Below are 113873 nucleotides of genomic sequence, written 5' to 3' on the forward strand. Positions count from 1 at the left end.
AGAATAATCATGCTATATAAGAAAAAACTTCTCTTTTGAGAAGTTTTTTCTTTTTATATGTAATTGTAAACATTTGTTGAAGTGCACACTGCTATACAATATGATAAATATAAAAAGGGGAAGTAGGGAGTATAAAAATGCATACGATTTTACTTTTTCTAAATAAAATTTCTATCAATGAAATAGAGGCCATTAGGCTAAAACATGATCCTTTATTTGGGTTAATTCCACCGCATATTACAATTGTATTCCCATTTGAAAGTGCATATTTTGAAGTTATCAAAAGGGATACAGGAGATAGAAATTGAATTTGCAAATAAAATTACGAGTGTGGGAGAATATTTGTTTTTACGAGTTGAAAAAGGGAAAGAACAAATAGAAGAACTGCATAATATCCTGTATACAGGACCTTTATTACAATTTTTGAAAGAAGATATTCTGTACATACCACATGTAACAGTCGGGAGAAAAGAAAGTGCAAAGTGCCGAGTTAGCTGCTGAAGTAGCTAAGGAAATTCATAGTTTCCATGAAAAGTTACAATGTGTAGTTGATAGAATTAGTGTAGAGCGAATTGGAGAGAACGGGGAATCAATTATTGAATTTGAAGTACCGTTGCAAAAAAGCTGACAAAAGTCAGCTTTTTTTATTCGTAACATGAAGTAAAGCACCAATTGCACCGCTATTACCACCATCTTGTAAAAAGATTGGTGTTTTATTTTGATAGTTTGTGTAGCTACTAATAATATTTTGAAGGTGTACGTTGTTACATAAAGTTGAACCGATATAAATAATATGGTCAATGTTTTTTATTTCGGCGAATTGAAGGCTTAATGCAGTAACGACTTCACCGACGAGTCCTTGTACAGTAGCAAGTATATCTGAGCTTTTATAATTGGATTCTGTAATAGAGGCTTTACCAAAATTGCTAGCAGTTAAGCTATTATCAATAGGAGAGAGAATACCACCATAAATATCCCCAACCGTAATATCTAGTTCTTTTCTAGATCCTACTTTTGTTAAAGGAATCACATCTTCAAAATGATCTACGTTTGTTAACAATTTTGAAAGCCCCATAATAGTACCACCGCCAACACCGGTTCCACCAACTCGAATATATTTTTCATTATAAACGTAATGAATGGAAGTGCCTGTACCGATATTTGTTAAAATAAAATTGTTTATATCATGTTTATTATCTTTTAATATGTATCGGACACCTGTAAGAGTAGCTTCAAATTCGTTTAGTTCTACTATTTTATATGAGTCTGAAAGTAGTTGCCGTAATTGTTTTGCTTTCCCACCTGAAATACATATTTGTTTTATAGCAATGTTTTTCTTAAGCCAATCTATTATTTTATCTTGTTCATTGGAATAAAATTTTTCAAAAGCTAATTGCTTTTGTTCGTTCAAATAAGCAATTTTCGTTAATGTTCCTCCAGCATCGATACCGATAGTACTTTCCATTTTCCTGCTCCTAACCAAGTAATTTATTTACTCTGTTCATGTTGGTGAAACGAATTTGTAGGAGATGAATAGCTTTTCTATAGTTACAATCGGCTGATCGTTTACAGTTGCAGTACCTGTACCGAGAATAAAACCTCGACGATTACGCGTTAGCTCATAATGTAAATTAAGTTTATCACCGGGATATGCTTTTCCGTGGAATTCAATCCCATCTAATGAGGAGAGAAAGCCTAAACCTTCAGGGTTACTTGTACGTACAAATGCACTAAGCTGAGCAAGTGCTTCTACAATTAATATATGAGGCATATGGTCTTGACTATCATTTATAAACCACTCGTTATTTGAAATGAGCTTATATCCCGTAACGGACTCACCATGTTTTACATTTGTTACTTTATCAATCATTGAAAATGGAAAACGATGAGGAAGTGTGTCTTTAATATGCATATGAAAGTACCTCCAATGAATAATACCCCTGCTATAGTTAAGCAGGGGAGTTGCAATTAATTTTTAACTAATTCTTCTGCTTTTTCAAGAGAAAAAATACCACTATTTCTAATGTTTTCAACCACTTGTTGTAGCACTTTTTTATCTTGAACGAGTGCAATACGTACAAAGCCTTCTCCGTGAGGTCCAAATGCATGACCTGGCGTAACAACGACATTCGCACGATCCATTAATGCATATGCGAAATCTATAGAAGTCCAGCCGTTCGGAATTTCAGCCCAAACGAACATACTACCAGCTGGTTTATCGACATTCCAGCCAAATGTTTTGAACCCATCGATTAAAGTATCTCTACGTTCTTGATAAATACCGCGGTTTTTCTCACAAAAAGCAGCGCCATTTTTTAGTGCAGCACATGCCGCTTTTTGAATTGGTAAAAACACTCCGTAATCTGTATTGGATTTAAACTGGGTAAGCGCACGAACAATTTCTTCATTTCCAATCATATATCCAATACGACTACCTGCTAAACTATAACTTTTTGACAAAGAGTTGATTTCTACGCCAACTTCTTTAGCGCCAGGTACAGAGAGGAAGCTAATTGGTTTATTACCATCAAAATAAAATTCAGCATAAGCAAAATCATGGACAACAATAATATTATGCTTTTTCGCAAATGCGATTACCTCTTTAAAGAAATCTTCATGAGCCATTGCTGGAACGGGATTCCCTGGGAAGTTTAAAATCATCATCTTCGCTTTATCTGCAATTTCTTCAGGAATTAGCTCTAAGTTAGGTAAGAAATCATTATCTTTCTTTAGAGGCATGTAGTAAGATGTTGCACCAGCCATTTGAATTCCTGTTTCATAAGCTGTATATCCTGGATCAGGAACTAATATAATATCTCCTGGATTCGCATAAACCATAGGTAAATGAACGAGTCCGTCCTGTGACCCCATTAATAATAAAACTTCTTTATCGGCATTTAATATAACATTATGAGTGTTGTTGTAATATTCAGTTACAGCTTCGTGAAATTCTTGAATGCCACTTAATGTGTATCCATAGCTTTCTTTTTGATCTGCTGTATGTACCATTTCTTCTCTTACGAAATCAGCAGGTGGCATATCAGGATTCCCGATACTTAAATCAATCATTTTGTGACCTGCTGCAATTTTTTCTTTTTTATAGGCCCCTAATTCACTAAATATAGAAGATTGGAATGCTTTCATTCTAGTTGCTAACGTGTAAGTCATCAAAACCCCTCCTAAAAACAGTGTTTTCTTTCTGCGTTTTTAATTATTCTGAAAACACATGAGTATATTTTATCATTTTTTTATGAAAATTAAAACGATTGACAAATTTAGAGGGAGGATAAAAATAACGCAGAAAATATTTTCTGCGTTTTAAATGAAGAGCAATCATTTCTTTTTATATGTACATAACTTTTCCACTGCATAAAAGTATACGTTTAATTTGCCATCGACAACTTGTATAGTTTGATCCGATGTAAATGAATTACCATAATCAATGTGATATACATTAGAGTCCTTTACAAATGAACCTTTGTATAAATCTTCTTTTTTCTTCGTTGTTTGCATTTCTACTAAATATTGAATGATTTTTTCTTTCTTTTCTTCTTTTACAACTGTTTCAAATTTATACGATATAGGACAAAGACCGTTTTTGTTGTCAACGACTTCCCAAGTGCCGTATATGTCATTATTGCTACATCCACTGAGTAGTATAATGAATAATGGAATAAGTAATAGAACCTTTTTCATTTTGTACTCCTTTCTTTTCATTTTCGATAAACGTGCGAATACGATACGAACATTGTAATAAATAAAGTTTAAATTTTTATAAAGAATTATTTAATTTCATATAAAAATTTAGGGGGGATTGAAAAAGCATGAATCTAGTGCAAAGTTAGATTCATGCTGAGTACTGTAGCTTATGTTATGTTTCTTTTGAGGAAAAATAAAGAGGAAAGTAGGACCATTATTCCATTTAAAATATATACAATTGCAACAATAAAGGCTAATGTACCTGCGCCAAATCCAGCTTTATCAAATATAGAATCGAATGCTGTGGTAGTCAAAAAGACAAGGGGAGTCAGTAGTGAAAATATGAAACCTGCGACAATTCTTCTTTTAAAGTTATGCTGAGAAAGGGAAATGGCTAAAAAGTTTAGGATGCTAAACATAACTATTACAAAAATAAAGATAATAAATAATTGCATACCATCAGACATTCCTACACCGCCTTGTTGTAGATAATAGTTTATATAATGTATTCGAAGGTAAGAGTGTTTACTTTTTTTAATAATTTTAATAAACGTAATAAATAAGATTATATAAAACAAAGAAGCATGGATTAGTTTAATACTACTAAATCCATGCTTCTTTAATTATGTTATAAATTCGCAGATTGCGATGGTTGTTTTTCATACTGTTTCTGTTTAGAAAGCGATATGAAAATAATGAATAATGAAATAACACCGAAAATAAGAACCATATATTGCAATCCAATCGTATCTAAGAAGAAGCCTGTGCCAAGTAAGACAATTTGGAACATAACTCTCTCAAACATATTACGGAATGAGAATAGACGGCCGTGATAGCTTTTTTCCACTTTCGTTTGGAAAATTGTCGACATAATAGGGAAGAAGCAACCGACACTAAAACCAAATAAACCAAATGATGTAAGAGACATCCATTTTATATCGCTAAAGAACAATGATAGATGTGCAAAAGCGGTACAAACTGCGAAGAAATATAGTAACTTTTCAGGTTTGAAATGGTCCGATAAACGTTTAATAACGAAGGCACCTAACATAAATGCGATACCTTCAATCGTATATATAAAGCCTTTAATCGTTGGATCATGTTGCATTTCGCTAATATTAATTACCATTAAATTAAATCCAGCTATAAATAATAGAGGAATAATACTTAATATAAGTGCTGTGAAAGCAATCGGAATTCCTTTTAAAATACGAAATACTTCCATAAAGCTATTATCTTTTGCAGCTTGTTTACTTGGTGTTGTTGATTTCTTATCTTCGACGAATTGAAGGAAGAAAGTTGAGAGGAATAATAAAGCGTATGCTGCCATTGAGAAGGCATACATATACTGTAAACTCATTACAACTAAAAGAATTCCACCTAGTGAAGTACCTGCAATACGAGCAATTGTACCTACATTCATATGTACACCGTTCATTTGTAATAACTCATGCTCACGTACGATGAGCGGGATCACTGATTGTAAGGCAGGGAAATAAAATGCTGCTGAAATTTGAAGAGCAACCATAAATGCAATCATAAAGGCGATACTTTCAAATTGGATAGCGAAAAACATAAAAATAACACTAATAACGCGACCAAAACCGGCGTAAAGAAGAACTTTTTTCTTTTCGTACTGATCAATAATGCGACCAGCCATAGGTCCCACGAGAACACCTGCTAATAGACCGATAAACAATATAACTGATTTCATGAAATCAGAAGGGACATATTTTTGCATAAATTCTAGGTTACCAAGAATACCAAGCCATAACCCTAAACCAGCAATAAACTCCCCAATTAAAACAATCCAAACATTTTTATTACGCCACATAATATAAAACCTCGCCGTCTTTTAAAATGAAAAACTCGTATATAAAACCTCCTTATTTTATGTATTATTTTTAACGAAATTTTTTAGAGTCAGAGTCTATATTACGTGTTTCATGAATGGAATTCAATCTTTTTGATTTGTCAAAAATTTGATGTGTTAATAGATGAAACAAGTAAGTCCAAATGTACAAAACTTATGATTAAAAATTCATTGAAGGTAAGGAGAAATAAAATAAAAGCATCAAGAAATTATCACAAGTAAATGATATTTTTCTTGATACTTTTTATACATTAGGCCGAATATTCTTCTTTGCGTACTTCGAAAAATTCATTACGACGTAAGTAATTATAAACTTTCTCGGAAACCTCTTCTTCTTCAGATATTAAGAAACGATGATTAAAAGCATAGAAGGATTGACCTTTAATTAATTTTACGTAGTAAATTTTACACGCCTCCTCTAGCAAAATTAGTATTCACTTAATATTATGATGACCTATATGCTTGTGAATCATACTTGAAGTTTCAAAGTATAGAAGCGAAATAAATTAAAAAGCTTACAAAACTGTAATGTTGTTGTCACGTTTTCCGATAGTTAAAAATAACCAATCTCTTCTATACTACAAATAAGTTACATAAAATAAGGGGGTAAAAATGATGGATGAAGTGATTGGAGAAGTTGTAGCAGGAATTTGTGAATTTGTGGTGGAAGTAACAGCAGATGCTATTGGGAATTTAGTTTCTGGAAAGGATGAGGAAAAAGAAACATTATAATAGTTTGTAAAAGTATACAGATGATTAAACTATAAAGGCTGATTTCTAAAGGGAAGTCAGCTTTTTTATTTTTTACATTATATTAATATTATTTGAATATTCATTTGTTATTATGTTCATGAAACTCATAAAGGAGGTGAATAAATAAAGATGTCGAATTTAGAGGCTGATTTATCTAATTCTCGTTTAATTGTGGCGAATGTGGAGGAAAAAGAATATCACTTTATTGTTCGTGAATACCCGATTGTAGGAAAAATTATATCGCTATTGGAAAATGGAAAAGAATATGGTTTAATAGATAAACAAATTGCTAATAAAGATAAATTTATTAAATCGGAGCTTACTAAATTAGAGTATTTTAACATAGATGTTCTCTATCATACACCTGGATGGATATGGATTGGTATGGATCAATTTGGTTTACATGCTCGTGAGGCTACTTATAACGAAGTAGACGTTATTATGAAGTTGAAAGAGGATTTATATTATATAGATGTATATGAAAAAGTAAAAATGTAATTGATATTTAGTCAGGTTAGGGGACAAGTTCCCGTAGCCTTTTTTGTTTTATATGTAAACGGAAAATCGATTTTATGTTGATGATAGGACAGCATGATAAGAAGTGAGCTGAAAAGAGGATTTGAAAATACATAAAGAGAACTTTAATTATTATATGAATTCTATATGTAAATAACAATAGAAAGAAGATGATAAAATGAGTAAAGAAGAGCTTGTGAAACAACAGTTTGGTAATAATGCGGAGAAGTATGTAAAAAGTAAAATTCATGCTAAAGGACCGGATTTACAATATGTAGTTCAACAAGTTGAGTCTCGTCATAATAATCGTCTTCTTGATATTGCTACTGGCGGAGGACATGTTGCAAATGTATTAGCGCCATTGTTTAAAGAAGTAGTTGCTTTAGACTTAACAGAAAAAATGTTAGAGAATGCAAAAAAATTTATTATAAGTAACGGCCATGAAAATGTGTCTTTTGTTGCTGGAAACGCTGAGAGTTTACCGTTTTCTGATAGTTCTTTTGATACAATTACGTGCCGAATTGCAGCACATCACTTTATGAATCCAGCTCAGTTTATTTATGAAGTAAATCGTACGTTAGAAGATAATGGATTGTTTATTTTAATAGATAATGTTTCACCGGAAAATAATGAATACGATACATTTTATAATTTTATAGAAAAAAAGCGGGATCCGAGTCATGAACGGGCTTTGAAAAAAACAGAATGGATTACCTTATTAGAGAAAAATGGTTTGCAAATGCAGTCATGTCTTACTTTTGACAAGAAATTTGATTTTGACTGGTGGTGCGATATGATGAATGTACCTTTGCAGAAGCGGGTGAAGTTAACAGAATGTATGATGAAAACATCAGTTGAAATGCAAGAATTCTTTAACATTCAATATGAAAATAATAAAATCATATCGTTTTATACTGAAATGGCATTGTTTGTATGTAAAAAAAGTTTAACATTAAAAAGATAAATTTCTTGCAGTCTTTCCAAAGTACGTTATACTTAGTAACAGAGAAAATGAGAATTGAGGAAATGGAATAATGATTCGCGTACGTATTGAAGGAACTGAAGAAGAAATGCTTGAATTTATGGAGAAAATGCCGGATATTCCTGGATTTGAAAAAACACATACGAGAGAACCAAGAAAAGGAAATAATCCAAAATATGATTCAAGTAAAAATGTACTAGCATATTTATCTTATAAAAAGATTGAAGTCGCCAATAAATAGGCGGCTTTTTTAGTTTGCACCGTTTCACAGCCTTGTCTTTTTTACATACTAATAATAGTAGATAATGCTGAAGAGGGGTGAGTATAGTTAATAAGAAAATCGTCTTTTTTGGAGACTTTGGTATTGATGATGCTGTGGCGTTAATTTATGCAAATAAAACATGTAAATTAGATATTTTAGGTATTGTTGCTGAATATGGGAATGTATCGCGAGAAATCGTAACAGAAAATGTGTATTTTTTAGAAAGATACTATGCTACAGAAGTAAAAATCATTGAGGGTGCAGCAAGACCGATGACAGCTGAAGAACCTTTGTTTTTTCCTGAGATTCATGGAGAGCACGGCCTAGGTCCCATTATTCCACCTGAAATGAGGATTTGTAAACGGGAAAATTTTTGTGAATTAATTAAATTAATTGAGCCTTGTCCAGAAGATATTATTATCGTAGCGACAGGAAGATTAACAACATTGGCAACATTATTTTTATTATATCCAAATGTAATGGATAAAATATGTTCGTATTATATTATGGGCGGTGCGTTTTTATTTCCTGGTAACGTTACTCCTGTATCGGAGGCAAATTTTTATGGAGATCCAATTGCTGCAAATATTGTAATGAAGTACGCAAAGAATGCGACTATTTATCCATTAAATGTAACGCAACAGGCCCTAATTACGCCTGAAATGGTGGATATTATTAATAAAGAAGGAACAGGGCAGGCAAAGCTTATTAAACCAATGATTGATTTTTATTATGAGAACTTTTATAAAAAAGAATACCCGGGTATTGCTGGAAGTCCGATTCACGATTTGCTTCCGTTCATTTCATTTATAAATGATGATATTTTTGAATATAAAAAATCTGCAGTTTGGATTAGTACGACAAATGACGTAACAAGAGGACAAAGTGTGGCTGACTTTAGAAAAATAGCTGAGCCGACGAGGTTTGATGATCGGCCGATACAAAGAATTGCGGTTGGTTTTAATTATCCTGCATTTAAAGAAGAGTTTATGCGGACAATATTGAAGCCCGATTGTCCATAATAAGTGTAATATCTCAACCTGCATAAATCGTTAGTCTAAAAAGTTAATTAACATGTATTATTTTTACAAAAAAATACAGTTATGCTCCATGAATAACTTATGAAAAATGTAACATAACTAATGGTAAGCAATTGTTTCTAATTATATTTTGATTGGTGAAATATAAAGGAGGTTATCATATGATTTGGTCTTTAATCGTTGGTGGTATATTAGGGTGGCTTGCTAGCTTAATTACTGGTAGGGATGTACCAGGCGGTGTAATTGGTAATATTATTGCTGGTATTATTGGTTCTTGGATTGGTGGGAAATTACTTGGTAGTTTCGGCCCAGTAATCGGCGGATATGCAATTATTCCAGCTTTAATTGGTGCGATTATTTTAATTTTCATCGTAAGTTTCTTATTGCGAGCAATGCGAAAATGAATGTAAGGACTGTTTACATTTGTAAGCAGTCCTTTTTATATGTTATGCTAGTATTATACAATCAGGAGGTGTCAGCATTGAAATCATTTACAGTAAATTTCCATCAAGAAGATAATGCTAAAGCGACAACAGTACATAAATTAAGTGAAGAGGACTTCAATAAAGCAACAGAAAAAGGTACTCGTCATCTATTTGATTTAGATACAAATGTTGGATTCTTCGTATTCTTTGATGCAGAAGATGCAGAAGGAAATGATCAATACTTAATGTTACAATATGAAGGAGATCATGAAGAGCCAACTGCGTGCTACGGATTTGATTTAAAACTATACTATCAATTTTTAGCACTATACTTAAATGATCTTGAGTTCCAAGGTGAAACAGATGAAGAAGAGGAAGAGTATGGTCCAATTCATCATTTAGCTCACTTACTTTATCATATTGTTGAAGATGGTAAGTCAATTGAAGTGTAAAAATACATATGTAAAGCTGTCCTTTTTGGGGCAGCTTTTTTATATGACATAAATCTGTGTACTAAATAAATTAATAATAGCTAAGTAGCATTATTTATAACTCTCATGTTTCATTTGTAAAACATCTGTTATAATGACTGTAATTAAAAAATTTGTGGGGGCTAATTCTATGCTTGTAGATGTAAAAGCTTTTATTAAAGCTGCAGGTTTAACATGCATTTCATCATTAAGTGGAGATAATACATTTGCTCATAATTTTGAAACGGTAAAAAGTATTGTTGTTACATCCCTTAAAAAGTTAAGATTCATCATTTAATTTCAATTAAACCAGTAGGAGTAGAATAAACACTTCCTGCTGGTTTTTTCTGTTTTAAGGAGCTGATGTGACAACATATTTAAGCTAAAGATAAAGGATATAATCACTGAGAAGAGAAAGTGTATATAAGGAGATGAATACAATGATTAACAATATAATTCCAAGCTTTTCGAGACTTTGGGAAAGCGGTAATATAGGACTACATAACTTGAATAAATATTATGATAGGCATCCAGAAGTATTTAAAGAATATTTTACATTTCACTGTCCTAAGACGAAAGAACGTCTTTATAGTGCAATTGAAAAGTATCCAGAAAAACTAGGAGATATACATAGTGTTTCGGAAAATTTACCACGAATTATTCAAGAGATTAATAAGGATTATTACATTCAGTTTGGCTTCGACTTAGAAGTAACATTTCATTTATTTGTTGGAGCTTTTGGCTCTAATGCATTTGTAGAAAGGGAGATTATTGGAGATATGTTTTTTGCCGCAGAAAAATTATCTCCAGATTTAAATCACCTTCGTGTTATTGTCGCTCACGAAATAGGACATATATATCATAATGTTATGTTACAAAATGATGGAATGGACTGGGAGAAAGCTGAGTGGACCGATGCGGCAGTTAATTTGTATCGTGAAGGCGTTGCAACATACTTATCAAAGCAAATTATAAAAGGTTTAAATGAATCAGTATATTACTCATATGACAATGATGGTGAACGTTGGTTACAATGCTATATAGAAAATGAAGAACATATAAAGAAACGTTTTTTGGAAGATTATATAGAAGGATGGACGTTTGAAAAAGAGAAAGAGTGGTTTCGGTTATCTGGCGGACAATATTTTGGATACAACCGACTCGGTTATTTTTTAGGAACTGCTTTTGTAGAATATATTGTACAAGCATTGGGAGAGAGTGAAGTATTTACTTTTTGGAATAAATACAATTTAAAAAGTAGTGTGTTGGATTGGTTATCGAAATGAATAGCATTTAATAGGGAGCTGAAATATATGAAAGTGTATGTAAAGATAGCTTTATTATTTCTTACTTTTACATGCATATTTACTTTAGCGGCATGTAAAGGAACAGATGAAAAAAAGGAAGCAAACCCAACTTCGGAAAATAGTAAAAACGAACAGAATACTTCTTCTGAAGGAAAGAAAGGGCCTGAGGTTAAATCAAATACCGATTCAAATTCGAAGGATACAGTTATAAATCAAAAATCAATTAACCACGTTAAAAACTTGTTTGAATTAGCGAAAGAAGGAAAAGTACCTAATGTTCCGTTCGCAGCTCATACAGGAGATATTGAAGAAATAGAAAAAGCGTGGGGGAAAGCAGATAAAACAGAACAAGCAGGAAACGGAATGTACGCAACTTTTACAAATAAAAATGTTTCCTTCGGTTTTAATAAAGGATCACAAGTTTTTGATGTACGCTCCTATCATGCAGAACTAAAATCAATTACATTACAAGAAATTGAAAAAGCATTAGGAAAACCAAACTCAGTTAAAGGAAATGGTGATGATAAAATATATGTATATAAAGTAAATAATCAGTTTGAATTGAAATTTATCATTCCAAAATCGACTGGTAAAGTAAATCACATTTCGGTATTTTCGCCAGAGGATAGTATAAATAAAATGGCAGGGTAGGATATTAAAAAAAGGATGTCACAAAAGTCGAAATCGATGACTATGTGACATCTTTTTTTGTGTAAATAAGAAACTTCCTTTTATAAAATATGATGGGGATGCTCTAAAACATCTTTTTGAATATCTTTACTTCTTTTCTTACGCTCTAAATTTCGAACAAAAAAAGCTTGGATAATGCCTCCAATTGTTAAGAAACAAGCACAAATATAAAATAGCATACTACCGTTTAGTTTACTTAATAAAACCGCACCGATAACAGGACCACAAGTTCGAGATACATCCCAGTGTAAGCCGTAAATTGAAAAATACAATCCACGTTTATCTGAAGGAGCGATTTCTGAAACGAATCGAAGCAAATGGTTGAAAGCAACACTTTCTCCAATGACTAAAAAGAGTAATGTGAAAAATAGTGACAAGATTGTTGCTGAAAATCCATAGCCAATTGCAGCTATCGTAAAGCAGGTGTAAGCAATAAGTATGATTTTCGCCATAGAAAATTGTTCAGACCATTTCACAAGGAAAACTTGTAGAGTGATTTCCATAAGAGCTTTGCATGTTGTAATAAAAACGAGTATGCGATCGAAATCCGGAAGTGTATGTTTCACGAAAATAAGATAATTTGTTTCAGTTTGTGCATAAAAAAAGCTAATAGGAATTGTAGTGATCATTAGTCCAAATACGGCGTAATGTTTTTGTACAAATTGTTTTGGAGATGATACTTCAAGCTTTTGCGTTGGTGTTGTCATTGCCGGAGCGGTTTCTGGAAGCTGTATCCAAACAACGACTGCATATGCTATAAGTGCAATGCTTTGCACGATAAATACATATTCAGGGTGAGTCTTATAAAAAATAGTACCAATTAAAGGGCCGATTAGAGTACCTATTGCTCCCATCGTTTGCAGAAGAGAGAAAACTTCTGCTTGCTGCCCATGTTTTGTTAAATCAGCAATTTGTGCCCGTTGAGCGGGAATATATAAGGAACGGCCAACCCCATTTATGACATATAACAAAGCAAATATAAAAACGGATTGAGCAAAGATGAAGCTACCAATTGCAACGCCTTGTAGTAATAAGCCGAGTAACATAATTTTCTTTCGCCCATATTCATCAGTCACTCTTCCAGCAATAAGTGTAAATATAATGTCCGAAAGCGGTTGTAACCCGAAAATAAGCATAGTCATCATAATATTGCCGTTTAGCACCTTATTAACGTAAATAATCATAATGATAGCTAACATTGATTCAGTTGTTCGAGTTAATAATTCACCGCACAGTCGAATGATGATTGGTTTATTGTAACGTAATAAGAGATGATTCAATGTTATTTCCTCCTTTCTATATTGAAATGATAAGATGAAAGGAGAATTGGAAAAAGGGTAGAAAGAATAGGGAGTATTTTTCACCTTTTAGGGGGAATATGATGTTTATTTTAGATCAATACATTGAACTATGGATTGCCTATGGGAAAGGGAAAAAAGAAGGAGAACAATTAGAAATAACAGTGCAAAATATATCCGAAACATTATTTTGTACAGAGCGTAATAGTAAATTAATAATAAAAAAGTTAGAAGAACTACGTTGGATTGTTTGGTTTCCAGGGCGCGGAAGAGGGAATCGTTCTAAACTAATATTTCAAAAGCAACCAATGACATTAATTTTAAACAGAGGAAAAGAGTTAACGAAAAAAGGGGATGTAAAAAGTGGAATCTCATTTGTAGAGCGCTACAGCGCACAATTTCCGTCAGTAAAGAAAGAGTATGAAGTTTGGGTAGATTCCATATTTGGTCATCAAATAGAACGGACACCTGAAGGAAGAAAAGACGTACTTCGTTTGCAAGTACAAATGAACCTGGACATCGCTTTAGATCCGGTTTACGCTACGATGCGCTCAGAATGTCATATGGTTAAACATATTTTTGATACACTCGTATATATAAATGAGGAAACAAATTGTATAGAACCAAGGCTTTCTTTTCAATGGGAATATAATGATGCAGAAAAGATATGGACGTTTTATTTACGAAAAGGAGTTCACTTTCATAATAGGAAACAACTTACTGCACATGATGTTATACATTCATTGAATCGATTTATGAAAACTGAAAACAACCCACACGCATGGATGTTACAACATGTTGAAAGTTTCCGTGCAGTGGATGAATTTGTTGTTGAAATTCAATTGCATACGGAAAATAGGATGTTTTTACATATGCTCAGTGCAGAACAGTGTTCTATCGTAAAGGAAGATGAAGCGGGAAACTTCATTGGTACAGGGCCTTTTTCATTACGAGAGAAGAATGCAAATCTGTTTGTACTAGAAGCACATGATTTATATTATCGCGAAAGACCTTTCCTTGACCGAATTGAACTATTGAATGTGAAGCGAAGTGTAAATACATATGACGTGTTAGTAAAGGCGCAGTATAAAGATAAAGAAAAACATAATAAAGAACTATCTCGGCTTGAGTCGAACGTGACATATATAACATGCAATCTTGCAAAAGAAGGACCAATGCAAGATTATATGTTCCGAAAAGCGTTATATAAAATCATTCATGGCCATGCAATCGTTAAAGAACTCGGCGGAGAACGTGGAGAAGTGGCAAAGAAACTAATATTAGCAAATGAAAGTATAGTAGATATTGACGAAGATATCCAAAGTTTAATTAAAAGGAGTACGTATCATAGTGAAGTGCTACAACTATACACATTTACAGGACGAGATCACGTTGAAGATGCACAATGGATACAAAAAGAGTGTGCGAAGTACGGGATTCGTGTAGAAACTAATTTTCTTGAAATAGAAGATCTTTTAGAAATTAGTACGATACAAAAGGCTGATATGATGCATGATAGCGCAACAATTGGCGAACGAATAGAAGATAGTTTGCTATATATGTTTCTTACAAAAAACAGTTTTATTCATGGGCAAAGCAGCGTGGATTTTCATAAATCATTGTCCCTTTATTTTAAACAAGAACAAGTAGAGAAAAGAGTTACACTGTTACGCGATATTGAGGAGACATTGTTACGTCAAATTCAAATTATTCCTTTATACCGTAACAAACAACAAGTAATTTCTCATGAAAAAGTACAAAATATAATGATTAATTCACAAGGGTGGATTGATTTTTATAGAATATGGTTTAAACCTTGATAGATAAAGGTTCTTATGCATTTTTTATGAGATGTGCAAGGGCCTTTTTGTATGTAAAATAGGATTGTTTTACACATTGTTACGCTACTTGTGATAAAAGTCTATTTACAGCGTAACAGTGTTATGTTACATTGTTATCAGGAAGGAGTGTTATACAGTTGAGTACAGATTTAATTTCAAAAAAAGATTTATTAGAACTTACTGGTATTTCATATGGACAGTTATATAGGTGGAAAAGAAAAAATTTAATACCGGAAGATTGGTTTGTACGAAAGTCTACATTCACGGGTCAGGAGACATTTTTTCCGAAAGAAAAGATTTTAGAGCGAATTGATAAAATCCAAACGATGAAAGAGGATCTATCACTAGATGAACTAGCGAATATGTTTTCACCGAGTGTGAGAGAAATTCTTTTAACAAAGGAAGACGTTTTACGTAAAGGGATTGCATCAGAACCAGTTTTACAATTTTTTATAGAACAAACGAATAAAACAGCAGAGTTTCAATTTGTAGATATTCTTTATGTGTATATGTTAGAAGAATTACTACAATCGGGAGAGATTAGTTTAGAAGAAGGAAAAATGGTTTTGCAAGTTTTAAGTGAAAATTATGAAGCAATGAAACATAAAACGTGTGACTTAATCATTATCCGAAAGTTAGGGATTTCTACATGTTTCTTAGTTTCAAACGTGGACGACTTAATTTTTGAAAAAGGCACCAAAATCGTTTTACGCGAAGCGATTATGAAATATACCGAAGCATTAAAAACTAAATTGTTGTAATGGAGGAGAAAGTATGCGTACAGATAATTTGATTATAAATGGTTACGGTTCATCGAATGGCGGCGAGTTTCATAAAGTGCAATTAAACGGAAAAGGAACTGTGAATGGAAATGTTGAATGTGAGCAATTTGAATGTAACGGTTACGGTGCAGTTACTGGCGACTTGAAAAGTAGCAGAGCACGAATTAGCGGATCTGGTAAAGTTGATGGCACAATTCATGCTGAAACGATGCGAATTGATGGAAAAGCTACAATTACGCAAAATGTAAAGGCAAACAGTTTAAAAATTGCAGGAAAAGGTACGATAGGTGGAAATGTCACAGGTGAAGAATTTAAAGTTAATGGTCAAGCAACAATCGACGGTAATTGTGAAGTGGATACTTTTTCTTCAGAAGGACAATTTACAATTGGCGGATTATTAAGCGCTGATGAAATAAATATTAATATTCACGGTACATGTCGCGCGAAAGAAATTGGTGGTCAAACGATTAAAGTAAGACATAGATCAGGTACATTAAGTAGGCTATTTAAAACAGTATTTGGCTTGCAGTTAGAAGCTGAACTATTAGAAGGTGACAATATTGATATTGATTATGCTCACATAAGAACGGTAAGAGGAAATAATATTACAGTAGGACCGAACTGTGAGATTGAACTCATTGAATATACAGGTGTTCTAACTGTTGATAAAAGCGCAAATGTAAAAGAAATTAAGCAGGTTTAATGGGAGGGAGAAAGCACTATGGAACATCCACATAGTCTCACAGTAAATGGTTCCGGTAATTCAGCAGGCGGAGATTATAATAAAGTGAAGATACGCGGCGAAGGAACGATTTCTAATGATATGAGCTGTAATGAATTTAAAACGTACGGCACGAGTGATGTACGGGGTAATATGAAAGTAAAAAATTATGTTGTGTATGGAGATAGTGAAGTACAAGGAAATGTAGATGCAGAATATGTAAAAGTATATGGTAATACACAAATGCATGGTGATGCACATATTGAAAAAACAAAAGTTAGAGGTATGATAGATATTGCTGGGAAGTTTTCAGGTGATTTTGTCGATGTAAAAGGTGCTTTAAATGTGAGGGGAAATATTGAAGTAGAAGATTTATCATTAACTGGTGGTCTTGAAAGTGATGGATTACTTAATGCTGAAAATATTCAAATCTCACTTCGTTATGAAGGAAGTAAGGTAAGAGAAATTGGTGGTAAAAAAATTACGATTCGTAAAAAAGCGAGATTTCTTCCTTTTATTAGTCATGCTGGTAACCTACAAACTACAATTATTGAAGGAGATGATATTTATTTAGAACATACGATTGCTGACGTAGTGAGAGGAAACAACGTTACAATTGGCCCTGGGTGTGAAATTAGTGTTGTAGAATATCATACTAGTTTTAATCAAAAAGGTAATGCAGTCGTAAAAGAACATAAACAAATATAAGTAATACGAGGGAGAGCAAGAGATATGGTTGAGAAGAATAATAAGCTTGGCTTTGTTGTGGCGGGCTTATTGCTAGGTATACTAATGGCATCAATGGATAATACCATTGTCGTAACGGCGATGGGAACGATCGTTGGTGACTTAGGAGGCCTTGAAAACTTTGTATGGGTTGTTTCTGCCTATATGGTCGCAGAAATGGCAGGTATGCCGATTTTCGGTAAACTATCAGATATGTATGGTAGAAAGAGATTCTTTATTTTCGGTTTAATTGTCTTTATGATTGGTTCGGCACTTTGTGGTACTGCTGAAAATATTACACAGTTAGGTATTTATCGTGCCATTCAAGGTATTGGCGGCGGGGCATTAGTGCCGATCGCGTTTACAATCGTTTTTGATATTTTCCCTCCTGAAAAGCGCGGGAAAATGGGTGGTTTATTCGGAGCGGTATTTGGTTTATCAAGTATTTTTGGTCCGTTACTCGGCGCATATATTACAGATTACATTAGCTGGCACTGGGTATTTTACATTAACTTACCGCTTGGCATTTTAGCACTTATTTTTATTACATTCTTTTATAAAGAATCACGAGTTCATAGAAAGCAAAAAATTGACTGGTTTGGTGCAATTACTTTAGTTGGTGCAGTAGTTTGTTTAATGTTTGCTTTAGAGCTTGGTGGACAAAAGTATGATTGGGATTCTAGTTTTATTTTAAGTTTATTCGGTGGATTTACTATTTTAATTATTGCATTCATTTTTATTGAACGTAAAGTAGAAGAACCGATCATTTCATTTGAAATGTTTAAACAGCGATTATTCGGCATGAGTACTATTATTGCATTATGTTACGGTGCTGCGTTTATGTCAGCAACTGTATACATTCCGTTATTCATTCAAGGTGTATACGGAGGTACCGCAACAAACTCAGGATTACTACTATTACCGATGATGTTAGGATCAGTTGTAACAGCACAATTAGGTGGATTTTTAACGACGAAGCTTAGCTACAGAAACATTATGATTATTTCTGCGGTGATTATGCTAATTGGACTATTCTTATTAAGCACATTAACGCCAGAAACAAGTCGTGTATTATTAACAGTGTATATGATTATTATTGGATTTGGAGTTGGTTTCTCATTCTCTGTACTAAGTATGGCGGCTATCCACAACTTTGGTATGGAACAGCGAGGGTCTGCGACTTCAACGAGTAACTTCATTCGTTCATTAGGCATGACGCTTGGTATTACAATCTTCGGAATGATCCAAAGAACAGGTTTCCAAGATCAATTAGAAGAAGCATTTAAAGGTATGAACGGGGGAATGAATACAAACGCTTTAGGAGATTCAAGAGCTATTCTATCAGAATCTGCAAGATCTCAAATTCCACCCCAAATATTAGATAAAATTATTGATGCTCTTTCTAGCTCAATTGTCCAAACATTTATGTGGGCATTGGTACCAGCTGGTTTAGCATTCATATTTATTTTCTTTATGGGAAATGAGCGCATGGTAATTAAAAAACAACAAAAGAATAAAAAGAGCGAAACATCAAAAGCGTGATGAAAAAGCTCCCTTCCAATTGGAAAGGAGCTTTTTCGTATGTACGGATTTAGATTAGCCTTCGATGATTTCGTATTCTTCGTCTGCTAATAATAAAATTTGTGTTTTCTTACCTTTGTTTTGAACTTCGATTACATCGTAAGCACCTAAGTCTCTTATTTTGCTTTGAGAAGCGTTAACCATAACTTCAATAGAATCAATTAAGATATCTTCTTCAATGTATGATTCAGGCAATGCCATATCTTCAGTATCTAATACACATGCGTATAGATTTTGTAAGTTTTCAGCAGTTGGGTTTTGTTCTTCAACATCAATGATGTTTTTTACTGCTTCCATATTTTCTTCTTTTGCTTGGTATACTTTAATTTTAGCCATTGTTTTAATCTCCTTTATAACGTAATCGTAGAGGCTACACTTCATTATAACGTTTTTTTCATGAAAGATGAAATTGTTATATGTATTTATAGGGAAATTTATGTGTTAGTATTCATTTTTAATGCGATAAGTAGGCAAATATGTTCCTACGTTAAAGTTATATTGTCCAAGCTTTTCTCATATCCCCCTCATATTATGTGTATGAGATAAAACATATAGAGAAGGGATGGAGTGTAAGTGGGTTGTGAGCCGAAACGAAATGATCGATGTTGCCAAAATAGTATTTGTGAATTTTTGCGAAGTCTAGAGCCTTTTACAAAAGTTGAGAGTATTGTAATTGCCGGAAATGAAATTGTTGTATCTTATTTTCTTTCATTTAATAAGAAGAATGGTGTCGTATCCTTCGTACAAGAGGTCGGTGAGGTTATTTTTGTAGATTGCTCTAAGATTGATGCAATTCGAATAGGAAAAGTTTGTAGTTGTAAAACGAAAGTCAAATTTATTGAAGAGGATTTCAGTCTACTTGGAAACGTTTGTCCGCAATGTTTAACAGAGGGAAGCACACTCTTTTTTGACTTTCACAATTCAGAATTGAATTTATCACTTCAAGCAAAAACAATTGATGCGCCTAATTGTACTGAGTTTATAGATGAGATGGGAAATGTAGTAAAACAAATTACTATAATAGGTGAAGCAATTGTTTCTAAAGATTTTGTTCAAGTGCCTGAATTATTACGTTTCCGACTAGTATTATCTGATACGGCTACGAATCCTTTAAAGTTTGGAATACTGTTCATTAATTTCCCTGATCTTACGTTTATTATTCTTTTCGCATCGAGTGGATACCTCAACATTTCGAGTTGTTTGAGGATAGAGAGTGGAACTGGTAATGCTGAAATAGAAGAGATGAAAAGAATAATATCGAATGACGATAATACGTACACATCAGTTGTTAAAGTAACTAAAGTATATAAAAACGGAGGAACAGAATCATTTGTTTATAAGAATGAGTTATAACATATATTTTTAAATGAACCCTTAAACTAATGTTAAGGGTTTTACATAATAAAAGATTATAGATTGTGAATTTTTATTAAGTATATTATCTGTAAACCTATACACTAGAAAGTCATTTACTTTTTGATTAAATGTTATAATAATTTTATATTTATGAATAATTTATAATTATATGGAATGTAGTAGACGTTTGCTTATATGTAGAAAAGAGTAGAAGTACATTAATTCTAAAGAAAGCAGGAATGTAAATGATATATGAAGCGAATATACATACAAGAGAAAAATTAGTTACTATGTTCGAAGATTTCAATAACGTTGTTTTACTTTCTTATTTACAAGGACATATGGGTACCGCTTGGGTAAATGATCTTGAAAATCCGACAGTAGCGCAAATTACGGTAGGGATCTTTACATTTTACGCTGGGGATTCAAAGGTGAAAGAAACAGAAGAATTGCTTCGAAACATTCCTGATAGAATGTTAGTCATCGTAAATAGTGTAGAATGGAAAAAGCGTTTAGAAACATTTTACGAAAGAAAAATAGATAAGTTTTTACGATATAAATTTAAACGTAATGCAGAAGTTTTTGATCGTTCAAAATTACAATCTCTTATATCAGCGCTTCCAAAAGGATACGAGTTAAGAAGAATAGATGAAAATATCGTAAATAACCCTACATTACATAAAGTCTCTAAAGATTTTACAAGTCAATTTCAATCAGTAGAAGATTATATAAACCGAGGTATAGGGTATTGTATTTTGTATAAAGGAGAAGTTGTATGCGGTGCATCATCATATAGCATTTATGATAATGGCATTGAAATTGAAGTTGCGACTGATCACAATTATAGAAGAAAAGGATTGGCGACTATAGTTAGTGCAGCACTCATCTTGGACTGTTTAGAAAAAGGGATATATCCAAACTGGGATGCAGTGAATACTACATGTGCAAAACTAGCTGAAAAACTAGGATATGTTTTTGATAAGGCGTATGATACTTATTTTGTGGATAATAGTTCAAATAAAAGAGCAGTTAGCCAAAGCTAACTGCTCCTCTCCAAAGGGGGAATGGAGAGATACAATCATGTTATTTACATTATTGACGGGAGATTGATTTTTAATCAATCTTCTATAAAAGTTGAGATAAAATATTTTTAATTAACCCTGAGGATCCAATTAAGAGTACTGATAAAAAAACGATTGAGAATATACTTTTTTTAGGTTTTTTAAATTCTATGTATATGTTAATAATGGCACCAATTGCAACTACAGTAAAGATAACGAGTCTTATTACATCTATCATAAATAACGCTCCTTTTAATTACTTAATTGTATTATATAGGAATTGGCCTTTCGATTAGTTTATTTGAATACGATTTAAGGTAATTTTAAACAAACTAATCTTTTATACAAAAGTAAGGTTAAGAAAAAAGACAGCGTAAGAAGTAATAGTATATCTTGTAGAAGCTGATGTTGACCAAATAAAGTAGGGTTATTATCTATGCGGAAAAGTATAATTAATATTTATATATACTCACTTTAGGTACCTTTACAACTTAAATAATAAAACATGCTTTTCATAATGATCCAAACACCAATTATATTTTTCTAGAATAATTGGATGAACAAATTCTTTCGTAGTATCGACCTCAGTATAGCCATATTTCTTATAAAAGTTTTCTAATTCCTCAAAAGGAAGACAATATACATGTTGTACTTGTAATTTCTTCGCAGTTTCTACTAAAAATGAAAACAAGTTCCCCGGCTAAGTGTAGCCCTCTAAATTGAGGGAGAATATAAATCCCGCCCATTTCTAAAGTATCTTCATCTATTTGGACTAATCGTCCAACACCTGCATACTCATTGTTGTATGTAATGATTGCGACTTTCTCTCGATTTAAATCACTTCGTACAAATCCTATTGAGTCATATTGTTTATTAATCCATTCTAGATCATTAGATGTAGCTAGTTGAATGCTCATTTGGATCACTCCTTTGGAAAATTCGATATATTTGTATTATACAGAATGTAAAGCGGTTAAATTTAGATGATTTTTAATAACAGTTCAAGTTTTGAAGAATAGTGCATACAATATAAAGTCTTTTCCTTTCTTCATTTAAGTTTTACGTATATAATTTAAAAGTACTATTTTTATTTTATATTTTTATATTTATAACAGAATAGAGGTTTAAAAATGGGTGTTAAAATCATTACGGATAGTGCGGCGGATTTACCGGTAGAATTGCTGCAAGCATATGATATTGATTTAATTCCACTCCGTGTTTATGATGAAGCAGAAACAGAGTATTTAGATGGAGTTACATTAGAGTCAGTTACGTTATTGCAAAACATGAGAGAAGGCGCTGTTTATAGAACGTCATTGCCTTCCCTTGAAACTTTCCAAGAGAAATTTGTTTCTTATGCAAAAGAAGGTAATCCTTGTATATATTTAGCTTTTTCATCTGAACTGTCTGGTACATATCAATCATCAGTTCTCATTAAAGAGGAAGTAAAAGAAACATATGCTAACTTAGACTTAGAAATTATTGATACGAAATGTGCTTCGCTTGGTCAAGGACTTGTCGTTTTAGAAGCTGCTAAAATGGCAAAAGACGGCGCATCAAAAGAAGATATTTTAAAACGTGTTGATTTTCTAATGAACCATATGGAACATATCTTCACTGTAGCTGACTTACAGTACTTAGTGAGAGGTGGACGTTTAAGTAAAGTCGCAGGATTTATCGGTGGTTTACTAAACATTAAACCGATCTTAAACGTGGAAGAAGGAAAACTTGTACCACTTGAAAAAGTACGAGGGAAAAAGAAAGTATTGAGCCGTATTGTAGATATTATGGAAGAACGCGGAAAAGAGCTTAAAGGTCAAACAATTGGTATGACTCATGGCGATGACTTAGAAACAGCTGAAGCATTAAAAGCATTAATTACAGAAAGATTTGGCTGTGAAGTATTTATCGTAAATACAATTGGTGCAGCAATCGGAGCACATACAGGACCTGGCGTTATAACGTTATTTTTCTTAAATGAAGTAGAGTAAAGGATTGATCTTTTGATCAATCTTTTTTTCTTCAAGATAATGCTACTGTTTCTGTAGCAGATGAGCTGAAATAATTTAAGGAATTATTAGATATGGGCGTTATTACAGAAGATGAATTTAATGCGAAGAAAAAGCAGTTACTAAATATAAGATGTTAAAAAGATGATTCTTTTTCCAACAGAATCATCTTTTTTGTGTGTTGAAGTCTTTTGGTTATAAAAATCTAAATATTTCAAGATGTTAAAATTTAGCTATCTCATATATAATTGTTTTACGGGAGATATCTGTAACTATTTGTAAAAATAGGAGGCGGCTATAAAAATGCATGAAATTGCTAGGTGGGATTTAGATCGATTGTATTCAAATGGGGATATTCTAGTACCAATATTGGAGTTGAAAGAACAATATTTTGTAACAAAAGATATAGAGATTCTTTCAAAACTTATACAAGCTATTGAAAAAGCAGAATATTATTTGTATTGTCGATCAGTTGAAGAAAGCGTTGCATCGGATATTACTAGATTGACTGTGAAAGTAAAGGAATTAAAAAGTGAAGTGCAGCAACCAAGTGAAGTGGAAATTACCGATAATACTAGGCTAATAAAAGATGAACTTCATGCGTGGGAAAATATGTACATACAATTAAGGAATAGGATAGAAATAGAGCACAATAATAAGCAATTATCATTTGGACAAGCAAATCATATTGCAATGAATAGTCATAATAAAAAGGAAAGACTAGAAGTATTCGAGTTATTAACAAATGCCTTATATAAGGAAAAAGAAATTTTTGCTACTGTATTAAATCAAATAGGGAGATTGCGTAATACAAAGGGCAATGCATTAGAAGATATAGAGATTTTAGCAAGGTCCCTTCATGCGAATGGTATTTCAGAAACTGTATTATTACAAATATGGAATGCGACAGAAGAAAACATAGATAAATTAGTAAGTGCTTTAAACGTGTATAAAAAAGGAAAAACTTCGATAACATGGTATGAACTTATGACAGTAAAGGAAAATAATGAGGTAAGTATTTCTTTTTCAGTAGCAGTACAAAGCATATACGATGCATTAAAAAATATAGATGAAGAATTAGCAGAATTTGCACGTAATGCGATAGAAAGTGGTTGGGTAGATGCAGAACCGAGAGAGAATAAACCACCTGGCGGATTTTGTGCTCCTTTTTTCAGTGAAAAAGAATCTCGAATCTCTATGCGTTATGACGGAAGTATCGATAGTGTAAGAGTACTTGCCCACGAACTAGGACATGCTTGGCATTTTTATAATATGAGTTTTGAACAATCCTCTTCTTTTTTAGATGATTATTTGCCAATGAGTACAGCTGAATCAGCATCTATTTTCTTTGAAACGGTGCTTATAAATTATCTAATTCAAACAACAGATAGTATAGATATGAAAAAGTTATTGCTTAGCTGGAAAATAAGAAACTGTTTTAATTATGTAATGGCAATTCGAGCATCGTACGAATTTGAGAAGAACTTTTACGAGAAATGTAAAGAAAGTCCTTTAAGTGCTGATGAAATCGAAAAATTATCTATAGTAGCGCAAGAAAAAGCATATGGAAATTCATTATCAGAATATCAGCCGTTTGTTTGGATGAAATATGTTCAGTTTTATTTAGCAGATGTTCCTTTTTATAATTATCCATACATATTTGGGTATTTAGTTAGTTTTAGTTTATTAGAAATAGCTAAAGAAAGGAAAAGTACTTTTCACTTGAAATATAAAGAGTTTTTACGAGAAACAGGAAAAGCTCCAGTGGAAGAACTTATGAAAAAGCATTTTGAAATAGATATAACGAGCTATGAATTTTGGGGTAAGGCTTTTAGACAAATTTCTATAGATATTGATGAATATTTGAGGCTTATATAAGGGGAGAGTATAGTGGATCACCAACTTATAAAGGGAATACCTTTTTCAACTTTAGAATATGCAAAAGCTATAAGTTTATTAAAAGGTTGGCTACATGAAAAACAAGAAAAACCAAGATTTGTAGTAACTGCAAATCCTGAAATTGTTATGTCTGCAAAGGAAAGCACGGCTAAATCAAAACAGTTTAAAAAGATGTTACTTTCTGCAGATTTAATAACAGCGGATGGGATTGGTGTCATAATAGGCTCGAAAATATTAAAAGGAACGCTGAAAGAACGTGTTACTGGGGCAGATATTACTCATGAGTTAATAAAGTATTGTAATGACAATGAATATCGTGTCTTTCTTTTTGGAGCTGCGCCAGAAAGTAATAAAAAGGCATTAGTAAAATTAAATGAGCAGTTCCCAGGAGCACAGTTTAAAGGACAGCATGGATTTGTAAATAATGAAGAAATAGAAGAAGTAAAAATAAAAATTAAGCAATTTAAGCCGCACTTACTACTAGTAGGACTAGGTTCACCCAAACAAGAAGAATTCATCTATGAAAACATGCAAACATTAAACGTTCCACTATCTATTGGTATTGGAGGTATGATCGATATATTATCTGGTACTGTAAAAAGAGCACCGAAAATTATGAGGGATACAGGAACTGAATGGTTATATAGATTACTCTCACAGCCGAAAAGATTAAAGAGACAAATCGTACTTCCGAAATTTTTATTGTCGGTTATGTCTGAAAGAATTAAAGGGAGTAATTAATAAAGGAGAGTACATCCATGAACAGAATCGGCATTATTGGAGCAATGCAAATTGAAATAGACTTACTTTTAGAAAAACTAGCTATACAAGAGGAACAGACGATTGCGGGAATGCCCTTTTACATTGGCGAATTCATGGGAACAGAAGTAATTATTACACGTTCTGGTGTAGGGAAAGTAAATGCAGCCGCATGTACGCAAACGTTAATTCATAAATTTGATGTAGATGCTATCATCAATACGGGTGTTGCTGGCGGGTTACACCGAGATGTAAAAGTTGGTGATATCGTTATTTCAACGAATGTTACCCATCATGATGTAAGTAAAACTCAAATGAAAAACTTATTCCCGTTCCAAGAAGAATTTGTCGCAAGTAAGGAATTAGTAGAGTTAGCACGTATTGCATGCAATAGTAGTTGTTTACATATGGAGGTTCATGAAGGAAGAATTGTAAGTGGTGAATGTTTTGTTGAAGATTCAAAATTAAAAGCGAAATTAATAGATGAATATGCGCCGCTTTGTACAGAGATGGAAGGTGCAGCAATAGGACATGTTGCCTACATAAATGAAGTACCGTTTCTCGTAATACGATGTATTTCTGACAGTGCAGACGATGAAGCACAAATTTCTTATGATGACTTCGCGAAAACGGCCGCAAACTATTGTTCAGAAATTATCGTTGAGATGCTTAAAAATATATCAAGTAAAACTGTATTATAATTCAAAAGGAGAGAATGAAATGTTACAAGCATTAATTTTTGATATGGACGGAACGTTATTTCAAACAGATAAAATTTTAGAATTATCGTTAGATGATACTTTTGATCATTTACGTTCATTACAGTTATGGGATACGGTAACACCTATTGAAAAATACCGTGAAATTATGGGGGTTCCATTACCGAAAGTGTGGGAAGCTTTATTACCGAACCATTCTCTTGAAGTAAGGGAACAAACAGATGCATATTTTTTAGAAAGACTAATTGAAAACATTAAGAGTGGAAAAGGTGCTTTATATCCGAATGTAAAAGAGATTTTTACATATATAAAAGAAAATAATTGTTCCATTTATATTGCTAGTAATGGTCTAACTGAATATTTACGAGCAATTGTATCTTATTATGATTTAGACCAATGGGTTACTGAAACGTTTAGTATTGAACAAATAAACTCACTTAATAAAAGCGATTTAGTGGAAAGTATTTTGAATAAATATGATATAAAAGAAGCAGCTGTAGTTGGTGACCGGTTATCTGATATAAACGCCGCTAAAGATAACGGCTTGATTGCGATTGGATGCAATTTTGATTTTGCACAAGAAGATGAACTTGCCCAAGCTGATATAGTAATAGATGATTTACTGGAGTTGAAGGGGATATTGCCTGCTATACAGAGATAATAAAGTTGTTTAAATTACAATATAATCATTCTAAAAATAATAAAGTCGTTTAAAAATCTTTCTTCCATTAACGGAGTAAATTGCTTAGTGGGGAATTAAAATAAGTACTTGTGGCTTCTGAAGAAATGGAAAAAGAAAGATGTTAAATACAAAGTAGACTCTGTTATACAGAGGTAGAGATAGTGGTATTCATTTGTGATGGATTAGTAATGGTTTGATTTGGGTTATAAAGTGTGTACGTTTTTTGCCAAGTACTATATGACTTATTCTATGGAGGAAATATGCTTAAAGATAATTTTAACATTAATAATATTCCCATGGTTTTGTGGGGAGATAAAAGTGAAAAAGTTTTTATTGCAGTACATGGAAATATGTCAAATAAGGAAGATGCAGTTATTCAAATATTAGCTGAAGGAGCTAATCAAAAAGGTTATCAAGTATTAAGCTTTGATTTACCTGAGCATGGAGAAAGAAAAAATGATGATACTCCTTGCAAAGTACAGTTTTGTGTTAGGGAATTATCTATAATTATGAATTACGCAGAAGAACATTGGAAAGAAATAAGTGTGTTTGCATGTAGTATAGGTGCGTATTTTAGCCTTTTAGCTTATCAAAATGATGTGATAGAAAAGGCGTTATTTTTATCACCAGTAGTTAATATGGAACGAATTATCGAAAATATGATGAAATGGTTTAATGTAACACCAGAACTTTTGCAAAAAGAAATGATTATAGAGACACCGATTGGTCAAAAGTTATATTGGGATTATTTGTGCTATGTTAAAGAACATCCTATTAATACATGGAATATAGATACATATATTATGTATGGAGCCAAGGATGAACTGTGCGAATTTAAAATTATTAACGATTTTACAAAAAAACATCGCTGTGAATTAGAGGTCGTGGAGACAGGTGAACATTACTTTCATACTGCAGAACAGTTAAAGATATTTCAACAGTGGTTACACAAACATATCAATTAACGAAGTATAATTTATCTTGGGTCTGTTTGAGAATAAACTAATATAATATTTGAGTACAAATAGTTTTAAACGTATAGCAATTAAACAATTATATTATCGATTTACATCTGAAGTGCAAAATACGCATGACACAAATTGAATAAAATAACAACCATAAAAATGCTCAGAATAAATAATTCTTGAGCATTTTTATGTATTTTTAAATCAAGGAGGAAATCACTTGAAAGATATACATATTCAACAAATAGAAGATTTAATGATATACGAACATAATTATCTTGTTCAAGAAAGCAAAGAAGAAGGATTTAATTTCTTAATAAAGCTAAAAAGTGAATATAAAAATAAAACAAATACATTTAATAAAACTGGCGAATGTTTATATGGCATTTTTCAAGAGGGAAAGTTAATTGGAATAGGAGGGTTAAATGAAGACCCATACTCAGAAAATAATAAGATTGGTCGATTAAGAAGATTTTATATTGCAAAGGATTACCGTCGTATAGGGCTAGGAAACTTGTTATTAAAGCAGCTATTATCTCATGCGGAAAAGTATTTTAAAGTGGTTGTTTTACATACAGATACGAAACAAGGTGATGCGTTTTATATTGCAAATGGATTTGTGAAAGGGGAATTATTTAAAGGATCTAGTCACTATAAAGTATTATATTAGTAAAAAAAGAGACCTCTGCTTCGAAAAATAAGCTTATGAAGTCTCTTTTTTCTAGTCAATTATGTTTCACATTCATTTCTTTCAATAGTCCCTTCGGATCACCTTTTACATAATAAAAATGTGGATTATTTTCATCATCGTAAAGCATAATATAAGGTTTTTGGTTAAGCGGGAGAAGAATAAGTACTTCATCAATTGTTGAATGTAGCCATTGATTTGTAATAGAAACTGGTTTAGATAAAGGGATTTTTATCATGTGACCATCTTTTGGAACGACGTTTAAGTTTTTGAACGGGCCAGTAATGGATTTAGCATATTGAACAGCTTTTTTTTGAATAGCTGGATCTAAAGATTGTTTTTGAACGACCATTTCTTTTTGACAATCAAACACTTCAATTTGTTGATTACTATTTGCGAACACATTTGTTGATAATAAGAAACAAAGAAGAGTAATGACCCAGATTTTTTTAATCATAATACAACACCTCGTCTTTACTATACCCTTAAAAGGTTCAAATATTTTTCTGTCACATACATGTAACAAAGAAGTTGTATGATACAATTGATTTTTGTTTAAAAGCAATGGAGGATAATGTATGAAAGTATTAATCGCAGATGATGAACAAGATATGTTAAGGATTTTAAAAGCTTATTTTGAGAAAGAAGGCTTCGAAGTTTTCTTAGCGAAAGATGGAGAAGAAGCACTTCAAATATTTTATGATGAAAAAATTGATTTAGCTATTTTAGATTGGATGATGCCGAAACATAGCGGTATTACTGTTTGTCAGGAAATAAAGAAAAACTCAAGCGTAAAAGTATTAATGCTCACGGCGAAAAGTGAAAGCGAAGATGAATTAGCAGCTCTTCAAAGCGGGGCAGATGAGTACGTAAAAAAACCATTTCATCCAGGTGTACTCATTACTCGAGCGAAAAAGTTAATACAGCATGATGATGTCATTCAAGTTCAAGATTTGAAAATTGATTTTACGAAAAATAAAGTTTATAAAAATGACAAAGAATTAGATATTACAAAAACAGAACTACAATTAATAAAATGTTTTTTAAATCATAAAGGGATGATTTTAACTCGTAAAAAATTGTTAGATATCGTATGGGGATTTGACTATTTTGGAGAAGAGCGAACTGTTGATACACATGTAAGGAGATTACGAAAAAAAGTTGGAGAAAATATTATAAAGACGCACCGCGGGCTAGGATATAGTTTGGAGGAACAGAGTGAATAAACTTGGAAAAAAGCTATTTCTTAGTATATCTTTAACCGTTATTCTTATATTTACGATTTCTTTATTATTAATTAACTATCTTTTACCGAAATATAATATTTACAAAACACGAGAAAGCTTAGAAGGTATTACAGCGCAAATTCAGTCCATACCGAGAGAACAATTGGATGAAGCAATTACGAGCATTGAAAATGAGGGGAATGTTACGATTGCGTATACATCCATAAAAGACTCAGAAGATCATATTAATGATGAGTTACGTATGCAACTTACAAAAAAGAGAGTTGCCCTTAATAAAATTTGGATTACAAAAGAAGAAATAATGAAAGTAAAGAAATTCGGACATTCGAATAAAATATATGATCAAGAGAAAATCAAATCTAGTTTTTTTGTGAAATACATGGCGAAAGATGATATGTTGATTTTAGTAGGAGTTTCTATCGCGCATTCGAATGAAGTAATAAAAACGTTAAACTCATTTTATTTATTCATTTTAGGTATTACGATTTTTCTCATTATCGTACTTGTATGGATATTGTCAAAAACAATTACGACACCGCTGAAAGAATTAAGTGATGTCGCAGAAGATATTTCACGTTTACAGTTTAAAAAAACAAAAGTGAAAACGAATGATGAAATAGGAGACTTAGCTACTAGTATTAATATCATGAGTGAAAAACTACATGAAGCGCATCAAGATTTAACAGATCGAAACGAACATTTAAAACGATTTATGGGTGATGTGACCCATGAATTAAAAACTCCAATCGCGTTAGTGAAAGCATATTCTATGGGAATAAAAGATGGTCTAGATGATGGTACATACATAGATACAATCATTAAACAATCGGATCACATATCAAACTTAATTGAAGAGTTATTACGATTTTCTAAACTAGAAAGAGATGTGTTACAAAAAGAAGAATTCTCTATTAAATCACTAGTCCAAAGTATATTACATAAGCATAAGATTGAACTGGAGTCGAAAGAAATTAATTTGCAAGTGAACTATAATGTTGGCGATGCAATTGTTTATGCAGATGTAAATAAAATGAGAATGGTGTTCCAAAATTTAATTTCTAATGCGATAAAATATACATCAAATCAAAATATAAAAATTACATTAGAAGATCGAAATGAGAGTGTATATTTTCAAATTCAAAATGGTATGAATGCTGAACATATGAAAGATATCGATAAAATTTGGGAACCTTTTTACGTCTTAGAATCTTCTCGTAGTAAAGATCATTCAGGTACAGGACTAGGCTTAGCGATCGTGAAAAGTATTTTAGAAAGACATGGTTTTGACTATGGCGTATTTACTATAGAGGGAGAAATACGATTTTATATAAATTTGATGAATGAGTAATTCAATACTATTAGAAGCGTCGTCTATTATTAGACGATGTTTTTTATAGTAGTAAGTCAGAATATATAATATTGGAAGAGTGTTCTACAAATTTCTCAAGTTGTTGTATAAAGTATAAACTGAATTTTCTGCAATTTTACTGTATAGTAAAAAGAGAAATATATGGGGAGGGAAGGGTATGGGGAAAAAGAAAATAGCAACATTATCAGCAATATTATCTTTATCAATTACATCAGGAGTTTCTAGCACGACTGCGTATGCAGACAATAAAGAAACAAACTACATAAATGAGAATGACGTGAAGTTAAATGGAAAAGTTTCAGAGGCGTTACAATCAAACACGAAAATTGAATTAGAAAATGGGATGACAAAACCGATTTATTCGCTTGATGAAGCGATTATTGAAAATTTATTTGTAGAAACAGAAGTAGATAGTGATCGAGATGGAAAAAAGGATCGTGTATCGGTAAAAGTTATGCGTCCAAAAACTGATCCAAATGTGAAAGTTCCTGTTATATATGAAATGAGTCCATATCGAGCTGGTTTAAAAGATGTTCCTGTATATAATGTAGATGAAGAATTGTATGCGTATGAAGGGAAACCGTATGGAGCTGTTAATCTTGGTTCGTATGGAAATTATTATGTGCCAAGAGGCTATGCAGTCATTTTAGGCGAAAGTATTGGAACTGGAAAATCAGATGGATGTCCGACTACTGGAGATGAACAAGAAATATTAGGGACGAAATCTGTCATTGATTGGGTGAATGGACGTGCGAAAGCATATACAGAAAATGGTGAGGAAGTTAAGGCGGATTGGTCAACAGGTAATGTAGGTATGACAGGAGTTTCTTATAATGGTACGTTACCGAATGCTGTTGCAACGACTGGTGTTGAAGGGTTAAAAACAATTATTCCAATCGCAGCGATTAGTAGTTGGTATGATTATTATCGCGCAAACGGTGCAGTCATTGCGCCAGGTGGATACCAAGGAGAAGATACAGATAATATGGCAGAAGCAGTACTAACAAGGGAAAACCCTGAAGTTTGCGGACAAGTAATAAAAGAGCTAACAGCCGGACAGGACAGAAAAACTGGTAATTATAATGATTTTTGGGATAAACGTAATTATGTAAAAGATGCCAAAAACGTAAAAGCGAGTGTATTTGTTGTTCATGGTTTAAATGATTGGAATGTAAAGACGAAGCAGTTCGCGCAATGGTGGGATGCACTTGGAGAAAATAATGTTCCTCGTAAAATGTGGTTACATCAAGGTGGACATGGTGGCACATCAACGAATGACTGGCAAAGAACACAAAATAAATGGCTCGATTATTGGTTGTATGGAATTGAAAATGGAATTATGAATGAACCAATGGTGGATGTACAACGTGAAAATAAAACGTGGGAGAAATTAAAAAATTGGCCGGATCCATCAGCTGTGCCGTCAAAAGTTCGTATGTATTTAAGTAACAAAGCAGTTAATTTACCATTAAGTATGGGATCTGCAAATAAAGTTTTCTCATTCGTAGATGATGCAAAAATGAAATCAAACCAATTAGTAGCAAACCCAGAATTAGAAGTAGCCAATCGATTAGTGTATACAATGCCTGTACTGCAAAAAGATACACGTATAAGTGGTACACCAAAGATTTCAATTACAGGAAATATTGATCGATCTGTATCAAATTTAACAGCATTACTTGTTGACTATGGAGGAGCGAAGCCGGAAATCGTAACGAGAGGCTGGATGGATCCACAAAACGTAAAGAGTATAGAAAATTCAACGGCGATTCAACCGGGCAAAGATTATACATTTACATGGGATATGCAGCCAGATGATTATGTATTTAAAGCTGGGCATCAAATAGGGGTCGTTTTAATGGCTAGTGACTATGATTATACAATTAGACCGAAAGCGGGCACGAAGCTTACAGTAAAATTAAGTGAAGTGACATTGCCAATTGTGAAATAAATAGTATAAAGGGCTTACCGTATAGTAAGCTCTTTATATTTTGAAAGGGGGAGTTTATTATGAATTTTTATTGGTAGATACAAAAATACTTACAACCAATAAGAAAATTGCATTCATGATCAATAGGCCACTAAATATAAGGGCCGCAAAACCTCCAGCGAATCCATCGCCTACTTTTTCGCCAATTGTTTGCAAAGTGGCGAAGAAAACAATGGGGGCAGCAAGAATGAAAATACCACTAGATATTTTCCATATTTGCCTATATTTCTTCGCTATAAAGAAAATTAGAGCATTAAAAGCAATAAGAAGTAAAAGAAATATAATTAATGAATTCATCATATCCTCCTTTTGGTAAAGAGTTTGAATTTTCATTATTTACATTGGCATTTTGAAGGAAATATTATACAATATAATTATATTCTATGGAAAGCGAGTGATATAGTATGACAGTCAGCTCTTTCGAATTTTTATTAAAAATAAAGGTACAGGAAGATTAATTGAATGAAAATCTTCCGTACGTAAAAACGGAGGAGAAAATAAATGTTTAGTTTTTATAGTTCACTTTGCACGGAACTGTATGATTTCACTAAGCCTGTCGGTTATTCTTTAAATGGTGATATTGAGTATTACGAAGAACGTTTAAAAAAATGCACCGGAAGAATTCTCGAAGCAGCGGTAGGATCAGGGCGCGTCATTATCCCGCTTCTTGAAGCTGGTTTTACAGTAGATGGGATAGATTATTCACCTGAAATGCTAGAATCGTGCCGCGTGCGATGTAAAGAGAGAAGCTTACATCCTCACTTATATGAAGGAAGCTTACAACAATTTTCACTGCCACATAAATATGAGGCAATTATCATTCCTACTGGATCTTTTTGTTTAATTGAAAATCGAACGGATTCGATAAACGCATTGAAATGTTTTCATGAACATCTTAATCCAGGCGGGCGATTAATCGTAGATATTATGCTTCCGCATGACTGGAAAACAGGAGAGATTCATACATCGACTTTTTCTTTGCCGAGCGGAGACGGAATTACATTAGAAAATAAATCAATTGAAATAGATTGGCTGAACCAAGTTACTCTATCCTATTTAAAATATGAAAAATGGAGTAAAGGACAGTTAGTACAAACAGAACTACAACGCTTCGCGTTGCGCTGGTATGGAATAGAAGAGTTTAAACTTCTGTTAGAAAGTATAGGTTTCTCTAACATTACTTGCTCTGCTGACTATGTTTATGAAAAAGAACCGTCAAATGCAAATCAAATGTTTACTTTTGAAGCGGTGCGAAACGAAAAATAAAGAATTATTTATGAAAATAAGGCAATTGATACAGTATCGATTGCCTTATTTCAATTGTATATCACTTACATGGTATTACGTTCCAGTTGTCCAAGCATCCTTCTACTAACTACATATACTACTTATATTAAAGGGAGTTACTATTTTAAATAGAACCGTTATTTTTTGTAAATGATATTTTAGAGAAGTAGGGGGATAAATTTTGGAAAACGTAGAACAAGACAGAATTGAAAATCAAGTGTATTCCAATCGTGTAGTAAGGTCAGAATTTGATGCAAATTGGGAAACATGTATATCAAAAAGTGGCTATGTAATTTATGTAGCAACAAGTAATAATGCTGAAGTAATAGTACTTCTTGCAGATGGTTCAAGTAAATTATTAATTTTCGAACAAGGCGGTAAAGTAGTAGTAGGCGGTGGTGGAACAAGTCATTACAGTAAGCCGCACATCGCAAGAAATATTTAAGGTAGAACAAAATGCCGGAACATGGTTAACTCATTTTAGTAGAACTTGATGTACTACAAATACTTTTGAATGATCAGAAAAGTTTGTAGGGAATTGTACGGATCAATATTTGAAATATAATGTATGGTTTGAAGAATTCTATAAGCAATAAAAAAGCATTTCCTATTTCGGGAAATGCTTTTTCTATGTTATAGTATAATAGTGTTTTGAAACAATGTTATTTTAATATATTTCAAATTTTGTTATGTATTATTTTTATATTAAATTAGTTGCGTAAGTATTTTTTTATATAAGGAGTAATAATTAGAGAAATGAAAAATATAGACTTTATATTAGAAAGTGATGAGGCATTAAAACCGTCTGAACGATTAGTACTATTATTATTAGAGAAGCATAGAATGTTATATACGAACGATCTATTGGCATTATCTAATTTATCATATAAAACATTAACAGATTCATTAACGGCGCTTGTATTAAAATCATATGTGCTAAAGGAAACAGGTAAGGGAAGAAGACAGAATTGTTATAGATTGGTATGATAAAACTGCTGATTTTAGAGAGTTTATATTCATATTTATCGAATGTAAGGAGAAAATGTATTTTTGTTTTCAATTGAAAAATGAAATAAACTCAAATATTTTTAATTTCATTTTTGTTAATGATAATTTAATCATTTTAAAAAAATAGAAAAATAAAATAAACTGCATAAAACAGAAATAAAAAAACAATCCGTTTTTAAAACGGATTGTTTTTTATTGGAATAATATTATAAGATGAATGGAAAACTGGAATAATTATTCTACTTCACTTGTATACTTTTCAGGTAATAATTCCATTACGTTACATTTTACAAGTTCACCATTATAAGAAAGTATAACGTTCGTATTTTTTCCGTAATCACTTATTAATTCTCGACACATACCACATGGAGCAACAACCCAACATTTTTCTATATCTTCATGGGGGTGTGGGTGAGCGACTGCTACAATGGTATCAAATTCATGATAACCTTCTGAAATAGATTTTCCAATTGCCATAGCTTCACCACATACTGTTATTCTTCCGACATTCGCTTCAACATGTACTGCTGAACCGATATGATGACAGCCATATTTATAGTTTTTTTTGATTACTTTTTCAGCCGCTTTAATTAAATCATAGTCTTCACTATTTAAACGTATTACGTGTAACATAATTTCTCCTTCATACTAAACATGATTAGCATTATTTTAGCGGAAAATTTTAATATTTAAAATAAAAGATATATATATTAAATAGATAATATTATTATGTAAACTATAATTAAAAAGGAATATATAATAATCAACAGAACATATAGAAGAGTGTGATGATGAGAAAACAGCCTATGATATAGCCTTAGAAAAAGGTCATACTCACCTTTTACATTATTTGCAACAGGGAGTGAACGTGTGATGAATAAATGGAGTGTAGGGATATTTTTATTTAATGAGGTGGAAGTGTTAGATTTTGCAGGGCCATTTGAAGTTTTTTCTATCACTAAAGTACATGAAGAGAAACCATTTACTGTTTATACAGTTAGCCAAAATGGAGAAATGATTACAGCAAGGAACGGATTAAAGGTAAACCCTGATTATAGTATTAAAGATTTACCACCAGTTGATATATTAATCATTCCAGGTGGTAAAGGCGCACGGGAAAATGAAGTGAAAAATGATATTATAATCAATTGGATTCGTCAGCAAATGAAAGAAGTAAAACTAATAACTTCAGTTTGTACTGGAGCGTTATTACTTGCAAAAGCCGGTTTACTGGATGGCTTAAAAGCCACAACGCATTGGGCTAGTATTCAAACTTTTAAAAAAGATTTTCCGAATGTAGAAGTAATGGAGAATGTGAAATTTGTAGATGAAGGGCACATCATTACATCAGCCGGAATTTCAGCTGGTATTAACATGTCATTTCATATTGTGAAAAATTTGTTAGGTGTGGAGATTGCTGAAGAAACGGCCAAAAATATGGAATATGATATTGATTTACAAAATTAAAAAAGCCCAAATTGGGCTTTTTTCTTATTTTGAGTGTATATAGGTATGATCTATGCTCTAAACTTAAGCTCTTAAACAGTCATTCTAGTTTTATTGAATGTACGAAAATGCATCTCTTTTCTCCTTGTAACCATGTTAAAACAAGGAGAACTTTGTATGTAAAAAAACTCTTCTACAATAGTAGAAAAAGAATAACAGAAACTACTATTTTATGGCAGCATACATAAAAAAATGCAATGTAAATATGGAAATGTCGTCGAATGCTATCTTTAATTGGTTAATTAGTGAGATATTTTTGTGAAGGAGCTTATTTTATAAGAATAGAATTAAAGTTAATAAGAAATCATGCCGATGGTAGTGAAAATATATGTGTTAGGGGGATTTCATAATGAGGAAACTCAAGCGAATAAATGTTCCTAATATACAAGAACAACTATCACAGTCTAATGAAAATAGAGCAATTAATAAGAAAAAACTAAGGCGATTTATATTCATGTTTATATTTATTGCGGCGGCTACTTTGTACGTTCAATTTATTTTAACGAAACAACAAGAAATAATTGTAGAAAAAAAAGATACCATAACGAACCAAAAAAAACAATTGGTTTCTTTAAAGAAAGATAAGGCTTCTTTAAAGACTAACATAGAAAATTTAACAGACGATGAAGAAGAAATTTTAAAGTTTGCGAGAAAAGAATATCAATTTTCTAAATCAAATGAAACTATATTTGTGTTGCCGAAGTAGTGTAATAGAACAGTTAGCAATAGCTAGCTGTTTTTTCATGTATGAATGTCATGGTACAAGAAACAATTACATATTGTAAAAATGAAGAGATCGAGCTGTTTTTGTACTTATGGAATATATACGAAAATAAATGTTGTTAAAATTCTGTCAATTGTATTATAATACAAGGTAAGCGGATACATTTTTTAATCCATGTTGAGTTTATCACTCATACGACTATTAAGAAAACCGTTATCCCGTATTAGAAAGGAAGAGAGCTGTGTACGCTTCAAATACAATTTATGTCGTAGGGGATGCGAAAGCACCTCAAAATAATCCCATTACCGAAAAGTTTAAAAGCTATTTTGTAGCGTTTGTACTTGTTAAGGAGACTGGGGAAATTGTAGATGCAGATTGCTCAGCGACAATTGCATTAACATCTCAATTCGTTAAATATTTATTTCTACATAAAAATATTAATGACCCAGAATTAGTAATGGAAATAAAAGATCGTTATTTCGGTTCGTCTCAAAAAGCACTACTTGTAGCATTAAAAGATGCACAGAAAAAATATAATCAAATCGCTGCTTTGTCTACACATTCATAGACAAAATCCAGCCGTAAGAATCTTCTTATGGCTGGATTTTTTTATTTCCCATTAACCTTCCACATGAAAAGTAGGCAAAAGAGGAGATGTATTGCTCCAAAATCATTGTGAATTAAGGTTCTATTTTGCGAGAAAACGAAAGGATGAACAAAATGAAAATTACTGATGTAAAAGTAAATCGTAGACGTGTAAATCTGCATACACCGTTTAAAACGGCGCTTCGTACTGTAACCGAAATAGAAAGTATAGACGTATATATTCATACAGATGAAGGAATTGTTGGCAAGGGTGCTGCAGCTGCAACACCAGTTATTACGGGGGATTTCGCTAGTGGGATTGAAGAAGCAATTTTAGGGCCGATGCGTTCAAGTTTAATTGGTCAAGATATTATTCAGTTTCAGCAGTTACTACAGCACATTCAAATGAGTTGTATTGGAAATCCAAGTGCAAAAGCGGCGGTAGATATCGCTTTATATGATGTGTATTGTCAGTATCATAACGTTCCACTTTACGCATTATTAGGTGGAAAAAAAGAAATTCACACAGATATTACTGTAAGTGTAGATGAACCGTTCATTATGGCGAAAGAGGCAAAGCAACATGTAGAAAAAGGATTTCAAACTTTAAAAATTAAAGTGGGGAAATCTGCACACTTAGACTTAGAACGTATTGAAGCGATTCGAAATAGCGTACCAAAAAATACGACGTTACGATTAGATGCAAATCAAGGGTGGAATCCAAAAGAGGCAGTTTCTATCATTAAAGAGATGGAAAATCGCAATTTAAATATTGAATTTATTGAACAACCTGTTCATGCGAAAGATTGGGATGGATTAAAGTACGTCAAAGATCATGTACAAACGCCTATTATGGCAGATGAAAGCATATTTTCAGCGAGTGATGCATTAAAAATTGTGCAAGGAAGATATGCAGACTTAATCAATATTAAATTAATGAAATGTGGTGGCATTCGCGAAGCGTGGCGTATTGCCGATATTGCAGAAGCAGCTGGTGTAAAATGTATGGTAGGAAGCATGATGGAATCTTCTCTTTCTGTTAGCGCTGTTGCACATTTAGCTGCTGCACATCCTAATATTCATTACTTCGATCTTGATGCACCGCTTTGGTTAATGGAAGAACCGGAAGGAATGACTTATTCTGGATCAAAGGTAAACCTTCAATCGACAGTGAATAGTAAATCTTAGGAGAAGAGACTAGTAAATTATCTTTTAAGGGGGATATGTATGAAAAAAGTAGGAACTGCATTTTTAACAACTTTATTTATATTTTCATCGTTTACATCAGCAAATGCTGAAGAAAAGAAAGATAGTAAGGCTTTTATCGATGTATCTGCTGCAACACTTTGGACCACGCCTGATTCATTACGGCCAATTGATGCACCAAGTGCTACAAATCCAGTTGATTTGTGGAAGTGGACGAAATCGATGACGCTTGATGAGAAACTTTGGTTAACAAGTGCAAATAAATTAGAAACGCAAGCGTTATTAGGCCAAGAAGTAACAGTTGTAGATAAAAAAGGGGATTGGGTGAAAGTGTTAGTCCATGGTCAGCCAACACCTCGAAATGAAGAAGGCTACCCAGGATGGATGCCTGAAAAACAGTTAACATATAATCAAGAATTTGCAGATAAAACAAATGAACCTTTCGTATTAGTAACAAAACCGACAGCCATTTTATATATAAATCCTTCTGAAAAACATAAATCGCTTGAAGTGAGCTATAATACGCGACTGCCGCTACTTAGTGAAGATACGATTTCATACCGCGTGTTGCTACCAAATGGGCAGAAAGCTTGGCTACGAAAAAATGATGGAACGGTTTACCGTTCTCAAAATGATATTCCAACCCCGACGGCCGATGATTTAATAAACACAGGGAAAATGTTTTTAGGATTACCGTACATTTGGGCTGGTACAAGTGGTTTCGGATTTGATTGCTCTGGATTTACACATACGATTTATAAATCGCACGGTATTACAATTCCACGAGATTCTGGTCCGCAATCGAGAAATGGAGTTGCAGTGGATAAAGAAAATTTACAAAAAGGAGATTTAATCTTCTTTGCATATGATCAAGGGAAAGGTAGTGTCCATCATGTGGGAATGTATATTGGTGACGGAAATATGATTCACTCACCAAGAGCTGAAAGATCAGTAGAGATTATACCGTTAAATACACCTGGATATATAGAAGAATACGCTGGTGCTCGTCGTTACTTACCTTAAAAAATAGAGGGGGTTTTCAAATGAAAAAATTTGTTCGCTACTCATTAGTTAGTACTCTATTCGTTTCTTCGATTTTAGTTGGCTGCGCAAAAGAAAAAACAACGACAAAGCCGAAAGATGAGAAGAAAGTATTACAGTTACTAGAAACGGGTGAAATTCCATCGTTAAATTCAGGGAAAGTAACAGATGCAGTATCATTTAACGTTTTAAATAACGTAATGGAAGGATTATTCCGTTTATCGAAAAATGATGAAGTGATTGAGGCTGGAGCACAAAAATATGAAGTGAGTAAAGATGGGAAAACATATACATTCCACTTGCGTGATGCGAAGTGGTCTAACGGAGATCCAGTAACAGCGCAAGATTACGTATATGCTTGGAAGCAGCTTATTAATCCGGATACTGCTTCTCAATATGCATACATTGCGTACGATGTGAAAAATGCGGAGAAAATAAATAAGAAACAACTAGGATTAGAGGAATTAGGAGTAAAAGCGAAGGATGATAAAACGTTCGTTGTAGAGTTGGAACATCCTGTACCGTATTTTACGAAACTACTTATTTTACCGTCCTTCTATCCAATTAACGAGAAATATGCGAAAGAGCAAGGCGATAAATATGGATTAGAAGCAAATAAAACGGTATATAATGGGCCATTTACATTATCTGATTGGAAGCATGAAGCTAGTTTTACGATGAAGAAAAACGATAAGTATTGGGATAAAAAAGAAGTGAAGCTAGATGAAGTAAACTATCAAATTGTTAAAGAAATTTCAACTGCGGTAAATTTATATGAAACAGATAAAGTTGATAGAGCTGTCATTTCTACAGAATTCGTAGATAAATATAAAAATAATAAAGAGCTAAAACAATATACAGATCCAGTTATGTACTTCTTCCGATTTAATGAAAATGTGCCGATTCTTAAAAATAAAAATGCACGTCTTGCACTAAGTACAGTGTTTGATAAGAAAGGACTTGCGACTTCATTTTTAAATGATGGATCGGTTGCTGCAAACTATTACGTGCCAAAAGGATTTTTAAAAGGTCCAGATAAAAAAGATTTTAGAAGTACAGCAGGTGAGTTTAATAAAACGGATGTAAAACAGGCGAAAGAATATTGGGAAAAGGCGAAGCAAGAGACTGGTACAAATGAAGTAACGCTTGAGTTATTAAACTATGATTTAGAAAACTTCAAAAAAGTAGGAGAATACATTAAAGAAGAGCTAGAGAAAAACTTACCAGGCTTAAAGGTAAATGTAAAATTACAACCGCATACGCAAAAACTAGCGTTAGAGAAGAAGAAAGAATATGAAATGTCACTATCACGCTGGTTACCGGATTATCCAGATCCAATGACTTACTTAGAAGTATTTCTTTCTGGAAGCAGTGTGAACAATACTGAATATGCGAATCCAGAATATGATGCGTTAATTAAGAAGATTAAAACAGAATTAGGTAATGATGAAAAAGCTCGTTGGAAAGCACTGCAAGATGCTGAAAAAATGTTGCTGGATGATGCGGTAATTGCTCCCGTATTCCAGCGCGGATTATCGTACTTACAAAAGCCATATGTGAAAGATTTATACGTACATCAATTTGGACCAGCAACAAGCTTAAAATGGGCAGATGTACAAAAATAAAGGATGAGACAACAGACTCCACGTTTGTGGTAGTCTGTTTTTTTAGTTAAAGTCGGGTAAATAGTACATGGTATAATTTACTAGACTGTATAAAACTTTGGAGGGGAATGAAGTTTTATGTTTGAAGAAAAGAAAGTAATATATACAAAAAGGTTATTTATGAGAAAGCCACTTATAGAAGATGTTGAACAATTTTATAGCATAGTAAAAGAAGAGGCTGTTGGCAAATGGCTTGCTAAATCAAGGGGAATGTCAAAGGGAGAAGCAAAGGACTATATTATGCAACTAATATCACATTGGGAACATTATGATTTTGGGGTATGGTTGTTAGTTAATAGAAATACAGGGAAGCTTTTAGGACATTGCGGTTTAAGAAAAATAGATGAAACAGGTGAAATAGAAATTATGTATTTACTTGATCCGGAGTATTGGGGAAATGGCTATGCGTCAGAAGCAGCAAAGGCGTCCATTCAATATGCAAAAGAGATGATGAATGAAAAAAGAATAATTGCTAGAGTAAAAGTAGAAAATGAGAATTCGAAAAAACTTTTACGAAATTTAGGTTTCACATATACTCATGATGTTGATCATAGTGTCCGTTTATTATCGTACTTTGAACTCAAGACATCATTGGATAAATTATAGACATTTTTTATGTTTTTTAACTGTTTAAAAATAAAATTATTACTCAAATTCCAGTGTGAAATGTATGTAGAATCTTGTATAATTAACGTGTTTCTATGGAAACATTTTCTTGTGCTAAATATAGGACTTAATAGAACAAGGAAAGAAATACATACATGTATATAATAGATAAATAGAATGGAACATGTATAGAGAAAAAGGAGAGAAATGATGGCGTGTCAAAAACAAGGGTTACAATTTAATAGCGAGAGAAAGAGGAAGAGACGATGAAAATGAAGCATGCTTTTGGTCCGATAATTTTAGCGTGTGTACTTTTTTTCATTATCATACTCATTCCATCGAAAAGTTTAGTATCACTTATTAGTGATAAGAAAGTAGAAGATGCGGCAACTTCCTTACAAAAAGAAAAATTACAAAGTGTATTCTTGCAACAGAAAATGTTAGAGAATTCGCAGTATTTACCGATGTACGGTTCATCTGAATTTTTACGAATGGATGCATATCATCCGTCTAATTATTTCAAAGTAAATCCCGCTGGTTTTACGCCATATTTAATTGGGATTGGCGGTACACAAAGTTTAGCTCATATATTAAATATGACATCTACAATGGATGAGTTAGAAGGTAAAAAAGTAGTCTTTGTTTTATCGCCACAATGGTTTACAAAGACTGGGGTTTCGCAGGGGGATTTTACAAACAATTTCTCCAAACAACAAGCATATCATTTTATTTTTAATGATAAAATAAATGTAGAAATGAAGAAGCAAATTGCGAAACGACTATTAGATTATAAAGTTGTTCAAGAAGATGATATTTTAAAAAATTCATTAGAAGGTATTGTATATAATGATACGAAACATAACATAAAAGCGGGTTTAGTTAAACCACTTGCTTATATGCATCGAAATATTTTAGATCATAGAGATTTATTTAACTCTATATTTAAGATTGAGCCGATGAAAGAAAAAACAAATGTGGGACTTCGTTCAATTTCATGGGTAGATGCACGTAAACATGCGGAAGAAGAAGGGAAAGCGGAATCTACTACAAACACATTTGGCATTGAAAATCCGTATTACTATAAACATAATTTGAAGAAAAAATTAAAAAGTTTAAAAAACTTTAGAGCAAATGAATCGTATGAAGAATCACCAGAATATGATGACTTACAAATTGTTTTAAATATTTTTAAAGAGAAAAATGTCAAGCCGCTCTTTATTTCTGTACCTGTAAACGGACCATGGTATGATTATGCTGGCTTCCCTAAAGAACGCCGTGAAGTATATTATAAAAAAGTTCGGGAACAAGTTGAGAAAGCAGGGTATCCAGTAGTCGATTTCTCTGGCCATGAATATGATAAGTATTTCTTAAAAGATACAATTCATTTAGGGTGGAAAGGCTGGATTTACTTTGATGAAGCAGTGCAAAACTTTTATACTGAGAAATAAGTGTGGAAAAAAAGGAACGGCTATAAGCTGTTCCTTTTTTTAGTATAGAGGATTTTGATGTGGGCAATTCGGAAAGGGATGTATATCTTGAATTTGTCTAAAATCATAATGTTTCATTGCGAACTGCGCTTGATAAAGGTATTCATATACATACAATTGCCCATCATGTGCTGAACATAATACACCAGAGGTTCCTTGCCCATTAATGAAGGAAATACCGATAGGGCGTCCGATTAAGTATTGTATTTTTTGTTGCCAATGCATAGGGGAATCACTCCTTTTTGAGATAATATACGAAATGAATGAGTGAATTGTAGCTTATCCACATAATTATGAAGGCTTTTTATACAATTTCTAGAAGATATTAATTTGAATGAATTATAAGTGCGAGAAAGGAAGGAATAATGGGGAAAGAGAATATTTTGGAAGGAAAATTACATTTAATAGAATGGTGTCAAATATTACAGCGAGTATCTGATGATATATGGTTTCAGGCATTAAGAAAAGATTCATGGGCAATTGCGGATGTGATTTCACATTTTATCATGTGGGATGTGTTTTTAATACAAGATAGAATTCCATACTTTATAAGTAGACAATCTGTACCAAATGTTCCAATAGATGTTGAGGATATGAATAAGGGAGCAATTAAATATGCGAGATCTGGTATTTCAAAAAAAGAACTATTAAATCAATTTAGTGTTACTCGTAAACAGTTAGTGTATGAAATTGGGCGAATTCCCACCAAATATTTTTATAATGACTACCAATTTGGCACTAAAAAAGTGAAATTAAATCATTACTTTTCATCACTCATTCAACATGACTTAAAGCACAAAGAAGAAATAATACAATTTCTAATAAAAAATCAAGCCTATAATAAAAACCGCTAACATTCGTAATGAATGTATAGCGGTTTTTATTTATATTTTTACGCAAGATTTTTACGTTTTTTTGTCCATTTTTTTATAGCGAAGTATAAAAGAATAAGTATGACGCCACCAATTGCGAATGATTTCACATATGGTCCAGCAATATCATTAATATTCTCCCAATTTTCACCTAGTTTTTCACCTAAGTAAATGAAAATGATAGACCAAGGGATGATTGCGAGTGCTGTTAACGTAGTGAAACGTAGGAATGACATTTTTGTAATACCAGCAGGAATTGAAATCGCATGACGCACTACTGGAATGAAGCGTGCTGTAAAAATGACGCCAGTTCCGTAACGATTAAACCAATCTTCAGCAGCGTCTATTTGTTTTTTATGAATAAAAATATATTTTCCGTATCGTTCTAAAATAGGGCGGCCACCGTATCGTCCAATCCAATAAATAAAGATTTGAGCAATAACACCGCCAACCGTACCAAATACAACTGCGCCTAAAAATGAGATACTACCATTGAATACTAAGTATCCCGCATAAGCAAGGACAATCTCACTTGGAATAATCTCAATCATAAGTCCAAGCATAATGCCCCAATAACCTAGCCCTTCAAAAAATGTTAATACTGAGTGAATAAAACTACTTACCATTGTTGCACCTTCTAGTTTATGTATTTTTGAATATATGCCCCTTTATTTAACAATGTAAAAGGTTCACTATATGTAGATTATACCTTATTTATATAGGGGATTGCTATTTCAATTCATTTATGTCTCTTATAAGTATTATAGTGAAGCATATAAGATCAGTTTTTATGAAGAGATAATGAAAAGATTATTAAAAATTTCTCATATATCAATGAAAACAAACTGAAAATTAAGTATAATTATATAGGTTTTTAATTTATAAAAACAGGAGGAGAATACATGCAATTTAATGATCCGATTTATGGAACAATTACTATTTGTGATAGACATATCCTTCGATTGATAGATACAAAAGCATTTCAAAGGTTGGCTTATATTAAACAGCAGGGACATACATATTTTTTACACGAAAACGCAATACATACGAGGAAAGAACATTCAATAGGTGTATATGTACTTGTAAATAAAGTGATAGAACATCTTACGAATATTGGTGATATTCATTTATCAGAATATGAGAGGGAATTATTATCTGTTGTAGCACTCCTACACGATGTCGGCCATGGCCCATATTCGCATTGTTTTCAACAAATATCAGGTGAAGATCATGGTGAGTGGACTATACGAATCATTCAAGAGGATGAAGAAATACGAACGATTTTAAATCAGACCGCCGGATTATTAGATGATGTAACGAAAGCTTTAACAGAAGATGGTGTTTTTCCAATTATAGATGAGCTCTTGTTTAATTCATTAGGAATGGATCAATTAGATTTTTGGAATAGGGATTTATATTATTCATCACTTGAGATAGGTGGATTACAGATAGAAGAACTGATAGCTAGTATGCGTTTTATAAACGGTAAACTTGTCATTGAAGAATCGAGAATCCCTTTGATCGAACAACTAATGAAAATGAAAGAAGGACTTTATAATAATGGCTTTGGTCATCCGTTTGTAATAGGAAAAGATTTATTGTTGCAATCCATTTTTCAAAAGATAACTGAGAAAAACCTTAAGTTCTATACTCCTGAATTACAAAATTTCTTTCATAAAGAAGAGGATTTATTAGTAGAGGACTTTCTTCCATTACAAGATGAAATGATTTTACATGAAATTCAGTGCTTTGCAAAATCAGAGGACAAACAATTAGTGGCGTTAATTCAGCTTTATTTTTCAGGTGCTAAAAGTTTATCATTTCAAAAAGGGCTGGAGGGTGATTTTAAGAGGGAGAATAATAATTTAGCAATAATAACTGAGAAAAAGGCGTACAGTTCATATGTAGGTGGTATTTACGTCTATAGTGAGGGGCAGCTAGAGGATATTGTAGAAAAATCCCCTTTTATTCGAGAGATAGTAAGGTTACCTAAAAAAGAATATGCATATTCAATTTAATTGGTTTGAAAACATAAAATGGATGAGGTGGAAATGTGGATTGGAAAGAACGCCTTTTAGAAATGGATGATTTACCAGTTATATTAGAATGGTATAACGATGAAGAATTACATAACATAGCGGATATAAAACCATTTAAGCGATATACAATCGAAGAGCTTCGTGAGTACTGGACTGAAAAATTGTCGCGTTCTTATGCAAGTTATCATGTAATAGTAGTGAAGGATGAAGTAATAGGTAGGGTCGGATTAAAAAAGACGAAATATGATGATATATATGTGATGGAATACTCTATTCTCATTGGCGTTTCGAATTTATATTCAAAAGGGTTTGGAACGGAGATTACAAAGTATTTTATTAGTAAATCATTTTTAGACCCTGATATTGAAGCAGTTCTATTGCAAGTTAGGGAAGATAACAAGAGGGCGATTCGTTGTTATGAGAAAGCTGGATTTGAAAAAGTAAAATCGTATGTAGAGAATCAAGTGGAAGTGTACGAAATGCTTAGAGTTAAGAAAGAGGAAACAGTTTAGAAAGAAAAAAGCACGTGTATCTAATTCTGAATATAGCGTGAATTAGGGGGAGTGAATAAAATACATGAAACATAAAATTGCATTACTGGCAGATGTACATGGAAATGCAACTGCTTTAAAAGCAGTTATCGAAGATTCTATGAAAGAAGATGTAACTGATTATTGGTTTTTAGGAGATTTAATTATGCCTGGTCCTGGATCGAATGATTTATTTAAAATGTTAGAAAGTATTAATGTTGATACTTATGTACAAGGAAACTGGGAAGATAGCTTTCTTGACGTTCTTAATAAAAACATTGATATTGATAACGCAACTGATATTTATGTTTCTAGATTAGTTCAGTATCAATGTGAAAACTTGGATGAAAACTATATTAAGCATATTAAAAATTTACCATTACAGATAATAAAACAGGTTAATGATTTATCAATCAGTATTAGTCATAATCTACAAAATAAAAATTACGGAGGAGATTTGTGGCCCACTAATAATCAGGAACAGTTTGATTGGTTATTTGATCGTGAATATGATATTGCGATTTACGCTCATACCCACCATCAGTTGTTGCGCTATAGTAGCAATGATCAATTAATTATTAACCCAGGAACAGTTGGACAACCTTTTTACAAGTGGAATAAGCTAAACTCTGACTTACGTGCTCAGTATGCAATTCTTGAGATTGATGAGGCAGGGATTGCGGAGGTGAGATTTAAAAAAGTTTCTTATGATGTAGAAAAGGAATTAAAAAACGCTATTAGTGAAAATCTTCCTTATATTGATTTATATCGCGAATTGCTCGAGACAGGAAAAACTCATACTCACGATATTGAATTATTGCGAGAAATTAATGATAAATACAATTACAACGATGATGTAATTAAGTTTATCGAGAAAATCTAATAGGAATTTAATAGCACGAAATGAAAATTGTTGAATGAATTATAGATTAGTAATGATAATTACATAATCAAGAGCAATTGTAAAATGAAACTTATATGTAAACGATTTTTGCATCGTATATTGATATAAAAAACAAGCATCTCCCAGTTCTACATATAAGATAGGGGGATGCTTGTTTTTTTACGGTTTCACATCTAAGTTCTGTAAAAATAAAGTTGCTGTTACGTAACGTTTCGCTAACATTTGTACATATGCGGTATGTACAGAAAGTGTGGCGATAATAATGGCGTTACGAATTGCTTCGCGTTGCTCGTTATTAATTTGATCGAACTTGCTTGCGATTTTATCAGCTTTTTCTTTTACGATGTTTTCAATTGTATGAACTGTATCTGTTGCATTTAATTGTAAGCAATTCCCTTGATTAAGTTCTTCAAATAGGGAAGAATATGCTCCATATAAATGAACAGGATTGATTAAGTCATCACTTCGATCGGCTGGGTCATTTACGATAAGGCGCAATAGCTTACGAATGGATTCAAAATCAAGTGCTGTTTTTAAATCTTCAACAATGAATAGTAAGGCTGCTTGTTCAATTGAATACTTTTTTCCTTTTTGAGGAGAGCCAATCATTTCTTTTATATCTCGTTTCACCCAGTTTTGCATGGCTGTTACTGAAAAACTTGTATTTTCAATTTGATTTCCAAGCGCAACGATTTCGTTTAAAGAAAAACCAACGTCTGTATCGTCAATTTTAATCAGTTTTTCAAAAATAGGTGAAAGTGCGGTAGTAATAAAAGCAGTTACGCTTTGTCCGCTTTCAATATCTTTTTTATGTGACTTTGCCCACGCTTCTTGTAAAATACCGAGAGGCTTTTTCGTATTCCATCCTCTTAAAGATAGAAGAAGGGTAGCCATTTCGTTTCGTGTGAGATGAAATGTTTCCATCTTTTCACCTCCAAAAATAATAAAAAGTTCTTATGAACCTATAATATGTTTTGTTTCATTTAAAGTCAATTCTGTTTTGCTTAATTTTTCCTTTGTCACCAAACTGTCGGAAGTAAATAATGCTTGCATATTTCGACAAAAGTTCATATAATAAGTTCATAAGAACCTTTAAAATGTTTTTAAAAACAAATCTATCATTCTGAATTTACTAGAAAGGTAGATTTCACATATATCTATATAAAAGGAGAATGGATATAATATGTTGAAAAAACTTGTAGCAGTCATGACAGCATTCATGGTTATCTTTGGAGCTAGTAGCTTCATGTTTGTAGATCACGCAGCAGCGAAGAGTTACAAATCTGGTAAAAAATCATACACACCAAGTTCTGGTCAAAAGTCAAAAGTTGATTTGAACAAAAAAGATAGTAACGTGAATTCACAAAAAACAACAACAGATTCAAAAACAAAAGCAACGAACACAGCACCAAAAAGTAATAAAGGAAGCTTTATGAAAGGTTTATTACTAGGTGGTCTTGGTGGTTTACTAATGGGTAGCTTATTTGCAAATATGGGAGCTCTTGGTTCTGTATTAGCGTTTATGGTAAATATGTTAGTAATGGCTGGTATCGTAATGTTAGCAGTTCGTGCATTTAAATACTTCAAAGATCAACGCAAGAAAAAGGAAGATGAAGTAGCATGGAAACGATAAAAATTTCTGAACAAGAACTGATCAATGCCCTTTGCGTATATATCGCTGAAAAAAGACAAGTTGGTCCAGAAGAAGTTTTAGTTGAACTTATGTACGACGATGACTACGGTTTTTCTGCTGAAGTAGAGGTAAATGGGCGCCAGCAAATTTTAATTCAAGCGAATTTAATCGAAGCACTACGTTTATTACTTGACAGAGAATATAACGTCAATTCATTTGCGGCGAGATTACAACTTGAATTAGATGATGAAGAAGGTATTTACGCGTTAGCGAAATTTAATAACTCAGATGAGTAGCGAAAAGAGCTGTTGAGAATATTCTCAACAGCTCTTTTTAGTATGTGCAAATGCAAGGGAATAATCACGCCAAATTTCATTCATCTTCCGTCTACCGACATCAACACCCTGGTTAAATTGAATGGCAGCTTGTTGACGTACAGCATGTACATCTTGGATTGCTTGTTGCAATTGTTGTTCAACTAAATGGGATTTTTTATTTGCCTGTTTTACGATTGAATATCCAGCAACAGTTCCTTGTGCCATCGCGATTTTCCCGCTTTCAATGCCAGTTATATTACCAGCAACAAATAAACCGGGAAGAGGGGTTTCCATTGTTTCAGAATGGAGAGGAACATGCCCACCTAATTCCGGAATGTAACGGAACGGACAGCCAGCTACAGCGGCTAGTTCAGCGAGAGGATATAAGCCACCGGCAATACAAACGAAGTCTGCCTCATATATTTGTTCCGATCCAGTTACGATATTTCCTTTCGTATCAATATTAGCAACGCGTACACCTTCAACTTGATCTGTGCCGATAATTTCAAGAGCTGCTTTTCGAAGGTGAAGAGGTGTACCGTTTATTTTCATACCGTTATTAGGATAAAACTTTAATCCAGCTTGTTTCGCCCAATTATATTGCATCAATCGACTACCAATGCGTAATAAAGGTGATGGGGCAAGGTGTGCAGCGTGTAAGAGAGAATTTAAAACTTCTTCTGGTTCACCAGCCTGTTGACTTAATTCACTTTTTTCAGGAAGTACGATATGTTCCACTTTAATTCCTGCCAATTGTAATTCATTCAAAATAGCAAATGACAATATGTTAGCACCAATAATGATTCCTTTTTTTCCAACTTGAACACGATGTACATTCGTCATTACTTGGGCTGCCCCGATCGACATGACTCCTGGGAGTGTCCAACCAGGAAGAGGGATAGAGTACTCAGCAGCGCCAGTAGCAAGTAGAACGAACGGTGCTTCTAACGTACCGATATTCGTATGTACGTACCAAGAACTTTCATCTTTATCTAAATTATAGACAGAAATACCACATCGAATATCAACTGAAAGTGATTTTGCTTCTTCGTGAAGTCGCTTCGATTCTTCTATTCCATTCCACCATTCTCCAGTAGGTTCTTGATGTAATTGTCCTAACAACCTTCCGCCAGGCTTCATAAATTCATCAATTACAAGTACTTTTAGTCCAAAACGAGCACAAGAGATAGAGGCTGATAAACCTGCTGGTCCAGCTCCGATAATAATCACATCGTTCATCGCTTTTTCACCATCTCTCTCACGATATTTGGATGCTGTTTTCCGCTATCAACTACCATACCTTTTTCTACAACAGTTAAGCATGCTCGTACGTTCGTTTGATTATTTACTGTGACGCGACATTCAGAACAATGACCAATATTGCAGTAAATACCTCGCGGCGTCCCGCTATCTTCATGCACTCTTAATGTTCTTATTCCGTTTGCAAGTAAAGCGGCAGCAATCGTTTCATGTTCATATGCTTCATATTGTTGACCGTTAAAGTGAAAAGTAATGCGATTACTATTATTTAAATTTCCTAAAATAGGGTGATGTTTAATTCTACTCATTTACTTTCACCTACCGATTCAAAAGTAACTGCTCGTACCGGTGGTTGATATTTCAATGGAATCTCCTTTGTAGTTACGCCTGGATTTGTATTTTCAATCATTCGATCAATCATCATTCTACATGTGCGGCCACCGCAAAATCCCATGCCAGCACGTGTTCTTAGTTTTAATTCTCTAGCCGAGCATTTATATTCAGCAATTGTCGATTGAAGTTGTTCGTATGTAACTTCTTCACATCGACAAACAATTAAGTGATCTTTATTCGTCATATGAATTCCTCCTCTAGTTCGGTTTGCACAAATTAAATAATGCAAAAACTATGCCAATATAGAGGAGGGAAACGGTTATTGCAACCCAAGTTTTTTTAAACGGTTATATAAAGTGGCTCTCGTAACACCGAGTTGTTTCGCGCACTCTAATTTATTCCCATTTAAAATGCGTAAAGCCCTCTCAATGACTTTCTTCTCATGTTCATCCATCTCTTCTTGCAAAGAGAGGATTGTATGGTTGTTGCTGAGTAATAGGGAATGAGCCGTATGATTGTCTAACGTTTCAGTTGTATGAAATGGTAAATATTCTTGTTTTATAATACCGTCAGTCGCAAATACGACAAGTCTTTCGACAACGTTACGGAGCTCACGAATATTACCTGGCCAATTGTAATGAAGCAGTTCATGCATAATGCTTGAAGGTAAGTCGCGAATGGGTCTGTTATAGTTGATTGAAAAATCGTTTAGGAAAGAATAGGTTAATTCAATAATATCTTCGCGTCTTTCGCGCAGCGGTGGAATATGCAAACTAACTACATTTAGGCGATAGTATAAATCTTCTCGGAACGTGCCTTTTCTCATTTCTTCTTGTAAATCACGATTGGTAGCAGCGATAATACGGAAGTCAATATGAATCTCTTTTTCTCCACCAACTCGGTAATATTTTCGTTCTTGTAGTACGCGCAAAAGCTTCACTTGCATATCGAGTGGCATTTCTCCTATTTCATCAAGAAATAATGTGCCGCCTTGGGCGAGCTCTATTTTCCCTTTTTTACCTTTACTATTTGCACCAGAAAACGCCCCGCGCTCATACCCGAATAATTCGCTTTCAAATAACGCCTCTGGAATGGCACCACAGTTAATTGAAATAAAAGGTGCCTTCGCTGCCTCACTAGCTTCATGAATTGCTTTCGCGAATACTTCTTTTCCAACACCACTTTCGCCGAGTATTAAAACAGTTGATTTCACGGAACAAACCTTTCTAGCTAATTGTATTGTTCTTTGTATTACTGGGCTTTTTCCATTCATCGCAAGAAAAGGATCTGATTCATCTTTATACTTTGCTACTTCTTGTTCTAAACGGTGCATTTCATGTGACATATTGAATAGTTTTTCATTTAATGCGACTTGATTTGTAACGTCAGTTTCTGAAACGACTGCTCCTATAATTTCACCGTTACAATAAACTGGATTTGAGTTAATTAATACGAACAAATCTGGACGAGGTTGATGGAACTGAGCGATTATACTTTTTCCGTCATGTAGTGATTGCAAAATTTCCAAATCTTTATAGTCAAAAAAACGAGTGATAGGTTGCCCGATAATTTCATTATGCTTGACTGAAAAGATCTTTTCGGCGCCATCTGTCCAGGTGCAAACGCGTTCTTTATCATCGATGACTGTAACGGAGGAATCCGTTGTTTGTATTACGGTTTTATAAAAAGATTGCAGTTTGTTGTACGACTTAACAAGAAACGGAATAATTTGCTGAGTCGTTATACAGCATATAGGCTCTTTATTTTCGTTCATTATGATAACGACTATTTCATTGGAAAACGCGTCAATTAAAGCGGTGAATGAGTCATCTTCATATATTACTGCGCAGTTATATTCTTCTGTAGTAGAAGGGCGGTAATAATACTTTTCGTTAATTTGCTCAATATGTTGCAAGCAGTATGTATGATCAATGGATAAAATTTTTAGAAATTCTTTTATTGTGGGAAATGAGAATGCCATATTGTCCTCCTATTATGTATAAAAATTTTGACAGTGATAAAAAAATAATACACCTATTTACGATAAATTAAAAATATTTTTACAAATAAAAATATTTTTTGTGAAAAGTGTATATATGTACAGTTGGCACGTCAATTGCATAAAAGAAAGTGAGGGAGTAAAAAGAAGGGAGGATGCTACGTGAGGCACTGTGATGTTTTAATAATAGGCGGTGGTATTATTGGCTGTTCTATCGCTTATTACACTTCAAAATACGGAAGAGACGTAACAATTATTGAAAAAGGAGAATTTGTCAGTGGGACGTCTTCACGATGTGACGGAAATATTTTGGCTATTGATAAAGACCCAGGGTTTGATAGTCAAATGTCGTTAGTAAGTCAAAAATTAGTAACTGATTTAAGTGAAGAGTTAGAGCACTCATTTGAATATAGGGCGCCAGGAAGTATTCTCGTATGTGAGTCAGACGAAGAAATGGAAGCAGCGCAGCAATGGGTGAATCGCCAAAAAGAAGCTGGTTTGCCGTTTCGAATGCTTGATAGGCAAGATATAAGAGCGGAATCGCCATTTTTTGCAGATGATTTATTAGGCGGGTTAGAATGCGCAACAGATTCGACTGTAAATCCATATCTTCTTGCTTTTTCACTTCTTGCAGAATCGAAGAAATATGGTACGAAGGCTTTTAATCATACGGAAGTAAAAGAAATGAAAAGAGATATAGACGATTCCTTTATTGTAGAAACAACAAATGGGACGTTTACTGCGAAGCAAGTGGTGAACGCAGCGGGTGTGTGGGCTCCAAAAATCGGACAAATGTTGGATATAAATATCCCAATTGAACCGAGAAAAGGGCATATTATTGTAGCTTCAAGGCAACAACACGTTGGTTGCCGTAAAGTAATGGAATTTGGTTATTTAATTTCTAAATTTGGTGGAAAACGAAAAGTGGATGCTGTAACTGATAAATATGGGGTAGCTCTTGTGTTTGAGCCGACAGAAAGCCAAAATTTTTTAATTGGTAGTAGTAGAGAGTTTGTAGGGCTTCATACGAGGATAAATAACGAGGTTATTAAATGTATTGCGAACAGAGCAATACGTTTTTATCCGAAAATGGCGGATATGATGGTGATTCGTTCATATGCTGGATTACGCCCGTGGACAGAAGATCATTTGCCGATTATTTCACGTGTGGAACATATCCCAAATTACTTTATAGCAGCAGGGCATGAAGGGGATGGCATTAGTCTTGCTGCAGTTACAGGAAAAGTGATTGAAGAGTTATTAAATGAAAAAGAAACAATCATTCCAATTGAACCACTTCGTTTGAGTCGTTTTACAGAAAGGGTGTTAAACGGATGAGGTCACAAAGAGTCTTTACGACGATTGATACACATACGGGCGGGAATCCAACGAGGACATTGATAAGCGGACTTCCAAAGTTAATAGGAGAGACGATGGCAGAGAAGATGTTACATATGAAAAAGGAGTATGACTGGATTCGCAAATTGTTAATGAATGAACCGCGTGGTCATGATGTAATGTCAGGAGCACTATTAACAGATCCGTGTCATCCTGAAGCAGATATTGGTGTTATTTACATAGAAACAGGTGGATATTTACCGATGTGTGGTCACGATACAATTGGTGTATGTACAGCTTTAATTGAATCAGGTTTAATTCCGGTAGTTGAACCGATTACTTCGTTAAAGTTAGACACGCCAGCCGGCTTAGTAGAAGTGGATATTTTTGTTCAAGATGGAAAAGCGAAAGAAGTTTCTTTCTGTAACATACCAGCTTTTTTACTGAAACACATTACTGTAGACGTCGAAGACATTGGAACTGTAGAGGCTGATATTGCGTATGGAGGGAATTTTTATGCCATTATCGATGCGAAATCGGTAGGGTTAGAGTTAGTACCAGAAAACGCATCTACAATCATCGATAAAGCGATCCTTATAAGAAATACGATTAATGAGAAATTTGAAATCATTCATCCAGAGCATTCGTTTATTAGAGGATTAACCCATGTTGAATTTTATACAGATCCTACTCATGAAAGTGCGCATGTAAAAAATACAGTTGTCGTTCCGCCAGGAGGAATTGATCGTTCTCCATGTGGTACAGGAACATCAGCAAAGTTAGCTGTATTATACGCAAATCAAAAAATAGAGATTAATGAAGAGTTTGTTCATGAGAGTATCGTTGGTTCTTTATTTAAAGGGTGTGTCATAAATACGACAAATGTTGAAAATATTGAAGCGGTCGTAACGAAAATTACAGGTTCAGCTTGGCTTATGGGGATGCATAGATTTTTTTACAATGAAAAGGATCCACTGAAAGAAGGCTTTTTGCTAATTCCGCCGATGGAACATGAAACGGAGGATGTAAAATGAACATTCAAAAAATGTATACAGCAGTAGACGTACACGTAAATGGCGAGGCATTCCGTGTAATCAAAGATGTACCATGCAAGTACTACTACAATTTAGAACAATTAAACGAACAATTTTCAGGTGAATTAGCAGAAGAAATGCAGCTTTTATTAAATGAACCGCGTGGTTTTATCGGTTTAAATGGATGTATCGTCGTTCCTTCTATTCATACGGAAGTTGATGTAGCTGTATTATTTTTTAATCATGAAGGGTCAATCCCTCTTCATTACGGAGGTATTGTCGCAGTCATAACGATGTTACTAGAAAGCGGGTATTTAAAAAAGAGAGACACGAATCAATACAAAATCGAAACGTTATCTGGCATATTTTCAGTCCTTGCGTATGTAGAGAATGATGAAGTTGTATCTGTTTCGTTTGAAAGTAAACTATGTTATATGATTGAGAAAAATTTACAAGTTAAAAATATAAGTTACTCTCTCATACAGGCAGATAAAGTATACGCAGTTGTAGAAAAAGGTGCATATTCACCAGAAATTTGTATTGAAAACATTTCTGAATTGAAAAAATGGGGAGAAGCTACACTCCAAGCTATACAAAAACAGTCGCTAATAAAAAGGCTTATTTTAGTAGATTCTTCACATAAAGAGAAGAACCATATAAAGTCAATTACATTTCATGAAGATAACTTTATCGTACGTTCGCCGGGGTTTGTCTCTACTATTGTGTCTTATGTTCACGCGTTATTTAAAAACGATAATATAGTGGATAAACCTTTTATAAATGAAAGTATATGTAATAGTTTTATAACAGTTGAAAAAGTGAAGAAGGGGGAAACGGGTTACATTTTCCGTTTTGAAAGTAGAGGTTTTATTACAGGGATGCAGACGTTTCTATTAGATTCTACAGATCCGTTTCCAACAGGATTTTTATTAAAATAACATGGTAAAGGGAGAGGTAAATATGAAAAAAATTAAAGGGGCATTTCCAGTATTAATCACACCGATGGATGAGTTTCAAGAAATTAATTGGAACGGTGTAAAACAAAACGTAAACTACTTTATTGAGCAAAAAGTGGCTGGCATTATTATTAATGGAAGCACAGGAGAGTTTGTTAGTTTATCAAAAGAAGAGCGATTTAAAATGGTAGAAACAGTATTAAAAGAAGTTGATGGTCGTATACCAGTTATTGTTGGAACTGCTGCGGAGACGACGAAAGAGACGATTGAATATACGAAACATGCAGAAGCGCATGGAGCGGATTGTGCATTAATTATAAATTCGTATTATTGTAAACCGAAAGAAGAGGAAATATATTTTCATTTTAAAGAAATCTCAAACGCTGTAAATATTCCAATTATGTTATACAATAACCCGTTTACATCTGGTGTTGATATGAGTACAGAACTCATGCTACGTATTGGAAAAGACTGTGAAAATGTTACACATATTAAAGAATCTAGCGGAGATATTCGAAAAGCGAGAGATTTAGTAAGACAAGGCGAAGGTGCTTTTCAAGTGTTCTGTGGATCTGAAGATTTAGTTATGGAATCTTATTTAGTTGGTGCAACGGGATGGGTTTCAGTAGCAGGAAATATCGTACCGGGACTTGTTACGAAAATGTATGAGCATTTTTATAATGGTGAATTAGAAAAAGCTTGGGAAATAAACGACGCTATTTTACCTCTTTGCGAGTTTCTTGAAGGATCAGGAAAGTATGTGCAAATCGTGAAACGATCCATGGAATTACACGGGCAAGCTGGAGGACCTTCACGTTATCCGAGACTCGGATTAACTGAAGAAGAAGATCAAAAACTTCAAACGATTATTTCAAAAATTGCAGCTCATGCAGCTGTTTAAATAAGGGGGAGAGCATATATGTTAACGAAAAACATTGAACTAAAACCAAAAGTGAAAGCGTTTTTAAATGAAGAAATTAAAATGTTTATTAATGGTGAATTTGTTCCTTCAATTAGCGGGAAGACGTTTGAAACATACAATCCAGCAACAGAAGATGTTTTAGCGGTCGTATGTGAAGCACAAGAAGAGGATATTGATGTCGCAGTAAAAGCGGCACGATCTGCATTTGAATCAGGACCTTGGGCAGAAATGACTACCGCTGAAAGAGCACATCTTATTTATAAATTAGCAGACTTAATAGAAGAGCATGGAGAAGAATTAGCACAGTTAGAAGCTTTAGATAATGGGAAGCCATATCAAGTAGCACTGGATGATGATATTGCAGCGACTGTAGAAAATTATCGCTATTATGCGGGATGGGCTACGAAAATTATCGGGCAAACCATTCCGATTTCAAAAGATTACTTAAATTACACACGCCATGAACCTGTTGGCGTTGTAGGTCAAATTATTCCTTGGAATTTTCCGCTCGTTATGTCTTCTTGGAAAATGGGAGCTGCACTAGCAACAGGTTGTACAATCGTATTAAAACCAGCAGAGCAAACTCCTTTATCCTTATTATATGCAGCGAAACTTTTTAAAGAAGCAGGTTTTCCAGATGGTGTTGTAAACTTTGTGCCAGGTTTCGGCCCTGAAGCGGGAGCTGCAATTGTAAACCATCATGATATTGATAAGGTAGCCTTCACAGGTTCAACAGTTACAGGAAAATATATTATGCGTCAATCTGCAGAAACAATTAAACATGTAACGTTAGAACTTGGTGGTAAATCACCAAATATCATTTTAGAAGATGCTGATTTAGAAGAAGCGATTAACGGTGCATTCCAAGGTATTATGTATAATCACGGCCAAAATTGTAGTGCTGGATCTCGCGTGTTCGTTCACCGAAAACATTACGAAACAGTCGTAAATGAACTAGTAAAAATGGCGAATAACGTGAAACTTGGAGCAGGTATGGAGAAGGACACGGAAATGGGTCCACTCGTATCTAAAAAGCAACAAGAGCGTGTGCTACATTACATTGAACAAGGAAAAGCTGAAGGCGCGACTGTTGCTGCTGGTGGTGAACGTGCATTTGAAAAAGGTTATTTTGTACAGCCAACAGTATTCATAGATGTTACTGACGATATGACGATAGTTAAGGAAGAAATCTTCGGTCCAGTTGTCGTTGTACTTCCATTTGATTCAACGGAAGAAGTAATCGAAAGAGCAAATCGCTCTTCTTACGGACTCGCTGCAGGCGTATGGACACAAAATATTAAAACAGGACATCAAGTTGCCAATAAATTAAAGGCAGGAACGGTATGGATTAATGATTATAACTTAGAAAATGCAGCGGCACCATTTGGTGGATTTAAACAATCTGGTATCGGTCGTGAGTTAGGTTCATATGCGCTTGATAATTGCACAGAAGTGAAAAGTGTTTGGGTAAATATAAAGTAATAGAGAGATGAAATAATGAGATAGACGGACAACTGGAAGTTTTAATAATAGTTGTCCGTTTTCTTATATATAAAATAGCTTTCAAAAGAATGATAAGGGGGATTTGGATGGAGCAGTTAGTAGAGTGGTTAGTAGGGCAAGTATGGAGTATTGGGTTAGTTGTTTTTGCATTAGGGGCAGGCGTGTATTTTACAATTGCAACTCGTTTTCTACAAATTCGTTATTTTAAAGAGATGATTAAACTATTATTTGAAGGGAAGAGCTCGGAGACCGGAATTTCATCCTTTCAAGCATTTTGTTTAGCCTTATCAGGTAGGGTTGGAATAGGTAATATTGCTGGGGTCGCAACAGCTATCGCTTTTGGTGGACCTGGAGCTGTATTTTGGATGTGGATAATGGCTCTTTTAGGAGCAGCTAGTGCGTTTGTTGAATCAACATTATCTCAAGTGTATAAAAGTAAAGTTGGAAATGAATACCGAGGTGGTACACCGTATTTCATTGAAAAAGGCTTAAACATGAAATGGTTTGCAGTTATTGTAGCGGTCGTTGTAACACTTTCATATGGCGTTTTATTACCAGGAATTCAATCTAGTAGTATCGCAGTTGGATTTGAAAACTCTAATGGGATTAGCAAGTATATAACTGGTATATTGTTAGTTGTATTATTAGCAGCAATCATTTTTGGCGGCGTAAAGAGAATTGCTGGCGTTTCACAAATGCTCGTTCCATTTATGGCAATTGGATATGTAATTGTTACATGTATCGTATTAATTGCGAATGTAACGGAAATTCCAAGTATGTTCGCTTTAATTTTCTCTAGTGCTTTCGGTATAAATGAAATGTTTGGTGGAATCGTCGGTGCGGCAATTGCATGGGGCGTAAAGCGCGCTGTATTTTCAAATGTAGCTGGCGTTGGAGAAGCGACGTATAGCTCTGCTGCGGCTGAAGTATCTCACCCAGCAAAACAAGGGTTAGTTCAAGCATTTTCTGTATACATTGATACAATTGTCGTATGTACAGCGACAGCTCTTATGATCTTAATAACAGGTATGTATAATGTTATACCTGAGGGGAAAAGCGCTATCGTAAAGAATATAGGGAATGTTGATGCAGGTCCAATTTATACACAACAAGCAGTTGAAACTGTTATGACAGGGTTTGGTCCATTATTCATTTCAATCGCAATTTTCTTCTTCGCATTTACAACATTACTCGCATACTACTATATCGCTGAAACGACACTTACTTATTTAGATCGTGAGCTTAAACATAGCTGGTTAAAACCAGTTTTGAAAATTGGATTTTTAATTATGGTTTACATCGGTAGTGTAGAATCAGCATCGCTCTTATGGAATCTTGGAGATTTAGGAATTGGTAGTATGGCATGGTTAAACTTAATTGCGATTCTACTATTAAGTAAAATTGCATTAAAAGTGTTAAAAGATTATGAAGCGCAGAAAAAAGAAGGGAAAGATCCAGTATTTGATCCTAAAAATGTAGGAATTGAAGGTTTAACATTTTGGGAAGAAAGAAGTAAAGAGGTTGCAAGAAAAAACTCTAAAGAACAAGCGGTAGTGGATGATAGTCTGAAATTGTAGTTATAATAAACTGAATATTCATTCTTTTTGGGTGGCGTATATTGCCTTCTTTTCATCACATACTACAATAGGTACATATAATTGGAATGGAGGTAATAATAAAATGGCGCACGAACAACATAGTTCAGTAAATGACGTTCTACATCATTATAAAGAAGGTATCGGTAGTTTTACAAACCAAATTCCTGAAATTGCTGAAACATATAATGCATTCACGCAAGCTTGTTTTCAAGAGGGTTCTTTAACAAAAAGGGAAAAACAACTTATTGCATTAGGAATTAGTCTAGCAACGCAAGATGAATATTGTACCGTTTATCATACAAAAGGGTGTCTGGATCAAGGGTGTTCAGATAAAGAAATTCTGGAAGCATGTGGTGTATCAGCAGCATTTGCTGGTGGAGCTGCAATGAGTCAAGCGGTAACTTTAGTGCAAGAGTGTTTAAGTGAACTGAAAAATCAAAAGCATTGAATAGAAAAAACGTTTTAAACTTTATGTTTAAAACGTTTTTTATGTGAAATTACATTTGTATTCATTTTAATATTTTATTTCTTCATAAATCGAATTCTCTACATCAGGAAGAACTGTGTATATGCTTTTACTGATTAAAGCTTCTAATTCTTTCTTAATTGCATAAAACCCTTTCCAATGTAATGATGTATGAGACGTTGTACCGTGACGTAAACCAACGGAAATCAATCTTCTTTCCAGCGTAGTAAAACCATCCGCGTCAGCAAGAGCATCACAAAGAGTAATTACTTTATTGTATAAATCGTAGTTACAATGTTCATTCAATATTTCAACTAATTGGATTCTCATATGGTCAGGAACGAGACTCCACTCCGCTGCGATATCTATATGTTCATTTTTGCAGGGGAATGAGTGTGTAACACAAATAACAGCGTTTCCTGTATACCCTAAATCATTCATATACATATAACCATCATAGGAATGAATGACCGATTTGGTAAAACCTTTGTATCTTCCGATATCATGCAAAAGGGCAGCATTATATGCTATATCAGCATCTAGGTTATACCCATTTTTAATAAGTTCTATAATTATGTTTTCAGTTGCCTGAGCAACATTTATTGAATGTTCAAACCAAGGACCGGGGTTTTGTTCATATGCCCATTCGAGTAATTCTTTTGCATATGTTCTATCTACTATATATTTCATATCGTTATCCTTTCCCTAAAAAATCATGTTTTAAAGAATTTCATCTTAGTATATCATTATTCCTGCTTTAAAAATTGGTACAATGAAACAAAAGGGGGATTAGTAATGCAAAATTTAGTAATTGAAGAGATTAAGAAAATAAATGATGATATGGAAGAGCTTTCTGAACTTTTGAAAACGGTTGTAAATGATGGGGCATCAATTGGTTTTTTACCTCCACTGGATCAAAAAGAATCAGCGAAATATTGGGAAACTGTTTTAGCACCAGAAGTGATCTTATATGTTGCTAAAATAAATAATGAAGTGGCAGGGAGTATTCAATTACATTTAGTTACAAAGCCTAATGGGATTCATAGAGCTGAAATTTGTAAGTTAATGACTCATCCAAACTTTAGACGTAATGGCATTGGACGTTCACTTATGCGCAAAGCAGAGGAACGAGCGAAGCAAGAAAACAGGACTCTTTTAGTGCTAGATACTAGAGAAGGAGATCCTTCGAATAAATTGTATAAATCATTAGATTATCAAGAAGCTGGAAAAATACCAGAATACGCAATTTCTCCAAATGGTAATTTAGATGCCACAGTTATTTATTATAAATTTTTATAAGTGATGATTAAAATGCTGTCATGCTTAAAATAATAAAGTTTGATTTTTAACACCGTCTATATTTCTCTAGCGGTGTTATTTGAATTTAATTAATGTGCTAATTGAATTTGAGAAAGTTTTTAGAGGGTTCTTTTCGTAATGTTCCTCGACTTATAATGGATGTAGAGAAGATGACTAGGCAACTATAGTTATTTTCGCTTTATTATGGGAAAGGGGATGACGAGATGAAAACGAAAGGTTTACAGAAGGTAAAGAAAGTTATATTAAGTGGTGGGATATTACTTACAGGATTGTTAACTTTCGGTTTTTCAGAAAAAGCTTCAGCTCATGGATACGTAGAATCACCAGCGAGCCGTTCTTATTTATGTAAGCAAGGGGTAAATGTAAACTGCGGTCCGATTCAATATGAGCCGCAAAGTGTAGAAGGAATAGGTGGATTCCCGCAATTAGGACCTTCTGATGGTCAAATCGCAGGAGCTGGCCATTTCCCTGCTTTAGACGTTCAAACAGTTGATAGGTGGAAAAAAGTTACGTTAAACGGCGGGACGAATACATTTAAGTGGAAACTAACCGCACCTCATAGTACGAAAGAGTGGAAATATTATATTACGAAAAAAGATTGGAATCCAAACAAGCCTTTAACGAGGTCTGATTTAGATTTAGTGCCTTTCTATGTGAAAAATGATGGAGGAGCTAGACCTGGAACTTCCGTAACACATGAAGCAAATGTGCCTACTGATAGAAATGGATATCACCTTATTTTAGCTGTGTGGGAAATAGCGGATACTGGAAATGCATTTTATCAAGTTATAGATGTTAACCTTGTAAATAACGGTTTACCATCAAATAACGTGCTAAATCATGTAGCACAAGTTCCTACTTTATTTTAAATAAAGTATACATTTCGATCATCTAATTCATTTTAGATGATCTTTTTTACGAAAAACGATGAAAAATATAGAAGAAAGTGCAATTATTTATAAAAAATTATGCTTTAAATATTGTCATATTTGCTTCTTTAAGATATCCTTTTCATGAAGAGGTGGAAAACATGGAAAAAGTACTAGTTTTCGGGCATAAAAACCCAGATACAGATGCAATTTGTTCTGCAATTGCTTATGCAGAATTGAAAAAAGAATTAGGAATGAATGCTGAGCCTGTACGTTTAGGCGAAATCAGCGGTGAAACTCAATTTGCGTTAGACTATTTTAAAGTAGAAGGACCGCGTTTTGTTGAGACAGTTGCAAACGAAGTGGACAACGTTATTTTAGTAGACCATAACGAGCGTCAACAAAGTGCTAACGATATCGAATCTGTTCGTGTGTTAGAAGTTATTGATCATCACCGTATTGCTAACTTTGAAACAAGCGATCCTATTTACTACCGTTGTGAGCCAGTTGGTTGTACAGCTACAATCTTAAACAAAATGTACAAAGAAAACGGTGTTACAATTCGTAAAGAAGTTGCAGGTTTAATGTTATCTGCAATCATTTCAGATTCTTTACTATTCAAATCTCCAACTTGCACAGAGCAAGACGTAGCAGCAGCTCGTGAATTAGCGGAAATCGCTGGTGTAGATGCTGACAAATACGGCTTAGAAATGTTAAAAGCTGGTGCTGACTTAAGCGGAAAAACAATGGAGCAATTAATCTCTCTTGACGCTAAAGAATTCCAAATGGGTAATGCGAAAGTTGAAATCGCACAAGTAAACGCTGTTGATACAAATGACGTTCTTGTACACCAAGCTGAACTTGAAAAAGTTATCTCTGCAGTAGTAGAAGAAAAAGGTTTAGACCTATTCTTATTCGTTGTAACTGATATCTTAACTAACGATTCTGTCGGACTTGCGATCGGTAAAGCAGCAAACGTTGTTGAGAAAGCATACAACGTATCTCTAGAAAACAATACTGCTACATTAAAAGGTGTAGTATCTCGTAAAAAACAAATCGTACCAGTATTAACAGAAGCATTCCAAGCTTAATATTATTGAGTATGATTTAACAAAAAGACAAGTAGTCAGATTGGCTACTTGTCTTTTTCTTTCTCTAAAAAACAGAAAATTAAAAATAGGAGGATTGTGTATGTTTAATGATTTGGAGAGTAAATTACAGTCACTTTTAGAGCGAAATATTACTTCTGTTTCAGAATTAGAAAGTTGGCTTTTCGATGAACTGCGTGTAAACGCTGAAATAGAAGAGGAGATAACAAGTAGTTTAATCGCCACGTATAGGGATACAAATGACAGAAATATGCGTGATTTACATTTGTATAATCAAAATACAATTCAACCACTTTTAAAAAGATACACTGCAAAGTTTGACCAAAAATTTATAGAGTGTCCGTTTTCTGACTTATTAGATGAGCGAAAATATGGATTTATGAAAAAAGCAAGATTTGTAAAGAGTAAAATGTTTAATGAAAAAAACATTTCTCTTTCTATTAAAGAGCAAGAGTGCATTACGAAATATAGAGAAATAATGTCTAACATAACAATTAATTGGGGAGGCGAGCAAAAGACGTATGCACACGTTAAAGCAAAGCTAGATAACCCAAATAGAGCTATTCGCGAAAAAGCTTGGTACGCTTTATGTGAAGCAAGGAGTGTAGTGAAACCAGAAGTGGATCGTATTATGAATGAACTCATACAATTGCGGAATGAGATAGCTTTAAATGCAGGGTTTAATAATTATAGTGAATATGCTTTTAAACAAAAAAACAGAGATTACAGTATTGATGATTGTTATAAGCTCCATGAATCTATAGAAAAGTATGTTGTACAAATTTGGAAACAGTTAGGAAGTATTTCTAAAAAGAATCTCGGTGTAAAAACGTATCGTCCTTGGGATCTTTCTCCATGTAGTTTACCAAAAGTCCCATTCCAAAATGTGATTGATTTATTAAATGGTGTGGAAGAAATATTTCGAAAGACAGATTTATATTTTTATGAGAAATTTATTCATATAAGGAAAGCTGGATGCATTGACGTAGAAGAACGTGAAAATAAAGCACCAGGAGCTATTTGTTTTACCTTGCCTCATAGTAAAGAGGTTTTTGTGTATTCTAATTTTAGTCCTTCATTTTATGCAATTAATGCACTTATACACGAAGTGGGGCATGCATTTCATTTTTATAAACAATTTAAAAACGATAGTAGTATGCAGGAAAGATATCTGCGCGAAGAGGTGGCTGAACTTTATTCCCTCAGTCTTGAGTTATTAGTAATGGATAAGCTGAATGTTTTTTATAAGCAAGAGGATGAATATAAAGAAGTGCAACGCGTACAAATATATCGTGCTTTGTCTTTATTAATGTCGTCAATTGTAGGAGATGTATTCCAGCACTGGATCTATGCGAATCCAAACCATACACCAGAAGAACGTGATAAGAAATACGCCGAACTATGCAAAAGATATCAATATTCAACAGTCGACCTTGCAGGATTAGAGGATGAAATCGGTGCAAGTTGGATAGAGTCATTTCACTATGTTCAGTTTCCTTTTTACAAAATTGAATATGCAATTGCACAAATAGGAGCAATGCAATTGTTTCAAATGTACCGGGAAGACCCAGAAAAAACGATTGCTTTCTTTAAAGAAGGTGCGAATGCAGATTGGAATTTATCTATACAAGAAATATATGAAAAAACAGGTGTCACGTTTGATTTTTCGGAAGAAAGGATAGAAAGTACTGCAAGTGTTATTTTGGATGTGATCAATGAATTAAAATAAGGATAGCATTCGCTATCCTTATAACTGTTTATTCGTAGATTTTTTCTTGTTTATATAAAATGTAATAATAGCTGTAATTAGGAAAATAGGTAGGGCATACGCTTGCCCAACAAACAATTTCCAGCCAATATGATTATAGCCTTGGGATGATGGAGCGATCATAGCGATTATGCAAATTATAATATAGAGTACTAGTGCAGGGAGTATATTTTTCATTTGTTCACCTCCTTCTAAAGATATCCTATTTGATTATTTATATATTTTAATTATTATTAAGGGCTTTGAAAAGTAAATATACTATTGTTTATAGTATTATAATATTTACAAGAAGGTACTATGTTTAAATAGGGTAATGGGGGTTCAAATCTTAAAAAAGTGAATTATTAGTAAAGAAGATGGTCATATGGTAAAAGATGTAATTTTTATATTTAATATCATTATATAGCATGTTGAGGGCAAAATGTATAAAATAATTAACATTACTTATGCAGGAGAAGAGGTAAGAAATATATGGGAAGGTTATGCATAATTCCATGCGGAAAGAAGAAAATTTGGGATAAGTATCCTGATTACGGACCGATGGAAGCAAAAGATGTATATATTAGCCCGTTCGGAAAAGCATGTCAGGCATATGCAACAATGTTTTTTGAGAGTTGGGTTATATTATCGGCGAAGCATGGATTTTTAAGGCCAAATGATATTGTACTAGAAAACTATGATCTTGCGTTTGATTCAAAGAGCGATAAGGTAATAAGTATAGAGCAATTACAAAAACAGATGGTAGATAAAAGTTTACTACAGTTTGACGAAATCGTCTTACTTGCAGGGAAAAAGCATAAAAAAGTAGTAACAAAGCTATATCCAGAAGAAATGATTACATATCCGTTAGAAGGATGTAAAGGAATTGGATATATGTTGCAGAGGTTGAAAGAGGCAGTGAAGGAAGAGGAGGAAATATAAGTATAGTTTCGGTCACCATGAGCTTAAACTGTTTTTAGGGAATTAAAACGTAAAATAGAGTTTTTAAGCATCGCCAAAAAGGTGATGCTTTTTGTTCGTGTCACCACTTTTTATATCGAAAACGATTTGCCTTCACCTTTAGAAAATGTAGGATGTATGGGGACAGTTAAGATTGTAAGAGGGAATAGCAATAAGACAAGTTTTGAATATGATATTAAGAAAGGAGATGTTGATAAATAATGGCCAGATATAGTTTGCATGGAGGACACAATAGTATTGTTCAAGGGGCTAATTTTGGGAATCGGAAAGAACACGTTCTAGATAGGCAAGTTAAAGATGCTGTGGCGGCTAAGTTAAGATCCCTAGGACACACGGTTTATGACGATACGGACGAGGTAGGGACAACTCAATCACAAAATTTAAATAATATCATTCGGAATAGCAATTCCCATGCTGTGGATTTAGTTATTTCTTTTCATCTTAATGCAAGTGATGGAAATGGACAGGGTGTTGAGGTTTTGTATTATGATCAGAAAGATTTGGCAGCTAAAATATCAGCTCAACTAGCAAAAGATATTGGATGGCGTGATCGAGGTGCGAAACAACGTACAGATTTAGCGGTATTAAATGGAACGAAGGCACCGGCTATTCTTATTGAATTAGGATTTATTGATAATGAATCCGACATGGCAAAATGGAATGTTGATAAAATCGCTAATTCTATTGTATTTGCTCTTACAGGACAAACTGGAGGAGGTGCAACGGACTTGCTCAAAGTAAAAACTGGTGGTGTAGCATTTAGCAATTTACAAGCTTTGGCTCAGGCGATGGTTGATGCGGGTATTGATGGACAAATTGTCGTTCAGAAAGATGGCATTGGTTATGCTATAACGAATGGCTATCCGTCCGGAAATATCGATAAATTTACAGCTTGGTTAGATGCACGTAAATGGTACTATGAGTACTTGAGATAAAACGAAAATTAGTTTGATTAAAAACTAAAAATTGTCTTATTTTTAGCTAACAAGTATATTAAGTAATTAATAATTATGTAACTATAAATATGGATAATGTATATGTAAAGTAGTACACAAAACCACCTGTCAGAAAGGTGGTTTTGTGTATCCCGCTTTAATGGACAGTAAAATTCATACCTCAAAATTCGGATGAAGCTAAGAAATTAGCTGGGAATTGTACTGCTTGTGGCCTCCTACTGATTATAGTTTAGAGCTTTGTAAGTCTTTACTTATTAAATCCGTAATAATATTTTATTTTCTCAATACATAAGCCGAATTTTAAATTATTACTAAATAATACAATACTTCTCATACTATTTATTAGATGATAATAGCAAAAAAACAAGCTTTGAATATAATAATGAAAAAGGAGATGTTAAATAATGGGTTATATTGTAGATATTTCGAAATGGAATGGCGACATTAACTGGGATATTGCAGCACCACAATTAGATTTTGTAATTGCACGTGTGCAAGATGGTTCAAATTATATAGATCCTTTATATAAAAATTATGTACAAGCAATGAAAGCAAAAAATATTCCGTTTGGTAATTATGCGTTCTGTCGTTTCGTTTCAGTAGAGGATGCACGGATAGAGGCGAGAGACTTTTGGAACCGTGGTGATAAAAATGCCACAGTTTGGGTAGCTGACGTAGAAGTAAAAACAATGAACGATATGAGAGTGGGTGCACAAGCTTTTATTGATGAATTACGCAGATTAGGAGCTAAGAAGGTTGGTTTATATATTGCTCATCATATGTATGATCCATTTGGAATGGCAAATGTCAATTGTGATTTTGTATGGATTCCTCGTTATGGTGGTAACAAACCAGCCTACCCATGTGATATTTGGCAATACACAGAAACAGGGAATGTAGCCGGTATAGGAAAATGTGATTTAAATAAGTTAATGGGAAATAAACCGTTAGTTTGGTTTACTAATCAAACTATTGAACAATCGACAAAACAAGAAGGAGTTGGAATTATAGTGAATAAATTTAGTAAAGTTGTTACGTATGAATTTGGTACAGCATTAGTAGTAGAAATGTTAGGAATGATGGATGCTCTTGGGTATGAATCTCGTATTATCTCATATGGAGATAAACAAGGATTAGTTAGATTTGAAACAGCATATCGCCAAGGGAATGAATTAGATCGAGCGACAGCGTGGTTAGATGCTAAAGGACTTAAATATTTTTATACAAAAGAATAGTTTGCTAAATAAAAAGCCGTCATGTGACGGTTTTTTATTTTTATGTAATCTTTTAACTCTACTTATAATATGGAGAAAATAGATTAACAAACAAGCCATTGTATACTTTCAAACATAGAATATGATGCATTCTATCAAGGAGGAAGCATATTTATGAGAAATACTTGTCATTGTGGACATTTTCAAGATTGTAAAAAATTTTGGGATGATTTGATGTTTGGGAGATATGGATGTAAACGCAATGATTTTCACGAGTGTTGTTGCAAAGAGAAACCGAAGTGTGAGTGTGAAAAATGTCATTGTAAAACAAAAGCGAAATGCCATTGTAGGCATGAAGAGGAAGGGTATTAATAATAAAAAGGAGTACGATACGTACTCTTTTTTGGGGTGATTATATTCCATGTTGAACAGATTTCTTTACAATTAACCATGTGTCTTTCTTTTTAATCGTTATAGCTACATTAGTTCCATTAGATTCCTTATAAAAGATATATCCATTGTTTGAGTTTACATATGTGACTGGTTCGCCTATGCAATCTCGCGAGCAGGATTTGTTGACTAGTTCAATTAGGGATAGTTCGCTTGGACCTGTTTTACTTGCTTCTATAACAGCATCAAGGTTCGTTTTTCGATAGCCTTGTAAGTTGATATGAAAAAGCTGCTCTATTTCTCCTGTAATGCTAGTATTCATTACTTCTACTGAATTCTTTTTTTCTTGAAGAAATCCGTTTTCATAAAGTAATTTTGTATATCCAATCCATGCTATTAATACTAGCATGGAAAATATACCCGTCATTTTAAGCGTTCGTAGTCGTTTACTTACAATAGTTTCTGAGTATTTCATTCAGTCTAATCCTCCAATGTTTTTAATTTAAAATATGCTTGGATACATACTTTTAGAAGAGGATGAAATTTGATGAGTTTTCAATAAAAAAGAAAACATCCAGAGTTAGATGCTTTCTTTTTTGTATTTTTTGCTATCTGTTCGTTACTTGTTTCATAAGTGGTCTAATTTCTTTAACCGGTGGTTTTTTATCGTATACATCAACGTAAGAAAAATAATAATTTAAGTTTCTGAGAATTCCTTTTCCTATTTTAGCACTTAAGAAAGGAAAGACTTGTCCAGTATAATCATCAAGAGATTTACAGTAGTATTTTTCATCTAAATATATACTGTATTTACATGTTAGTTCTACTAGTGAGTTTCCTTCATCATCAATTACTTCTTTAGAATCAATAATGTCTATTAATGCGAATTTTTCATTTAGATAAACTTTCTTCTTTTTCTCATGTTTATTTGTAAGTATAAATACGAGACCAATGGCGTTAATCAAACTATTTCCTCCTATAAAAAACGGATATTAATAAAATATATCGATATACGTTAAATGTAAAGAGGACAGGTGAAATATCATTGCTAGAAAGTTCGATAAGCCGATTTGGTTTTCAAATCGGCTTATTGTTATTGAAATACTTGCGGGAATTGCTGTACGATTGCGTTTGTTATCATGTCGGACATTTCTAAAGCTTCTTTTTCAATTTTATCGTACAATTTTACTCCTGCTTCATAATCTTTATTTAGAAATGCCAGTGCTTCTGCTTTTGTTAATGCTAGATGTTCATAAAACATTTGTGTAAATTCTTCTTTTTGTATATATGGGTTGATGCTAGTAAGAAACGCTACAATTTCATCACCGTTAGCGTACCATTTTTTCTCTATAGCGACAGCTGCGTTTTGGTCACCAGCTTTTGCGGCTTTAACAAGATCTGCTGCAATTACTAAGTGGTCTTTAATTAATGCACTATATTTTTTTACTGCATCTTCACCATAGAATGGTTCAAGAGATAGTCCCATATGTGTTGCATTTTGAAGAAGCCGTTTAACTGTAACGTTTACGTCTGGTAAATGAAAGACAATACTTATAATAGCTAATCTCGTCCAAGCGACATGTTGTTCCCATAAGGAACGCATATAACCTTTTAAAAAGTTCTCATTTTTACTAATTCTGTAATTACGTACAGATGTATCAAAGTGTAGATAATGGTTATGATAGGGGGAGTAATACGATTGCCAATAAGAATACATAAACGGTAACACTCCTTTGAACATGTATAACTCAAAGTATGATGGGAATTTATAATTAGTTACGTGTCCTCGTTTATTTTCAGAAATTGATATGGAAAAAGATGAGGAATTTTATTGCGTTATATATAAATAAATTGAATATAAAGTAAAAGAGGCTCTGCAAGGGAAGTTGCAGAGCCTCAAAAGGGTATTGCCGAGATGTCGGACTCGACTACGTAATATTATCATAAAATTCTATTAAAAAAACCTGGTAAATGTGTCCAATTGAAAGTGAGTCTTTAATAAAGTGAAAGGGACCTGCTTCCCGCGGCAGATCCCTTTCACTAGATAATGTCGATGAGCAAAAACTCATCTGGAGTACCTTTATAGTAACAAGTGAAATTCGTTTTGTGTATTGAGAAAAAAGAATTAGATAATTAAATGTTAAGCATTTATATTTTACCTTTTGTGATTATCACCATTTGTAGTGAGTGGATTAAGATTATAAAATGGCGATAAGATTTATAATTACATCTAATAGTGTTATGAAATATATAATAATAATAAAAGACCCGCTTATATAAGCAGGTCAACTTAAGGGGGTTATCAAACAGAATATTTCATATGTTAACAACTGTATTGTATTAAGTCTATAAGGTTCATATTGAGAAAATGATTATGAACGATCTATTTCGCACGTGTATTAACGTTTAAAAAGTTGAGAAAGAAAATGAAAAAGCTTTCTATAAGAAAATAATGGTTGGTACTTATAGTATGATTCATATTTCCACGCTTCATTATTTGAGAATTGGGGTTGGTTCGATACGCCTTTCTGTTTGATGAAACTAATATTATGGTGCTTCATATAGTAACCTCCTGAATTCATATGTATAAGATTAGTAGTATTCAAGGAGAATTAATAAAATGTGTATTTATTTAGAAATTCGTTATAGTTGTTAATCAATTTCTAAAACGTAAAGAAGCATAAAATAATGAAAAAGCAAGACGTTAGTCATGTATTCATCACTTTCATGACGCATAAGAGATGATATAATAGGAGTAGATGAAAGATAAAGAAAAGCAGGTGACTCTTTTTTGTTTACAAAAGCACAAGAACTTTTAGCGTCTTATTTCGGTTATTCGTCATTCCGAAGAGGACAAGATGAAACAATTAAAAATGTATTAGATGGGAAAGATACAGTTTGTATTATGCCTACAGGTGGTGGTAAGTCAATTTGTTATCAAATTCCCGCATTAGTATTTGAAGGAACAACGTTAGTTATATCGCCTTTAATATCACTTATGAAAGACCAAGTAGATACATTAGTACAAAATGGTATTTCAGCTACATATATTAATAGTTCTATTTCGATTACAGAAGCGAATCAACGAATTCAATTAGCGAAACAGGGCCATTATAAGTTACTTTATGTAGCGCCAGAGCGACTTGATTCAATGGAGTTTGTTGACCAACTGATCGATATGAAAATCCCGATGATTGCCATTGATGAGGCGCACTGTATTTCGCAGTGGGGACATGATTTCCGTCCGAGCTATTTACATATACACCGTATATTAGATTATCTTCCAGAAAAACCGCTCGTATTAGCATTAACTGCTACGGCAACACCACAAGTTCGTGATGATATTTGCAACACGCTTGGGATTAATCAAGAAAACACGATTATGACAACGTTTGAGCGCGAGAACTTATCATTTTCTGTTATTAAAGGACAAGATCGTAATGCATATTTAGCGGATTATATTCGTCAAAATCAAAAGGAATCTGGGATTATATATGCAGCTACTAGAAAAGTAGTTGATCAGTTGTATGAGGATTTAATGAAAGCGGGAGTTTCTGTATCAAAATATCATGCCGGTATGAGTGATAACGATCGAAATGAGCAACAAGAACTCTTTTTACGTGATGAAGTGAGTGTAATGGTAGCCACATCTGCGTTTGGGATGGGTATTGATAAATCGAATATTCGTTACGTTATCCATTATCAACTTCCAAAAAATATGGAAAGTTATTACCAAGAAGCAGGACGTGCTGGCCGTGACGGATTAGATAGTGCATGTATATTGCTTTATTCTTCTCAAGATGTACAAGTACAACGCTTTTTAATTGATCAATCGACAGGAGAGTCTCGTTTTTCAAATGAACTTGAAAAACTGCAAAATATGACTGACTACTGTCATACAGAACAATGTTTACAATCATTTATTTTGCAATACTTTGGAGAAGAACCAAAAGAAGATTGTGGCCGCTGCGGTAATTGTACAGACGACCGAGAAAGTATCGATGTGACGAGAGAATCGCAAATGGTTTTATCTTGTATAATTAGGACGAACCAACGATTTGGTAAACAAATGATTGCACAAGTACTAACTGGATCTAAAAATAAGAAAGTCATTGAATTTAATTTTCATACTTTGCCAACTTACGGACTTTTATCAAATCGTAGTGTAAAAGAAGTGAGTGAATTTATTGAGTTTTTAATTTCAGACGAGCTAATTGCAGTTGAACATGGTACTTACCCGACACTAAAAGTAACGGAAAAAGGGAAAGAAGTGTTACTTGGTAAAGAGAATGTTTTACGTAAAGAACGAGTAGAGACAAGACAAATCGTTCAAGATCATCCTTTATTTGAAGTACTTCGCGAAATACGTAAAGAAATTGCGCAAGGAGAAGGGGTACCTCCATTCGTTATTTTCTCTGACCAAACGTTGAAAGATATGTGCGCAAAAATGCCGCAAAGCGATTCTGAACTTTTAACTGTAAAAGGGATTGGTGAACACAAACTTGTGAAGTATGGTTCGCACTTCTTACAAGCAGTTCAGCACTTTATTGATGAAAACCCAAACTATGCTGAAACTATTAAAACAGAAGTGGTGACAGAGCGGAAGAAATCAGGGAAAGCTTCAGCAAATTCTCATTTGGAAACGTATGAAATGTATAAACAAGGTATTAATCTAGATGAAATTGCGAAAGAACGTGGATTATCAAGACAAACGATTGAAAATCATTTAATTCGTTGTTTTGAAGATGGAATGGAAGTAGACTGGAACAGTTTTGTTCCTGCAGAATACGAACAACTGATTGAAACTGCTGTGCAGAATGCTGATGGTGGTCTGAAATCGATTAAAGAACAACTTCCGAATGAAGTGAGTTACTTTATGATTCGTGCTTATTTACAAATTAGGAAGTAGAGACATGTAAAGGGGATAGGGATTTATGCATCACGTTTTTGTATATGGCACGTTAAGAAAAAAGCAATCGAATGCTCATTATATGCAAGGTGCAATATGCATTGCAGACGAAGCATGGACGTATGGGGGATTATTTGATACAAACGAAGGGTATCCGGCGATGACTTATTCGAATGAAGAAAAGGTGTATGGAGAAGTTTATGAAGTAAATGATGACATATTGCGTAAGTTAGACGAACTAGAAGAATATACTGGTAATGCAGAGACGGATTTATATGAACGAATCACACAAATAGTATTTGATGGTGATAGGGAAATAGAGGCATATGTGTATATCGCTCAAGATAAAAATATGCTAAAGAAAGTTATCATTTCTGGTGATTGGTTGAAGTATCAACAAGGGAAATAATAGCAGCCATAGAGCAGATAGTGGAATTGTCCATTATCTGCTCTTTTATTTTGATACTTTAAAAATTCTTATTATTTAGATAAAATGTAAATATAGGGAAATCAAAAGGAGGATTTTTCATGGGTATCAGAAATTTAGTTTCTCACCTGTAGTAGAAAAATAACGTACAGGAGGAGAATAATAATGAACGAATTAAATGTAAAAGAATTTTATAAAAAACAATTTGAATTACTAAGCTATGATATAAAAAATGAAAATTGGTTGCAGGAAGTTGCGAAAGAAGTACAAGAACAAATTGGATATCCATTTCAAACGATGTTAGAACTAGGAGCTGGAAATGGTGGTTTTGCAAGAGCGATGTCTAATTTGGATGTAAAAATGACTACTGTTGAGCTTGTACCAGAGTTAGTTATGTTTGCTAAAGAACATTCTACTAGTGATATTGAGATTCATTGCGCTGATTTTTATAAAATTAACTTTGAAGAAAAGTTTGATGTTGTTAGTTATTTAGATGGATTTGGTGTAGGGACAGATGAAGAACAATTGGTTTTATTAAAACGAATCCATAATTGGTTGAAAGATGATGGGTGTGCACTTATTGATATTTATCAACCATTATATTGGGAAAAAGCAAATGGACAAGAAATGCCGATTTATTCTGCAATGCGAAAATATGAATATGATAGTGAAAATGCTAGGATGCTGGACCACTGGTGGGAAAAGGATTCTTCAAATGATATCGTGACACAATCTTTACGTTGCTATACGATAGATGAGATTAGTAATTTATGTGCAGAGGCTGGTTTCAGTATAGTTGGGATTTTCCCAGGAGGAGCGTATGACTTTGAAGAGAGGAAATATAAAGAGCAAGCGTCTTTAAATGAATGTTTATCATATCGAATAAAAGTAAAAAAAGAGTAGGGATTAATTCCTTACTCTTTTTGTGCTTTTATAGTGTAAATCATTGACTGTTTTTCGTATTTAACTTTCGTTCGTTTTTAATTCTTATAGATCTTAGTACGATCCCAATTCCAAGAAATATAATAGTAGCAACGACTCCGCTAATAGGGTTTAACCAAAAATCACTGCTGTTAGTAAGTGTAATAATCCCTGTTATTGTAACTAAAACAGTAGGAACGGCATCTTCAATTGCATGCATGATAACGCATGGCCATACTGACTTTGTAAGTCTATATATTTCAACATACATAATAGACCAAGAAACCATAAGTAGACAGCCTGATAAAAGCATATGTAACCTTGAAATAGATTCGAAATATTCATTTGGTAAAAAAACTAAATAATAAGCGGCATGCCAAAGAGCCCAAACTAAACCAGAAATAATATAAATAAACCAATCGTTTAACTTTAGTTCAATGAGCTTAGGAGTTAAATAACCGCGCCATGAAAACTCTTCAAAAATATTTTTAATAAAGTTACCAATAGTAGACATGAATATGAGTGACAATAACGAATATATTTCAAAACTAGTTATGTTAGCTACTCCAAAAATAAGTGCTAAACTTATCGTTATTACTGTAACGAACGGATAAATTAGTATCGCAACGAAGTACCATTTAAAGTTTGCCTTCAAATTTAGTTTTATACTAAAATCATTCCAATCTCGGCTAATAACTCTAAGGAAAATACATGAGAGGAAAGGTAATATTAGCCACAGTCCCATGCCTAAAGAGTTTCCTTCAGGCTGATCTGTTAGAAAAGAATCTAGAATTACGCCAATCCAGCCACTTGCCAATACAATGAACACAAAAATAAGTAAATGTAACTTAAGGGTTTTTCTTTTGGTAGCAGTCATTTTCAATAGACTCCTTTACTCTTATTTTTGACTTTTGTGACCTTGGGTGTTTTATCAATGAAATAATAGATAACTAGAAAAGAAGCTGGAGAGTATGTAAGGGAAACTTAGTTAGATAGTATAAAGTCCTTTTAATCAATAGAAAATAGCGGCTTTTGTATAAACCACTTTATTATATGTGTAGTTGTATGATTTAGATGTTATATATTCTTATCATGTAAAAATCTCATTGGAATTTCAATATTAGAAAGGTGAAAAGTAAGTTTTTTCAGAAAAAACAAATTAAGTCCTTGACTTTATAATTGGATTTTTAATACAATTATATTTCGACTGAAAAATTAGAACGGACAGGAGGGAATCATCAAATGAACAACATTTTTGAAGAAGAGTTACAAAAAATGAAAGATACATTACGTACGATGGATGATCAATTAGAACAGCTTGAAGAAATTCCAGTTTATTACGGCGATGATTTTAAAGAGCAAATTCTTGAAAGTATGAGGGAGTCTAATAGACAAAACTTACGTATTGGGGTACAAGAACCGTACTTTGGTAGATTAGATTTTCAAGAGGATGGCAAGGAAGAAGTTATGCCGATTTACATTGGTAAAGTTGGTGTTTCAGATAAAGATACGATGAAGCCAATTGTAATTGATTGGCGGGCACCGGTCGCAAGTATGTTTTATTCATTTACCGGCGGTGATGAACTAGCATTTTATCAATCGCCAGATGGATTAGTAGAGGGTGATATTTATTTAAAGCGAAATATCTCTATTCGAAAAAGAGAATTAGAACGTGTTGTTGATACATATGTAAAAGGAAATGAAGATGTCTCGCATGCCGATGATTTTCTTCTATATCGATTAGGTGAGAATAAAGATAATAAACTAAAGGATATTGTTTCGACGATACAATCGGAGCAAAATGATATTATTCGTGCGGAAAGAAACTTGCCATTATTAATTCAAGGGGTTGCAGGGAGCGGTAAAACAACGATCGCTTTACATCGCCTTGCTTTTTTAATTTATGAATATCGTGAGCAACTAGAAGCTGAAAGAATGATTGTATTCGCTCCGAATAGTTTGTTTTTAGACTATATTTCGAGTGTGCTTCCTGAATTAGGTGTTGGGAATATTAGTCAAACAACATTTCCGGACTGGGCATTACGTACGTTAGATAATTCGGTGAAACTGAAGCAGACAGAAGAAAAGTTGAAAGAAGCATTTTCTATTAATCGTGATGAAAGAAAGGTTATGCTTGGTAAATTGAAAGGTACGCTAGAATTTAAGTCCTTTATTGAAGAGCAAATGGTTCAATTTGAAAAAGAACTAGTGCCAACAAGTAATTTTGAGGCATGGGATAAAGCTGTTATTCCAGTGGAAGATATAAAAAAATGGATGCAAGTTGAGTATAAACATTATCCATTAAAGAAAAGAAGAGAACGTTTAGTTGGCCGAATGAAGCGCTGGATTGAAATTGAACTAAAAAAGTATGGCGAAACAAATGAGAAGAAATTATTAAAAAAAGAAGCGACAAAGAGATTGAACAGTTATATGAAGTTTTGGCCGAAAATGAGCTCGCTTTCAATATATAGTTCAATATTGAAAAGCAAAGAAATACTCGAAGTATTACCCGAGGAACTTGTGAAAGAAACTGAGAAGAGTTGTCGTAAAAAAGAAGTGTATGTAGAAGATTTACCCGCTATAATTTACATACATCATCGCATAACAGGTATTGAAATCGGGCAGAAATTTCATCACGTCGTTATTGATGAAGCGCAAGATTTCTCACCATTCCAAGTTTATGTATTAAAAGAAATTACATTAGGTAATTCTTTCACTATATTAGGTGATTTATCTCAAGCGATTTATGATTACCAAGGGATTGAAGATTGGAGTGCTTTTAAGGAAGTATTCCAAGAAACAGGCTATTATGAACTGACGAGGAGCTATCGTTCTACAAAAGAAATTATTGAATTTGCGAACGAAATAATTAAAAACGCCGAGATTCCAGTAGGGCTTGCGACACCAGTTTTTCGTAGTGGTGAAGAGGTCAAAGTAATTCAAGCAGAAGATCAATTTAATGAGATTATGAAGACGTTAAAACATTTACAAAATGATGATGTGAAAACAATTGCGGTAATAGGAAGAACAGACGATGAATGTCGCGATATATATGAGAAATTAACAAAGGCAGGAGTAGCTGTAAACGTCATTGAAGCAGATCAAAGTAAATATGAAGGTGGTATTTCAGTAGTACCTGTATACTTGGCAAAAGGGCTAGAATTTGACGCTGTTCTACTCATTGATGTTGATGAAGAACATTACAAAAATACAAAACACGATGCGAAGTTACTATATGTCGGATGTACGAGATCACTTCATGATTTATGGATTTTCCATAGTGGGGAAGCATCGCCTTTAATTAACGGATTAAAATAAAAATGAAACGCAAGAGGCTTTTCTAGTAACAAAAAGAAGGACCTCTTGTTTTTTCATATAAAGGTTCGGGGAGAGAATAACAATGATTACAAAAGTAATAACGAAAAGAAATTGGGGAATCGCAAAGATAAATGGAGAAATTAATGAAGCCTCATTAAAAGAAGAGGGATTTATTCATTGTTCGTTTTTTGAACAAGCTTTAAAAGTCGCAGAAAAACATTTTAGTCATGAAGAAGAAGTTTTATTACTAACAATTGATCTAACTCTGTTAAAAGCAGAAATAAAATATGAACTTGCTTCTAACGGCCAAGAATATCCGCATGTTTACGGAGCAATTAATATAGATGCAATTATAGATGTTGTTCCATTGCTTAAGGAAAAAGGGGAATTTATATTACCAGAGTTACAAAGTTAAGCGTGTTATAAGTAAGCTAGAAAAGCACAAATTACAAATTTGTGCTTTTTATTATCCGTTTTTTGGTAAAATATTGTTTTTTTTTTGTCACACTAATACTGTACGACACATAGTATAAAACATATACTGTATGACATATAGTAATGAAAATGAGGTGAATACATGGATGCTTTATTAAATTCGTTAATTACTGAACTAAGAAGAGGCACATTAACATTAGCAGTTTTAAGCCAATTAAGAACGCCGCAGTATGGATATTCACTTGTCCAATTATTAGAGAAATCAGGAATCGTAATCGATCAAAGTACTTTATATCCACTACTTCGCCGGTTAGAAAAGCAAGAGCTAGTGACGAGTAGTTGGGATAAAACAGAGAGTAGACCTCGTAAATATTATGTTTTAACTGAATACGGATTAGAAATATTCCAGCAGTTGAGAAAGGAATGGATAAAGGATTCGAAAGAACTTCATAACTTATTAAAGGAGGAGGACAAGAATGAATTTGATTAATATTTATGTCGAGGAAGTAGCGAAGAGATTACCTGAAAAAAATCGTGAAGATATTATTCTTGAGCTACGGTCAACAATTGAGGATATGTTGCCTGATGATTATAATGAAGATGATGAAAAAAGGGTTCTTGAAAAATTGGGGAGTCCGGTTTCATTAGCTAATGGATATTTGGATAGACCGATGCATTTAATTGGACCGCGTTATTTTGATGTATATACGACATTATTAAAAATGATCATTCCAATTGCAGTTGTTATTGCACTCATTGCAATGGTTGCAGAAAATTTTTTAAGTTATACTGGTGATCAAGCTGTATTAAATGTTATTTTACAAGTAATAGGTAAAGGCATTGGAGAAATTTTTGAAGTAGCCCTCCATGTATTTTTCTGGTTAACACTCGTATTTGCTATTTTAGAAAGAACGGATAAAAACAAAGATACCGAGCCGTTGACGACAAGTTTAAAAAAGTGGACGCCAGATGATTTGAAAAACACTTCGCATATTCCGAAGAAAAAAGCAATCTCCAAGTTTGAAGTTTTTGGAGGGTTAATGTGGACGGCAATATGGGCTACACTTTATTTTTATGCGAATCATCTCGTTGGCGTATACAGTGGTACGGGAAGTGGATTGAAGTTTGTCGCGCCAACGTTTAATCAAGATGTGTTACTTCAGTATTGGCCAATCGTTGTGATGATAATTGTTTTTGAAATAGCGATATCTCTTTATAAGTTAGTACAGGGACAATGGACGAAAAGATTGGCAATCGGGAATGCTATTCTCCAAATAGCTGGAACGATAGTATTCATTATAATTGTAGTAAATCCGCACATATTTACCGATGGATTTATTACGTTTGTGGCAAATGTGTTCACTATTTCTCCGGAAGAACTTAAAAAGTGGCTAATTAGTGGGGGTATTCTCATTTACGTTTTATCTGCTGCATTAAACATTTATGATGGCTTTCGAAAAGCTAGTGTTCGTGTAACAAATAGGTAGTTAAAAAGAGAACGTATATGAAAGGAAGAAAACGATGATAAGGGAAGCAACGGAAAAAGATGTAATATACATTTTAGATATTTATAATGATGCGATACTGAATACAACTGCTGTATATACGTATAAACCCGTAACCCTTGAAAATAGAATAGATTGGTATGAACAAAAAAAGGCTGATGGTTATCCGATTTTTGTATACGAACTAGATAATAAAGTAGTAGGATTTGCGACATTCGGTCCGTTTAGAGCTTGGCCTGCCTACAAATATTCAATTGAGCATTCTGTGTATGTTGATAAGGAATATAGAAAATGTGGGATTGGAACTTCTTTGATGAGAGCATTGATCACAATTGCCAAAGAAAGAGAATATATGACTTTAATTGCTGGAATTGATGCGGAAAACGAGAAAAGTATTGCCTTACATGAAAACTATGGATTTGTTCATGCTGGGACGATTAAAAAGGCTGGTTATAAGTTTAATAAATGGCTAGATTTAGCTTTTTATCAATTGGAGCTTAATGGTCCTAAAAATCCTTTAGAAGAATAGAGATTTTTCGTAAACATGTATCTTTTAGGTAGCAAGGAGTAATTCATGCTACCTTTTTTTATTGTAAAAGCCTATTTAATCTGCAAAAAAGGGGTTTTTACATTCTATATTGAATGATTAAAGGGGATAAAACGATATGAAATGAGGAATGAAAATGGAAACTGTCATTCAAAAAATGAAAGAGATACAATCTGATCATGTTGGGATAGCTATTTATTCTGCAAAAAGTAATCGTATAGTTGCTTCATATAATAGTGAATTAAATATTCCGTTAGCATCGGCAGCAAAAGTAGTAATCGGATTTGTAGTAGCGCAAATGGTGAAGGAAAATAAACGTAATTGGCATGATATACTTCATCATGTTAAATTTAATCCAAATGAAGATAGTGCGCAGTTGTATCCACATTTACAAGGAAGAAGGAATTTAACACTTAGTAAAGCAGTAGAAGTGATGATAGCATGTCATGATAGTTACGTTGCACAGTCAGTTGTAATGTACTGTGGTGGATGGGATGCTGTGAAAATGTATGTCCAAACGTATTTTTCAAAAATTCATATACAAGAGGACGCTAGAGATGAGAAAAATGTTGGAGAATTAAATGAAGTTCTTTCACTTTTAGTACATATTTTTCAAGGGTATAAATCAGAAGCAGAATTATGGGAACCAATTATTAGCGGCATGGTAAGACAGCAAGGTGAATATGAAGGAATACATTCATATCACTTAGCTCATATGACAGGTGGACTATCTTCAGCTACAATAAATATTGGTATAATAGGAATATTTAACAAATTCCCGTTTCTTTATGTTATTGGGGGAAAAGATTTACCTAATCGACGTGAAAATAAAGAGGTAGATGAAGCTTTTGCAGTAGCTTTGAAGTACATATACAAAGAATATAGTGAAAGCATGCTAGGAGTGAGTAATTGAAAAGAAACTTAAAGACATCAACAATCATTATGTTAATTGTAACGATTATTGCTCTTGAAGTGGGTATCGCACTATACGATCACAATTTGTCATTAGATACTATTTATTTTGCAGCGATCCTCATTTGTATTGTATTACTTTTTGGTACACGTGTTTCTGAGAAGAAAGAGAGACGAAGAAAAACAGCTCTTTTATTTTGGCCATCTATTTTACTGTCTATCGCTTCTTTTGCAGTTATAAGTTACATAAGAATAGGCTATGTTTTTGTACCAGGTATAATTGGCTTTTCATGCTTTGTTATTTATGGTGGTTTCGTATTTATTAGTATGTTAAAAAGGAAAAGTAAAAATGAGAGGTAGCTTACTAAGTTGAAAGGAAGAGATATATGAAACGCATAGAGAATGGTACTCGCATAGAAGGAGAATATATAAAGAATAAAGTCATTCAATATAACATGTCTATTTTAACAGATGAAGCAAAACAGCCGATGGAACAAGTAAGTTTTGTTCTGAAAGATGAGGCTGGGAAAATCTTTGGCGGGGTAACAGGAACGATGTATTTTTATCATCTTCATATAGATTTTTTATGGGTTGATGATTCAGTTCGTCATGATGGTTATGGTAGTCAACTATTACATAAAATTGAAGATATTGCGAAGGAAAAAGGTTGTAGATTAATATTATTAGATTCATTTAGTTTTCAAGCGCCAGAGTTTTATAAAAAGCATGGCTACCGAGAATATGGTGTTGTTGAAGATCATCCGAAAGGACATAGCCAACATTTTTTAGAGAAGAGGTTATAGTATTCGTGTTTTACAAAAAAGTGGATTTTAAAAGCATCGCCAATAAGGCGATGCTTTTTTTAGTTTATAGAAACTAATCAATCTGATGCAATTATGCGAAGAAATAGTTCGATTCGTATTACAAGGATTTTCTTTTTTTACTATTCAAATAGCTTATTCATTAAATCTTGTATTTCACGTCTTCTTTTATCTGTTTCATCCTTATCAATTGTATACGTATCATCCTCTATTATAAGAACATCACCCTCTTTTGCAGTGGAAGGGAGTTTGGATTTAGGTACATCAATTGTTACGTTATTCACTTCAATAACTGCTAGTTCGCCTTCAAAACGGTCAATAATACCTCTCTTCATAATTATCTCTCCGTTCTTACAGAAATGTTAGAACCATCACTATTAATAATTACAGTTCCATTTAAATCAGTTCTATATACCTTAACAGACATTGCATTTAACTTTGCTAAAGTTTCTTGAGTAGGATGGCCATATCGGTTACCTGCACCTGCACTGATTACAGCGATACTTGGTTTCACTGCATCTAAAAATGGCTGAGAAGAAGATGTCTTACTTCCGTGATGGCCAGGTTTTAATACATCGGATTTTAGGCCGGAACCATACGTTGCAACCATATCTTTTTCACTTTTAGATTCAGCATCACCAGTAAATAAGAAAGATTTGCTGCCATGTGTTACTTTTAATACAGCACTCCACTCATTTAGATCGTTACCGTATTCTTTAACAGGAGCTAAAAATTGTGAGTTTAAACCATTGATTGGTAAAGTTACTCCAGACTTCGCTTCTTTAATAGTTAACCCTTTGTTAGCTACTGCAGTTAAAAAGTCTTTAAACGTTTGTGTCGTATGACTTACTTTAGGTGCGTAAACGTTTTTTACATTCATAGCATAAAGTATTTCATCCAATCCGCCTACATGATCGGCATCAGGATGAGTGGCAATCATATAATCGATAGTTTGGAATCCTAATCCTTTTAAATAATTTGCTACTACTTTACCTTTTCCGTTGTTACCACCATCAATAAGGATTGTTTCGCCACTTGGAGATTTAATAAAAGTAGCATCACCTTGTCCTACATCAATATAATGAACTTCTAACTCGCCTTTAGGCTTAGGAAGAGCCGGACGGAAACTAGGTTCTAATACACGAGCTAAAAATGCAGCGAACTGTTCACGAGTTACTTTTACATCTGGACCAAATGTACCATCAGGAAATCCAGCTGTAATATTATTTTGAGCTAAAATTTTGACATAATTGTAACCCCAATGAGTAGATGGAACATCAGGGAAATTGACGTCTGCACCTGTAGGTTGCAAATTAAAAGTTTTAACTAAAACTACTGCCATTTCTGCACGAGTTAATGAACGGTCAGGGAAATAGTTTGTTTCACGTTGTACAATGTTATTATGTGCTAACTTATGTACAGAATCATAGTAATAGATACCTTTGGCTACATCGGAAAAAATATGATTATAGCTAGATGGTTTTTCTAATTTTAATGATAAATCTAGCATTAAGGCCATTTGTCCACGAGTTACATCATCACCCGGTTTAAAAGTTCCTTCTGGCGTACCATTAATGATACCTTTATCCGATAAATAGTTAATTTCCTTAATTGCCCAATGATTAGATTGGACATCTGGGAAAGCTTTAGCACTTGTAAGATTTGGAATGAACAATGTTAAAATCATGACAAATGCTGTTAGTAATAAACTAAACTTTTTCAAAAAATCGCCTCACTTAATGTATTTTTTACCTTATTAACTTTACCATTTCTTACAAGTAATTCAAAGTTTAATAGGTAAATATTTAATTAGTTGTTTTGTATTTCCATAAATTTGTTAATTTGAAATGATCTAACTTAATAGAGGAGATAGGAAAGGTATTAGAGAATTGTTTATATTGCAATTGTAAAATCCATATTATAAATTTATAAAATCATTTATAATAATTTATATCATGTTAAATGGGAGAAAGAAAATGTATACGTATAAATTACAAGATGAGAAACCAATCTGTTCAGAAAAATTAAAGAGGCTTTACGATTCTGTCGGTTGGTGGCCAGAAAGAAAAGAAATCGATATTCAAAAAATGTTAAAAAACAGTATAGCAATTGGGGTATGGAAAGAAAATGAGTTAATTGGTTTTGCTAGAGTTGTTTCAGATGGTGTTTTTCGAGCGTACTTAGAAGATGTTGTTGTGCATGAGAGTGTAAGAAATAAAGGTATTGGTGAGAAGATGCTTACAATGTTGCTTGAAGAGATATCTCATATCAATATTGTGAGCCTATTTTGTGGAGAGAAGCTTATAAAGTTTTATGGTCAAAAACAATTTCAAGCGACGAAACAAATTGTGATGCATCGTAATCAAATAGTAAAAGAAATATGAGGTGTGAATGAGAATGAAGGCAACAAGAGCATATTGTGTATCGAAAAGAAAAGCGACAGAAGATTCTCCTGATGGTTGGAATGCAACATGTATGAGGCTAAATAATAAAATATTTGCGATATTGAACCATGAAGAAGGCGAAAAAGCGACAATTACATTAAAATGTGATCCAGAACTTGCGCTAAGATTAAGAGAAGAGTATCCAGAAACAATCATTCCGGGGTATCATATGAATAAAAAACATTGGAATACGGTGTATATACATAAAGATGTAGAACAGGTACAAATTAATAAGATGATTGATTGGTCGTATGATTTAGTTCTACAATCATTTTCAAAGAGAAAGCAGCAAGAGTTATTAGATTAATATGTATAAGGGGTGGATGTATTGAAAGACACGATCAAAGATACATATGATAAATTAGCGAGTACATATAAAGAAAATCTAGATGTGGCAAATCCATATAACAGCTATTATGAAAGACCAGCGATGATGGAGATGGTTCCAAAGAAATTAGAAGGGAAGAGTATACTAGATGCCGGATGTGCAGCTGGATGGTATACTTCTCAATTTGTAGAAAGAGGAGCAAATGTTACTGCAATTGACGTAAGTTATGAAATGGTAAAAGCTGCAAAGGAAAGTATGGGTGATAAGGCAACGTTTCTTTGTCATGACTTGCAAGAAATATTACCGTTTGAAGATCATACTTTTGATGTAATTGTAAGTTCGTTAACCCTTCATTATTTAGAAAATTGGAATCAAGTATTTCAGGAGTTTCGTCGCGTACTGAAGCCAGGTGGAGAATTTATATACTCCATTCATCATCCTTTTATGGATTTTACAAAGTTTACTTGTAAAAATTATTTCGAAAAACAATTATTATTAGATACTTGGGTTAAACCAAACATTACAATTGAAGTTGAATTTTTTAGAAGGTCACTTCAAGACATTATGAATGAAACAACAAATTATTTTGTGTTAGAAAAAATGGTTGAACCGAGGCCCGTTGAAAAGATGAAAGAAGTAAATGAAAAATCTTATCATTATTTAAATACAAATCCACATTTTCTTATTGTTAAAGCAGTGAATAAATAGCTAGTAAAATGATTATATTTTACTAGCTATTTTGCAGTTTTAAATGATGAAATAGGAGTTTTGAAATGAATACGAAACGAAATAGATTACTATACGCAATGTTTACAATCCTTGTTATTATTTTAGGGCTTAGTTCAAGAAAGTTTGCTTTCGCGCTGCCGCCTCTATTAAATGATTATTTAGGTGATGCTTTATGGGCGTTAATGATTTTCATTGGATTCGGATTTTTATTTCCTAAAATAGCGACGAAGAAATTGGCTTTTATTAGTTTAATGTTTTGCTACGGGATTGAAGTGAGCCAATTGTACCATGCCGAATGGATAGATAGCATTCGTGCAACGACTTTAGGTGGACTCGTGTTAGGTTATGGATTTTTGTGGAGTGATTTAGTGGCTTACACAATTGGTGTTGGAATAGGATTTCTTTTTGAGTTGATTTTACGGAAGAAATAAGTGAGTTTAAATGGGGGGATTTATTATGAGGGATATATTAGAAATTGTAAAATTTTGGTTTTGTGATTATGATGTCAAAGCTACTGAAATAAAAGCAAATGTAATAAAGATTCATTGTAATAATAAATCTTATATTTTAAAGGAGAAGGGATCGATAAAACAGCTTTTAGTTGAAATAAACGCATTAGAACAGCTTGAGGAAAAGGGGGTTAAAGTACAAAGAATAGTTAAAACGAGTAATAATGAAAGGTATGTATTTTACAAAGAGAAGTATTATTGTGTGTATGAATATGTTGCTGGAGATGTACTTGAAATAAAAGATATAGAAAATCTGAAAGAGCTAGGAGGCACAATCGGGGAAGAAATAGCGTATCTACATCAAGTTCTTAATTCAATAGATAGTGGAAATGGGTTCGCAAAGAGAGATTTATACAAGGTAGTATACGGTTGGGCTTTACCTATTTTAGAAAGGAATGAGCATGTTCATCAGGATGTAATTCGAAAAATGAATCAAATACATACAAATTTCAAGGAAACAATCCGCCCATTACGAAAACAAGTCATTCATCGCGACATGCACTTATCAAATGTAATCTTTAAAGAGAATGAATTTCAAGGATTTATAGATTTTGAACTGTTAGAAAAGAATATTAGAGTATTTGATTTATGTTATTGTTGTACGAGTATTTTGAGTGAATTATATAGTGATAAAGAATTAAGAGAGAAATGGCAACATATCATTAGTAAAATTTTTGAAGGGTATAATAAGCAGGGCGTTTTAACGCGAGAAGAACTACAATCCATTTGGTATGTTATGCTTTCTATTCAAGTTATATTTATTACTTATTTTGTTCAGTTAAAAGATTTATTAAAGTTAAATGAAGAGATGTTTTTCTGGATTTTTGCTAATAAAGAGGCTATTGAAGAGTCAATAGAAAGGATCGCACGAAAATGAAAAAAATTATATTAATAGGTTCTGGTGGTTCAGGAAAATCTACACTAGCAAGGCAGTTAGGAAATAAATTAAATATTAAAGTACATCATCTTGATGCGTTATTTTGGAAACCGAATTGGGAAGGGGTACCGAAAGAGGAGCAAAGAACGGTTCAAAATGAATTAGTTAAAGAAGATGAGTGGATTATTGATGGGAATTATGGTGGGACAATGGATATAAGAATGAACGCAGCTGATACAATTATTTTTCTTGATATTCATAGAACAATATGTGCTTATCGTGCTTTTAAAAGAGTTATACAATATCGAAATAAAACAAGACCGGATATGGGCGCGGGATGTAAGGAAAGATTTGATTTGCAATTTTTTAAATGGATATGGGAATATCCTAAGACGAAGCGACCTACAATTTTAAAGAAGTTAAATCAATTGAGTAAGGATAAAGATGTTATTATTTTAAAATCTACAAATGAAGTAAGACTATTTTTAGAGAAGTACAATGCTATAAATGGTTAGATTATAAAAAGAAATAACCTGGGGGTATAGAATTGGATAGATTTATTAGGCTAGTTGATTCTAATATGGTGAAAATTCCAGCAGGAAAAGTAGAATTAAGAGATGATCGAATAAAGAAAGAATGGAAAGTCCAAGTTAATTCGTTTCTTCTTGCAAAGTATGTTGTAACGATGGAATTATATGATGCGATTACGAATCATACATCAAATTTATCCAAAGATAAAAACAAACCAGTTGTAATTTACATAGATGACCTTGGATTTAGGCTCGCTAAGTCCATTTAGAAAAATTATAAGAGCAAAATAATATAGATAAGATTTAAAGTAAGGAGTGTTTTAAGTGGCACGTGTTTTATTCATTAATGCTGGATCAGAAGGACATATAAATCCAACGTTGCAAGTTGTAGAAGAATTAGTTTCGCGTGGGGAAGAGGTAGTTTATTTTTCAATAGAAGCTTTCAGAGAACGTATTGAAAAAACAGGGGCTATTGTAAGAACAATTGACGACCAAAGGTTTATAAAAGCATTTCTTTCCGGTGGCCGAAATTATTTGCAGGAAAGAATAAATGGCCTTCTACATACAGCAGATGTTATTATACCAAGTGTTCTTGAACAAATTGAAGGAGAACATTTTGATTATATGATTCATGATTCGATGTTTGGCTGTGGCCGTATAATTGCTCAAATTTTAAAGCTTCCGGCAATAAATTCCTGTACATCTTTTGCACAAGATGAAAAATCATTTCAACAAATGTTAGATCACTTGTCTAAAAGTATCCCAGTGAAAGTTCAGGAGAGGATACATAATGATTTTGAAAGATTAACTAAGGAGGTTGCGGAAAAGTATAGTGTTGAAATAAACTCACCATATGAAGTTTTCTGTAATCCAGCGTCACTTACTATTGTATATACAATAAAAGAGTTCCAGCCTTTTGGAGATATGTTTAATGAAACATTTAAATTTGTAGGTCCATCCATCCCTGCACAAGTAAAAAATGAAGACTTTGATTTTACTTCAATTGAAGAAAAAAGCCCGATTTACATTTCGCTAGGCACTGTTTTTAATGAAGCGCTTGATTTTTATAAACTGTGTATGAAGGCGTTCGAGAATAGCGAGCATACTATTGTGATGTCTATTGGTAATAAAACGAACATAAGTGATTTAGGTGAAATTCCTAAAAACTTCATTGTGAAAAACTATGTATCACAAACGAAACTACTTGCATATACAAAGTTGTTTATTACACATGGTGGAATGAACAGTACACATGAAGGGCTATATAACGGGATTCCACTCATTGTAATTCCGCAAAGTGCGGATCAGCCAGTAATCGCAAAGCAAGTGGAGAATCTAGGGGCTGGGATTAAGTTATCTATGAAAGAATTAACTGAAGAACAATTACGTGAAAGTGTAGAACTTGTATTAAATAATCCATCATATAAAGAAGTTGTATTGAATTTGAAGGAATCTTTCCGAAAATCTGGTGGCTATCAGGAAGCTGCTGATGAGATTTTTACATTTATAGGTCAATAATAAATAGAAAAGTAAACATGAGAAGAGTGTCTATATGAAATGAAATAGACACTCTTTTTTATATGAAGCGGAGAATTCGTTGTTTTGAAATGTTAAATATTCTGTTTTGTAAATTCGGACCATAGTTTTACGTGTTACTAATGCTTTCATCATTTCTGCACAACTTCTGCACATAATTTGATGATTTCTATGTCATGATATATTCATCAAGTGAAATGTTTCACAAGAAATGAAATATATTTTCACTGCGGTGTATGCATAACACACACATACATCGTTACAAGATTGTCTCTTGTTATTCTTTTACATCGAAGCCCACATTACACTACGAATTATAACAAGAAGGGGACAGGAACATGAAGAATCGCTTTTTAAAACAACTACAAAATATGAAAATGAACAAAAAAAGTTTAGGAGCTGTAGCATTAACAGCCGGAATTATTGGCACGACACTTATTCCTCAAAACGCATACGCGCACGGTTTTGTTGAAAAGCCGAGCAGCCGATCTGCTTTATGTAGTCCAACTTATGGTGCACTAAATGTAAACTGCGGAAGTGTTATGTATGAACCACAAAGTTTGGAAGCTCCAAAAGGGTTCCCGCAAACAGGCCCAGTTGATGGTCAAATCGCTTCTGCAGGTGGTAAGTTTGGTGGTATTTTAGATCAACAAACTGCCGATCGTTGGTTTAAAAATACAATTACAGGCGGGGAAAATACATTTACGTGGAAATATACAGCGCCTCACTTAACGAGCAAATGGCATTACTATATTACAAAAAAAGGATGGAATCCAAATAAAGCGCTCACAAGAGCAGATTTTGAACCAATTGGAACTGTGCAACATGATGGTTCTGCAGCCTCAAATCATTTAACTCACAAAATCAATGTACCTACTGATAGAAGTGGATATCATGTAATTTTAGCAGTATGGGATGTAGCTGATACTGCAAATGCATTTTATAATGTAATTGATGTTAATCTCATCAATGATGTGAAACCAGATACAGAAGCTCCAAGTATTCCAAATGGAATTCAGGCACAAAAAATAACAGCGAATAGTATAGAACTAGCTTGGAACGCTTCTACGGATAATATAGGGGTAAAAGGATATCAAATTTTCCGTAACGGAGAGATGGTTGATACAGCAACAGGAACTCATTTTATTGATAAAAAATTACAACCAAGTACAGAATACTCTTATACTGTAAAAGCAATTGACACAGCTGGAAATGTATCGAAAGAAAGTGCAACGCTTACAGTGAAAACAACAGTTGAGGCTCCTGATACAGAAGCACCAACACAACCAAAAGGATTACATAGTATGGGAACGACAGCGTCAAGTGTGGATCTAATGTGGAGTCCTTCTGACGATAATATTGGTGTAGACCATTACGATATTTATAGAGAAACAAAAGGATCAATGGAAAAAATTGCAACATCCAATACGACTTCTTATATGGATAAATATTTACTCTCTAATACTACTTATAAATATGTAGTGAAAGCTGTTGATGTAGCTGGAAATGAATCTGTACAGAGTGATATATTCATAATTACTACAAAAACTGAAAGCGTTTCATATGAAGAATGGGATGCAAAGAAAGCATATGAAAAGGGAGATAAAGTTCTACACGAGGGAAAAGTATATGAAGCAGTCCAAAGTTATAAAGGAAATGGGGATCCAAACTGGATTTATGCCTTATCATTATGGAAAACAGTGTAAGATTTACCTTGGTATGAACTAAGAGATAATGGGCTTTGATGCAAAAGGACATCTTGAGAATTCATTTTTCTATAAATAAAAAAGGGCAGTATATGAATACATAAAGTAGTTTCATATACTGCCTTTTTTATTATGATAACATTTTCGTCATAAGTATATGCGGAATGCCATCTTCCATAAATACATCAGAAGAGGTTTGATAACCTAGTTTTTTATAAAATCCTTCAGCCTGTGTTTGACCGTGTAGTTTTACTTTTGTTGATTCTTTTTCACGAGCAATTTCTTCTAACGTTTGAATAATTACTTTTCCTAAACCGTATTTACGATAGTCTTTTAAAATACAAATACGTTCTAATTTTCCAGTTCCATCAACAAATCGTATGCGACCTTACCAACAGGAAGATTGTTATAATAAACTAAAATATGTTTACATTTCTCCCCGATTTCATCAAACATATCGAATTCATCTTCAAGTGGAACATTTTGTTCTTTTACAAATACTTCTTTTCGAATATGAAAGGCAGTTTCTAAATCTGTAAGTTCTGTTATGAGTTTGGAGTGCAAATTGTTCAATCCTTTCTAGTGTAATGTGCTTTTGTTTTCATAGTATATCATAACGTTACGTAATAACGAGAAAATATAAAAAAGCTGACTGTAAGAGTCAGCGTTCATTATAATTCCTGTATCCCGTTTTTTGTTCCAATAATCGCCTTACTAGTCATATTAACAAACAATCCGGTTTCAACTACACCAGTAATCATTTTTAATCTTTTGTGTAAATCGGAAGGAGTAGGTATATGATTAGGGAATATACAATCGATAATCATGTTATTATTATCGGTTATAAACGTTTCATTATTTTTTAAGCGTAACGTTGTTTGACATCCTAAAGATTGAATTTTACTTTCGGTTTGTTTCCATGCAAAAGGTATGATTTCAATAGGTAATGGAAAAGTCCCTAAACGTGTCACAACTTTTGATTCATCAACGATAATGATAAGTTCTTTCGAGGAGGAGGCTACAATTTTCTCACGAAGTAATGCACCACCGCCTCCTTTAATAAGCTGTAAATTAGAATCAATTTCATCAGCGCCATCAATTGTAAGATCAAGACTTTGTACGTCGTTTAACGAAATCAACGGAATATTTAGCTGCTGTGCCAATGCTTCCGTTTCCTTTGATGTCGGGACAGCTTGAATTGATAATCCCTCTTTTACACGTTGACCTAATTTTTGTATCGTCCAGTATGCGGTTGATCCTGTACCAAGTCCAACTTTCATGCCATCTTTTACAAAGTTAGCAGCATATTCACCAGCTATCTGTTTTAAATCCATCGCTTTACTCCGCCGGACGTGGTCCAGCATCAAGACCTGAACTTTCAGCTGTAAGTACTGGACGAACTACTATATCCTTATGTACACGCATTTGACAAGATAATCGTAAATGATCTTCAATTCCTTTTTCTGTCATCGCATTTTTTTCATTCGCACTCGCTTCACAAAAATCACCGGCTATAATTTCTACTCTACAAGTTGTGCAACGTGCTTTTCCGCCGCAACGATGGAGTATGTTTACACCGTTATCTTCAATTGCTAATACTAATTTTGTGCCTTCTTTTACATCAAAAGTTCCCGCACCTTCAATTGTTAATTTTGGCAAATTTGTTCCTCCTCACGTAAAATTGTACATAACATATTTATGACCGCGAATTATTGAACATAAACATAATTTTTTTATATGCCCCGTAACTTTTTTATTTGTTGAATCGTTAATTAAGTAAGCGCTGAAAAGGAGTGGTTATTTTGTGCACAAAAGTAACTCATATTTTGAAAAATCATATCGATATGAATCATTCAAATATAACTTTTTTAATTGAGCAATACGGAGAGTTGAAAAGATACTGTACATTTTTAACGAAAAATAAATGGGATGGCGAAGATCTTGCCCAAGAAACAGTTTGTAAAGTACTTCAAAAATATAGTAATAAAGATATTTGTATGACGCTCGTATATAAAATAGCTAGAAATCGTTGGTTAGATCAGATGAAGTCTAAGTCTGTTCATGAAAAAATAAGAGAACAAATCACTTTTGAAGAACCACAAGAGAATATTGCAGATTTGCATGAAATGGTAGGGAAAGTATTATCTTCATTAACTGTACAGCAATCCGCAATTTTATTATTAAAAGATGTTTTTCAATATAGTATCGCTGATATTGCTAAAGTATGTTCCGTATCGGAAGGGGCAGTAAAAGCTTCTTTGTTTCGGAGTAGAAATAGGTTGAAAACTGTAAGTGAAGAAGGGGTAGAGATAGTTGAATTCACAGACGATATGGAAGTTGTAGTAACGTCTATTCGAGAAGAGAGACCGGAATTATTAACGAAACTGCTTCCAACAATAGATTTTACTAAGTTACCATCTAAACAGCCAGTCTTATTATTTAATGTGAAACAACCTTCTTCCTACAGTTGTATGCTTTTAGCAGCATAACAATTATTGGAGGGATTTAAAATGAATGCAATTCCATATGTTGTAGAACAAACGAAATTAGGAGAACGTTCCTATGATATATACTCAAGGTTATTAAAAGACCGTATTGTTATTATCGGTTCAGAAATAAATGATCAAGTAGCGAGTAGTGTCGTAGCTCAATTATTATTTTTAGAAGCAGAAGATGCAGAGAAAGATATATTTTTATACATTAATAGTCCAGGCGGATCAACGACAGCAGGTTTTGCCATATTGGATACGATGAATTTAATTAAACCAGACGTGCAAACGCTATGCATGGGCTTTGCAGCATCATTTGGTGCATTGCTATTATTATCAGGTGCAAAAGGAAAACGGTTTGCACTCCCAAATAGTGAAATTATGATTCATCAGCCGCTTGGTGGTGCACAAGGGCAAGCAACGGAAATTGAAATCACAGCAAAAAGAATTTTAAAGTTAAAACATGATATTAATAAAATGATTGCAGAAAAAACAGGGCAACCGATTGAAAGAGTAGCACATGATACAGAAAGAGATTATTTTATGACTGCAGAAGAAGCAAAGGCATATGGGATTGTAGATGATGTTGTTACGAAAAAATAGCAGAAAACAGGCTAGAGAGTAAAGTATATTCTCTAGCCTGTTTTATTAATCTTTTATCCATTCATCGACTAACGTTTGATTCTTTTTAATCCATTTTCGCGCCGCTTCTTCGGGATCTTTCGTTTTATTTAACTCGACCATTAATGTACCAAGCTGTTCATCGTTCATTTTCCATTTATCAAAGTATTTTATGATATCTGGATGATCTTTTTCGAAACCTTTACGAACGGAGTAATAAATGTCATCTTTTTCACCATATACTTTCTTAGGGTCTTTTAAATATTTTAAGTCAAATTCTGAAAAACCCCAATGTGGATTCCAAAGCGTAACAGCGATTGGTTTCTTTTTCGTATATGCTTTTTTTAGTTCACTCATCAAAGCAGCTTCAGAAGACTGGACAAGTTTTAGCTTTATATCATATTCCTTCATCGCTTTATTCGTTAAATTCATAAGACTGCTGCCAGGTTCAATTCCGACAATTTTATTATCGAGTTCATCTTTATGTGCATTTAAATCTTCAATGCTGTTTATGTTTTTCACATAAGAAGGAACAACTAAACCTAGTCCGGTTCCTTCGTACCATTTTGATTTTAAGACAATATCATCTTTATAACGATCATTTAGTGGTTTATCCGTAACGGGTAGCCATACTTCTAAATTAGCATCAACATCACCGCGAGCAACACCAGTCCAAATTGCCGCTTTTTCTAAATACATGAGTTCAACTTTGTAGCCTTTTTGTTCTAGTAGTACCTTCCACATATTTGCAGTTGCAATGTTTTCTTTCCAACTTGTTACACCTAGTTTAATTTTTCCTTTCGAATTTGCATTTGTTGCATTACATGAAGAGAAAATCATAGTAATAAATAATGCAAGGCATATGAGCCATATTTTCTTTCTCATTAAAAACCTCCTAAGAAACGTTTGCTTTTTAAATAAATGTATAAGTAAGCATTCTTATTATGAACGGAAAAAAGAATTTTAAAGAAATCTTATAAATGTTATTTTTATGTAATATTTCTTTGCAAAATCGCAACACTATGTGAATAGATGGGTAGAAAAGGAGTAGTGACATGGATAATACAAAGGTACGTGTTGAAAACGTAACAAAAGTATTTGGGAAACACCCGCAAAGAGCGCTTACCTTATTAAAAGAAGGAAAAAGTAAATCGGAAATTTTGAAAGAGACAGGAATGAACGTTGGCGTAAAAAAGGCGACGTTCGAAGTATATACGGGAGAAATTTTCGTTATTATGGGATTGTCTGGTAGCGGGAAATCGACATTAGTTCGTATGTTAAACCAACTGATTAGACCAACAGCGGGGCATATATACATAGATGGAGAGGATATCGCAACGATGGGAAAAGAAGAGTTGCGAAGAGTGAGAAGAACGAAGATGAGCATGGTGTTTCAGAAATTCGCTCTATTCCCTCATCGTACCGTTTTGCAAAATGTTGCATATGGGTTGGAAATACAAGGAGTTCCAGTAGAGGAACGAGAGAGAAAAGCGTTAGAGTCCTTGAAGTTAGTTGGATTAGACCATCATAAAGATAATTATCCAAGTCAACTGAGTGGTGGTATGCAACAGCGTGTCGGCATTGCAAGAGCGCTTACGAATAATCCGGATGTTTTACTTATGGATGAGTCATTTAGTGCATTAGATCCACTGATTCGAAAAGAAATGCAAGATGAACTGTTAGAATTACAAGATAAAATGGAAAAAACAATTATTTTTATTACGCATGATTTAGATGAAGCCCTTCGAATTGGTGATCGAATTGCGTTAATGAAAGATGGAGAAGTTGTCCAAATTGGAACGCCAGAAGAAATTATGATGAGTCCTGCGAATGAATTTGTAGAGAAATTCGTGGCGGATGTGAATTTAGGAAAAGTAATAACGGCGGAATCTATATTAAAACGACCAGAGACGTTATTAATAGACCGTGGACCACGTGTAGCACTTCAAATTATGAGAAATGCCGGAGTTTCTACAGTTTATGTTGTTAACAAAAAATATGAGTTTTTAGGAATATTAACGGCAGATGATGCGAGTAAAGCAGTACAAAAGCAATGGCCGATTGCTGATTTATTACTTACCGATATTCCGCACGTGTATTTAGATACTTTACTAGAAGAAACTTATGCGAAAATGGCGGAGATGAAATATCCGTTACCAGTAATTGATGAGAAGAAAAGGCTAAGAGGAATTATTAAACGTGAAAGTGTCATTCAAGCTCTTGCAGGTAATATTGAAGAAGAGGTGAAAGACGATGAATAGTATACCACGTATTCCTTTAGGGGAATGGGTCGACTCATTTGTTGCAAGTTTATATGAGCACTTTGAAGGCTTATTCCGAGGATTCTCTTATATTATCGGCGGATTCGTTGATTTACTCACTAATTTTTTAACAATAATACCGGCCATATTGATGATTATTATTTTGTGTTTCCTCATTTGGTACACAACGAGAAAAGTATCTTTAGTTATTTTTACACTCATCGGATTATTATTTATTTTGAATATTAACTACTGGGCACAGACGATGCAGACATTAGCTCTTGTACTTACATCTGTTATTATTTCAATTATTGTAGGTATCCCAATTGGCATTTTAGCTTCGCAAAATGAACGGTTTTCAAAATTTTTAAAACCAACGTTAGATTTTATGCAAACAATGCCGGCTTTCGTATATCTTATTCCCGCGATTACATTTTTCGGAGTAGGAGTAGTACCTGGGATTATTGCATCGGTAATCTTTGCAATGCCACCGACAATTCGTTTTACTGACTTAGGAATTAGACAAGTTCCAGAAGATTTAATAGAAGCAGCGAATGCGTTTGGCTCTACCGCATCACAAAAATTATTTAAAGTACAATTACCACTCGCAACTGGAACGATCATGGCTGGTGTGAACCAAAGTATTATGCTCTCTTTATCAATGGTAGTAACAGCATCGCTTGTAGGAGCTCCAGGTCTTGGAGTTGATGTATACCGCTCTGTGACACAAGTTAATATCGGGATGGGATTTGAAGCGGGACTAGCCATTGTTGTCATTGCGATTATATTAGATCGTATTACACAAGGATTTCACCAAAAAAGAAGATAACAAGAAAACACACTTTATTATACAAAGTGTGTTTTTTGTTTGAATAGATTATATTCGAACGATAACAGAACCGTCAGCTGACGCAAAAACTTGTTTTTTTATTTCATTGATTTAATTCTTCGATGAATAACGATATGTTTGTTTAATAGCGACTTGAAAATCTCTTCTTAAGAAGAGGATTATGTGGTGGAAAAGTATAAGTAATAAAGTACATTTTTTGGAAATTATTAAGTGGAATAGCGAATATATTAGGAGACAGTGAAGTCATGTAAATAGATATTATTTTAGAAGAAATTATGAGAGGAGATGCTATTTTGTCTAAAAAGAAAAAAAGCAATGATGCCTTGGCAATAGGCGTCGGTATAGGGGTTGTAATCGGTGTAGTCCAAGGTTATTTTACAAATAATTTAGTAATCGGAATTGTGATTGGGATTGTAATTGGAGTTGTGGTTTTGAAGAAATAATGAGGTTTAAATTCATTTCAAAAATTGCTGTATCAAAAGAGTGAATCTTCGGAATATAAATCCTGTTTTTCCTTTTTTTATGATATTATATATGAAAAGGATGGTGATGAATATGTCAACAAATGTTCAAGTAAAACTAAACTGTTTTATTTGTGAAAAGCATAAAGGAAATATTATAGTTCCAGGTGGAGCTATTTACGAAGATGAACTGGTTTACGTTGGACATGTCCACTGGGATAGTGAAGAAACATACTTGGGTTATGTAATGATAGATATAAAAAGGCATGTACCTGGCCTCGCTGAACTAACAGATGAAGAAGCGAAAAGGTTCGGACTTATAACAAGTAGAGTAAGTAAAGCGCTAAAAGCAAGTGAAGGTGCGGAACATATTTACACTTTTGTTTCAGGAAATGGTGTATCACATATGCATATGCACATCATACCACGTTATGAAAATACACCAAAAGAGTTTTGGTCACCGACTGAAGTAGCGAAATGGAACGGTGCGCCTTATGGTGACGCAGAAAAAATCAAAAAACTATGCGAAAGATTACGAAAGTATATGGTGAGTGAATATGCATACAACAAATAATAGACAACATTCATGGGTTGGAAGTAGTGAAATGTGTTTAGACGAAGTTTCAGTAAAACAATATGGTGACATCGTGCTCGGTACATATGGTGGGAATATTAGTGCCGGAGCAAAAAAGAACGAAGATGGTGCGTTAGTTTGGTCAAATGGTGATTGGGAATTTGCAGCTATATTAGATGGACATAATAGTGCAGAAAGTGTTGATTTAGTAGTAAATACAATTCAAAAAGAATATGAAAATATAAAAGAAATGATGAATGAATCAATTGATATAGTATTTCGATCTATTGAAAATCATATTCTTACTATCTTTCAATCTTCTTCATTTAAGGAAAAGTGTCAAAGAATTAAAGGTGAAACAGCTTGCTTACTATGTGTAAGAAAAGAAAATTATATATGGTGGCTATCTATTGGAGACTGTTTAGTGTATGTATTTCATGATGAATTACACAAATTAGGACAATACGCACTAAATCAACGTCATTTTTACGAATGGATTGGTAACGTAAATACTTTTGATTTACCTGTTCCGTGCTATTCATCAGGGATTCGTGAATTACGTAATGGAAAGAATCGAATTGTAATGGTGACAGATGGAGTATTAGAATGCGGAGAACGTCGGTATGAAACTCCTGTAAATCTGTATAGTGATATGAATAGAAATAATATAAAACTTGAAGAAAGTGTTCATCATGTATTAGAGCACGTTCATCATCAATTCGGACGCGACAGTGCGACAATTATTAGTTGGGACATTGATAATAAAGGAAAGGCTACTTATCCGAGTGATCAGCCAGAGAAAATAAAAGTAAGAAAATAAAAGGAGAGGGTTTTCTGTCAATTACCAAAATAACTCTATTAATTTTATGGGTACTATGTATATTCGTTTTTGAAAAAATAGCAAGAAAAAGATTAAACATCCCGAAACAAAAGGGATGGGATAATCAATATGTGAATAAAACACATAAATGGGGGAATAGAATTATTATTTTCTCATATATAGTTGTTATTGCGATAAGTGCTTTTTTTCCAAACCGTATATTTATGGGGTATGTACCTCTTTTGTTTTTTATCACGTTATATGGATTTCAATCATATATGGAGTGGAAATATGATAAGGAATCGCGCGAGTTCTTGATTTCATTATTTGCAGCTACAGCGCTAATAATAACTGGATTAATTATATATTTCTTTCTTTAATAAATTTTCAATTAAATATTTAAAGGAGGGAAATAATGAATAGATCTGTATTACGTGTAGAAGTTATTATTTATAATGGAGATAACTCAAAAGTGCTCGTTCAATGCGATGAAAATGAATCATTTTATCGTTTTCCAGGAGGCTCTATTGAATTTGGTGAACCAGCAAAAGAAGCGATAATACGAGAATTAATGGAAGAATACGATTTGAAAATTGATGTCCAAGAGCTAGCTGTTGTAAATGAGTATATTTTCGAGTGGAACAACGAAAAAGGACATCATTGTACATTGATACATTGGGGAACTGTTCAAGAGATGGTTACAAATGAAATAAGGCATAAAGAACATGAGAATATTATATTAATATGGAAGAGCATAGAGGAATTAAAGGAGAAGCCAACATATCCTGAAGGAATTGTAAGTTATTTAGAAGAGAATAACCATAATATAGTCCACTTTGTTTCTAAAAATATATAAAGTAATTGGAGGGATAACAATGGATACCTCTACAATTTTAATTATTATTATTGGACTGGGTATAGGTGGTTACTTTTTAGAACAGTTTTTAAGAAGAAAATTAAATATGGAGAAAAGAGGCTTCTTTGGTTATAAGCATGTGAATAGTTTACATGTAAAATTAGAAATAGGTCTTATTATTATTTATGTAATAAGTAGTTGTTATTATATGTTTAAATTTGAAAACGCTAAAATGGCTTATGCCATGTTCACTTATTTAGGAATATCATGGACTTTAAGAGCATGGATGGAATGGAAATATGATAGAGAATCAAAAGAATATATACTTTCGATAACGGGAATGGTTTCTTTTATATTGATGCTCTCGATACTATTTTATTTCGTTCCACCTGCTACATAATAAATTCATTAATAATAGCACAAATAATGAAATAACCAATAAATAAGAAACCATCTACTGCTAAATGGTTTCTTATTTATTTAAGCATTTATCCCGCATTAACGGGCAGTAAGATCCTCACCTCAAAATTCAGCGGAAGCAAAGAAGTTAGGTGGGGGATCAACTGCCCGTAAAAGCCCGATTGGTTCAACTAATAATCAGTGGGGGATGAACAAAACCCCCACTGATTAAAGTTTCACTTTATTTTAGCTAAAATAGATGTAACGAAATTTGTTTTATCCTCTGCATATTGATGTTTATCATTAGGATTGGCTTGTGAAAGTTGAATCTTTAATTGTTCATATTGTTTACGAGCAGTTTTATTGTCTATTAAGTAATCACGAAATTGTAATTGTTCTATTAAATATGTATTCCCTCGTTCATACATATGAATTTGATGAGTTCTTGGCTCACCTTTATTAAAATAATATCGTTCAGGCAATACATCTTTTCTATATTTATAGTTTAGTAGTTCTAACTTTTTAATACAATATATACCATCCCTATAATTTTCTAATTCAATTGCTATATCAATAATGGGCTTTGCACTTAAATGTGGAATAGAAGTACTACCAATATGGTGTATCGCTAAAATATGTTCGCCAATTTGTTCCTCAATGAATTGTTTCTCCTTTACAAATTCAATTGCCCACTCTTCAGTCCACGGAACTAAAAACACTTTACCATAGGGTAAACCTAACATTTAATTAGCACCTCTTTCAAAATGGTTTTCAATAAAGGTAATTACATTTTCTTAAAGCTTCTCAAAACAAGATATTCCCACAATCTCCAAGGAAGAATTTTCTTTGCAAAGATCATAAATTTTACACCTTTACCGATTGGATAACGTAAATTCATACGCTTAGACTCAGCAATTTCTACAATTTTATTAGCAACATCTATCGGATTACCAAATGTATCACTGCCGCTATTAATATGTTTTTGTATTTTGTCCATATATTCTTTGTAAGGAGAAATAGTATCAGATTGGTTTGTAGCTAGTTGTTTACCAACTTCCCATATATTCGTGTTATAAGAACCAGGTTCCACTAAAGCAACATTTATTCCGAACGGTTTTACTTCTAAACGAAGGGATTCGCTCCATCCTTCTAATGCATGTTTTGAAGAAACGTAAGGAGATAGACCAGGGAATCCAACTTGACCACTAATGCTGCTTATATTAATAATTTTTCCGCTTTGTTGTTCTCTCATATAAGGTAAAACAAGCTGAGTAATTGATATAGCTCCAAAAAAGTTCGTTTCAAATTGTTTACGGTATTCCTCTACTGGAATTTCTTCTACAAAGCCACCATTTGCATATCCTGCATTATTAATGAGGAGGTCCACTTTGTTTATTTCTTTTAAAAATAATTGAAAGTTATGTAAAGAGTTTTGATCGGTTACATCTAATTGTTGAATTTTTATGTTTTGCTGTAAGTTGAGTTGAGTAACTTGAGATAATAAGTTTCCTTGTTTTTCAAGGTTTCTCATTGTTGCGATAACTAAATAATCTTTTTTTGCGAGTTCGAGTGTAGTTAATAGTCCGAATCCACTTGAAGCTCCTGTAATAACCGCGATTTGTTTATTCATTTTCTGCCAGCTTTCTTTTTCTTTTATCATAACGAGTTATGATAAGAAAATCTATTATTCTTACACTTTCTTTGAAAGCTATTCATGTTAATTCTATATTCTATGGTTTTTAAAGAGGGAATTATACGGACTTATCGTATATAGAGAAGTGAGTATGAATACGTTTATGAAATGAGGGAAGAGAGATGGCCCATGTGAAAGATGTATTAGCAGATCAGTTATTAGCGAATGCAAACGATCCTAGTTGGTATATTCCGTTTTCAGATGCAGTTAAGGGTTTATCTGAGAGGGAAGCTTTCTGGAAACCGAATGAAGAGAGTAACAGTATAGCTGAAATTGTACAACATTTATTGTATTGGAATTCTACGTGGCAAACTAGATATAAAGAATCGAATGTGAATGCTGTGCCTGCTATCGGAGATAATAACAAAAGTTTTATGCTTTCAAATAATCAAACTTTCGATGAATTACGAGAAAAACTACTAGAGAAACTGTTACTATGGCAAAATCTCATAAATGAGGAAAAGGTTGAAAGTGACGTAGTGGGATTTCCTGTTTCTGCAAAGTGGTGGGAAGTGCTAGCCAATGTAACTACTCATAATGCATATCATATCGGTCAAATTATTTACATCCGAAAATTACAGAAGAGTTTTGATGGTGAATAAGATAATAATTTTCAAATTAGGTGAACAAAAGTGGACAAAACGAGACTAATGTCTCATTTTGTCCACTTTTTTATTTTCAACATAGAGAGAAAACCTATTAAATCAAGGATTGGAAATTGGCACGGTACTTGCTATATAAAAGATGAACAAGAAAATAGGAGGGCTGAACATGTTAAAAACAACTGAAAGTAAAGGGAATGGAATTACGAAAGAACAAGCTCGCTGGATGTACGAAAAAATGTTAGAGATTCGTAAGTTTGAAGATAAGGTGCATGAATTATTCGCGCAAGGCGTTCTGCCAGGTTTCGTTCATTTATACGCTGGGGAAGAAGCGGTAGCAGTTGGTGTATGTGCTCACTTAACGGATAGTGACAGTATTACAAGTACGCATAGAGGCCATGGGCATTGTATCGCAAAAGGTTGTGATTTAAACGGTATGATGGCTGAACTTTTCGGGAAAGCGACAGGATTATGTAAAGGTAAAGGCGGATCCATGCATATTGCTGATTTAGATAAAGGAATGCTTGGTGCAAATGGTATTGTAGGCGGTGGTTTCCCGCTTGCTTGCGGCTCGGCATTAACAGCTAAATATAAAGGAACAAAAGATGTAAGTGTTTGTTTCTTCGGTGATGGAGCAAATAATGAAGGTACGTTTCATGAAGGGGTTAACTTAGCGGCGATTTGGAAGTTACCAGTTATTTTTATCGCTGAAAATAACGGTTACGGTGAAGCAACGACATTTGAATATGCTTCAAGTTGTGATTCTATTGCGGATCGTGCAAAAGCTTATAACATTCCAGGTGTTCAAGTGGATGGAAAAGATCTGCTAGCTGTATATAAAGCTGCTGAAGAAGCAGTAGAACGTGCGCGTAATGGCGGTGGTCCAACAATAATTGAATGTATGACATATCGTAATTACGGTCATTTCGAAGGTGAAGCACAAACGTATAAAACTTCAGAAGAAAAAGAAGAACATTTAAATGAAAAAGATGCGATTGTGAATTTCCGTAAGCATTTAATTCATGAAGCTTTATTAACTGAATCTGAGCTTGTAGATATGGAAAAGGCAGTAGATGAAGCGGTTCAAAAATCAATTGAATTTAGTGAAAATAGTCCATATCCAGAGGATGAAGAGTTATTAAAAGATGTATACGTTTCTTACAAATAAGAGGAGGGTGAAAAATAATGACTAGAACAGTAAGTATGTCAACTGCAATTAATGAAGCGATGAAAATCTCAATGCGTCGTGATGAAAACGTAATTTTAATAGGAGAAGACGTTGCAGGTGGTGCACAAGTTGATCACTTGCAAGATGATGAAGCATGGGGCGGTGTTCTTGGTGTTACGAAAGGCCTTGTACAAGAATTTGGCCGAAATCGTATTTTAGATACACCAATTTCAGAAGCGGGTTACATGGGAGCGGCAATGGCAGCTGCGGCAACAGGACTACGTCCGATTGCTGAATTAATGTTTAATGATTTTATCGGTAGTTGTCTTGATCAAGTATTAAACCAAGGTGCAAAGTTCCGCTATATGTTCGGTGGTAAAGCGAAAGTGCCAGTTACAGTACGTACGATGCATGGTGCAGGTTTTAGCGCAGCTGCACAACATTCACAAAGTTTGTATGCGTTATTTACGAGCATTCCAGGTATAAAAGTTGTCGTTCCTTCTACTCCATATGACGCAAAAGGCTTATTATTAGCGGCAATTGAAGATGATGACCCAGTAATCTTCTTTGAAGATAAAACACTTTACAATATGAAAGGTGAAGTGCCGGAAGGGTATTATACAATTCCATTAGGTAAAGCAGATATTAAACGAGAAGGTTCTGATGTAACAATCGTCGCCATTGGAAAACAAGTTCATACAGCACTTGTAGCTGCTGAGCAATTATCGAAAAAAGGACTTGAAGTAGAAGTAATTGATCCACGTTCTTTATCACCACTGGATGAAGATACGATTTTAGCATCAGTTGAAAAAACAAATCGCCTTATTGTTATTGATGAAGCAAATCCAAGATGTAGTATCGCAACGGATATTGCGGCACTTGTAGCGGATAAAGGATTCGATTTGTTAGATGCACCAATTAAACGAATTACAGCACCACATACACCAGTTCCGTTCTCACCACCACTTGAAAAGTTATATTTACCAACGCCGGAGAAAGTAATTGAAACTGTATCAGAAATGATCGGAGACCAATCTTTATTACATGTGTAATGAAACGATGAGAAGGGAGAGAGAAATATGGCTGTAGAAGTTGTAATGCCGAAGTTAGGTATGGCGATGAAAGAAGGTATTATTACGAGCTGGAATATTAAAGCAGGCGATCATGTATCAAAAGGTGAACTAATTGCTAGTATTAATTCGGAAAAAATCGAAACTGAAATAGAAGCACCAGCGGATGGAACTGTTCTTGATATAGCTGTAAGTGAAGATGAGGGAGTTCCACCTGGCACTGTCATTTGCTATATCGGTAAGCTGAACGAAAAAGTAGAAATCAATGAAAGTATAAATGTTGTAGAAGAAAAAGCACCTAATCTAGAGCCTAAAAAGGTCCAACATCCAGAACCATATGCGAAAGAAGTGGCGAAGAAAAGAATCAAAATTTCACCTGTAGCGAAGAAAATTGCAAAGTCTGAAAATCTAGATATCAAAGCATTAGTTGGTACAGGCCCTGGCGGAAGGATTACAAAAGTAGACGTATTAAAAGCGATTGAAGAAAGAGTAACAATTCCAGAAGTACTTGAACAAGAAGAAAGTAAAGTAATTCCTGTTACTGGTATGCGGAAAGCAATCGCAAACCGTATGCATGCAAGTTTACAAAATAGTGCGCAATTAACATTAACGATGAAAGTAGATGTTACAGATTTAGTTGCTTTACATAAAGAAATAGCGTCAGTTGTACAAAAACGATACGATAACAAACTAACTATTACGGATTTCGTTTCTCGTGCTGTTGTATTAGCGCTTGGAGAGCATAAAGAAATGAACAGTGCTTATATGGATGATACAATTCATCAATTTGAACATGTTCATTTAGGCATGGCAGTCGCATTAGAAAAAGGATTAGTCGTTCCAGCTATTCGCTTTGCTAATAATCTATCTGTAGTAGAGTTATCTAAACAAATTAAAAACGTTGCACAAAAAGCAAGAGAAGGTAGTTTAAGTAGTGATGATATGCAAGGGACAACCTTTACAATTAGTAATTTAGGTAGCTTCGGTATTGAATATTTTACGCCAGTATTAAATACACCTGAAACTGGTATTTTAGGTGTAGGTGCAATTGAACATGTTCCAGTATATAAAGGGAAGAAAATAAAAAAAGGCAGTATGTTACCTTTAAGTTTAACATTCGATCATCGTGTATTAGATGGTGCACCAGCAGCTGCATTTTTACGCACAATTAAACGTTATTTAGAAGAACCTGTAACAATTCTTTTATAAAGAGAAGGTGAGAGAATGAGTAAACTAGTCGTTATTGGTGGCGGACCTGCTGGCTATGTAGCGGCAATTACCGCAGCTCAAAATGGAAAAGATGTCACTCTTATTGATGAAGCTGATCTTGGCGGGACTTGTTTAAATGTTGGGTGTATGCCTACAAAATCATTGTTAGAAAGTGCGGAAGTGCATGACATTGTGAGAAAAGCGAATCATTATGGAGTTACACTCAATAATGGAAGTATATCAATTGATTGGAAGCAAATGCAGGCGAGGAAATCACAAATCGTAACGCAGCTCGTCCAAGGAATTCAATATTTAATGAAGAAAAATAAAATAAAAGTTATACAAGGTAAAGCGAAATTTGAAACGGATCACCGTGTTCGAGTTACAAACGGTAATAAAGAAGATGTAGTAGATGGAGATCAGTTCATTATAGCGACAGGTTCAGAACCGACTGCATTACCCTTTGCTCCATTTGACGGAAAGTGGATTTTAAATAGCAGCCATGCAATGTCCATAGATTATATACCAAAATCATTATTAATCGTTGGCGGTGGTGTAATAGGATGCGAGTTTGCAAGTATTTATAGTCGTCTTGGAACAAAAGTTACGATTGTTGAAATGGCACCGCAATTATTACCAGGTGAAGATGAAGATATCTCACACATTTTAAGAGGGAAACTAGAAAATGATGGTGTAGAAATATTTACAGGAGCAGCTTTAAAAGGATTAAATAATTATAAGAAGCAGGCTTCATTTGAATATGAAGGAAGTATCCAAGAAGTTAATCCAGAATTTGTTCTCGTTTCTGTCGGCCGAAAACCACGTGTACAACAATTAAATTTAGAAAAAGCAGGCATTCAATATTCAAATAAAGGAATTTCTGTGAATGAACATATGCAAACCAATGTATCACATATTTATGCAGCAGGTGATGTGATTGGTGGAATCCAGCTTGCTCACGTTGCATTCCATGAAGGAACGACGGCAGCATTACACGCGAGTGGAGAAGATGTAAAAGTAAACTACCATGCTGTACCTCGCTGTATTTATACCGCTCCAGAAATTGCTAGCGTCGGTATAACAGAAAAAGATGCAAAAGAGCAGTACGGTGACATACAAATTGGCGAATTTCCTTTTACAGCGAATGGAAAAGCGCTTATTATTGGAGAACAAACGGGGAAAGTAAAAGTTATTGTGGAACCAAAATATCAAGAAATTGTAGGGATTTCTATTATTGGTCCACATGCAACTGAACTGATTGGACAAGGAACTGTAATGATTCATACAGAAGTTACCGCTGATATAATGAGAGATTATATTGCAGCGCACCCAACTTTATCTGAAGCGATTCATGAAGCGTTATTGCAAGCTGTAGGACATGCTGTACATGCTTAAATGAAAATATAATAAACCACTATTCTCTAAATGAATAAGAGAATAGTGGTTTGCATTTTTACAGAAAAAATTGAATATCCTATTATTTTTTTACGTCAATCGCTGAAGTAATATCGTTCCAATCAGCAGCTAAATTAGCAGTTTTACCGTACCAATCAGCATGTTTAAATACAACACCTTTTCCATATCCCTGTGTAGAAGTATGCTCCCAAAGTGTCGTTGAATAACTTGCTGAAGGCGATGCTGTACTTACAGAGGAAATTCTGTCGTTCCAGCTAGATGGTAAGTTTTTAAAGCCGCTGCTCCAGTAAATATATTGGCCACCTTTATCTTTATGTTCATAAAAATCAGTACTACCAGCACCGCTACCTAAAGGATTAATTTTATTTTTAAGTACTTTTTTATCCTTTTCAATATAAGCATCTAATGTTTCGCGGCTAGTAAAACCATAAGCTAGCCAATCTCCATTTTCATTTTGCTCTGGTAATACCATAGTAATTTGGATGTCTTTCTTATCTTGATCACTTAATTTTGTAAGAGAATTAACATTCTGTTCATCCACTTTTAAATAATCAAAAGACTTAATTGTGTTACTTTTTTCTTCAGCGCTTACTGCACCTAGTCCCCCAGTTAATGCAAATCCAGCTACTAATGTCCCTGCTACTAATTTCTTCAACATATAACCATCCCTTTTTGTTTAGATTTTTGTACAGGTGAATATTTGTACTAGTAAAATGTATTCTAATTATCAACTATTGTAAATATTCTGAAGTTTTAGAAATAAAAGGCGGAATATTTACAGTTTTGCATTTTTTCTTTAGAAAAAATAGTTATTGGAATGATATAATAAATAGATATATCGCTTTTGTTGGATGTTAAAATGTTTTAGGGGGGAAGTCTTTGAAGTATTTTAATAAAGATTGGTATAAAGAAATGCAAGTATCTGGTTTTTTAAATTTCCCAGAAACAGTAGAAGAATGGGAAGAGATGTTGCGAGAGAGCGAAAAGGTAGGAGTGGATTATAAGCAAAGTTTAAGAGAAGACGTGGAAGAAAAGAAAGAAGATTTATTAAAGTTCCTCCCTAAATCACTGCATCCATACATTCATGACAATACAATTAATTCAGAATACCCAACGGAAAAATTAAAGAGACTTATGCTTGAGTGGACAAAAGATTATGAGAAAAGAATGAATGATTTAGAGCAAGCCTATATAGATAATTATAATTCTATAAAAGAAAAGCTCGCGCAGAATGTCGTTCAACTACATGAATACTCACTACATGACAGTGTAGTCAAATCAGTGGAGAAAAAATCAGAAGCTACGCTAATTATAACTTTAGATTGCAGTGGTACTTTCAGTGAATTTGATAAACTACAAGCAACTTTTACAGGAGTAACGAAATGTTCTATCCCGGAAAATTTTGAAGGTGCTTGGTGGTTAAGTCATGAGATAAATCTTACGAATGAAGGATTCGAATTGGGCGTTTTATTTGATTGCCCATTTGAAGAAGTGACGATTTGTGCAAAAGATGTATTGCTTAAGATAGGTAACTAGTAAACTTTATAACTTTACAAACAAAAAAACAGTCTTATAAGACTGTTTTTTTATTTAGATGCTAAATTATCAAGTTTCCAATATGTATCTGTTAACGGCGCAGATTTGCTATCTATGTATAAATACATATTATTTAAATCTTTTGGTGAAGTTTTCATATTAAATACAATATCGGTAGTTAAAGAAAACTCAGATGGAACCTTTTTAGCATTTTCATTTTGTATAACTTCACCTTCGTATTTTTTACCCGTTTTTTCATCTTTTATGAAATATTTTATTTCTGAAAGATCTATCGTTTGTCCGTCAGCACGAGCGTTATTTATAGTAACACGAGCTGTGAGACGCCACTCTTTGTCTATTTTTTCGAATTTAGCATTTTCAACAGTTGCTCTATAGTATTCATTTTTAACTATTTCCCCATAGTGCATTGCATTCTTTTCAAGAGCGCTCTTTTCTTGTTTCGGTGCAGTATTCCCACTACATCCTGCCATAAGTCCTGTAAATAATAGTGCTGTACAAGTTACTTTCATTATAGATTTCATAATAATTCCTTTCTGTGTTAAAAAGTAAAACATAGGAATAATTTTACATGAATAGGAAAGGAAATGGAAGCATATTTGCAGAATATGCAAATATGCATTTATTTTGTTGTCAAGTTAATGGAATAGAAAGAGGGAGAAAGCTGAATAAAACAGAGTGAACAAGAATTAAAAATATTGTAACACGGAAGAGACATGCATATAATTAAAATAAAGATAAAGTTTCAGAATCTTCAATGACGGCGGTGGATACATGTTTACTGAAGAGCGCAGAGAGAAAATTTTAGAATTACTTAAGAAAAATGGAAGGGTAATTGCTAAAGATCTTGCGGAAAGTTTCGATATGTCTATTGATTCTATAAGAAGAGATTTGTCTATTATGGAGAAGGATGGCTTGTTAAAAAGAACACATGGAGGTGCAATCGAACTTACTAGAGTAAAAAATTTAACTGCTGAACCATCGAAATGTTATCGTGATAGTTCACTAGGTGAAGAAGCGATTGCGAAAGTTGCTGCATCCTACATACAAGAAGGAGATTCCGTTTTTATTGGTGGAGCTTCTATCCATTATGCCATGTTAAAATATTTACCTGAAACATCATTTACAGTGATTACGAATGCTTTAGAAATTGCTAGTAAGTTAAGGGAGTATAAGAATGTAGAAACATATTTAATTGGTGGAAAGGTGAAATCATCAGGAAATATGACAGATACACTTGCCTCTGAAATGATCAATAGATTGTCTATTGATTTGTATTTCTCTACAGGTGGCGGCATTTCATTGGATGGTATAAGTACTGCCACGCCGGAAGTTGCTTATTTTGGAAAAACAGTAAGTAAAATTGCTAGAAGAAATATTTGTTTAGCTCCGCATACTAAACTTGGAAGAGATTGCTTTATAAAAGGAGAGTCACTGAGAGAAATTGAACTTATAATAACAGATGAAGAAGCTCCTAAAGAAATAATTCAACAATTTGAGAAACAAGGCAAAGAAATTTTGATAGCATCAATAGATTGCATTTAAAAGGAGTTTAAAATGATTATAAAAGAACAAGAGTTTCACATAAATGGATTAACTTACACAATTCGTTCAGCAGCTGAAACGGATGCGGAGCAATTATCGAAGATTAGAGTTCAGATCGATGGCGAAACTGAAAATATGGATAGAGAAGCTGGAGAGGGATTTATAGATAAAATAGGTTTTCAAAAAATAATAAAAGCAGATAGTGAAGAGGTGAAGAATCTCTTTTTAGTTGCAGAAGTGCACAACCAAATCGTAGGGTTTTCAAGATGTGAAGGGTCAAATTTGAAAAAATTATCCCATAAAGTAGAGTTTGGCGTTTGTATTTTAAGAGAGTTTTGGGGATATGGAATCGGGAAGAGTCTCATGCAACAATCTATTCATTGGGCTGATGAAAATGAGATTAAAAAGATATCATTACAAGTATTAGAGACAAACGAAAAAGCCATTCAGCTATATAAAAAATTAGGTTTTGAAGTAGAAGGTATTTTAAAAAATGATAAAAGGCTGTCGGATGGGAAGTATTATAATACGGTTGTAATGGGAAGGTGTATTTGAGTCTGTTCATTAAAGAGGTGGAAATGTATGTTTTATAGAAGAAAGTACTATATAGTAAAAAATGAATTTATTAAAATTTTTAATGATCATTTCAATCATACGAACTTACCTAATCAGTTAAAGCATGGCTCTAGGCTAATAGGACGCTGGATGAAAGATAAT

128 protein-coding genes and 7 pseudogenes (2 of these 135 cut by a window edge) are annotated in these 113873 nt (G+C 33.5%); 99 read left to right on the plus strand and 36 right to left on the minus strand.

Translation table 11 applies throughout. From position 1 onward, the window contains the following. Both ACTFSI_RS12625 and ACTFSI_RS12630 read left to right on the plus strand, forming a co-directional pair. Positions 1-20 carry the 3' portion of a CcdC family protein gene (locus ACTFSI_RS12625; RefSeq protein ID WP_044793535.1) on the plus strand. The gene continues 460 nt to the left of window position 1, outside the view, so 20 of the gene's 480 nt are visible here — the last part of the coding sequence; its start codon lies beyond the left edge, outside the window; its stop codon occupies positions 18-20. Positions 21-137: 117 nt separating this feature from the next. Further along, positions 138-628: pseudogene (locus tag ACTFSI_RS12630) on the plus strand (2'-5' RNA ligase family protein). A gap of 6 nt (positions 629-634) precedes the next feature. Here ACTFSI_RS12630 and coaW read toward each other — a convergent pair. The 7 genes from coaW to ACTFSI_RS12665 form a co-directional block, all read right to left on the minus strand. Continuing rightward, complete coding sequence (gene coaW, locus ACTFSI_RS12635; protein ID WP_440045419.1) at positions 635-1465, minus strand: type II pantothenate kinase; 831 nt, start codon at positions 1463-1465, stop codon at positions 635-637. A 36-nt stretch (positions 1466-1501) separates the two neighbouring features. After that, positions 1502-1912, minus strand: a complete 411-nt coding sequence (locus ACTFSI_RS12640) for a 3-hydroxyacyl-ACP dehydratase FabZ family protein (protein ID WP_000547633.1) — start codon at positions 1910-1912, stop codon at positions 1502-1504. 56 nt (positions 1913-1968) lie between these two features. Then, on the minus strand, positions 1969-3168 hold the full coding sequence (locus ACTFSI_RS12645) for an LL-diaminopimelate aminotransferase (RefSeq protein ID WP_044793534.1): 1200 nt from the start codon (positions 3166-3168) through the stop codon (positions 1969-1971). 165 nt (positions 3169-3333) lie between these two features. Beyond that, positions 3334-3696, minus strand: coding sequence for a lipoprotein (locus tag ACTFSI_RS12650; protein WP_044793533.1), 363 nt, complete (start codon positions 3694-3696; stop codon positions 3334-3336). Between the two features lie 170 nt (positions 3697-3866). Further along, the gene (locus ACTFSI_RS12655) at positions 3867-4166 is read right to left on the minus strand and encodes a hypothetical protein (protein WP_001279506.1); all 300 of its coding nucleotides are present in this window, start codon (positions 4164-4166) and stop codon (positions 3867-3869) included. Positions 4167-4327: 161 nt separating this feature from the next. Continuing rightward, positions 4328-5533, minus strand: a complete 1206-nt coding sequence (locus ACTFSI_RS12660; RefSeq protein ID WP_044793530.1) for an MFS transporter — start codon at positions 5531-5533, stop codon at positions 4328-4330. Between the two features lie 290 nt (positions 5534-5823). Then, positions 5824-5976: a YqbF domain-containing protein gene (locus ACTFSI_RS12665; protein ID WP_080559811.1), complete on the minus strand. Its 153-nt coding sequence runs from the start codon at positions 5974-5976 to the stop codon at positions 5824-5826. Between the two features lie 478 nt (positions 5977-6454). On the opposite strand from ACTFSI_RS12665, the gene ACTFSI_RS12670 reads away from it, so the two are divergent. The 9 genes from ACTFSI_RS12670 to ACTFSI_RS12710 all read left to right on the plus strand — a co-directional run bounded on the left by ACTFSI_RS12670 (position 6455) and on the right by ACTFSI_RS12710 (position 11978). Next, positions 6455-6823, plus strand: a complete 369-nt coding sequence (locus tag ACTFSI_RS12670; RefSeq protein WP_000067103.1) for a hypothetical protein — start codon at positions 6455-6457, stop codon at positions 6821-6823. A 196-nt stretch (positions 6824-7019) separates the two neighbouring features. Continuing rightward, a complete protein-coding gene (locus tag ACTFSI_RS12675; protein ID WP_000031325.1) occupies positions 7020-7805 on the plus strand; it encodes a class I SAM-dependent methyltransferase in 786 nt (261 codons plus the stop codon). A gap of 70 nt (positions 7806-7875) precedes the next feature. Beyond that, on the plus strand, positions 7876-8064 hold the full coding sequence (locus tag ACTFSI_RS12680; RefSeq protein WP_000621882.1) for a YvzF family protein: 189 nt from the start codon (positions 7876-7878) through the stop codon (positions 8062-8064). A 77-nt stretch (positions 8065-8141) separates the two neighbouring features. Beyond that, positions 8142-9107: a nucleoside hydrolase gene (locus ACTFSI_RS12685; protein ID WP_000029506.1), complete on the plus strand. Its 966-nt coding sequence runs from the start codon at positions 8142-8144 to the stop codon at positions 9105-9107. Between the two features lie 179 nt (positions 9108-9286). Then, complete coding sequence (locus ACTFSI_RS12690; protein WP_000638307.1) at positions 9287-9529, plus strand: GlsB/YeaQ/YmgE family stress response membrane protein; 243 nt, start codon at positions 9287-9289, stop codon at positions 9527-9529. A 77-nt stretch (positions 9530-9606) separates the two neighbouring features. After that, positions 9607-10002 (plus strand): hypothetical protein, encoded by a 396-nt coding sequence (locus ACTFSI_RS12695; protein ID WP_000834883.1) that lies wholly within the window; start codon positions 9607-9609, stop codon positions 10000-10002. Between the two features lie 169 nt (positions 10003-10171). Beyond that, the gene (locus tag ACTFSI_RS12700; RefSeq protein WP_000959546.1) at positions 10172-10318 is read left to right on the plus strand and encodes a hypothetical protein; all 147 of its coding nucleotides are present in this window, start codon (positions 10172-10174) and stop codon (positions 10316-10318) included. Between the two features lie 142 nt (positions 10319-10460). Continuing rightward, entirely contained in the window at positions 10461-11306 is an 846-nt protein-coding gene (locus ACTFSI_RS12705; RefSeq protein ID WP_044792087.1) for a DUF5700 domain-containing putative Zn-dependent protease, read from the plus strand. Between the two features lie 27 nt (positions 11307-11333). Beyond that, entirely contained in the window at positions 11334-11978 is a 645-nt protein-coding gene (locus ACTFSI_RS12710) for a YjgB family protein (RefSeq protein ID WP_000870478.1), read from the plus strand. 80 nt (positions 11979-12058) lie between these two features. Here the strand turns inward: ACTFSI_RS12710 and ACTFSI_RS12715 are convergent, their stop codons facing one another. Next, positions 12059-13297 (minus strand): MDR family MFS transporter, encoded by a 1239-nt coding sequence (locus ACTFSI_RS12715; RefSeq protein ID WP_044792088.1) that lies wholly within the window; start codon positions 13295-13297, stop codon positions 12059-12061. 101 nt (positions 13298-13398) lie between these two features. Between ACTFSI_RS12715 and ACTFSI_RS12720 the strand changes: the two genes are divergently transcribed. From ACTFSI_RS12720 to ACTFSI_RS12740, 5 genes are all read left to right on the plus strand, one after another. Further along, positions 13399-15135: an SgrR family transcriptional regulator gene (locus ACTFSI_RS12720; protein WP_044792090.1), complete on the plus strand. Its 1737-nt coding sequence runs from the start codon at positions 13399-13401 to the stop codon at positions 15133-15135. A gap of 158 nt (positions 15136-15293) precedes the next feature. Next, the gene (locus ACTFSI_RS12725; protein ID WP_000102253.1) at positions 15294-15917 is read left to right on the plus strand and encodes a YhbD family protein; all 624 of its coding nucleotides are present in this window, start codon (positions 15294-15296) and stop codon (positions 15915-15917) included. Between the two features lie 13 nt (positions 15918-15930). Continuing rightward, entirely contained in the window at positions 15931-16641 is a 711-nt protein-coding gene (locus ACTFSI_RS12730; RefSeq protein ID WP_044792093.1) for a bactofilin family protein, read from the plus strand. A gap of 18 nt (positions 16642-16659) precedes the next feature. Continuing rightward, complete coding sequence (locus tag ACTFSI_RS12735; protein ID WP_000400897.1) at positions 16660-17367, plus strand: hypothetical protein; 708 nt, start codon at positions 16660-16662, stop codon at positions 17365-17367. A 24-nt stretch (positions 17368-17391) separates the two neighbouring features. After that, the gene (locus ACTFSI_RS12740; RefSeq protein ID WP_044792096.1) at positions 17392-18927 is read left to right on the plus strand and encodes an MDR family MFS transporter; all 1536 of its coding nucleotides are present in this window, start codon (positions 17392-17394) and stop codon (positions 18925-18927) included. Between the two features lie 54 nt (positions 18928-18981). Here the strand turns inward: ACTFSI_RS12740 and ACTFSI_RS12745 are convergent, their stop codons facing one another. Continuing rightward, positions 18982-19302 (minus strand): hypothetical protein, encoded by a 321-nt coding sequence (locus ACTFSI_RS12745; protein WP_001062732.1) that lies wholly within the window; start codon positions 19300-19302, stop codon positions 18982-18984. A gap of 237 nt (positions 19303-19539) precedes the next feature. Here ACTFSI_RS12745 and ACTFSI_RS12750 point away from each other — a divergent pair, with 237 nt between their 5' ends. Together ACTFSI_RS12750 and ACTFSI_RS12755 are read left to right on the plus strand one after the other, a co-directional pair. Beyond that, positions 19540-20319 (plus strand): BC_2878 family exosporium-associated protein, encoded by a 780-nt coding sequence (locus ACTFSI_RS12750; protein ID WP_138321854.1) that lies wholly within the window; start codon positions 19540-19542, stop codon positions 20317-20319. Positions 20320-20567: 248 nt separating this feature from the next. Then, positions 20568-21365, plus strand: coding sequence for a GNAT family N-acetyltransferase (locus ACTFSI_RS12755; RefSeq protein ID WP_138321856.1), 798 nt, complete (start codon positions 20568-20570; stop codon positions 21363-21365). Between the two features lie 502 nt (positions 21366-21867). Here ACTFSI_RS12755 and ACTFSI_RS12760 read toward each other — a convergent pair. After that, positions 21868-22300, minus strand: a pseudogene (locus ACTFSI_RS12760) (GNAT family N-acetyltransferase). A 213-nt stretch (positions 22301-22513) separates the two neighbouring features. Between ACTFSI_RS12760 and ACTFSI_RS12765 the strand changes: the two are divergent. From ACTFSI_RS12765 to ACTFSI_RS12795, 7 genes and pseudogenes are all read left to right on the plus strand, one after another. After that, complete coding sequence (locus ACTFSI_RS12765) at positions 22514-23374, plus strand: DegV family protein (protein WP_000538288.1); 861 nt, start codon at positions 22514-22516, stop codon at positions 23372-23374. A 38-nt stretch (positions 23375-23412) separates the two neighbouring features. Further along, positions 23413-23532, plus strand: a pseudogene (locus tag ACTFSI_RS12770) (SHOCT domain-containing protein); the annotation flags it as partial. Positions 23533-23695: 163 nt separating this feature from the next. Further along, positions 23696-25270, plus strand: coding sequence for a M3 family metallopeptidase (locus ACTFSI_RS12775; RefSeq protein WP_138321858.1), 1575 nt, complete (start codon positions 23696-23698; stop codon positions 25268-25270). A 12-nt stretch (positions 25271-25282) separates the two neighbouring features. After that, positions 25283-26032 carry a WecB/TagA/CpsF family glycosyltransferase gene (locus ACTFSI_RS12780; protein WP_138321860.1) on the plus strand — a complete coding sequence of 250 codons (750 nt, stop codon included), beginning with the start codon at positions 25283-25285 and terminating at the stop codon, positions 26030-26032. Positions 26033-26049: 17 nt separating this feature from the next. Then, positions 26050-27430 (plus strand): annotated as a pseudogene (locus ACTFSI_RS12785) (5'-methylthioadenosine/adenosylhomocysteine nucleosidase). Positions 27431-27711: 281 nt separating this feature from the next. Next, positions 27712-28416 carry an alpha/beta hydrolase gene (locus ACTFSI_RS12790; protein WP_044792114.1) on the plus strand — a complete coding sequence of 235 codons (705 nt, stop codon included), beginning with the start codon at positions 27712-27714 and terminating at the stop codon, positions 28414-28416. Between the two features lie 220 nt (positions 28417-28636). After that, positions 28637-29086 (plus strand): GNAT family N-acetyltransferase, encoded by a 450-nt coding sequence (locus ACTFSI_RS12795; protein WP_044792115.1) that lies wholly within the window; start codon positions 28637-28639, stop codon positions 29084-29086. A 55-nt stretch (positions 29087-29141) separates the two neighbouring features. Here the strand turns inward: ACTFSI_RS12795 and ACTFSI_RS12800 are convergent, their stop codons facing one another. Next, positions 29142-29561 carry a hypothetical protein gene (locus tag ACTFSI_RS12800; RefSeq protein WP_139895335.1) on the minus strand — a complete coding sequence of 140 codons (420 nt, stop codon included), beginning with the start codon at positions 29559-29561 and terminating at the stop codon, positions 29142-29144. Positions 29562-29682: 121 nt separating this feature from the next. Here ACTFSI_RS12800 and ACTFSI_RS12805 point away from each other — a divergent pair, with 121 nt between their 5' ends. From ACTFSI_RS12805 to ACTFSI_RS12815, 3 genes are all read left to right on the plus strand, one after another. Beyond that, a complete protein-coding gene (locus tag ACTFSI_RS12805; protein ID WP_000865973.1) occupies positions 29683-30330 on the plus strand; it encodes a response regulator transcription factor in 648 nt (215 codons plus the stop codon). Continuing rightward, on the plus strand, positions 30323-31699 hold the full coding sequence (locus tag ACTFSI_RS12810) for a sensor histidine kinase (RefSeq protein ID WP_440045420.1): 1377 nt from the start codon (positions 30323-30325) through the stop codon (positions 31697-31699). The genes ACTFSI_RS12805 and ACTFSI_RS12810 overlap by 8 nt, the downstream gene beginning before the upstream one ends. A gap of 178 nt (positions 31700-31877) precedes the next feature. After that, on the plus strand, positions 31878-33671 hold the full coding sequence (locus tag ACTFSI_RS12815) for a Xaa-Pro dipeptidyl-peptidase (RefSeq protein ID WP_242261149.1): 1794 nt from the start codon (positions 31878-31880) through the stop codon (positions 33669-33671). A gap of 57 nt (positions 33672-33728) precedes the next feature. Here the strand turns inward: ACTFSI_RS12815 and ACTFSI_RS12820 are convergent, their stop codons facing one another. Beyond that, positions 33729-34007, minus strand: coding sequence for a hypothetical protein (locus tag ACTFSI_RS12820; RefSeq protein ID WP_197225422.1), 279 nt, complete (start codon positions 34005-34007; stop codon positions 33729-33731). A 204-nt stretch (positions 34008-34211) separates the two neighbouring features. Between ACTFSI_RS12820 and ACTFSI_RS12825 the strand changes: the two genes are divergently transcribed. The 3 genes from ACTFSI_RS12825 to ACTFSI_RS12835 all read left to right on the plus strand — a co-directional run bounded on the left by ACTFSI_RS12825 (position 34212) and on the right by ACTFSI_RS12835 (position 35984). Continuing rightward, positions 34212-34976: a class I SAM-dependent methyltransferase gene (locus ACTFSI_RS12825; RefSeq protein ID WP_440045421.1), complete on the plus strand. Its 765-nt coding sequence runs from the start codon at positions 34212-34214 to the stop codon at positions 34974-34976. 202 nt (positions 34977-35178) lie between these two features. Further along, positions 35179-35442 carry a hypothetical protein gene (locus ACTFSI_RS12830; RefSeq protein WP_044792120.1) on the plus strand — a complete coding sequence of 88 codons (264 nt, stop codon included), beginning with the start codon at positions 35179-35181 and terminating at the stop codon, positions 35440-35442. 311 nt (positions 35443-35753) lie between these two features. Further along, positions 35754-35984, plus strand: coding sequence for a hypothetical protein (locus tag ACTFSI_RS12835; protein WP_000789031.1), 231 nt, complete (start codon positions 35754-35756; stop codon positions 35982-35984). Between the two features lie 255 nt (positions 35985-36239). Here the strand turns inward: ACTFSI_RS12835 and ACTFSI_RS12840 are convergent, their stop codons facing one another. Further along, positions 36240-36638: a cytidine deaminase gene (locus tag ACTFSI_RS12840; protein ID WP_044792122.1), complete on the minus strand. Its 399-nt coding sequence runs from the start codon at positions 36636-36638 to the stop codon at positions 36240-36242. Between the two features lie 154 nt (positions 36639-36792). Between ACTFSI_RS12840 and ACTFSI_RS12845 the strand changes: the two are divergent. The 9 genes and pseudogenes from ACTFSI_RS12845 to dltD all read left to right on the plus strand — a co-directional run. Then, positions 36793-36879 (plus strand): annotated as a pseudogene (locus ACTFSI_RS12845) (ankyrin repeat domain-containing protein); the annotation flags it as partial. Next, positions 36876-37472, plus strand: a complete 597-nt coding sequence (locus ACTFSI_RS12850; protein WP_044792124.1) for a DJ-1/PfpI family protein — start codon at positions 36876-36878, stop codon at positions 37470-37472. The pseudogene ACTFSI_RS12845 and the gene ACTFSI_RS12850, both read left to right, overlap by 4 nt. A gap of 388 nt (positions 37473-37860) precedes the next feature. Then, the gene (locus ACTFSI_RS12855; protein ID WP_001228722.1) at positions 37861-38217 is read left to right on the plus strand and encodes an FtsB family cell division protein; all 357 of its coding nucleotides are present in this window, start codon (positions 37861-37863) and stop codon (positions 38215-38217) included. Positions 38218-38476: 259 nt separating this feature from the next. Then, positions 38477-38803: a DUF3870 domain-containing protein gene (locus ACTFSI_RS12860; protein ID WP_000271328.1), complete on the plus strand. Its 327-nt coding sequence runs from the start codon at positions 38477-38479 to the stop codon at positions 38801-38803. A 143-nt stretch (positions 38804-38946) separates the two neighbouring features. Further along, positions 38947-40008 carry a dipeptide epimerase gene (locus ACTFSI_RS12865; RefSeq protein ID WP_052587760.1) on the plus strand — a complete coding sequence of 354 codons (1062 nt, stop codon included), beginning with the start codon at positions 38947-38949 and terminating at the stop codon, positions 40006-40008. 39 nt (positions 40009-40047) lie between these two features. Continuing rightward, on the plus strand, positions 40048-41049 hold the full coding sequence (locus tag ACTFSI_RS12870; protein WP_000755453.1) for a C40 family peptidase: 1002 nt from the start codon (positions 40048-40050) through the stop codon (positions 41047-41049). Between the two features lie 20 nt (positions 41050-41069). After that, complete coding sequence (locus ACTFSI_RS12875; RefSeq protein ID WP_000714964.1) at positions 41070-42692, plus strand: peptide ABC transporter substrate-binding protein; 1623 nt, start codon at positions 41070-41072, stop codon at positions 42690-42692. Positions 42693-42809: 117 nt separating this feature from the next. After that, a complete protein-coding gene (locus tag ACTFSI_RS12880) occupies positions 42810-43337 on the plus strand; it encodes a GNAT family N-acetyltransferase (protein ID WP_138321875.1) in 528 nt (175 codons plus the stop codon). 266 nt (positions 43338-43603) lie between these two features. Beyond that, positions 43604-44785, plus strand: a complete 1182-nt coding sequence (gene dltD, locus ACTFSI_RS12885; RefSeq protein WP_138321876.1) for a D-alanyl-lipoteichoic acid biosynthesis protein DltD — start codon at positions 43604-43606, stop codon at positions 44783-44785. A gap of 39 nt (positions 44786-44824) precedes the next feature. Here dltD and ACTFSI_RS12890 read toward each other — a convergent pair whose 3' ends face one another. Further along, the gene (locus ACTFSI_RS12890; RefSeq protein ID WP_044792132.1) at positions 44825-45049 is read right to left on the minus strand and encodes a hypothetical protein; all 225 of its coding nucleotides are present in this window, start codon (positions 45047-45049) and stop codon (positions 44825-44827) included. A gap of 140 nt (positions 45050-45189) precedes the next feature. Between ACTFSI_RS12890 and ACTFSI_RS12895 the strand changes: the two genes are divergently transcribed. Then, positions 45190-45678 (plus strand): hypothetical protein, encoded by a 489-nt coding sequence (locus tag ACTFSI_RS12895; RefSeq protein ID WP_044792134.1) that lies wholly within the window; start codon positions 45190-45192, stop codon positions 45676-45678. A 38-nt stretch (positions 45679-45716) separates the two neighbouring features. On the opposite strand, the gene ACTFSI_RS12900 is transcribed toward ACTFSI_RS12895, so the two are convergent. Continuing rightward, positions 45717-46322, minus strand: coding sequence for a DedA family protein (locus ACTFSI_RS12900; RefSeq protein ID WP_000254823.1), 606 nt, complete (start codon positions 46320-46322; stop codon positions 45717-45719). Positions 46323-46598: 276 nt separating this feature from the next. Here ACTFSI_RS12900 and ACTFSI_RS12905 point away from each other — a divergent pair, with 276 nt between their 5' ends. The 3 genes from ACTFSI_RS12905 (at position 46599) to ACTFSI_RS12915 (ending at position 49148) form a co-directional block, all read left to right on the plus strand. Next, entirely contained in the window at positions 46599-47714 is a 1116-nt protein-coding gene (locus ACTFSI_RS12905) for an HD domain-containing protein (RefSeq protein ID WP_044792135.1), read from the plus strand. A 35-nt stretch (positions 47715-47749) separates the two neighbouring features. Then, entirely contained in the window at positions 47750-48247 is a 498-nt protein-coding gene (locus tag ACTFSI_RS12910) for a GNAT family N-acetyltransferase (protein WP_044792137.1), read from the plus strand. Between the two features lie 64 nt (positions 48248-48311). After that, positions 48312-49148, plus strand: a complete 837-nt coding sequence (locus tag ACTFSI_RS12915; protein WP_044792139.1) for a metallophosphoesterase family protein — start codon at positions 48312-48314, stop codon at positions 49146-49148. Between the two features lie 180 nt (positions 49149-49328). Here the strand turns inward: ACTFSI_RS12915 and ACTFSI_RS12920 are convergent, their stop codons facing one another. Then, positions 49329-50093: a DUF1836 domain-containing protein gene (locus ACTFSI_RS12920; protein WP_000447227.1), complete on the minus strand. Its 765-nt coding sequence runs from the start codon at positions 50091-50093 to the stop codon at positions 49329-49331. Between the two features lie 259 nt (positions 50094-50352). Between ACTFSI_RS12920 and ACTFSI_RS12925 the strand changes: the two genes are divergently transcribed. Both ACTFSI_RS12925 and ACTFSI_RS12930 read left to right on the plus strand, forming a co-directional pair. Then, a complete protein-coding gene (locus tag ACTFSI_RS12925; protein WP_000914487.1) occupies positions 50353-50802 on the plus strand; it encodes a hypothetical protein in 450 nt (149 codons plus the stop codon). Continuing rightward, on the plus strand, positions 50790-51098 hold the full coding sequence (locus ACTFSI_RS12930) for a YxcD family protein (protein ID WP_000447759.1): 309 nt from the start codon (positions 50790-50792) through the stop codon (positions 51096-51098). Before ACTFSI_RS12925 ends, ACTFSI_RS12930 begins: the two co-directional genes overlap by 13 nt. A gap of 24 nt (positions 51099-51122) precedes the next feature. Here the strand turns inward: ACTFSI_RS12930 and ACTFSI_RS12935 are convergent, their stop codons facing one another. From ACTFSI_RS12935 to ACTFSI_RS12950, 4 genes are all read right to left on the minus strand, one after another. After that, positions 51123-52358 (minus strand): NAD(P)/FAD-dependent oxidoreductase, encoded by a 1236-nt coding sequence (locus ACTFSI_RS12935; protein WP_044792140.1) that lies wholly within the window; start codon positions 52356-52358, stop codon positions 51123-51125. Continuing rightward, on the minus strand, positions 52355-52687 hold the full coding sequence (locus ACTFSI_RS12940) for a (2Fe-2S)-binding protein (RefSeq protein ID WP_044792141.1): 333 nt from the start codon (positions 52685-52687) through the stop codon (positions 52355-52357). The genes ACTFSI_RS12935 and ACTFSI_RS12940 overlap by 4 nt, the downstream gene beginning before the upstream one ends. Then, the gene (locus ACTFSI_RS12945) at positions 52684-52956 is read right to left on the minus strand and encodes a (2Fe-2S)-binding protein (RefSeq protein ID WP_440045422.1); all 273 of its coding nucleotides are present in this window, start codon (positions 52954-52956) and stop codon (positions 52684-52686) included. The genes ACTFSI_RS12940 and ACTFSI_RS12945 overlap by 4 nt, the downstream gene beginning before the upstream one ends. Positions 52957-53031: 75 nt before the next feature. Continuing rightward, positions 53032-54693: a sigma-54 interaction domain-containing protein gene (locus ACTFSI_RS12950; protein ID WP_044792142.1), complete on the minus strand. Its 1662-nt coding sequence runs from the start codon at positions 54691-54693 to the stop codon at positions 53032-53034. 180 nt (positions 54694-54873) lie between these two features. On the opposite strand from ACTFSI_RS12950, the gene ACTFSI_RS12955 reads away from it, so the two are divergent. From ACTFSI_RS12955 to ACTFSI_RS12985, 7 genes are all read left to right on the plus strand, one after another. Next, positions 54874-56049: an NAD(P)/FAD-dependent oxidoreductase gene (locus ACTFSI_RS12955; RefSeq protein ID WP_044792143.1), complete on the plus strand. Its 1176-nt coding sequence runs from the start codon at positions 54874-54876 to the stop codon at positions 56047-56049. Then, complete coding sequence (locus ACTFSI_RS12960; protein WP_044792144.1) at positions 56046-57083, plus strand: proline racemase family protein; 1038 nt, start codon at positions 56046-56048, stop codon at positions 57081-57083. Before ACTFSI_RS12955 ends, ACTFSI_RS12960 begins: the two co-directional genes overlap by 4 nt. Continuing rightward, complete coding sequence (locus ACTFSI_RS12965; RefSeq protein ID WP_044792145.1) at positions 57080-58021, plus strand: proline racemase family protein; 942 nt, start codon at positions 57080-57082, stop codon at positions 58019-58021. The genes ACTFSI_RS12960 and ACTFSI_RS12965 overlap by 4 nt, the downstream gene beginning before the upstream one ends. 1 nt (position 58022) lies before the next feature. Then, positions 58023-58940: a 4-hydroxy-tetrahydrodipicolinate synthase gene (gene dapA / locus ACTFSI_RS12970; protein WP_130983636.1), complete on the plus strand. Its 918-nt coding sequence runs from the start codon at positions 58023-58025 to the stop codon at positions 58938-58940. Between the two features lie 18 nt (positions 58941-58958). After that, positions 58959-60443, plus strand: coding sequence for an aldehyde dehydrogenase family protein (locus tag ACTFSI_RS12975; protein WP_440045423.1), 1485 nt, complete (start codon positions 58959-58961; stop codon positions 60441-60443). A 107-nt stretch (positions 60444-60550) separates the two neighbouring features. Then, complete coding sequence (locus ACTFSI_RS12980) at positions 60551-62041, plus strand: alanine/glycine:cation symporter family protein (protein WP_044792148.1); 1491 nt, start codon at positions 60551-60553, stop codon at positions 62039-62041. A gap of 31 nt (positions 62042-62072) precedes the next feature. Next, positions 62073-62510, plus strand: coding sequence for a carboxymuconolactone decarboxylase family protein (locus ACTFSI_RS12985; RefSeq protein WP_179192338.1), 438 nt, complete (start codon positions 62073-62075; stop codon positions 62508-62510). Positions 62511-62576: 66 nt separating this feature from the next. Here the strand turns inward: ACTFSI_RS12985 and ACTFSI_RS12990 are convergent, their stop codons facing one another. Next, positions 62577-63218, minus strand: coding sequence for an HD domain-containing protein (locus ACTFSI_RS12990; protein WP_000875267.1), 642 nt, complete (start codon positions 63216-63218; stop codon positions 62577-62579). A 105-nt stretch (positions 63219-63323) separates the two neighbouring features. Between ACTFSI_RS12990 and ACTFSI_RS12995 the strand changes: the two genes are divergently transcribed. The 4 genes from ACTFSI_RS12995 (at position 63324) to ACTFSI_RS13010 (ending at position 67555) form a co-directional block, all read left to right on the plus strand. Then, the gene (locus tag ACTFSI_RS12995; protein WP_001180577.1) at positions 63324-63827 is read left to right on the plus strand and encodes a GNAT family N-acetyltransferase; all 504 of its coding nucleotides are present in this window, start codon (positions 63324-63326) and stop codon (positions 63825-63827) included. Between the two features lie 224 nt (positions 63828-64051). After that, positions 64052-64717 carry a lytic polysaccharide monooxygenase gene (locus ACTFSI_RS13000; RefSeq protein ID WP_000850065.1) on the plus strand — a complete coding sequence of 222 codons (666 nt, stop codon included), beginning with the start codon at positions 64052-64054 and terminating at the stop codon, positions 64715-64717. A 161-nt stretch (positions 64718-64878) separates the two neighbouring features. After that, on the plus strand, positions 64879-65808 hold the full coding sequence (gene ppaC, locus ACTFSI_RS13005) for a manganese-dependent inorganic pyrophosphatase (protein ID WP_000416850.1): 930 nt from the start codon (positions 64879-64881) through the stop codon (positions 65806-65808). A gap of 100 nt (positions 65809-65908) precedes the next feature. Further along, the gene (locus tag ACTFSI_RS13010; protein ID WP_440045424.1) at positions 65909-67555 is read left to right on the plus strand and encodes a M3 family oligoendopeptidase; all 1647 of its coding nucleotides are present in this window, start codon (positions 65909-65911) and stop codon (positions 67553-67555) included. Between the two features lie 18 nt (positions 67556-67573). Here the strand turns inward: ACTFSI_RS13010 and ACTFSI_RS13015 are convergent, their stop codons facing one another. Then, complete coding sequence (locus ACTFSI_RS13015; RefSeq protein WP_000789867.1) at positions 67574-67771, minus strand: DUF4017 family protein; 198 nt, start codon at positions 67769-67771, stop codon at positions 67574-67576. 294 nt (positions 67772-68065) lie between these two features. Here ACTFSI_RS13015 and ACTFSI_RS13020 point away from each other — a divergent pair, with 294 nt between their 5' ends. The 3 genes from ACTFSI_RS13020 to ACTFSI_RS13030 all read left to right on the plus strand — a co-directional run bounded on the left by ACTFSI_RS13020 (position 68066) and on the right by ACTFSI_RS13030 (position 70745). After that, on the plus strand, positions 68066-68515 hold the full coding sequence (locus ACTFSI_RS13020) for a DUF6884 domain-containing protein (RefSeq protein WP_000532994.1): 450 nt from the start codon (positions 68066-68068) through the stop codon (positions 68513-68515). 239 nt (positions 68516-68754) lie between these two features. Further along, on the plus strand, positions 68755-69489 hold the full coding sequence (locus tag ACTFSI_RS13025) for an N-acetylmuramoyl-L-alanine amidase (RefSeq protein ID WP_000135293.1): 735 nt from the start codon (positions 68755-68757) through the stop codon (positions 69487-69489). 425 nt (positions 69490-69914) lie between these two features. Continuing rightward, a complete protein-coding gene (locus ACTFSI_RS13030; protein ID WP_000540603.1) occupies positions 69915-70745 on the plus strand; it encodes a GH25 family lysozyme in 831 nt (276 codons plus the stop codon). A gap of 391 nt (positions 70746-71136) precedes the next feature. On the opposite strand, the gene ACTFSI_RS13035 is transcribed toward ACTFSI_RS13030, so the two are convergent. The 3 genes from ACTFSI_RS13035 to ACTFSI_RS13045 form a co-directional block, all read right to left on the minus strand. Beyond that, a complete protein-coding gene (locus ACTFSI_RS13035) occupies positions 71137-71589 on the minus strand; it encodes a hypothetical protein (protein WP_138321887.1) in 453 nt (150 codons plus the stop codon). 133 nt (positions 71590-71722) lie between these two features. Then, on the minus strand, positions 71723-72079 hold the full coding sequence (locus ACTFSI_RS13040) for a hypothetical protein (RefSeq protein WP_000606237.1): 357 nt from the start codon (positions 72077-72079) through the stop codon (positions 71723-71725). 128 nt (positions 72080-72207) lie between these two features. Continuing rightward, positions 72208-72831, minus strand: a complete 624-nt coding sequence (locus ACTFSI_RS13045) for an acetylglutamate kinase (RefSeq protein ID WP_070806231.1) — start codon at positions 72829-72831, stop codon at positions 72208-72210. Between the two features lie 1074 nt (positions 72832-73905). Here ACTFSI_RS13045 and recQ point away from each other — a divergent pair. The 3 genes from recQ (at position 73906) to ACTFSI_RS13060 (ending at position 77353) form a co-directional block, all read left to right on the plus strand. Next, on the plus strand, positions 73906-76023 hold the full coding sequence (gene recQ / locus ACTFSI_RS13050) for a DNA helicase RecQ (protein ID WP_138321888.1): 2118 nt from the start codon (positions 73906-73908) through the stop codon (positions 76021-76023). A gap of 25 nt (positions 76024-76048) precedes the next feature. Continuing rightward, positions 76049-76432 carry a gamma-glutamylcyclotransferase family protein gene (locus tag ACTFSI_RS13055; protein ID WP_138321889.1) on the plus strand — a complete coding sequence of 128 codons (384 nt, stop codon included), beginning with the start codon at positions 76049-76051 and terminating at the stop codon, positions 76430-76432. Between the two features lie 183 nt (positions 76433-76615). After that, the gene (locus ACTFSI_RS13060; protein ID WP_138321890.1) at positions 76616-77353 is read left to right on the plus strand and encodes a class I SAM-dependent methyltransferase; all 738 of its coding nucleotides are present in this window, start codon (positions 76616-76618) and stop codon (positions 77351-77353) included. 40 nt (positions 77354-77393) lie between these two features. Here ACTFSI_RS13060 and ACTFSI_RS13065 read toward each other — a convergent pair whose 3' ends face one another. Then, entirely contained in the window at positions 77394-78248 is an 855-nt protein-coding gene (locus ACTFSI_RS13065) for a CPBP family glutamic-type intramembrane protease (RefSeq protein WP_000127500.1), read from the minus strand. 365 nt (positions 78249-78613) lie between these two features. Here ACTFSI_RS13065 and ACTFSI_RS13070 point away from each other — a divergent pair, with 365 nt between their 5' ends. The 8 genes from ACTFSI_RS13070 to ACTFSI_RS13105 all read left to right on the plus strand — a co-directional run bounded on the left by ACTFSI_RS13070 (position 78614) and on the right by ACTFSI_RS13105 (position 84891). Beyond that, on the plus strand, positions 78614-80689 hold the full coding sequence (locus ACTFSI_RS13070; RefSeq protein ID WP_440045425.1) for a HelD family protein: 2076 nt from the start codon (positions 78614-78616) through the stop codon (positions 80687-80689). Positions 80690-80771: 82 nt separating this feature from the next. Beyond that, complete coding sequence (locus ACTFSI_RS13075) at positions 80772-81104, plus strand: DUF952 domain-containing protein (protein WP_044792161.1); 333 nt, start codon at positions 80772-80774, stop codon at positions 81102-81104. A gap of 162 nt (positions 81105-81266) precedes the next feature. Beyond that, positions 81267-81614, plus strand: coding sequence for a PadR family transcriptional regulator (locus ACTFSI_RS13080; protein WP_138321892.1), 348 nt, complete (start codon positions 81267-81269; stop codon positions 81612-81614). Further along, positions 81601-82611, plus strand: coding sequence for an HAAS signaling domain-containing protein (locus tag ACTFSI_RS13085; RefSeq protein WP_138321893.1), 1011 nt, complete (start codon positions 81601-81603; stop codon positions 82609-82611). Before ACTFSI_RS13080 ends, ACTFSI_RS13085 begins: the two co-directional genes overlap by 14 nt. Positions 82612-82645: 34 nt before the next feature. Further along, positions 82646-83158: a GNAT family N-acetyltransferase gene (locus ACTFSI_RS13090; RefSeq protein WP_000617502.1), complete on the plus strand. Its 513-nt coding sequence runs from the start codon at positions 82646-82648 to the stop codon at positions 83156-83158. A gap of 154 nt (positions 83159-83312) precedes the next feature. Next, entirely contained in the window at positions 83313-84089 is a 777-nt protein-coding gene (locus ACTFSI_RS13095; RefSeq protein WP_044792165.1) for a serine hydrolase, read from the plus strand. Continuing rightward, the gene (locus ACTFSI_RS13100) at positions 84086-84448 is read left to right on the plus strand and encodes a hypothetical protein (protein ID WP_138321894.1); all 363 of its coding nucleotides are present in this window, start codon (positions 84086-84088) and stop codon (positions 84446-84448) included. Before ACTFSI_RS13095 ends, ACTFSI_RS13100 begins: the two co-directional genes overlap by 4 nt. A gap of 26 nt (positions 84449-84474) precedes the next feature. Then, positions 84475-84891 carry a GNAT family N-acetyltransferase gene (locus tag ACTFSI_RS13105; protein ID WP_044792169.1) on the plus strand — a complete coding sequence of 139 codons (417 nt, stop codon included), beginning with the start codon at positions 84475-84477 and terminating at the stop codon, positions 84889-84891. A gap of 140 nt (positions 84892-85031) precedes the next feature. On the opposite strand, the gene ACTFSI_RS13110 is transcribed toward ACTFSI_RS13105, so the two are convergent. Both ACTFSI_RS13110 and ACTFSI_RS13115 read right to left on the minus strand, forming a co-directional pair. Next, positions 85032-85244 (minus strand): DUF3006 domain-containing protein, encoded by a 213-nt coding sequence (locus tag ACTFSI_RS13110; protein WP_000820164.1) that lies wholly within the window; start codon positions 85242-85244, stop codon positions 85032-85034. Positions 85245-85246: 2 nt separating this feature from the next. Further along, a complete protein-coding gene (locus ACTFSI_RS13115; protein ID WP_138321895.1) occupies positions 85247-86632 on the minus strand; it encodes an S-layer homology domain-containing protein in 1386 nt (461 codons plus the stop codon). Between the two features lie 253 nt (positions 86633-86885). On the opposite strand from ACTFSI_RS13115, the gene ACTFSI_RS13120 reads away from it, so the two are divergent. The 9 genes and pseudogenes from ACTFSI_RS13120 to ACTFSI_RS13160 all read left to right on the plus strand — a co-directional run bounded on the left by ACTFSI_RS13120 (position 86886) and on the right by ACTFSI_RS13160 (position 93568). After that, positions 86886-87293 (plus strand): GNAT family N-acetyltransferase, encoded by a 408-nt coding sequence (locus ACTFSI_RS13120; protein ID WP_000288942.1) that lies wholly within the window; start codon positions 86886-86888, stop codon positions 87291-87293. Between the two features lie 13 nt (positions 87294-87306). Then, a complete protein-coding gene (locus ACTFSI_RS13125) occupies positions 87307-87660 on the plus strand; it encodes an MmcQ/YjbR family DNA-binding protein (protein WP_000648514.1) in 354 nt (117 codons plus the stop codon). A 21-nt stretch (positions 87661-87681) separates the two neighbouring features. After that, positions 87682-88389, plus strand: a complete 708-nt coding sequence (locus ACTFSI_RS13130; protein ID WP_138321896.1) for a class I SAM-dependent methyltransferase — start codon at positions 87682-87684, stop codon at positions 88387-88389. Positions 88390-88454: 65 nt separating this feature from the next. Next, positions 88455-88841 (plus strand): DUF2809 domain-containing protein, encoded by a 387-nt coding sequence (locus ACTFSI_RS13135; RefSeq protein ID WP_001093436.1) that lies wholly within the window; start codon positions 88455-88457, stop codon positions 88839-88841. A gap of 25 nt (positions 88842-88866) precedes the next feature. After that, positions 88867-89796, plus strand: coding sequence for a phosphotransferase enzyme family protein (locus tag ACTFSI_RS13140; RefSeq protein WP_001204722.1), 930 nt, complete (start codon positions 88867-88869; stop codon positions 89794-89796). Beyond that, a complete protein-coding gene (locus ACTFSI_RS13145; RefSeq protein ID WP_000720549.1) occupies positions 89793-90311 on the plus strand; it encodes a DNA topology modulation protein in 519 nt (172 codons plus the stop codon). Before ACTFSI_RS13140 ends, ACTFSI_RS13145 begins: the two co-directional genes overlap by 4 nt. Before the next feature lie 32 nt (positions 90312-90343). Next, positions 90344-90550 (plus strand): annotated as a pseudogene (locus tag ACTFSI_RS13150) (formylglycine-generating enzyme family protein); the annotation flags it as partial. 100 nt (positions 90551-90650) lie between these two features. After that, entirely contained in the window at positions 90651-91844 is a 1194-nt protein-coding gene (locus ACTFSI_RS13155; RefSeq protein WP_000124898.1) for a macrolide family glycosyltransferase, read from the plus strand. 356 nt (positions 91845-92200) lie between these two features. Next, positions 92201-93568 (plus strand): lytic polysaccharide monooxygenase, encoded by a 1368-nt coding sequence (locus ACTFSI_RS13160; protein WP_139895362.1) that lies wholly within the window; start codon positions 92201-92203, stop codon positions 93566-93568. A gap of 130 nt (positions 93569-93698) precedes the next feature. Here ACTFSI_RS13160 and ACTFSI_RS13165 read toward each other — a convergent pair. From ACTFSI_RS13165 to ACTFSI_RS13175, 3 genes and pseudogenes are all read right to left on the minus strand, one after another. Further along, a pseudogene (locus tag ACTFSI_RS13165) lies at positions 93699-94132 on the minus strand (GNAT family N-acetyltransferase). A 107-nt stretch (positions 94133-94239) separates the two neighbouring features. Further along, entirely contained in the window at positions 94240-94902 is a 663-nt protein-coding gene (gene rpiA / locus ACTFSI_RS13170) for a ribose 5-phosphate isomerase A (protein ID WP_138321897.1), read from the minus strand. Positions 94903-94906: 4 nt separating this feature from the next. Continuing rightward, entirely contained in the window at positions 94907-95227 is a 321-nt protein-coding gene (locus ACTFSI_RS13175) for a 2Fe-2S iron-sulfur cluster-binding protein (RefSeq protein ID WP_001125377.1), read from the minus strand. A 143-nt stretch (positions 95228-95370) separates the two neighbouring features. On the opposite strand from ACTFSI_RS13175, the gene ACTFSI_RS13180 reads away from it, so the two are divergent. Together ACTFSI_RS13180 and clpP are read left to right on the plus strand one after the other, a co-directional pair. Then, positions 95371-96057, plus strand: coding sequence for an RNA polymerase subunit sigma-70 (locus ACTFSI_RS13180; protein WP_138321898.1), 687 nt, complete (start codon positions 95371-95373; stop codon positions 96055-96057). Between the two features lie 21 nt (positions 96058-96078). Beyond that, the gene (gene clpP / locus ACTFSI_RS13185) at positions 96079-96660 is read left to right on the plus strand and encodes an ATP-dependent Clp endopeptidase proteolytic subunit ClpP (RefSeq protein WP_000991625.1); all 582 of its coding nucleotides are present in this window, start codon (positions 96079-96081) and stop codon (positions 96658-96660) included. Between the two features lie 45 nt (positions 96661-96705). Here clpP and ACTFSI_RS13190 read toward each other — a convergent pair whose 3' ends face one another. After that, complete coding sequence (locus tag ACTFSI_RS13190; protein WP_001227646.1) at positions 96706-97563, minus strand: glycine betaine ABC transporter substrate-binding protein; 858 nt, start codon at positions 97561-97563, stop codon at positions 96706-96708. 170 nt (positions 97564-97733) lie between these two features. Here ACTFSI_RS13190 and ACTFSI_RS13195 point away from each other — a divergent pair, with 170 nt between their 5' ends. The 8 genes from ACTFSI_RS13195 to ACTFSI_RS13230 all read left to right on the plus strand — a co-directional run bounded on the left by ACTFSI_RS13195 (position 97734) and on the right by ACTFSI_RS13230 (position 102900). Further along, on the plus strand, positions 97734-98939 hold the full coding sequence (locus ACTFSI_RS13195; RefSeq protein WP_000370624.1) for a quaternary amine ABC transporter ATP-binding protein: 1206 nt from the start codon (positions 97734-97736) through the stop codon (positions 98937-98939). Continuing rightward, the gene (locus ACTFSI_RS13200) at positions 98932-99768 is read left to right on the plus strand and encodes an ABC transporter permease (protein WP_001084762.1); all 837 of its coding nucleotides are present in this window, start codon (positions 98932-98934) and stop codon (positions 99766-99768) included. The genes ACTFSI_RS13195 and ACTFSI_RS13200 overlap by 8 nt, the downstream gene beginning before the upstream one ends. Positions 99769-100064: 296 nt before the next feature. Next, positions 100065-100232 (plus strand): hypothetical protein, encoded by a 168-nt coding sequence (locus ACTFSI_RS13205; protein WP_044792184.1) that lies wholly within the window; start codon positions 100065-100067, stop codon positions 100230-100232. A 100-nt stretch (positions 100233-100332) separates the two neighbouring features. Beyond that, on the plus strand, positions 100333-100824 hold the full coding sequence (locus tag ACTFSI_RS13210) for an HIT family protein (protein WP_138322601.1): 492 nt from the start codon (positions 100333-100335) through the stop codon (positions 100822-100824). Continuing rightward, the gene (locus ACTFSI_RS13215) at positions 100808-101644 is read left to right on the plus strand and encodes a PP2C family serine/threonine-protein phosphatase (protein ID WP_052587761.1); all 837 of its coding nucleotides are present in this window, start codon (positions 100808-100810) and stop codon (positions 101642-101644) included. Before ACTFSI_RS13210 ends, ACTFSI_RS13215 begins: the two co-directional genes overlap by 17 nt. Before the next feature lie 41 nt (positions 101645-101685). Further along, positions 101686-102024 (plus strand): DUF4181 domain-containing protein, encoded by a 339-nt coding sequence (locus ACTFSI_RS13220; RefSeq protein ID WP_163262524.1) that lies wholly within the window; start codon positions 101686-101688, stop codon positions 102022-102024. A gap of 35 nt (positions 102025-102059) precedes the next feature. Continuing rightward, complete coding sequence (locus tag ACTFSI_RS13225; RefSeq protein ID WP_001082140.1) at positions 102060-102500, plus strand: NUDIX domain-containing protein; 441 nt, start codon at positions 102060-102062, stop codon at positions 102498-102500. 19 nt (positions 102501-102519) lie between these two features. Beyond that, entirely contained in the window at positions 102520-102900 is a 381-nt protein-coding gene (locus tag ACTFSI_RS13230; protein WP_000381558.1) for a DUF4181 domain-containing protein, read from the plus strand. A gap of 235 nt (positions 102901-103135) precedes the next feature. On the opposite strand, the gene ACTFSI_RS13235 is transcribed toward ACTFSI_RS13230, so the two are convergent. Then, the gene (locus tag ACTFSI_RS13235) at positions 103136-103642 is read right to left on the minus strand and encodes a GrpB family protein (RefSeq protein WP_000901192.1); all 507 of its coding nucleotides are present in this window, start codon (positions 103640-103642) and stop codon (positions 103136-103138) included. Between the two features lie 41 nt (positions 103643-103683). Continuing rightward, entirely contained in the window at positions 103684-104529 is an 846-nt protein-coding gene (locus ACTFSI_RS13240) for an oxidoreductase (protein WP_206703487.1), read from the minus strand. 185 nt (positions 104530-104714) lie between these two features. Between ACTFSI_RS13240 and ACTFSI_RS13245 the strand changes: the two genes are divergently transcribed. The 5 genes from ACTFSI_RS13245 (at position 104715) to lpdA (ending at position 110036) form a co-directional block, all read left to right on the plus strand. Continuing rightward, entirely contained in the window at positions 104715-105194 is a 480-nt protein-coding gene (locus ACTFSI_RS13245) for a DinB family protein (RefSeq protein ID WP_000951609.1), read from the plus strand. Between the two features lie 169 nt (positions 105195-105363). Beyond that, positions 105364-106362 (plus strand): acetoin:2,6-dichlorophenolindophenol oxidoreductase subunit alpha, encoded by a 999-nt coding sequence (gene acoA, locus ACTFSI_RS13250; protein ID WP_000921306.1) that lies wholly within the window; start codon positions 105364-105366, stop codon positions 106360-106362. 17 nt (positions 106363-106379) lie between these two features. Continuing rightward, positions 106380-107414 carry an acetoin:2,6-dichlorophenolindophenol oxidoreductase subunit beta gene (acoB, locus tag ACTFSI_RS13255; protein ID WP_000198904.1) on the plus strand — a complete coding sequence of 345 codons (1035 nt, stop codon included), beginning with the start codon at positions 106380-106382 and terminating at the stop codon, positions 107412-107414. A 27-nt stretch (positions 107415-107441) separates the two neighbouring features. Continuing rightward, entirely contained in the window at positions 107442-108641 is a 1200-nt protein-coding gene (locus ACTFSI_RS13260) for a dihydrolipoamide acetyltransferase family protein (protein WP_000257751.1), read from the plus strand. Positions 108642-108656: 15 nt separating this feature from the next. Continuing rightward, complete coding sequence (lpdA, locus tag ACTFSI_RS13265; RefSeq protein WP_000041194.1) at positions 108657-110036, plus strand: dihydrolipoyl dehydrogenase; 1380 nt, start codon at positions 108657-108659, stop codon at positions 110034-110036. Between the two features lie 82 nt (positions 110037-110118). Here lpdA and ACTFSI_RS13270 read toward each other — a convergent pair whose 3' ends face one another. Next, positions 110119-110715, minus strand: a complete 597-nt coding sequence (locus ACTFSI_RS13270) for a hypothetical protein (protein WP_000914444.1) — start codon at positions 110713-110715, stop codon at positions 110119-110121. A 221-nt stretch (positions 110716-110936) separates the two neighbouring features. Between ACTFSI_RS13270 and ACTFSI_RS13275 the strand changes: the two genes are divergently transcribed. Beyond that, entirely contained in the window at positions 110937-111593 is a 657-nt protein-coding gene (locus ACTFSI_RS13275) for a DUF4085 family protein (protein WP_000873326.1), read from the plus strand. Positions 111594-111643: 50 nt separating this feature from the next. On the opposite strand, the gene ACTFSI_RS13280 is transcribed toward ACTFSI_RS13275, so the two are convergent. Then, entirely contained in the window at positions 111644-112135 is a 492-nt protein-coding gene (locus tag ACTFSI_RS13280) for a hypothetical protein (RefSeq protein ID WP_000836197.1), read from the minus strand. A 250-nt stretch (positions 112136-112385) separates the two neighbouring features. Between ACTFSI_RS13280 and ACTFSI_RS13285 the strand changes: the two genes are divergently transcribed. The 3 genes in view from ACTFSI_RS13285 to ACTFSI_RS13295 are tightly spaced (at most 27 nt apart) and all read left to right on the plus strand, a layout consistent with a single transcriptional unit that may run on beyond the window. Beyond that, positions 112386-113156: a DeoR/GlpR family DNA-binding transcription regulator gene (locus ACTFSI_RS13285; protein ID WP_138321900.1), complete on the plus strand. Its 771-nt coding sequence runs from the start codon at positions 112386-112388 to the stop codon at positions 113154-113156. A 12-nt stretch (positions 113157-113168) separates the two neighbouring features. Further along, positions 113169-113711 (plus strand): GNAT family N-acetyltransferase, encoded by a 543-nt coding sequence (locus tag ACTFSI_RS13290; RefSeq protein WP_138321901.1) that lies wholly within the window; start codon positions 113169-113171, stop codon positions 113709-113711. Positions 113712-113738: 27 nt separating this feature from the next. Further along, positions 113739-113873: the 5' end (the start) of an NIPSNAP family protein gene (locus ACTFSI_RS13295; RefSeq protein WP_000499968.1), read on the plus strand. 204 nt of this gene lie beyond the right edge of the window; 135 of the gene's 339 nt are visible here — the first part of the coding sequence; its start codon is at positions 113739-113741; the stop codon falls past the right edge of the window.

This window comes from Bacillus cereus group sp. MYBK101-2, from assembly GCF_051918845.1.
GTDB lineage: Bacteria > Bacillota > Bacilli > Bacillales > Bacillaceae_G > Bacillus_A > Bacillus_A paranthracis.

What these genes read in the sequence shown, in the direction of transcription:
- coaW (WP_440045419.1), bottom strand. Translation starts at nt 1,465, where the DNA reads ATGGAAAGTACTATCGGTATCGATGCTGGAGGAACATTAACGAAAATT.
- ACTFSI_RS12640 (WP_000547633.1), bottom strand. Translation starts at nt 1,912, where the DNA reads ATGCATATTAAAGACACACTTCCTCATCGTTTTCCATTTTCAATGATT.
- ACTFSI_RS12645 (WP_044793534.1), bottom strand. Translation starts at nt 3,168, where the DNA reads ATGACTTACACGTTAGCAACTAGAATGAAAGCATTCCAATCTTCTATA.
- ACTFSI_RS12650 (WP_044793533.1), bottom strand. Translation starts at nt 3,696, where the DNA reads ATGAAAAAGGTTCTATTACTTATTCCATTATTCATTATACTACTCAGT.
- ACTFSI_RS12655 (WP_001279506.1), bottom strand. Translation starts at nt 4,166, where the DNA reads ATGTCTGATGGTATGCAATTATTTATTATCTTTATTTTTGTAATAGTT.
- ACTFSI_RS12660 (WP_044793530.1), bottom strand. Translation starts at nt 5,533, where the DNA reads ATGTGGCGTAATAAAAATGTTTGGATTGTTTTAATTGGGGAGTTTATT.
- ACTFSI_RS12670 (WP_000067103.1), top strand. Translation starts at nt 6,455, where the DNA reads ATGTCGAATTTAGAGGCTGATTTATCTAATTCTCGTTTAATTGTGGCG.
- ACTFSI_RS12675 (WP_000031325.1), top strand. Translation starts at nt 7,020, where the DNA reads ATGAGTAAAGAAGAGCTTGTGAAACAACAGTTTGGTAATAATGCGGAG.
- ACTFSI_RS12680 (WP_000621882.1), top strand. Translation starts at nt 7,876, where the DNA reads ATGATTCGCGTACGTATTGAAGGAACTGAAGAAGAAATGCTTGAATTT.
- ACTFSI_RS12690 (WP_000638307.1), top strand. Translation starts at nt 9,287, where the DNA reads ATGATTTGGTCTTTAATCGTTGGTGGTATATTAGGGTGGCTTGCTAGC.
- ACTFSI_RS12700 (WP_000959546.1), top strand. Translation starts at nt 10,172, where the DNA reads ATGCTTGTAGATGTAAAAGCTTTTATTAAAGCTGCAGGTTTAACATGC.
- ACTFSI_RS12705 (WP_044792087.1), top strand. Translation starts at nt 10,461, where the DNA reads ATGATTAACAATATAATTCCAAGCTTTTCGAGACTTTGGGAAAGCGGT.
- ACTFSI_RS12710 (WP_000870478.1), top strand. Translation starts at nt 11,334, where the DNA reads ATGAAAGTGTATGTAAAGATAGCTTTATTATTTCTTACTTTTACATGC.
- ACTFSI_RS12720 (WP_044792090.1), top strand. Translation starts at nt 13,399, where the DNA reads ATGTTTATTTTAGATCAATACATTGAACTATGGATTGCCTATGGGAAA.
- ACTFSI_RS12730 (WP_044792093.1), top strand. Translation starts at nt 15,931, where the DNA reads ATGCGTACAGATAATTTGATTATAAATGGTTACGGTTCATCGAATGGC.
- ACTFSI_RS12735 (WP_000400897.1), top strand. Translation starts at nt 16,660, where the DNA reads ATGGAACATCCACATAGTCTCACAGTAAATGGTTCCGGTAATTCAGCA.
- ACTFSI_RS12740 (WP_044792096.1), top strand. Translation starts at nt 17,392, where the DNA reads ATGGTTGAGAAGAATAATAAGCTTGGCTTTGTTGTGGCGGGCTTATTG.
- ACTFSI_RS12745 (WP_001062732.1), bottom strand. Translation starts at nt 19,302, where the DNA reads ATGGCTAAAATTAAAGTATACCAAGCAAAAGAAGAAAATATGGAAGCA.
- ACTFSI_RS12755 (WP_138321856.1), top strand. Translation starts at nt 20,568, where the DNA reads ATGATATATGAAGCGAATATACATACAAGAGAAAAATTAGTTACTATG.
- ACTFSI_RS12765 (WP_000538288.1), top strand. Translation starts at nt 22,514, where the DNA reads ATGGGTGTTAAAATCATTACGGATAGTGCGGCGGATTTACCGGTAGAA.
- ACTFSI_RS12775 (WP_138321858.1), top strand. Translation starts at nt 23,696, where the DNA reads ATGCATGAAATTGCTAGGTGGGATTTAGATCGATTGTATTCAAATGGG.
- ACTFSI_RS12790 (WP_044792114.1), top strand. Translation starts at nt 27,712, where the DNA reads ATGCTTAAAGATAATTTTAACATTAATAATATTCCCATGGTTTTGTGG.
- ACTFSI_RS12800 (WP_139895335.1), bottom strand. Translation starts at nt 29,561, where the DNA reads ATGATTAAAAAAATCTGGGTCATTACTCTTCTTTGTTTCTTATTATCA.
- ACTFSI_RS12805 (WP_000865973.1), top strand. Translation starts at nt 29,683, where the DNA reads ATGAAAGTATTAATCGCAGATGATGAACAAGATATGTTAAGGATTTTA.
- ACTFSI_RS12815 (WP_242261149.1), top strand. Translation starts at nt 31,878, where the DNA reads ATGGGGAAAAAGAAAATAGCAACATTATCAGCAATATTATCTTTATCA.
- ACTFSI_RS12820 (WP_197225422.1), bottom strand. Translation starts at nt 34,007, where the DNA reads ATGAATTCATTAATTATATTTCTTTTACTTCTTATTGCTTTTAATGCT.
- ACTFSI_RS12825 (WP_440045421.1), top strand. Translation starts at nt 34,212, where the DNA reads ATGTTTAGTTTTTATAGTTCACTTTGCACGGAACTGTATGATTTCACT.
- ACTFSI_RS12835 (WP_000789031.1), top strand. Translation starts at nt 35,754, where the DNA reads ATGAAAAATATAGACTTTATATTAGAAAGTGATGAGGCATTAAAACCG.
- ACTFSI_RS12840 (WP_044792122.1), bottom strand. Translation starts at nt 36,638, where the DNA reads ATGTTACACGTAATACGTTTAAATAGTGAAGACTATGATTTAATTAAA.
- ACTFSI_RS12855 (WP_001228722.1), top strand. Translation starts at nt 37,861, where the DNA reads ATGAGGAAACTCAAGCGAATAAATGTTCCTAATATACAAGAACAACTA.
- ACTFSI_RS12865 (WP_052587760.1), top strand. Translation starts at nt 38,947, where the DNA reads ATGAACAAAATGAAAATTACTGATGTAAAAGTAAATCGTAGACGTGTA.
- ACTFSI_RS12870 (WP_000755453.1), top strand. Translation starts at nt 40,048, where the DNA reads ATGAAAAAAGTAGGAACTGCATTTTTAACAACTTTATTTATATTTTCA.
- ACTFSI_RS12875 (WP_000714964.1), top strand. Translation starts at nt 41,070, where the DNA reads ATGAAAAAATTTGTTCGCTACTCATTAGTTAGTACTCTATTCGTTTCT.
- ACTFSI_RS12880 (WP_138321875.1), top strand. Translation starts at nt 42,810, where the DNA reads ATGTTTGAAGAAAAGAAAGTAATATATACAAAAAGGTTATTTATGAGA.
- dltD (WP_138321876.1), top strand. Translation starts at nt 43,604, where the DNA reads ATGAAAATGAAGCATGCTTTTGGTCCGATAATTTTAGCGTGTGTACTT.
- ACTFSI_RS12890 (WP_044792132.1), bottom strand. Translation starts at nt 45,049, where the DNA reads ATGCATTGGCAACAAAAAATACAATACTTAATCGGACGCCCTATCGGT.
- ACTFSI_RS12895 (WP_044792134.1), top strand. Translation starts at nt 45,190, where the DNA reads ATGGGGAAAGAGAATATTTTGGAAGGAAAATTACATTTAATAGAATGG.
- ACTFSI_RS12900 (WP_000254823.1), bottom strand. Translation starts at nt 46,322, where the DNA reads ATGGTAAGTAGTTTTATTCACTCAGTATTAACATTTTTTGAAGGGCTA.
- ACTFSI_RS12905 (WP_044792135.1), top strand. Translation starts at nt 46,599, where the DNA reads ATGCAATTTAATGATCCGATTTATGGAACAATTACTATTTGTGATAGA.
- ACTFSI_RS12915 (WP_044792139.1), top strand. Translation starts at nt 48,312, where the DNA reads ATGAAACATAAAATTGCATTACTGGCAGATGTACATGGAAATGCAACT.
- ACTFSI_RS12920 (WP_000447227.1), bottom strand. Translation starts at nt 50,093, where the DNA reads ATGGAAACATTTCATCTCACACGAAACGAAATGGCTACCCTTCTTCTA.
- ACTFSI_RS12925 (WP_000914487.1), top strand. Translation starts at nt 50,353, where the DNA reads ATGTTGAAAAAACTTGTAGCAGTCATGACAGCATTCATGGTTATCTTT.
- ACTFSI_RS12930 (WP_000447759.1), top strand. Translation starts at nt 50,790, where the DNA reads ATGGAAACGATAAAAATTTCTGAACAAGAACTGATCAATGCCCTTTGC.
- ACTFSI_RS12935 (WP_044792140.1), bottom strand. Translation starts at nt 52,358, where the DNA reads ATGAACGATGTGATTATTATCGGAGCTGGACCAGCAGGTTTATCAGCC.
- ACTFSI_RS12940 (WP_044792141.1), bottom strand. Translation starts at nt 52,687, where the DNA reads ATGAGTAGAATTAAACATCACCCTATTTTAGGAAATTTAAATAATAGT.
- ACTFSI_RS12945 (WP_440045422.1), bottom strand. Translation starts at nt 52,956, where the DNA reads ATGACGAATAAAGATCACTTAATTGTTTGTCGATGTGAAGAAGTTACA.
- ACTFSI_RS12950 (WP_044792142.1), bottom strand. Translation starts at nt 54,693, where the DNA reads ATGGCATTCTCATTTCCCACAATAAAAGAATTTCTAAAAATTTTATCC.
- ACTFSI_RS12960 (WP_044792144.1), top strand. Translation starts at nt 56,046, where the DNA reads ATGAGGTCACAAAGAGTCTTTACGACGATTGATACACATACGGGCGGG.
- ACTFSI_RS12965 (WP_044792145.1), top strand. Translation starts at nt 57,080, where the DNA reads ATGAACATTCAAAAAATGTATACAGCAGTAGACGTACACGTAAATGGC.
- dapA (WP_130983636.1), top strand. Translation starts at nt 58,023, where the DNA reads ATGGTAAAGGGAGAGGTAAATATGAAAAAAATTAAAGGGGCATTTCCA.
- ACTFSI_RS12975 (WP_440045423.1), top strand. Translation starts at nt 58,959, where the DNA reads ATGTTAACGAAAAACATTGAACTAAAACCAAAAGTGAAAGCGTTTTTA.
- ACTFSI_RS12980 (WP_044792148.1), top strand. Translation starts at nt 60,551, where the DNA reads ATGGAGCAGTTAGTAGAGTGGTTAGTAGGGCAAGTATGGAGTATTGGG.
- ACTFSI_RS12990 (WP_000875267.1), bottom strand. Translation starts at nt 63,218, where the DNA reads ATGAAATATATAGTAGATAGAACATATGCAAAAGAATTACTCGAATGG.
- ACTFSI_RS12995 (WP_001180577.1), top strand. Translation starts at nt 63,324, where the DNA reads ATGCAAAATTTAGTAATTGAAGAGATTAAGAAAATAAATGATGATATG.
- ACTFSI_RS13000 (WP_000850065.1), top strand. Translation starts at nt 64,052, where the DNA reads ATGAAAACGAAAGGTTTACAGAAGGTAAAGAAAGTTATATTAAGTGGT.
- ppaC (WP_000416850.1), top strand. Translation starts at nt 64,879, where the DNA reads ATGGAAAAAGTACTAGTTTTCGGGCATAAAAACCCAGATACAGATGCA.
- ACTFSI_RS13010 (WP_440045424.1), top strand. Translation starts at nt 65,909, where the DNA reads ATGTTTAATGATTTGGAGAGTAAATTACAGTCACTTTTAGAGCGAAAT.
- ACTFSI_RS13015 (WP_000789867.1), bottom strand. Translation starts at nt 67,771, where the DNA reads ATGAAAAATATACTCCCTGCACTAGTACTCTATATTATAATTTGCATA.
- ACTFSI_RS13020 (WP_000532994.1), top strand. Translation starts at nt 68,066, where the DNA reads ATGGGAAGGTTATGCATAATTCCATGCGGAAAGAAGAAAATTTGGGAT.
- ACTFSI_RS13025 (WP_000135293.1), top strand. Translation starts at nt 68,755, where the DNA reads ATGGCCAGATATAGTTTGCATGGAGGACACAATAGTATTGTTCAAGGG.
- ACTFSI_RS13030 (WP_000540603.1), top strand. Translation starts at nt 69,915, where the DNA reads ATGGGTTATATTGTAGATATTTCGAAATGGAATGGCGACATTAACTGG.
- ACTFSI_RS13035 (WP_138321887.1), bottom strand. Translation starts at nt 71,589, where the DNA reads ATGAAATACTCAGAAACTATTGTAAGTAAACGACTACGAACGCTTAAA.
- ACTFSI_RS13045 (WP_070806231.1), bottom strand. Translation starts at nt 72,831, where the DNA reads ATGTATTCTTATTGGCAATCGTATTACTCCCCCTATCATAACCATTAT.
- ACTFSI_RS13055 (WP_138321889.1), top strand. Translation starts at nt 76,049, where the DNA reads ATGCATCACGTTTTTGTATATGGCACGTTAAGAAAAAAGCAATCGAAT.
- ACTFSI_RS13060 (WP_138321890.1), top strand. Translation starts at nt 76,616, where the DNA reads ATGAACGAATTAAATGTAAAAGAATTTTATAAAAAACAATTTGAATTA.
- ACTFSI_RS13065 (WP_000127500.1), bottom strand. Translation starts at nt 78,248, where the DNA reads ATGACTGCTACCAAAAGAAAAACCCTTAAGTTACATTTACTTATTTTT.
- ACTFSI_RS13070 (WP_440045425.1), top strand. Translation starts at nt 78,614, where the DNA reads ATGAACAACATTTTTGAAGAAGAGTTACAAAAAATGAAAGATACATTA.
- ACTFSI_RS13075 (WP_044792161.1), top strand. Translation starts at nt 80,772, where the DNA reads ATGATTACAAAAGTAATAACGAAAAGAAATTGGGGAATCGCAAAGATA.
- ACTFSI_RS13080 (WP_138321892.1), top strand. Translation starts at nt 81,267, where the DNA reads ATGGATGCTTTATTAAATTCGTTAATTACTGAACTAAGAAGAGGCACA.
- ACTFSI_RS13085 (WP_138321893.1), top strand. Translation starts at nt 81,601, where the DNA reads ATGAATTTGATTAATATTTATGTCGAGGAAGTAGCGAAGAGATTACCT.
- ACTFSI_RS13090 (WP_000617502.1), top strand. Translation starts at nt 82,646, where the DNA reads ATGATAAGGGAAGCAACGGAAAAAGATGTAATATACATTTTAGATATT.
- ACTFSI_RS13095 (WP_044792165.1), top strand. Translation starts at nt 83,313, where the DNA reads ATGGAAACTGTCATTCAAAAAATGAAAGAGATACAATCTGATCATGTT.
- ACTFSI_RS13105 (WP_044792169.1), top strand. Translation starts at nt 84,475, where the DNA reads ATGAAACGCATAGAGAATGGTACTCGCATAGAAGGAGAATATATAAAG.
- ACTFSI_RS13110 (WP_000820164.1), bottom strand. Translation starts at nt 85,244, where the DNA reads ATGAAGAGAGGTATTATTGACCGTTTTGAAGGCGAACTAGCAGTTATT.
- ACTFSI_RS13120 (WP_000288942.1), top strand. Translation starts at nt 86,886, where the DNA reads ATGTATACGTATAAATTACAAGATGAGAAACCAATCTGTTCAGAAAAA.
- ACTFSI_RS13125 (WP_000648514.1), top strand. Translation starts at nt 87,307, where the DNA reads ATGAAGGCAACAAGAGCATATTGTGTATCGAAAAGAAAAGCGACAGAA.
- ACTFSI_RS13135 (WP_001093436.1), top strand. Translation starts at nt 88,455, where the DNA reads ATGAATACGAAACGAAATAGATTACTATACGCAATGTTTACAATCCTT.
- ACTFSI_RS13140 (WP_001204722.1), top strand. Translation starts at nt 88,867, where the DNA reads ATGAGGGATATATTAGAAATTGTAAAATTTTGGTTTTGTGATTATGAT.
- ACTFSI_RS13145 (WP_000720549.1), top strand. Translation starts at nt 89,793, where the DNA reads ATGAAAAAAATTATATTAATAGGTTCTGGTGGTTCAGGAAAATCTACA.
- ACTFSI_RS13160 (WP_139895362.1), top strand. Translation starts at nt 92,201, where the DNA reads ATGAAGAATCGCTTTTTAAAACAACTACAAAATATGAAAATGAACAAA.
- rpiA (WP_138321897.1), bottom strand. Translation starts at nt 94,902, where the DNA reads ATGGATTTAAAACAGATAGCTGGTGAATATGCTGCTAACTTTGTAAAA.
- clpP (WP_000991625.1), top strand. Translation starts at nt 96,079, where the DNA reads ATGAATGCAATTCCATATGTTGTAGAACAAACGAAATTAGGAGAACGT.
- ACTFSI_RS13190 (WP_001227646.1), bottom strand. Translation starts at nt 97,563, where the DNA reads ATGAGAAAGAAAATATGGCTCATATGCCTTGCATTATTTATTACTATG.
- ACTFSI_RS13195 (WP_000370624.1), top strand. Translation starts at nt 97,734, where the DNA reads ATGGATAATACAAAGGTACGTGTTGAAAACGTAACAAAAGTATTTGGG.
- ACTFSI_RS13200 (WP_001084762.1), top strand. Translation starts at nt 98,932, where the DNA reads ATGAATAGTATACCACGTATTCCTTTAGGGGAATGGGTCGACTCATTT.
- ACTFSI_RS13205 (WP_044792184.1), top strand. Translation starts at nt 100,065, where the DNA reads ATGAGAGGAGATGCTATTTTGTCTAAAAAGAAAAAAAGCAATGATGCC.
- ACTFSI_RS13210 (WP_138322601.1), top strand. Translation starts at nt 100,333, where the DNA reads ATGGTGATGAATATGTCAACAAATGTTCAAGTAAAACTAAACTGTTTT.
- ACTFSI_RS13215 (WP_052587761.1), top strand. Translation starts at nt 100,808, where the DNA reads ATGCATACAACAAATAATAGACAACATTCATGGGTTGGAAGTAGTGAA.
- ACTFSI_RS13225 (WP_001082140.1), top strand. Translation starts at nt 102,060, where the DNA reads ATGAATAGATCTGTATTACGTGTAGAAGTTATTATTTATAATGGAGAT.
- ACTFSI_RS13230 (WP_000381558.1), top strand. Translation starts at nt 102,520, where the DNA reads ATGGATACCTCTACAATTTTAATTATTATTATTGGACTGGGTATAGGT.
- ACTFSI_RS13235 (WP_000901192.1), bottom strand. Translation starts at nt 103,642, where the DNA reads ATGTTAGGTTTACCCTATGGTAAAGTGTTTTTAGTTCCGTGGACTGAA.
- ACTFSI_RS13240 (WP_206703487.1), bottom strand. Translation starts at nt 104,529, where the DNA reads ATGAATAAACAAATCGCGGTTATTACAGGAGCTTCAAGTGGATTCGGA.
- ACTFSI_RS13245 (WP_000951609.1), top strand. Translation starts at nt 104,715, where the DNA reads ATGGCCCATGTGAAAGATGTATTAGCAGATCAGTTATTAGCGAATGCA.
- acoA (WP_000921306.1), top strand. Translation starts at nt 105,364, where the DNA reads ATGTTAAAAACAACTGAAAGTAAAGGGAATGGAATTACGAAAGAACAA.
- acoB (WP_000198904.1), top strand. Translation starts at nt 106,380, where the DNA reads ATGACTAGAACAGTAAGTATGTCAACTGCAATTAATGAAGCGATGAAA.
- ACTFSI_RS13260 (WP_000257751.1), top strand. Translation starts at nt 107,442, where the DNA reads ATGGCTGTAGAAGTTGTAATGCCGAAGTTAGGTATGGCGATGAAAGAA.
- lpdA (WP_000041194.1), top strand. Translation starts at nt 108,657, where the DNA reads ATGAGTAAACTAGTCGTTATTGGTGGCGGACCTGCTGGCTATGTAGCG.
- ACTFSI_RS13270 (WP_000914444.1), bottom strand. Translation starts at nt 110,715, where the DNA reads ATGTTGAAGAAATTAGTAGCAGGGACATTAGTAGCTGGATTTGCATTA.
- ACTFSI_RS13280 (WP_000836197.1), bottom strand. Translation starts at nt 112,135, where the DNA reads ATGAAATCTATAATGAAAGTAACTTGTACAGCACTATTATTTACAGGA.
- ACTFSI_RS13285 (WP_138321900.1), top strand. Translation starts at nt 112,386, where the DNA reads ATGTTTACTGAAGAGCGCAGAGAGAAAATTTTAGAATTACTTAAGAAA.
- ACTFSI_RS13290 (WP_138321901.1), top strand. Translation starts at nt 113,169, where the DNA reads ATGATTATAAAAGAACAAGAGTTTCACATAAATGGATTAACTTACACA.